This is a genomic window from Streptomyces sp. NPDC019443 (assembly GCF_044389785.1).
GTDB lineage: Bacteria > Actinomycetota > Actinomycetes > Streptomycetales > Streptomycetaceae > Streptomyces.
This window is the reverse complement of the sequence record NZ_JBIRYJ010000003.1, coordinates 735,139-838,498: the sequence shown is the minus strand read 5'-3', so window position 1 is coordinate 838,498 and position 103,360 is coordinate 735,139. Positions and strand designations below refer to the sequence as shown.

Sequence of the window (103,360 nt, the reverse complement as noted above, 5' to 3'; positions counted from 1 at the left end):
GACCCCAAGCCGTTCATCTGGACCAAGACGGCCGAGGAGATCCTCGACTCCCTCGCCCGTTTCTGCCGACGGATCTCCGGCGCAGGACACTAGTGCTGTGACCGTATAGGTTCGCCGTGTTGGGACAGGGGTCTCCCCTTCACTGCGCAGGCGAATGGTGCCCGGAGACGCTCGTGCAGAGGAACCGTGTGATGGCAACACGGAGGGGTCATTGAAGGGCGGGTGAGACCTGCCGTCGAGAGAGGGACAGCCTGCGTCGCTCTCGATCGATTTCGGTGACGACGACCGTGACCTCGTCGCCGACCTGGAAGATATCCTCCGGAGCTTCCACGGGCGGCCATGTGAGTTCTCGCAGGTGGACCAGTCCCTCGATGCCGTCGGCGACCTGAACGAAGACGCCGAATCGGAGCAGTTTGGTGACCTGCCCCTGCAGTTCCTGGCCCACCGCGGTGTGGTCGGCGAACGCCTGGAAGGGGTCGGGTTGCGTCGCTCGCATGGACAGCCTGGCCTCTGCGTTCCACGTGTCGAACTGGAGGAACTCGCATGAAACGCGCTGGCCAGCGTGAACGACGTCCGAGGCTGCTTCGAAGCGTCGCCAGGACAGTTCGGGGATCGTGATGAACCCGACGCCGGGGAAGACCGGGTGGTCGGGTCCGTCGTCCAACGCCACGAACACGCCGAACCGTTCGATCGCTGTGACTGTGCCGGAAAGGAGCTCGCCGCAGCGCAGTGATTCCAGGAACGCCCAGAGTTCTGGGTTCTCAGACGGTCCGACCATGCTGATCAGCCTTTCATGAGGGACTGTGAGTTGGACCAGGAGAGGCGGTCATGCAGCAACCTTGAGGGGGTGTCCGCCCCAGCGGATGCCCTTCTCGCAGCGGATTCGGGCCCGCTCACGTCGTTCGGCAGCCAGGACATCCCGGTGGCGGGCGTTGGCATTGCGCCAGCGCAGGTAGGAGTGCGGCCCGGGTCTGCACGGGGTGGTTGGAGTAGTTCGAGTTGGCGATGGTGAACTGCCGCAGTGGTCCGAAGTGAGCTTCGATCGGGTTCGCCCACGACGCGTAGGTCGGGGTGAAGCACAACTCGACCCGGTGTTTCCTGGCCCAGCGGCGGATGTGGGCGCCTTTGTGGGCGGACAGGTTGTCCAGGATCACGTAGATCGGGGCGCCGTCGGGCCGTGCGGCGCGGATCGACTTCAGCGCGGCCAGCGTGTTCGCGGCGCCCTTTTTGCGGCGGTTGACGTCCCACAGGGTGTCGTCGCCGACCGAGTAGCAGCCGTGGAAGTAGCGCACTCCGTGGGTGCGGTGGTAGGTGGCCGGCACACGGTCAGGGCGCCCCTGCTCGGCCCAGCCAGAGCCCGCGGTGGGCCTGATCCCGAGCGGGCCGAACTCGTCGAAGGCGAAGACCCTGTCCGCAAAGCGGTCCAGGACCCCTTCGATCCGGTCCAGCTTCGCCTCGCGCTGAGGGTCCGGAGACTCCTTCCATGTCTTGGTGCGCTGGAAGGTGACGCCGCGGCGGGCGAGTAGACCGCGTAACGCCTCGTGGCCGATTCGGATGACTCGGCCGTGGACCTTCCGTAGGTGGGCGACCAGCTTGCGCAGCGACCAGCGGGTGAAGGGCTGGCCGAGTTTGGCCGGTCGGGTGGTGGCCGTCGCGATGACGAAGTCCCCGTCGTCACCGCTCAGCAGGCGGGGACGGCCTCCCGCCCACTGAGGGTCCAGGCAGGCCAAGCCGATCTCGTTGAAGCGGTGGATTACATCCCGGACGGTGTCCTCGTCGGCCTGTACCAGCTGGGCGATCACCGGCACCCGGTTCCCGCCGACCGAGGCCAGCAGCATCATCGCGCGCCGGTAGCGCACCGAGTTAGTGCTGCCCCGGCGCACTACCTGCTGCAGCTTCTGCCCCTCCTGGTCGGTCAGTCTGCGCACACGGACAGGCTCAGCCACCGCACCTCCAGCAGTCGGATCGGCAATCACCCCACATCCAACCGCCACAACCACCAACCCGGCGAACCTATGCGGTCACAGCACTAGTTCAGAGAAGCCTGCATCCGCTGTCCGATGCTGCACATCAACCCGAAGATGCTGGACCGCCTCGAAGAACTAGAAGCCGACCTACATGCTCGCCTGCGGCGGGCTCAGGACGAGCGCTGGATCGGCGAGGTCGAACGCATCAACCTCACGCTGACCTTCCTGCGCGCCAAGCGCGAGGAGACCCGGCGACGAGCCCGGCGCGCGGCTGTCGACCTGGGCACCCCACAGCCCCGGCACCGCGCGACGAGGAGAAAGGAGTGATCACTACGACCTGTGGTCCGGCCCCGGACGCATCAGCAGCAGATCCTCGCCCCATGCATCGAGCGTGGGCCCATGGCCAGCCTTTCGTGCAACAGTCTCGACCCGGGCGAAGAGCCTCCGCTGGAGGTCCACGTCACCAGTCCCTGCGATCAGTCCGATCGTGTCCAGCAGCACGCCCGTTTCCCACCCCGGCAGGGGAAATCTCTGCAGCTCCCACTCCAGGTACTTGTTATAGGGACGCGGACGACGATCCAGGGTGAACAACAGCTCCAGCAGGAAGCCGATGCTGTCGGCCGCATCGAGACGGGCCGCCAGCAGGTGGCCATCCCGGGCGTTCTTGACCGATCGATACAGAGAGTTGGCATACGCATCCATCCAACCAGCCGCCGCCCGAAACGCCTCGTCGCTGTCAAGCCGCCCCTTGGCAGCGACGATGTCGGCGATCTCACCGTCGAGCCGGTCGATCACAATCCGGGCGCGAGCGAGGGCATAACGCTCATGGCCACCGAGCCGACGGAATGCGTCGACCGTGGTGACGAGGACATCGAGCTCAGCAGAACGGTGACCATTGAGATCCGAGAGGCCGGAATCCGCCTCCTCCGCGACGATGATGTATACATCGCGGTCGGAATGTTTGGTGGCCAGGCCGTCGTGAGCATGGGAGCCCTTGAGGACAAGCCCGAGGACGGCCGGGTCGCTGGCGACGCGGGCAAGCAACGCCTCATAAGTCAGCTTGGGAATCATGCCGTGATCTCCAGTGAGTTGGACGGACTGCACATGCCGACCATCCCTCGCCGCCATGCCGACGGGAGAGCGGTCACTCCGTCTGCGACGGCCGCAGTGCCGCCGCCCTGAAGATCAACGCACGGTCGGCACGTTACCGGCCCCGGTCTACCGCCGCAGCCCTTTTCTCCTCGGAGCATCTGCGCCGACGGCGCCAGGTTCGGCCCGAGGGCGAATACCGCCGGCCAGCGCACCACGACCCAAGACGTTTGAGCTCCCTGCCGTTCTGATGCCGCTGATCTCAGAACGCAGGGCGCCTCTGATCAGTCCCGGAATTCACACGCCCTCACACCAACTGCCCCCGCACCAAAGGAGATTCATTGACGAACTACCTGCGTGGCATAACACGAACGAGTGAAGTGCAGAGGAGCAGCACCGGCCAGAACCGGTTGCCGGGGCGGGCGAAGTGATGGCCGGTCGCCGCCGTCATCAGGCCGGGTTGATGCCGCAGAAGAGCACAGAAAGACCGCCCGCCACCACATCCGGAACGATGCGGTCGCGGGCGGCCTCGAGCTCGGCGGGGGTCAGAGGATCGACCCCGGGGTGTAGCCGGCGGCCTCCGGGTGCTGCTTGACGATCTCCTCGATCCGGGAGACCACCGCTGCCACCTGGTCGCTCGCCGCGCCCGTGAACGACAGCTTGTCGGCCATCAGCGCGTCCAGCTCCGCCCGGTCCAGCGGGATCCGCTCGTCCGCGGCGAGCTTGTCGAGCAGCTCATTGCGCTCTGCGCCCTGCTCACGCATCGCCAGCGCCGAAGCGACGGCGTTCTTCTTGATGGCCTCGTGCGCGAGTTCGCGGCCCACCCCGGCCCGAACAGCGGCCATCAGCACCTTGGTCGTGGCGAGGAAGGGGAGGTACCGGTCCAGCTCACGGGCGACGACCGCGGGGAACGCGCCGAACTCGTCGAGCACCGTCAGGAAGGTCTCCAGCAGGCCGTCGAAGGCGAAGAACGCGTCCGGCAGCGCCACCCGGCGCACCACGGAGCAGGACACATCGCCCTCGTTCCACTGGTCGCCCGCCAGCTCGCCGGTCATCGAGGCGTAGCCGCGCAGGATGACCATCAGGCCGTTGACGCGCTCGCAGGAGCGGGTGTTCATCTTGTGCGGCATCGCGGAGGAGCCGACCTGGCCGGGCTTGAAGCCCTCGGTGACCAGCTCGTGGCCGGCCATCAGCCGGATCGTCTTGGCGACGGAGGACGGCGCGGCGGCCAGCTGCACCAGCGCGGACACCACGTCGTAGTCGAGGGACCGGGGGTAGACCTGGCCGACCGAGGTGAAGGCGTGCGCGAAGCCGAGGTGCCCGGCGATGCGCTGCTCCAGCTCGGCGAGCTTCGCGGCGTCGCCGCCCAACAGGTCGAGCATGTCCTGCGCGGTGCCGACCGGGCCCTTGATGCCGCGCAGCGGATAGCGGCCCAGCAGGTCCTCGAGCCGTCCGTACGCCACAAGCAGCTCGTCGGCCGCGGTCGCGAACCGCTTGCCCAGCGTCGTGGCCTGCGCGGCGACATTGTGCGACCGTCCGGCCATCACCAGCTCGGCGTACTCACCGGAGAGCTTGCCCAGCCGGGCGAGCACGGCGACCGTGCGGTCGCGCATCAGCTCCAGCGAGAGCCGGATCTGCAGCTGCTCGACGTTCTCGGTCAGGTCGCGGGAGGTCATGCCCTTGTGGACCTGCTCATGGCCCGCGAGCGCGTTGAACTCCTCGATCCGCGCCTTCACGTCGTGGCGGGTGACCTTCTCGCGCTCGGCGATCGACGCCAGGTCGACCTGGTCGAGCACCCGCTCGTAATCGGCGATCGCGGCCTCGGGCACCTCGATGCCGAGGTCCTTCTGGGCGCGCAGCACCGCGAGCCAGAGCTGACGCTCCAGCTTCACCTTCTGCTCGGGGGACCACAGGACGGCCAGCTCCGCGGAGGCGTAGCGGCCGGCCAGGACATTGGGGATGCGAGGCTTCGCAGACACAGCAGTCACGTGTCCAGATTCTACTGGCGGTTTCTGCAGGCCAGCGACGCGGTCCCAGTTGTACCTTGCTACGAAAGGCTCCGAGGTCCTCCGAGGAAGTCCGAGGAACTCCGAAGGACTACGCGAGACGACGAGGAACTACGACGGGCTACGAGAGCGGCGGCTCGTACGGCAGGAGCTCTGGCCGCTTCGCCGGCCGGCCATCCCCGGATGAGCGCCCCGTCAGCCGCCGCGCGATCCACGGCCCCAGATGCTGCCGCGCGAACCGCAGATCGCCGGCCCGCCGCGCCGCCCAGCCGGCCCGTGCCGCCGACGGCAGCAGTGTCTGCCAGTCGTGCTCCGCGTCCAGTCCCAGCGTCTGCCAGACGGCCTCGGCGACCCGCCGGTGCCCCTCGGCCGTCAGATGCAGCCGGTCGACGTCCCACATGCGCTGGTCGCCGAGGACTTGGGACCCGTACAGATCCACCACCAGGGCACCGTGCCGGGCCGCCAGTTCGTCGATGTAACTGAACAGCTCCTCCATGCGTGGGCGGAAGCGCTCCATCACCGGACCGTTGCGGCCCGGGCTGCGCATCAGCACCAGTTGACCGCAGGACGGCGTCAGCTTCTCCACGGCCTCCTCCAGGAGCCCGCGCACCCGCCCCATGTCGCACTTGGGCCGCAGCGTGTCATTGAGCCCGCCCACCAGCGTGACCACATCCGCCTGCATGGCGGCCGCCACGTCCACCTGCTCGTCGACGATCTGCCCGATGAGCTTTCCGCGCACCGCGAGATTCGCGTACCGGAAGCCCGGCGTGCGAGCGGCCAGCCGGCCCGCGAGCAGATCCGCCCAGCCGCGGTACGAACCGTCGGGCAACAGGTCGGACATTCCTTCGGTAAAGGAATCGCCGACCGCGACAAAACTGGTGTAAGAGGCACTCATCTCCATGGCGAAGCGATCCTACCGCGCGGTAACGTCCGTCGGTTCCGTACCGGGAGGGAGCCCTGTGAGTGACGCGCTGGCCGAGGCGCTGGCCGATCCAGTGACCTCGATCGACACCTGTGACGACGACGTGCTCGACCCCGACACCGCGGTGAAATGGCTGGAGACGACCGGCTATCTGCTCGACCGGCTGTCGCCCGCCGACCGCCGGGCTCTGTCCCACCTGCTACGCCGGGCCGCCGGGCGCCAGCCCGACGGAGCCTGGCGGGACGATCTGCTCCGGATCTCCGAGGAGTTCGGCCTCGACGACGACCAGCACGAGCTGTACTGCGACGCCATCGAGCAGCTGGAGCGCCGGTTCGTCGAGACCGTACGGGACGTGGACCCCGCCACGCCTGTGCCGAGCTGCCCCGACTGGACCTTCGCCGACCTCGTCAAGCACCACGGCACGACGCATCGCTGGATGGAACATCTCGTACGGACCCGGGCCGCCGAGCGCGTCTGGTCGCGGGACGTCCCTCTCGACCTGCCCGAAGACCCGGCGGCTTATCCGCAGTGGCTGGCCGGCAGCGCCGAGGTCACGCTGCGCTGTAATCGGGCAGGCGGCCCGTCCGCGAGGGCTGTCGGCACGGCGCGTTCCGCAGTATGTCCAGAGCATGTTCACCACAGACTTCTGGAAAGCCACCGCGGAGCGCGCCGTGCGCACCTTCGCGCAGTCGCTCGTCGCCGTCCTGACGGCCGGTGCGACAAACCTCTTCGACGTCGACTGGCAGGCCGCACTCGCCACCGCCGGCCTGGCCACCCTCCTCGCCGTCCTCACCGCGATAGGCGCGGCCAAGGCCGGACGGCCAGGACCGGGTATCACCGAGACCACGGAACGGGCCGTCACCCGTGAGGTGAGTTAGCCGGGTCTGCCCACCAGCTCGCGCAGCACGTCCTCCATCGTCACGAGTCCCACCGGCGTGCCGTCCTCGTCCACCACCGCCGCCAGATGCGTACGGCTGCGCCGCATCGCGGTCAGCACATCGTCGAGCGGAGTGGTCGCCCGCACCCGGGCGATCGGGCGCATCGCCGAGACCGGGAACGGCACATCGCGCGGAGTCGCGTCCAGCGCGTCCTTCACATGGAGATAGCCGAGGATCCGGCGGCTCGCGTCGAGAACCGGGAAGCGGGAGAACCCTGACTCGGCCGCCAGCTGCTCCAGCTGCTCGGGCGTGGTCCCGGCCCGTGCGTACACCACCCGCTCGATCGGCATCACCACATCCCGCACCGGTCGGCGCCCCAGCTCCAGCGCGTCGCGCAACCGCTCGGCAGACCGGCCGTCGAGCAGCCCGGCGTCGCCCGCGTCCCGCACCAGCCGCGCCAGTTCGTCGTCCGAGAAGGTCGCCGACACCTCGTCCTTCGTCTCCACCCGCAGTAGCTTCAGCAGCCCGTTGGCGAAGGCGTTGACGGTGAAGATCACCGGGCGCAGCGCACGGGCCAGCGTGACCAGCGGCGGTCCGAGCAGCAGCGCGGTCCGCGTGGGCTCGGCCAGCGCGATGTTCTTCGGCACCATCTCGCCGAGCAGCATGTGCAGATATGTGGCCGCCGCCAGCGCGATCACGAAGGAGATCGGGTGCACCAGGCCGTGCGGCACGCCCACCGCGTCGAAGACGGGCTCCAGCAGATGCGCGATGGCCGGCTCGGCGACGATGCCGAGCACCAGGGTGCACAGCGTGATGCCGAGCTGGGCCGCGGCCAGCAGCGCCGAGACATGCTCAAGGCCCCACAGGACGCTGCGCGCCCGCCGGTTCCCAGCCTCCGCCTCAGGCTCGATCTGGCTGCGGCGTACGGAGATCAGGGCGAACTCCGCGCCGACGAAGAAGGCGTTGACCACCAGGGTCAGAAAACCGATGAGGAGCTGAATCACGACCATCGTCGGGCCTCCTCGGGGTCGCCGGCCGAGGGGATCGGCGCATGCATCAGCACCCGCGCCGCACGCCGTCCGGAGGCATCCACCACATCGAGCTGCCAGCCCTCCAGCTCGATCCGGTCGCCCTCTGCGGGGATGCGCCCCAGCTCGGTGGCGATAAGTCCGGCGAGTGTTTCGTACGGGCCTTCCGGCACCCGCAGCCCGACCCGCTCAAGTTGGTCGGTGCGGGCGGCGCCGTCCGCCGACCACAGGGTGCGTCCGTCCGCGTCCTCGCCGGCCGGCGCCAGGTCCGGCGTCTCGTGCGGATCGTGCTCGTCGCGCACCTCGCCGACCACTTCCTCCACGATGTCCTCCAGCGTGACCACGCCGGCCGTGCCGCCGTACTCGTCGATGACGACGGCCATCGTGTTCTTGCCGGACAGTCGGTCCAGGAGCCGGTCCACGGTCAGTGTCTCGGGCACGAGCAGCGGCTCGCGCAGCAGTTCGGAGACCGGGTGCCGGGGCCGTCGCCCGGCCGGGAGGGCCAGCACGTCCTTGATGTGCGCGATCCCGACGACGGTGTCGAGGCTGCCCCGGTAGACAGGGAAGCGGGACAGGCCGGTCGCGCGCGTGGCGTTGGCTACGTCCTCGGCGGTGGCCTGCACCTCCAGGGCGGTGACCTGGACCCTCGGGGTCATCACATTCTCCGCGGTCAGCTCGGCCAGATTGAGGGTGCGTACGAACAGCTCGGCGGTGTCCGCCTCCAACGCGCCCTCCTTCGCGGAGTGGCGGGCCAGCGCGACCAGTTCCTTCGGGCTGCGCGCGGAGGCCAGCTCCTCGGTCGGCTCCATTCCGATTCGGCGCAGGATGCGGTTGGCCGTGTTGTTGAGGTGGCTGATGAAGGGCTTGAAGGCGGCGGTGAAGATCCGCTGCGGTGGCGCCACGACCTTTGCCACGGCCAGCGGGGAGGAGATGGCCCAGTTCTTCGGGACCAGCTCGCCGACGACCATCAGCACGATGGTGGACAGCCCGGTGCCGATGACCAGGGCAGTGGATGAGGCCACCGAGGGGGAAACGCCGAGAGCCTCGAGCGGGCCGCGGATCAGCTTGGCGATGGACGGCTCGGCGAGCATGCCGACGATCAGGTTGGTGACGGTGATGCCGAGCTGGGCGCCGGAGAGCTGGAAGGTGAGGCTCCGGGCGGCCTTGAGGGCGCCGGCCGCACCGCGCTCGCCGCGCTCGGCGGCGCGCTCGAGGTCGCCGCGCTCGACCGTGGTGAGGGAGAACTCCGCCGCGACGAAGGCGCCGCAGGCGACCGAGAGCAGCACCGCCACGACAAGCAAGAGCACTTCGGTCATCGGTTCACCTCCGTCCCATGATCGGGCAGGGACTGGAGGAATGCTCTGTGTCGGCTACTGGGAGGCTCGCCCATGGGCGGACGCTCACACCTTTCGTACGGAGAGGATGGTCTGCCCATGGTAAAGGACCTGCAAAGTGTCCGATGCGACGGCGGCGCCTAGACGAAGGGCTTCACCCAGCGGCGCCAGTGGTCCTCGCGTTGGTACCCGGCGGCGGCCCACGCCCGCCGGGCCCGCTCATTGGCCTCCAGGACCATGGCGTCGCCGCGCCTGCCGCCCACAGCCAGGAAGCGACTTTCGGCCGCCTCCAGCAGCGCCGAAGCGACCCCCTGCCGACGGTGGGACGGCAGCACGGCAAGCCGGTACAGCGAGCAGCGCCACCCGTCGTACCCGGCGATCACCGAGCCCACCACCCTGCCCTCGGACTCGGCGAGGATCAACGCCTCGGGATCGCGCGCGACAAGACGGGTGACCCCGTCCACGTCGTCCGTGATGCTCGTGCCCTCCGCCGCTTCTTTCCAGAAGCTGAGGACGGTCTCGGCCTCGTCGGCCCTGGCGGCGCGTATCTGCAGGTCGATCACGGACGGGAGCCAAGCACGCGGGGGAACGGGCGCGCCACCGACTTTCAGGGTTCGAGACGGGCCGTGGGCGTGCGGCTTCCGGCCCAAGGCGCAGCTCCTGGATCATCGGGCCGACTCTCCCCGATCACCGGGCCGACTACTCGTGCGCGATGGCGGCCAGCACATTCATCCGCGAGGCTCGCAGCGCCGGAAGCACCGCCGCCGCGAGCCCCACGACCACCGAGCCCACCACGACCGCGACGACCATGCCCCACGGCACGGCGAACGCCGTCAGTCCCTCCAGCGCCAGCACCTGCTGCACCGCCACACCCCACACCATGCCCAACGCGAGCCCCAGCAGCGCCCCGAAGACCGCGATCACGACCGATTCCAGCCGGATCATGTGCCGCAGCTGGACGCGGGAGAGACCGATCGCGCGCAGCAGCCCGATCTCCCGGGTCCGCTCCACCACCGACAGCGCAAGGGTGTTGACCACACCCAGCACGGCGATGACGATCGCCAGCCCCAGCAGCGCGTACACCAGGTAGAGCATCACGGCGATCTGCTGGCGGACCAGCTCCTTGTAGTCGGCCTGATCCCTGACCTGCACCTGCGGATACGGATCGAGGGCCGTCTCCAGGCCCTTGCGCAGGTCCTGGGCGTCGCTGCCGCTCTTGGCGTTGACGTAGAGCGCGGCCTCCTGCCCGCCCGGCAGATACTTCTCGGCGGTGGCGAGCCCCATGAACAGGCCGCCCTCCATCCCGGGCCCGCCGCTCTGTTCCATGTCGGTGAGCGCCCCCACCGTCAGTCTCGCGCGCTGTCCGCCCGCGAACTCGGCCGGCAGGACCGACCCGATGCGCACCTTGTGTTCGGTGGCGTACTTACGGTCCATGGCGATGCTGTCCGGCGCGAGGGCGGCCGCGGTGTCGCCGCTCGCATAGGTGATGTGGGCGGCCTCGTCGAGCTGCGGGTCGTAGCCGGAAGCCGTCGACTCCACCCGCTTCCCGTCCGGCAGGCTCAGCGCGAGCGGCGCGAAGCGCTGCCGTACGACGGTGCCCGCGCTGTCGACCCCCTTCACCTTTTCGGTGATCTCTTGCGGGAACGGCATGAAGTTGCTGTTCTGTACGACGAAGTCCGCGCCCAGCGTCTTGTCGATCTGGTTGTCGAAGGACTTGGTCATCGAGGCGCTGGCGATCGAGAGCCCGCCCACCAGCGCCAGGCCCACCATCAGCGCGGCCGCGGTGGCGCCCGTGCGCCGCGGATTGCGCAGCGCGTTGCGCTGGCTCATCCGGCCGACCGAGCCGAACACCTTGGGGAACGCCCCGCCCAGCACCCGGATCACCGGCCGCACCAGTAGCGGCCCCGCCACCACAGTCGCGATCAGCGTCAGCACCACGCCAAGGCCGAGCAGGGAAGACGCGGTCGCGGTCTTCTCGCTCACCACGCAGCCGGCCAGCGCTGCCGCTCCCGCCGCGCCGACCACGGTTCCGGTGATCGCCCGGATCTTCAACGGCCGTCCCACACCCGCGACTTCGGCATCCGCCAGCGCGGCCATGGGGGAGACCCTGGCCGCCCGCCGGGCCGGCAGATAGGCGGCCACGAAGGTGACGCCGAGGCCGACCGCGTACGCCGACACCGGTGTCGCCACGCCCACCACCATCTCGGCGGCGCTCAGATTCATGCCGAGCAGACCCATCAGCTCGATCAGCCCGGCCGCGAGCCCGATCCCGGCGGCAAGACCGAGCGTCGAGCCGACAAGCCCCAGCAGCACCGCCTCGGTGAGCACGGAGCGGCGCACCTGGCGGCGGTCCGCGCCGAGCGCCCGCAGCAGCCCCAGCTCGCGGGTGCGCTGGGCGATCAGCATCGAGAAGGTGTTGACGATCAGGAAGATGCCGACCAGCACGGCGACACCCGCGAAGCCGAGCATCACCCACTTGATGACATCGAGGAAGCCGCCCAGCTGGGCGGCGGCCGACTCGGCCTGCTCGTCGGCGGTCCTGAGGTCGTACGCATCACCCAGTTCGGCCGCGATCCGCTGCTTGAGCGTCGCGTCGCTGACCGTGTCCGCGGCGTCCACCGAGATCGAGGTGGCCACCCCGGGCCTGCCAAGCAGCTTGGTCTGGGCCGTCGGGGTGTCCAGGAAGACCAGCGCGGCGCCCGGGTTGGTGGTGGTGAAGGTCGCGATACCGACGACCTCGACCCTGAACGAGCCGGGCTGCGCGAGGACGGTGAGCGTGTCCCCGATGTCCACCTTCTTCTTGTCGGCGGTGTCCTTGTCGAGCAGCGCCTCGCCCGGCCCGCTCGGCGCGCGCCCGCTGGTCAGCTTCACCGGACTGCGTTCGGTGACATTCCAGTTGGTGGCGATGGTGGGGGCGCCGGTCGTCGGTCCGACGGGGTCGTTCTTGTCGTCGACGACGGTGATGTTCTCCACCGCTGCGTCGATGTGTGTGGCTTTGACGCCGTCGACCGAGCCGATCCGGTCGGCGAGTTCGGTGGGCAGGGTGCGTACGACTCCGGTAGGCAGCCTCTCGTCGATGCCCTCCTTCGGCGCGACCGTCACATCCGCCGAGGTGGAGGCGAAGAGCCGGTCGAAGGTACGGGAGACGGTGTCCGAGAAGATCAGGCTGCCACTCACGAAGGCCACGGACAGCAGCACCGCCAGCGCCGAAAGCAGCAGTCGGCCCTTGTGTGCGAAGAAGCTCCGCAGCGTCGCTTTCAGCATCGTGGCCTCAGCTCTTGCGCAGGGCGTCGGAGCCGGGGGTCTGGGGCTGTGCCCCGGAGAAGAGCCGCATGCGTTCCAGTACCGCCTCCGCCGTCGGGTCCTGCATGACGTCGACGATCCGTCCGTCCGCCAGGAACAGCACCAGGTCGGAGTAGGCGGCCGCGCCCGGATCGTGCGTCACCATCACCACCGTCTGGTCCAGCCGGTCGACGGCTTCGCGCAGGAAGGTGAGCACCTCGGCACCCGCGCGCGAGTCGAGATTGCCGGTCGGCTCGTCCGCGAAGATCAGCTCGGGGCGGGAGGCCAGCGCCCGCGCGCAGGCCACCCGCTGCTGCTGCCCGCCGGAGAGCTGGGCGGGCCGGTGCCGCAGCCGGTCGCGCAGCCCGAGCGTGTCGATGACCTGCTCGACCCATTCGCTGTCGGGTTTGCGCCCGGCGATGTCCATGGGGAGCGTGATGTTCTCGGCGGCGCTCAGCGTGGGCAGCAGGTTGAACGCCTGGAACATAAAGCCGATCCGGTCCCGGCGCAGCCGGGTCAGCTCGCGGTCCTTCAGACCGGTGATCTTCGTGTCGCCCAGCCAGACCTGACCGGCGGAGACGGTGTCGAGTCCGGCGAGGCAGTGCATCAGCGTGGACTTCCCGGACCCGGAGGGACCCATGACCGCGGTGAACCGGCCGCGCGCGATGTCGACGTCGACGGCGTCCAGGGCGCGTACGGTCGTCTCCCCGCTGCCGTACGCCTTGGTCAGGGCCCGCGCCCGGGCGGCGAGCGGCACATCCGAGGCCTGGCCGTGGGCGGGTGCAGTGGCAGGTGTGAACAAGGCCGCCTCCCGGGTCGTGGCTGCTCCGACTCCCGTACAAGTGGCGAGAGTAGACGGGGCGTGCGTGCGTCGGTATCCCTCGTAGGTCCGGTCCTCCGGGCTCATGTAGGGGGCACCTGACGGACCTGTTGCTCATGCTAGCGTCTGTGCGCTAGCTTTACTCCGTGGCGAAGACTCAGCTGAACGTGAGAGTGGACGAGACCACCGCGGAGGCCGCGCGCCGGCGGGCGATGCAGCGCGGGATGAGCGTCAATCGCTACATCGAAGAGCTCGTCAAGCAGGACGCGGGCGAGGTGGGACGCACCTTCGTGGAGGCGGCGTCGGACTTCATGAAGCAGTACGAATCCGTGTTCGCGGAGGAGTTCGGCGAGTTCGGCACCGGCGCCGGTACGGGTACCAGCACCGGCACCGGCCGCGAAGGCAAGCGTTGACTCTTCAGATCGACCTCGCGTGGCTGCTCATGGTCGCCGAGCACAAGACCCCCGGCGATCCACAGGTCACCGACTGGGGCGCGCTCGTCGCCGCGGTCAGCCGTCATGACGCCGAGATATTCGGCATCCCCGTCTACAGCGACCCGCATGCCCGCGCCGCGTCCCTGCTTCAGCTGCTGCTCCATGTGCCCGCGCTCGAGCACTCCAACGCGATGTTCGCTTCCGCCGTCGCGTACGGCTATCTCGTGGCCAGCGGACTGAAGGTCGTCACCTCGCCCGTGCAGGTACGGGACCTGGCGCGGCTGGTCAAGGAGGGCAAGGCGGACGTCAGAACCATCGCCGACGAGCTGCGGCAGTGGAGCCAGTGATCACGCGCGGGCCAGTGATCACGCGCGGGCCGGTGATCACGCACCCGCGGTATCGCTGAAGGGTCGCCGCGCCACGCCCAGCACACAGGGGGACGAAGGCAACCGGATGCCCCTCTCGGGCACCTGCAGCCTGCGATACGTCCCGAGCTCGAAGCCCGCCGCCTCGATCGCGGCGATGGTGTCCCGCGCGGTGTGACACCCGCCGAACAGCAGCGGCCAGACCGTGCGGTCCAGGGCGCGCTGGGTCCGTGCCATGCCCTTGGTCTCGGCCAGACCGTGCTCGAAGAACCGCAGCTCACCCTCCGGCCGCAGGACCCGCCTGATCTCGGCGAGCGCCCGCGGCAGATCCCGTACGGAACACAGCACCAGTGACACCACGGCCGCGTCGAATGCCTCACTCTTGACCGGCAGCGCCTCGGCCGCCCCTGGCGCCACGTCCACCGGGACCTCGGTGCTCCGCGCGGCCTGCGCCGCCAAGTGCCGCAGGCTGCGCTCCGGTTCGAGCGCCACGACCTCGGAGACGGCCGGCGGGTAGTGCGCGAAGTTCAGACCGTTGCCCGCGCCGATCTCGATCACCCTGCCGGACAGCCCGGACAGCAGTTCCTTGCGGTAGGCGGCGATACCCGCGTTCGTCTCGGCCGCCACGCTGACCTTGGCGTAGACGCGGGCGAACACCGGGTGATGGACGGCGTCCCGGGGCACTTTGGTGCTGCGCAGGGGCATTGCGGGCCTCCTCGGAACGGCGGTGCGCTCACCGTCATTGTCCCCCTGCGGCGACAAAGCAGAACTCGTTCCCCTCGGGATCGGTCAGGACCTGGAACCTTCCGTGATCGTTGGTGACGACCGCGCCGAGCCGTGCGGCGCCGAGCCGCACGGCCTCGTCTGCCGCCTCCTCCACCTCGCCCCCGTCCAGATCGAGATGGAGCCGGTTCTTCGCCGCCTTGCCCTCCGGCACGCGCTGGAAGGCGACCCGTACGAAACCGGGCGGATCGATGTACGACCAGTCGTCGCTGCGGTCCACCGGGTCCCCGCCGAGCAGGGACGCCCAGAAGCGCACCAGGCGAGCGGGGTCGTGGCAGTCGAAGACGATCTCGTCGATTTGGGCTCGCATGAGGATCAGCGTACGGCGGCGGTGAACGCCTGGGCGTCCCACTCGCCGCCGAGCCTGCCCGCGAGCCAACTCCCGGCCCGCGCACGGAACTCGGCGGGCGCCAGCGCACCCGCCCCTTCCGGCACGGCCCCCAGCAGGGGCGCGCCCGCGGCCTCGGGCAGATCCGCGAGATTGCACTGCGCGGCCAGATCCGGTTCGCCGGGCCAGCTCCCGACCACCACGCCGAGCTGCTCCAACTCCCGTCCCCGCAGGGCCTCGGCGGTCAGTGCCACCGCATTGAGCGTGCCAAGACCGGCGGGTGCGACGACCAGCACGGGCGCGCCCAGCAGCCGGGCGACATCGGCGAGCGACCCCCCGTCCTCGTCGAACCGCACTAGCAGCCCCCCGGCCCCCTCGACCAGCACGAGGTCATGCTCCGCGGCCAGCTTCTCGACGGCCTCGACCACGTCACGCGTCCGTACCGTCGCCATCCCGGCCCGCCGCGCGGCGGTCGCAGGGGCCAACGGCTCGGGAAACCGCGCGAGTTCGACCCCGGTTACCGCCCCCGCCAGCCGAGCGACCTCGGCCACGTCCCCCGGCTCACCGGGTGCGACCCCGGTCTGCGCCGGTTTGACGACGGCGACGGACCGCCCCTGCGCCCGGAAGACCGAGGCGACGGCCGCGGTCACGACGGTCTTGCCGATCTCGGTCCCGGTCCCGCTGACGACGATGACGCTCATCCCGCTCCTTGCCCTGTCCCGCATCCGTACCCTTGCGTGGGGATCACCCCGACGCCGCCGACGCGCACACCGCCCGCACTATCCGGGCCACGTCCTCGTCAGCCGACACAAACGGCGGCATGGTGTAGATCAGGTCCCGGAAGGGCCGCAGCCACACCCCCTCGCGCACCGCCGCCTCCGTCGCCGCCGCCATGTCCACCTCGTGGTCCAGCTGTACGACGCCGATCGCCCCCAGCACCCGTACGTCCTTCACACCCGGCAGCCCGCGCGCCGGCGCCAGCCCCTCTGCCAGTGCGGCCTCGATCCGCTTGACCTCCTGCTGCCAGTCCTGGCCGAGCAGCAGATCGATCGATGCGCAGGCCACCGCCGAAGCCAGCGGGTTGCCCATGAACGTCGGGCCGTGCGCCAGTACCGGCACCTCGCCCTGGGAGATGCCGTCCGCCACACGCGAGGTGCACAGCGTCGCCGCCATGGTGAGATAGCCGCCGGTCAGCGCTTTGCCCAGGCACATCACATCCGGCGAGACCCCCGCGTGCTCAGCCGCGAACAGCGCGCCCGTACGGCCGAACCCCGTCGCGATCTCGTCGAAGATCAGCAGCACGCCGTGCTCGTCGCACGCCTCCCGCAGCACCCGCAGATACTCGGGGGAGTGGAACCGCATCCCGCCCGCCCCCTGCACCACGGGCTCCACGATCACCGCGGCCAGCTCGTCCGCGTGCTGCGCGACGGCGTCGCGCAGCTGCTGTGCGTACGACTCCTCGAAGGCGGCCGGAGGCGCATCCACGAAGATCTGGCGCGGCAGCACCCCCGACCACAGCTCGTGCATCCCGCCCTCGGGGTCGCACACCGACATCGGCTGCCAGGTGTCCCCGTGGTACCCGCCGCGCCACGTCAGCAGCCGCTGCTTGGCCGGCCGCCCCACCGAGCGCCAGTACTGCAGGCACATCTTCACCGCGACCTCGACCGAGACCGAGCCCGAGTCGCAGAGGAAGACATGGCGCAGCGGCTCGGGCGTGATCTCGACCAGCCGGGTCGCCAGCCGTACGGCGGGTTCGTGTGTGAGCCCGCCGAACATCACATGGCTCATCCGCTCCAGCTGGCTGTGCGCCGCCTCGTTGAGCACCGGGTGGTTGTAGCCGTGGATCGCCGACCACCAGGACGACATGCCGTCGATCAACTCGCGCTGCCCGTGGACCGGGTCGGCCAGCCGCAGCCGTACCCCGGACGCCGACTCGACGATCAGCGGATCACTGCGCCCGGGCATGGGGCCGTATGGATGCCAGACATGCGCCCGGTCCAGGGCCAGCAACTCGCCGGGGCCGAGACCCGACTCAGGCATTGGGCGCCAGATCGGTGCCGGCGCCACGGCGGCGTACCGCGACCAGATCCGTACGGGCGCCAGGCCCTTGTGCCGCCGGCACCTGAGCGGCGGGCTCGCTGTCACCGCATGGCGCGCACCCGCCGGAGTGCGAACCGCATCCGCCCCCGGCCGCGCTGTCCGTCCGGTGTTCCGGCAGCGTCGTCGTGCCCGCGCCCTCCACCTCGAACCCCGCGTCCGCGATCATGTCGAGGTCGGCCTGCCCGGCCTGCCCCTCGCTGGTGAGGTAGTCGCCGAGGAAGATCGAGTTGGCCAGGTGCAGCGCAAGCGGCTGCATCGAGCGCAGATGCACCTCGCGCCCGCCCGCGAGCCGTACCTCCACGTCCGGGCAGACGAACCGGACCATGGCCAGGATGCGCAGCGCGCGCTGCGGGGTGAGGTTCCACTCCTTGGCGAGCGGCGTGCCCTCGAACGGGATCAGGAAGTTCACCGGCACCGAGTCCGGGTCCAGCTCGCGCAGCGAGAAGACGACATCGACAAGGTCATCGTCGCTCTCGCCCATGCCCGCGATCAGCCCGGAGCAGGCGGAGAGACCCGCGGCCTGCGCCTGGTGCACCGTGTCCACCCGATCGGCGTACGTGTGGGTGGTGGTGATGTCCACGTATGTCCCCTCGGACGTGTTGAGGTTGTGGTTGTACGCGTCTGCGCCCGCGGCCCGCAGCCGCTCCGCCTGCCCACCTGAGAGCAGCCCGAGACAGGCGCAGACCTCGACGCCCTCGTTCTGCTCCTTGATCGCCTCGATCGTCTTGGAGACCCGGTCGACGTCGCGGTCCGTCGGGCCGCGGCCGCTGGCCACCAGGCAGACCCGCTTGGCGCCGCCCGCCACCCCCGCCGCGGCCGCCTGCGAGGCCTCGTCGGGCTTCAGCCAGGTGTACTTGAGGATCTCGGCCTTGGAGCCGAGCCGCTGAGAGCAGTACGAGCAGTCCTCGGGGCACAGCCCCGACTTCAGGTTGACGAGATAGTTCAGCTTCACCCGACGCCCGAACCACTGGCGGCGTACCTTGCCGGCCGCGGCCACCACTTCGAGCAGATCATCGTCGGAGGTCGCCAGCACGGCGAGCGCTTCTTCACGGGTCGGCAGCTCGCGCCGCAACCCCTTCTCCACCAGCGTGTTCAGCAGGTCCATGGCGCAGATCCTGACGTACGGCACACGTCCGGGCCAAGGAGGAACCCCACAACAGAGCATGTTTGAGGTGTGTGCATGGCCACATCCGCTCTGCGAGTGAGCCCGGTTAGGGTCTGTGCGCTGCCTACAAAAGGACCGGACCACCATGCCCCAGGATCCTTTCGACTGGATCGACGACGAGTCGCGCCGCCGTGAGCGTGCGGGTCTCGTGCGTACGCTCCGGCCGCGCACCGCCGACTCCGAGCTGCTGGATCTCGCCAGCAACGACTACCTGGGTCTCACCCGTCGTCCGGAGATCACCGGCGCCGCGGCTGAGGCGGCCCGCCGCTGGGGCGCGGGGGCCACCGGCTCCCGGCTGGTCACGGGCAGCACAGCGCTCCACGCCGAGCTGGAGCGGGAGCTTGCCGCCTTCTGCGGATTCGAGGCAGCTCTGGTGCTGTCCTCCGGCTATGCCGCGAACCTCGCCGCCGTGACCGCGCTGAGCGGCCGCGGCTCGCTGATCGTTTCCGACGCGGGCAACCACGCCTCGATCGTGGACGGCTGCCGGCTCTCGCGCGCGGAGACCGCGGTCGTCCCACACGCCGACGTCGATGCCGTACGCAAGACGCTCGACGCGGACCCCGGGCGGCGCGCCCTCGCGGTCACCGACTCGGTCTTCTCGGTGGACGGCGATGCCGCTCCGCTGACGGACCTCGCCAAGGCGTGCAGTGAGCACGGCGCCGCGCTGCTCGTCGACGACGCGCACGGTCTCGGCGTACTCGGCGACGGAGGGCGCGGAGCGCTGAACGCCGCGGGCATCGCGGGCGGCGCAGGCGTCGTCGCCACGCTCACCCTTTCCAAGTCCCTGGGCAGCCAGGGCGGAGCGGTCCTCGGCCCGGCCCGGGTGATCGACCACCTGGTCAACACCGCCCGTACGTTCATCTTCGACACGGGCCTGGCGCCCGCCGCCGCGGGAGCCGCGCTGGCGAGCCTACGGCTCCTCGGCCGTGAACCGGCGCTGGCCGAGCGGGCCCGCACGGTCGCCGCGACCCTGCACCGCCGGCTCACCGACGCGGGCCTGACCGCCGCACGACCGGACGCCGCCGTCGTCTCCGTACGGGCGCCGTCCCCGGAGTCCGCGCTGCGCTGGGCCGCCGACTGCCGCGCCGCCGGGCTCGTCGTGGGTTGTTTCCGCCCTCCGTCGGTGCCGGACGGCATCTCCCGGATCAGGCTCACGGCGAGGGCAGATCTGACGGCTCAGCAGATCGAGGCGGCGATCGCCACGATCATCGGGACCGCGCCCGTCAATTGACCGTCAGCCGACGTCAATTGACGGTCTCCTCGTCACCTGCGGTCAAAAAGCGGGACCAGGCCTGCTGGCGGACGTCTGCAACAGGCCCGGCACCACCGAGGTCTCCAGCGTGCGCGCCGCACATGCATTGGCCTCCAGACTGATGAAGTCCCGGTACTCGGGCGGGATCAGCCCGCGGAACGCATGCCACCAGCCGCTGCCCGCACCGCCCGCCGCGCCCGCCAAGGTCTCGAGCGGCGACCCCAGTTGAGGATCACCAACGCCGTACACTTCCAGCAGCAGGGTCACATCGGCCGCCTTGACCCCGCTGGCGCCGGTCTCGATCCGGCTCACTTTCGACTGGTGCCAGCCCGCCAGCCGCCCGGCCTCCCGGCTGGTGAGGCCCGCGTCCAGGCGCAGCCTCCGCAGCTCCTCGCTGAGTTTGCGACGGCACACCGCGGGGCCGTGCCGCATCTCCCGCTCCTTTCCGAACAGTGCCCAAATCGTGAGTGGGCCGCCCAAATACGGTCTCGCGTAGCAGAGTTCACCGCTTTGAGCGACAGATATATGCACATCTTGGTGGATCGCCGCCCCTGACGGCACGATAGGTGGCACTCTGGCGCGAAGCGCAATCCGTGGCCGTCCTCGCATTCATCCGCTACGAGTCGGAGCCCGGCCCCGGTGGGAAAGGGACAGCGTCGCCATGGCAGACCATCAGGAAGCCTCCGTCACTCTGCCGAGCGCCCCCGCCTCGGTCTCCGCCGCCCGGAGATATGCCACCGACGTCGTCTCCGAATGGGGCCTGCCGGTCGAGACCGAAGCCGTCGACACCGTCCGGCTGATCGTCTCCGAACTCGCCACCAACGCCGTTCAGCACACCTTCGGCCAGTCGCCCACCTTCACCGTGGACCTGCGCCTCGAGCGGGACGAGGAGCTGCGCATCGGTGTCACCGACAGTCACCCCCGCTGGCCGCAGCGGCTGCCCGCCGCCGTCCGCCAGGACAACGGCCGCGGCATGGTCATCATCCGCAGCCTCACCGCGGAGTGCGGCGGACAGCTCCTGGTCACCCCGACCCCGGAGGGCGGCAAGACCGTCTGGATCGTCCTGCCGTGGACCGTACCGGTGCGGACCTGATCACGGCCCGGCGGTCAGTTTCCCGCGCGACCGAACGCGCCGCGCAGCAGAGCCCGCAGTGACTCGGCAGCCGGCCCCGACTCCTCGCCGCGGTGTGCCACCGAGATCGTCCGCCGGAACGCCGCCGGTTCCAACTGCCGTACGCCGAGCGGTGTCGCGGCCATCGCGGCGACCATCTCCGGCACAACCGCCACCCCGAGCCCCGCGCTGACGAGCGCGCACACCAGCGCATAGCCCGGCGACTCGCAGACCACGGCGGGACTCGCCCCCGCCTGAGCCAAGGCACCCTCGACCCCCTTGCGCGACGGATGCGAAGGAGCGCTGCTGATAAGCGGCTGGCCCGCCAGCCCGGCCACCGGCAGTCGGCCCGAGCCGCCCGCGAGCGCATGGCCGGGCGCCGTGACCAGAACCAACTCCTCCACCAGCAGTGGATCCAGCACCACACCTGCGGGCAGCGGCGCCGATTCGCCCGGTTCGTACGCATGGGTCAACGCCAGATCCACATCGCCCGCCGCCACGGCCAGGACCCCGGCCGGTGGTTCGTACTCCGCGACGGTGAGCTCCACATCCGGATGCGCACGGCGAAACGCGCTCAGGACCGGCGGCAGCAGATGGATGCCGACCGTCGTGAAGGTGCCCACCCGCAGCCGCCCGCCGGACAGACCTGCCAGCCGCGCCAGCTCGTGCCGCGCCTGCTCCATCTCGTCCAGCACCCGGCGGGCCCGCGTCGCCAGCAGCTCGCCCGCGGCCGTCAGCCGCGCCCCGCGGTGGTGGCGCACCAGCAGCGCCGCCCCCGCCTCGCGCTCCAGCTTGGCAAGTTGCTGCGAGAGCGCGGGCGCGGTATAGCCCAGACGGGCTGCGGCCCGGGTGATCGAACCGGCCTCGGCGACCGCCACCAGCGCCGCCAGCCGTGTCGGGTCGTACATGGCACCCCTTAAGCATTGCTTTGGGCAGACCTAGAAGATTGCAAGTACACGCTAAGGCCCGCTCCGGTCCAGGATGGCTGCCATGGACGCACAACTCGTCGCCTTCACCGGGGTCGCCGCGGGCATGGTCGCCATGCCGGGCGCGGACTTCACCGTCGTCGTACGCAACGCCCTCGCCTCCCGGCGCGCGGGCGTGGCCTGTGCCGTCGGCGTCGCCGGGGGACTGCTCGTGCACACCGCGCTCGCGGTGGCGGGGCTCGCGGCGGTCCTGGTGGCGGTGCCGGTGCTGTTCCGCACGCTGCAGATCGTGGGCGGCGCCTATGTGCTCTACCTGGGGGTACGGGCGGTGCGCGGCGCGCTGCGTCCGGCGCTCGCCGGGCCGGACCTGGAGCGCGAGGCGGGCGACGGCGTCGGACGCAGTCTGCGGCAGGGCTTCCTCACCAACGTCCTCAATCCGAAGGCGCCGGTCCTCTTCCTCAGCCTGCTACCGCAGTTCGTGCCGGACGGTGCGCCGGTGCTGCCGCGCACCTTGCTGCTTGCCGCGATCGTCGTCGTCCTGGCGCTGTTCTGGTTCCCGGCGGTCGCGCTGCTGGTGGACCGGCTCGGGACGTGGCTGCGGCGGCCGCGCACCACCCGCGCCGTGGAAGGCGTCACCGGCGGGGCACTCACCGCGCTGGGCGTGACCCTGCTGGCCGAGCCGCTGGCGCACTGACGCGGTGTGGCGCACCGGGAGCGTGTCCGGTGCGCCACCGGGGCCGTCAGCGCACCCGGCCGTACCAGACGCGCTTGGTCCAGATCTTCTCGAGTTTCACCCAGGAGCCCGACTTGGGCGAGTGCCAGATCTTGCCGCTGCCGGCGTAGATCCCCACGTGGTAGACGCTGCTGCCGGAGTGGAAGAAGACCAGATCCCCTCGCTGGCGCGAGGACGCCGAGACATGGCGGGTCTTGTTGAACTGCTGCTGGGCGGTGCGTGGGAGCTTCTTGCCCGCCTTCTTGTACGAATAGAGCGTCAGCCCCGAGCAGTCGAACCGGGATGGACCCGACGCGCCGTACTTGTACGGCGCTCCCTTCTTCGAAGAGGCAACCTGAAGTGCCTTGTTGGCGTGGGCCGTAGCCGCGAGTGCCTCGGAAGCGGCGCCCGGCACCAGCACTGAGCCGCCGACGGCGGCGAGGGTCAGGGCCGATACGGCGCCTGCCCGGGTCAGCAGAAACGGGACGTGAATCTGCGCAGCCATGCGCAACCCTTCGTCAGCCGCCTGTGAAGGATGACCTGTCGGGTTCGGACGGACGAAGATGCCCGGCCGCGGAATGCGGCTTCACCCCGAGGGACGACCGGACTGTCCGGATGTCCCGTACTGCTTGGGTCCTCCACTCCTGCCGGTGCACTTCTGTCGACCAGACATCCGGAGCGGCGGCAGGACTCGGCGTCCGCCCGGACCGCCCCGCCAGGGATGGCGGGGGCTTGTCGTCCCAGGGATCTTGACCCACATCACGCCGGAATTCCGAGCCGAAACGGCGGTATGTGAGGTTCGACACCACTGACCTGTTCGGGTGGACAGAGTTGATTTGGGGCCCGGCTACGGACACCTGAGGACTCCCGCACCAGCAGCGGAACAGCCCATTCCGCCAGATCGGTAGTCGTGGTGCGCAACTTCTCCGTAGTAGTTCAGGAGACCGCAACTACACCGAATGGGGGACGACTGCAGGTACCCCAATGGCCGTTGACGGAAGCGGAGGATTCGTCAACTCATGGAGGCGGGCGGCATTGTCACCCGGCGCGCCCTGCGTTCGCCGTCGAGAACCCTGAGCGCCTCGGCGAGGGTCGACGCATGGACCTCGCTCTCGCCGCGCATATGCATCAGCGTCAGGGCGTCCTTGAGCGCGGTGGCCCGGCCGACCAATGCCTGTGCCGCACGCAGCGCTCCATAGGTGTGCGTTGAGCGGGCCGGATTGATCCGTCCCAGGAGATCGAGGACTTCGAGATAGCTGTCGATGAACTCGCACTCGGCGCGGGTCAGCGCCGGCAGCGGCGGCAGTTCGGGTAGCGGCATCGGGCGTTCACCTGGAACCGGGGGCGGAGAGTGACGTCTTGCGGTTCTTGATCACGTGGTCGACCAGTCCGTAGGCCTTGGCGTCCTGCGCCGCGAAGATCTTGTCGCGCTCCAGGTCGGCGGCGATCCGCTCCGGACTCTGGCCGGTGTGGCGTACGAGCATCCCGGCGAGTTGGGCGCGCAGCCGCAGCAACTCCTGTGCCTGGATCTCCAGATCGGACGGCTGGCCCTGCAACGGCTCCTCGAACGCGGGCTGCTGGACGACAATCCGGGCGCCGGGCAGCGCCATCCGCTTGCCGGGGGCGCCGGCGGCGAGCAGCAGGGCGGCGGTCGATGCTGCCTGCCCCAGACAGGTCGTCTCCACGTCGCAGGTGACCACCTGCATCGTGTCGTAGATGGCGGACATGGCGCTCAGCGAGCCGCCGGGGGAGTTGATGTAGAGGGAGATGTCCCGGTCCGGGGCGGCGTACTCGAGGTGCAGGAACTGCGCGATCACATCGTTGGCCGCGGTGTCGTCGACGACGGTGCCGAGGAAGATGATCCGCTCGTCGAGCAGCTTGGAGTACGGATCAAGGGTGCGGGATCCGCCGGTGGTGCGCTCGGTGAACTGGGGCAGGACGTAGCGGGCGGCAGGGCGGGCAGGGCGGTTCATGACGTACCTCTCCTCGCGCAGGTATAGCTGGGGCCTCTGTAAAAAATGTACAGGACGTACAGGCCGTTATGATGGGGAGCATGGCCTACGAGATTCCGGTGACGCAAGCCCGCGCAGAGCTCGCCGAACTGATCAACCGCGTTGTCTACGGCGGGGAGCGAGTCGTCGTGACCCGGCACGGGAAGCCGCTCGTGGCGCTTGTGTCGGCCGCTGACCTGGAACGACTTGAGAAGGAGCAGGAGGCTGCCGAGGAGCAGGTGATCAGCTCGGTGTCCTCGCTCGGCTCGGTCGCGTCCGCTTCCGGCGAACGGGGACGCTTCGGTCTGGCGGCCGAGCACCGCCGCCCCGACCGGCGCGACTGACCGAGCCCCACCGCGCCCCACCGCGCCCCACTGCGCAAGGGACACAGAAAGGGCCGCGCGCCCCCGTCCGCTACAGCGGGGACACGCGGCCGGTCGAAGGGATCAGCCGGCAGGTACGGGGGTGGCTTCCCGGCGTTCCGCGGCCACGACGGGCCGCCCGCCCCGACGCGCTCCCGCCAGCACCGCGGCCAGTCCGAGCGTGGCCCAGAGCGAGAGGGTGAGGACGGCCGCCCCCGCGGCGCTGCCGTCGAAGTACGCCACCGAGCGGAGCAGCGTGGCGCCCGCGCCCGGCGGCAGCATCTGGCCTAGCGTTCCGGCCGGTTCCGGCAGCAGTTCGGGCGCGCTCGCGGCTCCGGAGAACGGGTTGCCGATCAGCACCATCAGCAGGCCGCCGAGGGCGACTCCCGGTGCGCCGATCAGAGCGCCGAGCCCGGCCACCCCCGCACTCGTGGCGAGGACCGTCAGAGCGAGCACTCCCGCCTCGGCCCACCAGGAGCCGCTGAGCACGCCGAGCCAGCTGTCGGCCAGCAGGGCCGCGGTGATGCCGGCCAGGACCGCGGCGCCGATCAGCGCGGCCGCTGTGCGCGCCCCGCGCAGTCGCAGCAGGGTGACGGCCGCGCCGGCCGCGACGCCTGCCAGCGCCAGCGGAAGGATGCTCGCGCCGAGCGCGCTGCCGCGCGGGTCGCCGGCGGATGTCGGCACGACATCCGTCACCTGTACCGGGGCGCCGGCCGGAGCCTGCGAGGTGACGGCCTCCTTGAGGAGCTGAGCGACGACAGGGCTCGCCGCCGACGCGGTCAGCAGCTGCGGGCTCCGGTCGGTGACGACCACCGCTCCGTATACGACCCGATCCTCGATCGCGGTGCGGGCGGCGGCCTCGTCGTCGTAGCGGTGAACGTCGAAGGCTCCCTCCTGCTGCTCGAAGCGCTCCTCCAGCTGGGCGGTCGCGGCGGCAGGTCCTGCGATGCCGATGGGCAGGTCGCGGGGTGCGGTTCGGGCCGCCGGCCAGGCGAAGGCCCAGAGGGCGAGCGCCACCACGGCGGGGATCAGCACCATCACCGCGACCATGCGGCGGGTGGGCGTAGCGGACATGTTGACCCTCAATTCAAAGAGAAGGATCGTTCGTTTTTATGGTTGGCCTCACTGTCCCGCCGGGATCCGTCCTTGTCAAGAAGGAATGTTCGTTTTAGATTTGTCGCATGGCCCGCGTATCCCAGGAACACCTCGACGCCCGCCGCCGCCAGATCCTCGACGGCGCCGCCCGCTGCTTCGCCCGCAATGGCTTCCACGCCACATCGATGCAGGACATCCTGCGCGAGGCAGACCTGTCGGCAGGCGCCGTCTACCGCTACTTCCGCAGCAAGGAGGAGCTGATCGCGGCCATCGCCGACGAAGCCTTCGCGGCGATCCGCGGAGCCTTCGAAGAGGCCGCCCGGACCACCCCGCCGCCGACCCCCGTCGTACTGCTCGGCCGAGTGCTGCGCCGGATGACTGAGGAGCAGGTGCCCGGCGGGGACAAGCAGGCCTTCGCCCGGCTGGTCGTGCAGGTGTGGACCGAGACGCTGCGCAACGAACAGCTCGCCGCGACCCTCGAGGAGGGCTACGACGGAATGCGCCAGCTGTGGGCGAAGCTCGTCGACGCGTACCGCGACAACGGCCTGATGGGCGCCGACGTACCCGCCGACCATGTGGCCCGCACGCTCATCGCCACAGCCCAGGGCTTCATCGCCCAGCAGGCGCTCTTCGGCGATGTCCGGGTCGATGTGCTGGAGGACGGTCTGCGGGCGCTGATGTCGATGGGGGATACAAAGATCAGTTAACGCGACGGAAAAGATTCCGCCTTACCGTTCAACCCCTGCCCGCGAGGTGCTCGTCTACAGGTCGACGGAGCGTTGACGTGACCTGGAGCCCGCTGCGCCCAGGCGGGCCCGGGCCGGACGACTGTGAGGTGGACGCGTGCAACTCTCCCCGCACGAGCAGGAAAGACTGCTCATTCATGTGGCAGCCGACGTTGCGGAGAAGCGCCGTGCGCGAGGGGTGAAGCTGAACCACCCCGAGTCGGTCGCCCTCATCACCTCGCACCTCCTCGAAGGGGCCAGGGACGGACGCACCGTCGCCGAACTCATGGCGTCGGGCCGCAAGGTGCTCACCCGCGCGGACGTCATGGAAGGCGTCCCCGAAATGATCCACGACGTCCAGGTCGAGGCGACCTTCCCGGACGGCACCAAGCTCGTCACCGTCCACGACCCGATCGACTGAGGGGGAGGACCACCGATGATCCCCGGAGAGATCCTCTACGCCGAAGGGCGCGTTCCCCTCAACGAGGGCCGCGAGGTCACCCGCCTCAGCGTCGTCAACGCCGCCGACCGCCCCGTGCAGGTCGGCTCCCACTACCACTTCGCCGAGGCCAACCCCGGTCTGGACTTCGACCGCGCGGCCGCCCGCGGCCTGCGGCTGAACATCGCGGCGGGCACCGCCGTGCGCTTCGAGCCCGGTATCCCCGTCGACGTCGAACTCGTCCCCTTCACCGGACTGCGCGTCATCGCCGGACTTCGGGGAGAGACCGGAGGTGCGCTCGATGCCTGAACTCAACCGTGCCGTATACGCCGACCTCTTCGGCCCGACCACCGGCGACCGGATCCGCCTGGCCGACACCGGCCTCTTCGTCGAGATCGAGGAGGACCGCTCCGGCGGACCCGGACTCGCGGGCGACGAGGCTGTGTTCGGCGGCGGAAAGGTCATCCGCGAGTCCATGGGCCAGTCCCGTACGACGCGTGCTGAAGGCGCGCCCGACACGGTGGTCACCGGTGTCGTCATCATCGACCACTGGGGCATCGTCAAGGCCGACATCGGCATCCGCGACGGACGGATCGCGGGCATCGGCAAGGCCGGCAACCCCGACACGATGGACGGCGTTCACCCCGACCTGGTCATCGGCCCCGAGACCGAGATCATCGCCGGCAACGGGAGGTTCGTCACCGCGGGCGCGATCGACGCGCACGTCCACTTCATCTCGCCGACGATCATCGACCAGGCCCTCGCGACCGGCGTCACCACCCTCGTCGGCGGCGGCACCGGACCGGCCGAAGGTACCAAGGCCACCACCATCACGCCCGGGCCGTGGCACCTTGCCCGGATGTTCGAGGCGATGGACTCCCTGCCCGTCAACATCGGACTGCTCGGCAAGGGCAACACCATGTGCCGCGAGGCCATGCACTCCCAACTGCGCGGCGGGGCGCTCGGGTTCAAGATCCACGAGGACTGGGGCTCGACCCCCGCCGTCATCGACGCCTGCCTGAGCGTCTGCGAGGAGACCGGCGCGCAGCTCGCCATCCACACGGACACGCTGAACGAGGCGGGCTTCGTCGGCGACACCCTCGCCGCCATCGCGGGCCGCACGATCCACGCGTACCACACCGAGGGCGCGGGCGGCGGGCACGCACCGGACATCATCACCGTGGTCTCCGAGCCCTATGTCCTGCCCAGCTCCACCAACCCGACCCGGCCGCACACCGTCAACACCATCGAGGAACACCTCGACATGCTGATGGTCTGCCACCACCTCAACCCGTCCGTGCCCGAGGACCTCGCCTTCGCCGAGTCACGGATCCGGCCCTCCACCATCGCTGCCGAGGACATACTGCACGACCTGGGCGCCATCTCGATCATCTCCTCCGACTCCCAGGCCATGGGCCGCGTCGGCGAAGTGATCATGCGTACCTGGCAGACCGCGCATGTGATGAAGCAGCGCCGGGGCGCACTGCCCGGGGACGGCCGTGCCGACAACCACCGCGCACGTCGCTATGTCGCCAAATACACCATCAACCCCGCGGTCGCACAGGGCCTCGACCACGAGATCGGCTCGGTGGAGACCGGTAAGCTCGCCGACCTGGTGCTGTGGGACCCGGCGTTCTTCGGCGTCAAGCCGCTCCTCGTCATCAAGGGCGGGCAGATCGCGTACGCGCAGATGGGCGACGCCAACGCCTCCATCCCGACCCCGCAACCCGTCATGCCGAGGCCGATGTTCGGTGCGCTGGGGCGGGCAGCGTCGGTGAGCTCGGTCAACTTCGTCGCCGAGGCGGCGATCGAGGACGGACTGCCCGAACGCCTGGGCCTGGCCAAGAAGTTCACACCGATCACCAGCACCCGGCACGTCACCAAGTCCGATATGCGGGAGAACGACGCCCGGCCGCGAGTCGAGGTCGACGCCGACACATTCACGGTGAGAATCGACGGCGAGCCGGTCGAGCCGGCACCCGCCGCCGAACTCCCCATGGCTCAGCGCTACTTCCTCTTCTGATGAGCCGCGATGAGTAGAGCAGCCTTGCTGGTCCTCGCCGACGGCCGGTTTCCCGCCGGTGGGCACGCCCACTCCGGCGGAGTCGAACCGGCCGTCAAGGCGGGGCGGGTCCGCGATGCCCGGGACCTGGCGGAGTTCTGCCGGGGGCGGCTGCACACCACCGGCCTCACCTCGGCGGCGCTGGCCGCCGCGGCCGCCCTGGGCCTCGACCCGCTGGAGCTGGACGACGCGGCCGACGCCCGTACCCCCTCGCCCGCGTTGCGGGCCACCGCCCGCAAGCTCGGCCGGCAGATGATGCGCGCCGCCCGCTCCACCTGGCCCAGCACCGAACTCGACGCGCTGGCCGCCGCCCGCCCGCGCGGCGCCCACCAGCCGATCGTCCTCGGGCTCGCCGCCCGCTGTGCCGGGCTCGGCCCCGAGGACGCCGCGCACTGTGCGGCGTACGAGACGGTCAGTGGCCCGGCCACCGCTGCCGTACGCCTCCTCAGCCTGGACCCCTTCGAGGCCACCGCCGTCCTCGCCCGCCTCGCACCCGAACTCGACCAGGTCGCCGAACGGGCGGCACGGGCCGCGCACGACGGCATCGAAGCGCTGCCCGCCGCATCAGCGCCGCTGCTCGACATCACGGCTCAGGCCCATGCCGCCTGGCCCGTACGCCTCTTCGCCTCGTAGGACATCAAGGAGCCGCACCATGCACCTCGACCACTCCCACGACGGTCCTGCCGCCGTCAGCGCCGACGCCGTGCGCCCCGACGGCAACCGGCGCGCCCTGCGCATCGGCCTCGGCGGACCCGTCGGTTCCGGCAAGACCGCCACCGTCGCCGCGCTCTGCGCCGAACTGCGCGACCAGCTGTCCATCGCCGTCGTCACCAACGACATCTACACCCGCGAGGACGCCGAATTCCTGCTCCGTCACGCCGTACTGCCGCCCGAGCGGATCCAGGCCGTCGAGACCGGCGCCTGCCCGCACACCGCGATCCGCGACGACATCTCCGCCAACCTCGAAGCCGTCGAGGATCTGGAGGAGAGCGTCGGCCCGCTCGATCTGATCCTCGTCGAGTCCGGAGGCGACAATCTCACCGCGACGTTCTCCAAGGGCCTCGTCGACGCCCAGATCTTCGTCATCGACGTCGCGGGTGGCGACGACATCCCGCGCAAGGGCGGCCCCGGCGTCACCACCGCCGACCTCCTCGTCATCAACAAGACCGACCTCGCGCCCCACGTCGGCTCCGATCTGCAGCGCATGGCCCGCGACGCCAAGGAACAGCGCGGTGAACTCCCCGTCGCCTTCACCTCGTTGAAGGGCGAGGAGGGCGTCGGCCCGGTCGCGGACTGGGTGCGCGCACAGTTCGCCGCCTGGACCGCATGAGCATCCAGGCCACCGCCCGTATCGTCGCCACCCGCGACGGCCTGCCGGTGCTGGTGAGCGACGGGCCGCTCGCCGTGCGCCGCACCCGCGGCACGGGCCCGTACACCCGCGTCACCGTCGTCGGCGCGATGAGCGCGCCGCTCGGCGGCGACCGGCTCGCCATCGAGGCCGACGTGGAGGAGGGGGCGCGGCTCCTCGTCGACTCCGCCGCCGCGACCATCGCGCTGCCCGGGCGGACTCCCGAACAGGCCCACTACGACGTGCGACTGACGGTCGGTGAGGACGCCGAGCTGCGCTGGCTGCCGGAGCAGCTCATCTCCGCGTACGGCAGCGATCTGCGCATGCGTACGCGGGTCGAACTGGCCGCCACCGCACGGCTGGTGCTGCGCGAGGAGCAGATCCTGGGCCGGTACGGCGAACAGTCCGGCACCCTCGCCACCCGCCTCACCGTCCACCGCGCCGGACGCCCCCTGCTCGACCAGGAGCTCGGCTACGGCCCCGGCGCACCCGGCGGCTGGGACGGCGCCGCGGTCCTCGCCGGACACCGGGCGGTGGGCCAACTCCTCGTCGTGGACCCGGAGTTCGGGGACAAGCCCGCCGAACCGCAGCTGCTCGGCGAGACCGCGGCCCTCACGCCGCTCGCCGGTCCGGCCTTTCTGGTCACCGCCGTCGCACCGGACGCCCGCCAACTGCGGCGCGTACTGGATCAGGTGCTGCAGGCCCAACTGCCCGGCTGACAGCACCGCTCAGCGGGACACCTCACACCGGTTATTGGTTCGGTAAAGAACACCAGTACGGCCTGTTCCCGGAAGCCCCGAAGACGAAAGGATCCCCGGAGACTCGAAAACTGAAGGGGGATTTCTACGTGAGACGCACAGCAGTGCTCGGCTCGGCCGGCACTCTGGTCGCGGGCACCCTCATAGCGGGCGCGATCGCGGCTCCGGCGGCAAGTGCCGAAGGCAGCATCAGTGGCTGGTCCGAGGCACGCGGTGTTCAGGTCGCCGCCGAGCGGGCCGCCAAGAAGGGCATCGACTGGACGGACTGTCCGGCGGACTGGGGGATCGCCAAGCCCATCCAGTGCGGCTGGGTGAGCGTTCCGCTCGACTACGCGCGGCCGAACGGCAAGCAGATCAGGATTGCCGTCGACCGGATCGGCAACACCGGTTCCCAGGCCGATCGCCAAGGCGCCCTCATCTACAACCCGGGCGGCCCCGGCGGCTCGGGCATGCGCTTCCCGGCCCGGGTCACGAACAAGAACCCGCTCTGGGCGGGCACCGCCAAGGCGTACGACTTCGTGGGCTTCGACCCGCGGGGCGTCGGTCACTCGACGCCGATCTCCTGTGTCGACCCGCAGGAGTTCGTCAAGGCGCCGAAGGCCGACCCGGTGCCCGACAGCGAGGCCGACAAGCGCGCCCAGCGCAAGCTCGCCGCGGAGTACGCGGACGGGTGCGCCGAGCGCAGCGGCTGGATGCTGCCGCACATGACCACGCCGAACACCGCGCGCGACCTGGATGTCGTCCGGGCCGCCCTCGGTGAGAAGAAGCTCAACTTCCTGGGCGTCTCCTACGGCACGTACATCGGCGCGGTCTACGCGACGCTCTTCCCCGGCCATGTCCGCCGGATGATCGTCGACAGCGTCGTCAACCCGTCGCGGGAGAAGATCTGGTACGAGGCCAACCTCGACCAGGACGTCGCCTTCCAGATGCGCTGGGACGACTGGAAGGCCTGGGTCGCCAAGAACGACGCGGCCTTCCACATCGGGGACACCCCGGAGAAGGTCGAGCAGCAGTGGCTGAAGCTGCGGGCCACCGCCAAGAAGAGCCCGCTCGGCGGGGTCGTCGGACCGGCGGAGCTCATCGGCTTCTTCCAGAGCGCTCCGTACTACGACTCCTCCTGGGTGCCCGTCGCCCGGACCTGGAGCAAGTACCTCGCCGGTGACACCCAGGCACTGGTCGACGCCGCGGCACCCGACCTGTCCGACACCGCCGGCAACATCGCCTCGGAGAACGGCAACGCCGTCTACACGGCCGTCGAGTGCGCGGACGCCAAGTGGCCGACCAGCTGGCGGAAGTGGGACCGGGACAACACCCGGCTCCACCAGGACTATCCCTTCATGACGTGGGCCAACGCCTGGATGAACCTCCCGTGCGCCACCTGGTCGTCCAAGCAGCAGACCCCGCTGTACGTGAAGTCGGGCAAGGGCCTGCCGCAGGTGCTCATCGTGCAGTCGACCCGTGACGCCGCCACTCCCTTCGAGGGCGCCGTCGAGCTGCACAAGCGGCTCAAGGGTTCGCGGCTGATCATCGAGAAGGACGCGGGCTCGCACGGTGTGACCGGCCTGGTCAACCCGTGCATCAACCAGCGGGTGGACGCCTACCTGCTCAGCGGCAAGCTGGACAGCAGCGATGTGACGTGCGCTCCGCACGCCACGCCGAAGCCGTAAGGCACAGCGATACGGGGGGAGGGGCGGCCGGTCACGGCCGCACCTCCTTCGCGTCCGGACCGGCTCACCGCGTTGCCTTCAGCCAGGAGTCCTCCGCCCCGTAGTCGAACCAGTCGTCCTCGTACTTGACGAGGCCACTGAAGATCTCGCGCCAGTGCCGGCCGTCGAGCTGCCGGGCCAGCCACTCGACGGTCGCCGGCAGAGCTGCGGCATAGCTCGTGACGGCCCGGTAGCCCAACTCCCGCTCGGCCGCCGTCATGTCGTACACGATCGGACGGTCCAACCCCCACGGGGTGAGCCCCACCGTCCCCGCCGGCGCCGGTCCGTCGACGAGGACGGTCTCGCTCGTCACACTGAGCGCCGCATCCACTCCCGCGCTGATCTCCCGGACCGTCGGCACGTCCGGATCACCGGCGTTGAGCACCCGCGAGCCCGGCTTCGCAGCCGCCAGCCGGATCAACTCGGCGAGATTGCCGACATGGACGGGGTGGAAGCGCGACTGCCCGTTGTACGCGAGGATGCGTACCGGCCGCCGGTCCAGCGCCCGCTTCACGAAGTACAGTTCGCGCGGACCACGGCAGTACGGTCCGTGGATCGCGCCCGCGCGCAGCAGCGTCGTCGGCAGCTCGGCGCCCGCCGCCAGCAGATCCCGCTCCAGAGCCACCTTCCGGGTGCCGTAGCTCGCCTCTCCGGGCGCCACGGTGGGCTGCCTCTCCGGGATCGGCACCGGGTAGGCCGGAAAGCCGTCGGGTTCGTCCTGGGTGTCGAAGCTGCGGCCCTGGTCGTCCTCGTACACCGCGCCGCTGGAGATCACCACCGCCGAGCCGATCCGGTCCGCGAGGCTCTTCAACTGCCGTGCGTGGCCCGGTCCGTACGCGACCATGTCCACCAACACGTCACAGCCGTCGCCGAGCACGGCGGCCAGCGCCGCATCGTCCTCCCGGTCGGCCCGCACTGCCCGCACCTCGCCGGGCCAGTCCTCGTCGCCGCCGCCGCGCGACACCGCCCGCACCTCCCAGCCGTCCGCGGCGAGCGCGCGCACCGCGGCCCGCCCCACCTGTCCGGTCGCTCCCAGCACAACTGCGCTTCTCGTGGTCATGGGAGGCACGCTAGGCGGGCGCCGGACGCCGGGCCCAGAGAAGTTCGCCGAGCGCGGATCCGCCCTCAGCTTCTGCGCCGCGGGAACTTCTTCGGCTGCTCCAGCTCCGCCTTGACGTCGGCTGCGTAACGGTCCACGTACTCCTGGCCGGACAGGTCGAGAATCGCATACATGATCTCGTCGGTGACGGCACGGATCGCCGCCTTCTCGTTCTCCATTCCCGCATAACGCGAGAAGTCCAGCGGCTCCCCGAACCGCACGGTGACCCGCTTGATCTTCGGCAGGACCTGCCCCGGCGGCTGGATCTCGAACGTCCCGACCATCGCGCACGGCACCACCGGCACCTGCGCCCTGAGTGCCATCACGGCGACGCCGACCTTGCCCTTGTAGAGCCTGCCGTCGTGCGAGCGCGTGCCCTCGGGATAGATCCCCAGCAGCTCACCCTTGCTCAGCACGCCCAGCCCCTCGCGGATCGCCGCCTTCCCGGCCTCCTTGCCGGAGCGGTCCACCGGGATCTGCCCGGCGCTGTGGAAGAACGCCGCGGTCAGCCTGCCTTTCAGTCCCGGCCCGGTGAAGTACTCGGCCTTCGCGAGGAATGTGATGCGCCGTTTGATGATCGCCGGCATCAGGAAGTGGTCCGAGAACGACAGATGATTGCCCGCGACGATCGCAGCGCCCTCGGCCGGGATGTGCTCGAGTCCCTCGATCCTGGGCCGGAACAGCAACCGCAACAGCGGCCCCAGAATGACGTATTTGAGCACGTAGTAGAACACGGGGGCGCTCCTCACTCCGCGGGACCGGCTCCAGGGCCACGTTGTGCCAGGTCATCAGGCATGCCGGGAGGGATCAGTGTAAGTGCAGGATCGCCACGTGTAAGCGTCTGCGATCAGACACATCCTGACTCGATCCGGCCCTCCTGACGTCATGTCAGGCGTCCTGAGGGCATCCACGCGCCGAGCAATGCCGCCCCGACCGTCACCGGGCCCCCGCCGCCGTCCGTGAGCCGTGTGAAGGACCGCCGCCGGTGGCCAGGCGGGGCACCCGTGCTGCTGCCGTTTGCCGACGGCGGGCCTGGGCACTCGCCCGGCAGGAATGATCGGAAGAGTCCGATGCGACAGGCGCCCCCACCCGAGCCGGATGCCAGGGCCCGTCCCGGCACCTGAGCCCACCACCTGAATCCGGCCGGACGGCAGCTGCTCCCCTGGAGGAGGCCATGACCGCGACCGACGCACTCGCGCACTACCGCGGCAAACGCGACTTCTCGAAAAATTGCGGAGCGGAACTGGTCGCGCAGATCGGATTCACCGAGTGGACACGCACCGGCATGCTGCGCCACCCCCGATTCCTGGGACTGCGCGACGACAAACGCGCCGCTGACGTGGTCCGCGAGCAACCCGTGGGAGGACCCCGATGAGCCCCGCACTGGACGTACCCGCCGGGCGCCGCACCGTACGGATCAACCGGCCGGACAAGGTGCTGTTCCCCGGCGAGGGAATCACCAAGGCCGACCTCGCGGAGTACTACCGCACCGTCGCCCGGCGCATGCTGCCGCAGCTGCGCGGGCGGCCGCTGATGATGGAGCGCCACCCGGACGGAATCGACGGACAGTCGTTCATGCACAAGGACGTGCCCGGCCACTTCCCCGACTGGATCCACCGGGCCGAACTGCCCAAGGAGGACGGCACCGTCACGTACATGCTCTGTGACCACACGGCCACCCTGCTCTACCTCGCCGACCAGGCGTGCATCACACCGCACCGCTGGCTGTCCAGGGCCGACCGCCCGGACCACCCCGACCGGCTGGTGTTCGACCTCGACCCGCCCGGGGACGACTTCACTCCAGTACGCGAAGCCGCCGGGGCGCTGCACCAGCTGCTGGACGAACTGAAGCTGCCGTCGGCAGTGATGACCACCGGCTCCCGCGGACTGCACGTCGTGGTGCCCCTGGACCGCCGCGTCCCCTTCGACGACGTACGCGTCTTCGCCCGCGATGTGGCCGAACTGCTCGCCGCACGCCACCCCGACGCCCTCACCACCGCACCACGGAAGCAGGCCCGGCGTGGTCGCCTCTACCTCGACGTCCAGCGCAACGCCTACGGCCAGACGGCCGTCGCGCCCTACGCAGTACGGGCCCGCCCCGGCGCTCCGGTCGCCACACCGCTAGCCTGGCCGGAGGTCGACGATCCGGACCTCGACGCCGGCCGCTGGACGATGAAGACCGTCACGGACCGCCTGAACAGGGACCCCTGGCAGGACGCCCTGCGCCGCGGTCGCTCACTGGCCCCTGCCCGCCGCCGGCTGGCTGCCCTCGGGGACGGCGGCGGCTGAGGTCACTCGGCGATCTCGGTCCGTTCCCACCACTCGTAGACAGGCAGGCGTCCCTCCGGGCTGTCCTGATGCCGCGAAGTGATCTTGAAGTGCTCGTACCCGCCGCGGTGCGGAATCTTCAGCTCTTGTCCGGGAGGGGTGATCGGAACGATCCGCTCGCGCAGGTCGTCCGGGCCACCCTCAAGGACTGCCTTTGTAGCCATATCCCCAGTGTCCTACCAGCGGGACGACCCGCACATCGGAATACGCGGTCGATTCGGGCCGCCGGGCGCGCCGACTCGGCGGACGTGGCCGACGATGGAAGAAGTCGGGAGGCTCCCATGGAATACCCAGAAAGCTACGAGTTGATATTTCAGGCGCCCGCCGTGGAGGACGACGTCGTGATCGTCCGGCGCACCGACAAGGCGGGAGCGGGCGGGTATCCGATCTACGAGGACGAAACGGGGATCGTACGCGCGGAGATCAGCGACCGGGGGGAGGTACGGATGCTCGCCAGCGGCGGCCATCAGGTGCCCAGGATGCCGATGACGGCACGCTCACTCAGCTCCTGAATCCGGCCCATGCCGGGGCGGCCGGCTTGCTCCGGACGGGCGACGTGTTGCGGTCTTGGGCACCCCCGGTCACTCTGGTGTGTGACCCAGAAGCGACATGCGCTCACTCTTCGCACTCGGGGGTCCGCAGCCGAAGAGGTGACCAGGTCGCGGTGAGGAGCAACGGTCATGCACGTCACGACCGCCTGCCGCTACACCTTGGAAGTGCAGGCATCCACAGAGCGGATTCCCCAGATCCGGCGCATTCTGGCAGCGCACCTTCGGTATTGGAGCCTCGAGCACCACATCACACCGGTCTGCCGCGCTGTCGACGAACTCGTCGGCAACGTCGTCCAGCACGTCGAGGGCGACAAGACATGCGTGGTGGAGGTGCGCTGGACGGGAAGGCACCTGATCGCGTCCGTGGCGGACAAGGACCGCCGGATGCCGCGGGTGACCAGTTCCTGCCCGAACAGGGGCGGGCTCGCCACCGTCGCGTTCCTCAGTGACAGCTGGGGCACATGCGGCACCGCCACCGGCAAGGTGATCTGGTTCAGCAGGCGCGTCAAGGAGGTCCAGCACATCCTGCGGGCCGCGCCTGTCCCGATGCTGCCCACGCGTGAGTTCAAGCCGCTGCCGCCGAACGCCCCGCTGCGGCGGGAGCCGGGCCCGGCCGCGCCGGAGAACATCCGGGAGCGGGATCGCGTCCGCGTCGCGGCAGTCGGCTGACGCAGGGGCCGTACGGGCGAAACACCTCGCCCGTACGCGCTACCCGGCCGCGCGGCGCCTTGTTCGCGCCGGCATCGACAGGTGCCCTGGCCATCTCCCCGGCCCGACCTCTGCGTCGGGCCCTCGAGAGCCAGGAGCACCGGATGCACCGTAGCGCCACCTTCGCCGCAGCTGCCCTGTTCACCCTCGCCGCGGCCGTTCCCGCCCACGCGGTCGCCGACGGGCCCACCGCGCCGCGGGGCCTGTTCCTGACCGTGTCCGGCAGCCAGAACACCTGGATCCGCGGGGTGCTGCTGCACTGTTCGCCGGTGCCCGGCGGGGCGCACCCCAATCCCGTCGCCGCCTGCGAGGAGCTCGCCGCCGCGCGCGGGGATCTGGACCGGCTGCCCGGCAATCCGCATCCGTGCATCGACAAGTTCGACCCGGTCACGGTCGGGGCCACCGGCACCTGGCGAGGCAGACCCATCCAGTGGCACAAGACGTATGCCAACGCGTGCGAACTCGACGCGGCAACCGGAGAAGTCTTCGACTTCTGAATCCTCTGCTTCCGCTCGGAGCAGGTTGCCCGGCGCGCCGCCTCAGTTTCCGCGCGAAGTGATCACCCCGATCGTCACCAGGCCGAGAACCACCCAGCCGAACCAGAGCCAGCCATTGCTTCCGAGTGCCGCCGTATAGGCCGTCACGACCACCAGGGTCCCGACGGTGAGCACTCCCATCGCCTTCGTGGATCCGGACATGCGCGCCCTCCTCCGACGGCCGCGGCCGTCAGAGCTCATCGTCACCCGTGAGGAGGGCCTTGCGCTACTGCCCGGCTACTGTCCGCGCGCTTGGAGCGAGGCGAGGTACGCGTTGTACGCCGCGAGATCCTTGTCGCCGTCCCGGTCCGCGGCACGGTCCAGGCGCCTCGCCTCCCGCTGCTCGGAGCGGTACCACTGGAAGACCAGCGCGACCAGCACCAGCACGGAAGGGATCTCGCTGAACGCCCAGGCGATGCCGCCGGCCGCGTTCTGGTCGGCGAGCGCGTCGATGCCGAGCGAGGCCGGCGGATTCTCATACGCCTTGATCATCGGTTCGGTCGCCATCATCAGCGCGATGCCGAAGAAGGCGTGGAACGGCATGCCCGCGAAGAGCTCCAGCATCCGCATCACATAGCCGGGCCGGTGCGGCCCCGGGTCCACGCCCATGATCGGCCAGAAGAACACCAGGCCGACCGCCAGGAAGTGCACCATCATCGCCACATGCCCGGTCTTGGACCCCATCAGGAAGTCGAACAGGGGCGTGAAGTAGAGCGCGTACAGGCTCGCGATGAAGAGCGGGATCGTGAAGACGGGGTGCGTGACGATCCGCATGTAGCGGCTGTGCAGCAGGGCGAGCAGCAGCTCACGCGGCCCCTTGCTGCCGCGGCGCGAGGCGACCGGCAGCGCGCGCAGCGCCAGCGTCACCGGCGCCCCGAGCAGCAGCATGATGGGGGAGATCATGCTGATCACCATGTGCTGCACCATGTGCACGCTGAACATGACCATGCCGTAGTCATTGAGCTTGGTGCACATCACCAGCGCCACGCTCAGCACGCCGACGGTGAACAGGACGGTACGGCTGACCGGCCAGCTGTCGCCGCGCCTGCGCAGCCGCAGCACGCCCCAGCCGTACAGACCGAGCCCGAGCAGACAGCCGATGAGGAAGAAGGGGTCCGGTGAGAGTTCGAGCCCCCGCCCCAGCGTGAACGGCGGCAGATCCATCGTCATGCCGTGCCCGCTGTGATCCATCCGCCGGCTCCTGCTTCGTACTGGGTTGTCCGCTTGTCCGGACCAGAGTAGAACTGCCCCCGGCCGCGCCTGCGACCGGGGGCAGTTCGTTCAGATATGCGCGATTTCAGAGATGCGCGACTCGGTTATTCGCGACTCGGTTGTCCGCGGTGTCAGAGCACGCACTCGGCCTCGGCGTACCGCTCGGCCGGGACGGTCTTCAGCGTCTCCACGGCCTGGGCCAGCGGCACCATCGTGATGTCCGTGCCGCGCAGCGCCGTCATCATGCCGAACTCACCGCGGTGCGCGGCCTCCACGGCATGCCAGCCGAAGCGGGTGGCGAGGACACGGTCGTACGCGGTCGGGGTACCGCCGCGCTGGACGTGGCCGAGGATCACCGCACGGGCTTCCTTGCCGAGTCGCTGCTCCAGCTCGACAGAGAGCTGCTGGGCAACGCCCGCGAAGCGCTCGTGCCCGTAGATGTCCTTGCCGCCCTCGTTGAACTCCATCGAGCCCTCGCGCGGCTTGGCGCCCTCCGCGACCACGACGATCGCGAACTTCTTGCCCGCCGAGAAACGCTCACCGACCCGCTCGGTCAGCTCGGCGATGTCGAACGGCCGCTCCGGGACGACGATGGCGTGCGCGCCCGCCGCCATGCCGGAGTGCAGCGCGATCCAGCCGGTGTGCCGCCCCATGACCTCGACGATCAGCACACGCTGGTGCGATTCGGCCGTGGTCTTCAGCCGGTCGAGCGCCTCGGTGGCGACCCCGACGGCGGTGTCGAAACCGAAGGTGACGTCGGTCGACGCTATGTCGTTGTCGATGGTCTTCGGTACGCCGACGATCGGCAGCCCGTTCTCGGAGAGGAGGTTGGCGGCCTTGAGGGTGCCTTCGCCGCCGATCGGGATGATCGCGTCGAGCCCCAGCTCGGCGACATGTCCCTTGGCCCGCTCCACACCGTCGCGCAGATGAGCCGGCTGGACCCGGGAGGAGCCGAGAATCGTGCCGCCGCGGGCCAGGATGCCGCCCACCGCGTCAAGGTCGAGCTTGCGGTAGTCGCACTCCAGAAGGCCCTTCCAGCCGTCGTGGAAGCCGATGACCTCGTCGCCGTGGTCGACGACGGCGCGGTGCACGACGGAACGGATGACGGCGTTCAGACCGGGGCAGTCGCCGCCGGAGGTGAGCACACCAATGCGCATAGCCCGAAATACCTTTGCAACGTGGGCCGACTTCCGGACCACGTCGTCCGGTTCGATCCCCGCCACCCTACCGGCGCGGGGTGACGGAGCCGAACCGGGCGTCCGAGGGGTGGACGCGACCGACTGTCAGGCGGGCTGGGTCGCGGCTGCGATGCGCTCGGCCCGCAGCGACTCGTACCACCGGTCGTCCGTCGGCGGCAGCGCGTTCACATCGAGGGCCAGCTTCAGCAGCAGGTCCGCGACCTGCGGGTTGCGGGCCATCACGGGACCGTGCATGTAGGTGCCGAACACCGTCTCGTTGTACGCGCCTTCGGTTCCGTCGCCCGTGCCGTTGCCCCGGCCGAGGATCGTGCGCGCGAACGGGCGGGCCGTCGGGCCGAGATGCGTGATGCCCTGGTGGTTCTCGAAGCCGGTCAGCTGCGGCAGCCCCAAGCGCGGGTCGATGTCGGCCAGTACGTCGCCGACGCACCGCTCGCCCTCGCCGCGCGTGGAGACCACGTCGATCAGACCGAGACCCGGCTCACGCTCGCCCAGGTCGTTGATGAACTCGTGGCCGAGGATCTGGTACCCGGCGCAGACCGAGAAGATGATCGCGCCGTTGGACGCGGCTCGGCTGAGCCCGCCGTCGCGGCGCAGCCGCTCGGCCGCCAGCCGCTGCGGCCGGTCTTCGCCGCCGCCGATCAGATAGATGTCGCCGGAGGTGGGGACCGGCTGGTCGCTGCGTACGTCCATACGCATCACGTCCAGGCCGCGCTGCCGGGCCCGGCGCTCGACGACGAGGGCGTTGCCCTGGTCGCCGTAGGTGCTGAGCAGGTCCGGGTAGACCCAGACCAGACGCAGGCTGTTGTCGCTCATGCTCATGTCCTTTTCGGGGTCCGCGGTCAGTTGCCGACGCGGCGGCGCAGGTCCTGGAAAGCGGTGTAGTTGGCGATCGCCTCGATCCGCCCGGGCGGGGCCAGCTGCACCGCCTCGTCGACGGACTCACACACCCGGAAGTCCAGGCCCGCGACCTCGAGCCGGACCGCGAGGTCCAGTTTGCGGTCGCCGATGACAAGGATCGGGTGGCCGGCGAGCCGGGTGTAGTCGACGTCCCAGAGCCACGAGGTGTCCGTGCCGTCGGCGCCACGGGCGTTGACCGACAGGATGACCGGGGTCGGCGGCGGGTCGATCAGGGAGAACGTTTCGAGCCAGCCGGCCGGGTTCTTCGCCAGCAGCAGGCGCAGGTCGCGGTTCAGGAAGGAGACGACGTCATAGCGGCCGGCGACGGCCTGCACGGAGTACATGCGCTCCAGGGCGACCTGCGGCGGCACGCCGAAGCAGGCGGCGACCGCGGCGGAGGTGGCGGCGTTCGCCTTGTTGGCGCGGCCCGGCAGCTGGAGGTGGATCGGCCAGGCCGATCCGTGCGGGTCCAGGACGTGATCGCCGCTGAGCACCCAGCTCGGGGCGGGCCGGCGGAAGCCGCACTCGCCGCAGAACCAGTCGTCGCCGGGGCGCTGCATCACACCGCCGCAGGATGGGCAGGACCAGGCGTCGTCCTTCCACTCCTGGCCGGCGGCCACCCACACCACATTGGGCGACGAGGACGCGGCCCACACGATCAGCGGGTCGTCGGCGTTGGCGATGACCATGGCCTTCGTACCGGCAAGGCCCTCACGCCACTTCTCGGCGAGCATCCGGGTCTCGGCCGCGCGGTCCAGCTGGTCGCGCGAGAGGTTGAGCAGCGCAATCGCCTTCGGGGTCACGTCGCGGGCGACGCCGGCCAGGTATTTCTCGTCGACCTCGATCACACCGAACTTGGCGTCGGAGCCGCCGGCCAGTGCCGAAGTGATGCCGGCGGGCATATTGGCGCCGAGCGCGTTGGAGACGACAGGGCCGCTGGCCCGCAGAGCCTCGGCAATCAGCCGGGTCGTCGTGGTCTTGCCGTTGGTCGCCGACACGAGGACGACGTCCAGGTGCTGCGCCAGCCGCCCCAGCAGATCGGGGTCGAGCTTGAGCGCGACCCGGCCGCCGATCACTGATCCGCTGCCGCGTCCGGCGGCGCGCGACACCGCTGCCGCGGCCTTGCCTGCCGTCACGGCCAGCTTGGCGCGCGGCGTCAGGGGCTCCGAGTTGCCTGACATCGTCCTTGATCCTCCTTGCATCGGTCCGGCCCAGCCTATCGAGGTCCGGTCGGGCGCCCGTACGTCGGCACCGTCGGAAAACGTGGAGGTCACGCGGGACCGTACGCTTACGGCCATGCGAAACCGGCCGATCCCCGGCAGTTCCGGACTCGTGAGGGCCATGAGCCTGTTCGGAGATCCGGTGCTGCACGCCCCCTGCGAGACCGTCAGCGACTTCTCGGCAGGGCTGAGCAAGCTCATCGAGGACATGTTCGCGACGATGTACGCGGCCCAGGGGGTGGGCCTTGCGGCAAACCAGGTGGGGACGCCTCTGCGGGTGTTCGTCTACGACTGCCCGGACGACGAGGACGTCCGCCACCTCGGACACATCGTCAACCCCCGCCTGGTGGAGGCGGACGGGGTCACGGTGCGCGGCCCGGAGGGCTGCCTCTCGCTGCCGGGCCTGGAGGCCGGGACGGAGCGCTACGACCGCGCGGTGGTGGAGGGCGTGACGTCGGACGGGGCGCCGGTGCGGGTGGAGGGCACGGGCTTCTTCGCGCGGTGCCTTCAGCACGAGTGCGACCACTTGGACGGGCTGGTCTACCCCGACCGCCTCAGGGGCTGGCGCCGCACGAAGACACTGCGCGCGGCGCGCAGGGCAGCCTGGTAACCGGCGGACTCTTTCCCGAACTGGGGCTCCGTCCCGGGCCCCGCGTCTCAAACTCCGCCGGACTTCGTCCGGAGGGACCCCACGAGGCCTGAATTTCCGCCGGACGGGCGGAAATTCAGGCCCGTCCGGCGCTTGAGGGCAGCGACTGAGGGGGGTGCGGGGTCTGGGGCGGAGCCCCAGTTGACAAAGCCCCTAGAAGCCAGGGCCGCCCGCGCGGTCGCCCGCCGCCGCCAAGCGGCCCCAGAGCAGATCGGCCAGGCTCCGCACCAACTCCGCGCGGGAGCAAGGACGTTCGCCGAGCCACCAGTCGCCCGCCGCGTGCATCATGCCGACGATGCCGTGGCCCCACACCCGCGCCAGCTGCTCGCTGCCGGGGCCCAGGTCGACCCGGTCGTGGATCACCTTCGCCAGCTCCTCGCCGAGTCGGCGCAGCAGCGGCGCCGAGTGGCGGCCGACGTCGAAGCCCGCCTCCGACGGCTGGGCGTCCTCGGCCGGATGCATCAGGAAGCGATAGACCTGCGGGCGTGCTTCGATCGCCGCGAGATACGTGTCGAGCGTGGCCTCGACCCGCTCGCGGCGATCCGCGGGCGCGTCGACCGCCGCCCGCAACGCGTCCAGCAGCGCGTCCGTGTGGCGCTTGGCGAGCGCCCGGTACAGGCCGCCCTTGTCGCCGAAGTGCCGGTACAGGATGGGCTTGGTGATGCCCGCCTCCGCGGCGATGGCGTTCATGGAGGCCTGTGGCCCGTCCCGGAGCACCACCCGGTCCGCCGCTTCGAGCAGCTCCCGGCGCCGCTGGTCGGCCGGCCTCTGCTGGTCCGCCGCCTGCTGTGTGGTCTCCATAGTTCTATCTCCCCGCCCGAGCGATTGCGTGACGCCTGCGCAACGTAACACCCTGACCGCTGTTCCAGGTCAACCGGCCATGGCTGGTTGACACGCGCTACTTGCCGGTAACAGACTTCTGTTACCGCAAGTAACATGCAGGAAGTCACCGCAGTGCTGGAGGGAACATGGCCGAGTTCACGCTCGAACTCAACGACGACCAGAAGCAGGTCCGCGATTGGCTGAACGGCTTCGCCAAGGACGTGATCCGCCCGGCCGCCGCCGAGTGGGACGAGCGTGAGGAAACCCCCTGGCCGGTCATACAGGAAGCGGCCAAGGTGGGAATCTACTCCCTCGACTTCTACGCCCAGCAGTTCTTCGACCCGACCGGACTCGGCATCCCGATGGCGATGGAGGAGCTCTTCTGGGGTGACGCCGGGATCGCCCTCTCCATCGTCGGCACCGGGCTCGCGGCCGTCGGCGTCCTCGCGAACGGCACCGAGGAGCAGATCGGCACCTGGATCCCCCAGATGTACGGCGATGTGGACGACGTCAAGGTCGCGGCCTTCTGTTCCTCCGAGCCGGACGCGGGCTCCGACGTCGGGGCAATGCGCACCCGCGCGGTCTACGACGAGGCCAAGGATGAATGGGTGCTGAACGGCACCAAGACCTGGGCGACCAACGGCGGCATTGCGGGCGTCCATGTCGTGGTCGCCGTCGTCGACCCGGAGATCGGCTCCAAGGGCCACGCCTCCTTCATCGTCCCGCCGCAGACCCCCGGCCTCTCGCAGGGCCAGAAGTTCAAGAAGCACGGCATCCGCGCGTCCCACACCGCCGAGGTGGTCCTGGAGGATGTCCGTGTCCCCGGGCACTGCCTGCTCGGCGGCAAGGAGAAGCTCGACGAGCGTCTCGCCCGGGCGCGGGAGAGGGCCAAGGCGGGCGGCGAGCGACTGAAGAACGCGGCCATGGCCACCTTCGAGGCGTCCCGCCCGGCCGTCGGCGCGATGGCGGTGGGCACCGCCCGCGCCGCGTACGAAGTCGCCCTCGACTACGCCACGACCCGCAGCCAGTTCGGCCGCCCGATCATCGACAACCAGGGCATCGCCTTCCAGCTGGCCGATATGCGCACCCAGATCGACGCCGCTCGGCTGCTGGTGTGGCGCGCCTCCTGGATGGCGGCGACGGGCAAGCCCTTCACCTCCGCCGAGGGCTCCATGTCCAAGCTGTACGCGTCCGAGACCGCGAAGAAGGTGACGGCGCAGGCCATCCAGATCCTGGGCGGCAACGGCTTCACCCGCGAGTACCCCGTGGAGCGCATGCACCGTGACGCCGCGATCTACACGATCTTCGAGGGCACCAGCGAGATCCAGCGCCTGGTGATCGCCAGAACCCTTTCGGGGATGCCGATTCGTTAGTCTCTGTCGTTATTTGCCGGAATTGCCGGACGGGCTTGATATCAAGCCCGTCCGGCAATTGCGTGCGGCCCGGCAAGGGGACCCGCGGCGAGGTCAGGCGGCGAGCAGCGCCTCGATCGCGGCGACGACCTCCGCGGCCTCAGGCTCTGTGGTCGGCCGGATCCGGGCCACGACCTGGCCGTCCTTGCCGATGAGGAACTTCTCGAAGTTCCACTGGATGTCGCCCGCCTCACCGTCGGCGTCCGCGACCTTCGTCAGCTCCGTGTACAGCGGGTGCCGGTCGGCGCCGTTCACATCCGTCTTCTCCAGCATCGGGAAGGTCACGCCGTACGTCGCCGAGCAGAAGGACTGGATCTCCTCCGCGCTGCCCGGCTCCTGGCCCGCGAACTGGTTGCACGGCACGCCGAGGACGCTGAACCCCTGGTCGCCGTACTGCTTCTGCAGCCGCTCCAGACCGCCGTACTGCGGGGTCAGCCCGCACTTGGAGGCGACGTTCACCAGCAGGACGGCCTTGCCCTGGTAGTCGGCGAGCGAGGTGGGTTCACCGGCGAGCGTGCGCAGCGGGATGTCGTACAGGGTCATGGAATCTCCTCAGTGGCAGGCAATCGACGTTCATTGTGAACGCCAGGGACGGAAGAGACCTTCCTGCACGACCGATACGAGAAGATTGCCCTCACGGTCGTAGATACGGCCGCGCGCCAGTCCCCGGCCGCCCGTCGCGATCGGCGACTCCTGGTCGTACAGGAACCACTCGTCCGCACGGAAGGGCCGGTGGAACCACATCGCGTGGTCCAGCGAGGCCATGTCGAAGCCGCGTCTGCCCCACAGCGGCTCCACCGGGATGCGGACGGCGTCGAGGAGCGTCATGTCGCTCGCGTATGTCAGCGCGCAAGTGTGCACCAGCGGGTCGTCGCCCAGGGGCCCGACCGCGCGCATCCACACTGCGCTGCGCGGGTCCGCCTCCTTGATCTCCTCCGGGGTCCAGCGCAGCCGTTCGGCGTAGCGGATGTCGAAGGGCTGGCGGCGGGCCATCCGCTCCAGCGCCTCGGGCAGCGCGCCCAGATGCTCACGGATCTCCGCGGTGACCGTGGGGAGGGTCTCGGGGTCCGGGAAGTCGAGACGCGGCGGCAGCTGGTGCTCGATGCTGCCCTCCTCCGGCCGGTGGAAGGAGGCGGTCAGATTGAAGATGGTCTTTCCCTGCTGCACCGCCGTGACCCGGCGGGTGGTGAACGACCGGCCGTCCCGCACGCGCTCGACCTGGTAGACGATCGACACCCCGGGGATGCCCGGGCGCAGGAAGTACGCGTGCAGCGAGTGGACCGGGCGCTCACCGTCGGTGGTGCGGCCGGCCGCGACCAGCGCCTGGCCCGCCACCTGCCCGCCGAAGACCCGTTGCAGGGACTCCTCCGGGCTGCGCCCGCGGAAGATATTGACCTCGATCTGCTCCAGGTCGAGCAGATCGACCAGGCGCTCGGCCGGGTTCGTCATCGGGTGTTCTCCTGTGTTCCCAGTGTCAGAGCTGGCCGACGTCGGTGACGCGCACAACGGCACGGCCTTCCTCGTCGGAGGCCGCCAGATCGACCTCCGCGCCGATACCCCAGTCATGGTCGCCGTTCGGGTCGGCGAAGATCTGCCGGACGCGCCACAGCCCGTGCTGCGCGTCCTCCTCGATCAGCAGCAGCTTCGGGCCCCGCGCGTCCGGCCCGGTGCCCAGGTCCTCGTACTCGTCCCAGTACTTGTCCATCGCCTCGCCCCAGGCGTCCTCGTCCCAGCCGGACTCGGCGTCCAGCTCGCCGAGCTCGCGGACGTGGTCCAGCGCGGCCAGTTCGACCCGGCGGAACATGGCGTTGCGCACGAGCACCCGGAAGGCGCGGGCATTGGCCGTGACCGGCTTGACCTGGTCGGCCTTCTCCTGGGCCTGCTCGGCAGTCTCGATCTCCGGGTTGGCGAGCTGCTCCCACTCGTCCAGCAGGCTGGAGTCGACCTGCCGCACCATCTCACCGAGCCAGGCGATCAGGTCCTCGAGATCCTCGGACTTCAGATCGTCCGGGATGGTGTGCTCCAGCGCCTTGTACGCGCTCGCGAGATAGCGCAGCACGATGCCCTCGGTGCGGGCGAGTTCGTACCAGGAGGTGAACTCCGTGAAGGTGAGGGCCCGTTCGTACATGTCACGGATGACGGACTTCGGCGAGACCGGGTGGTCACCGACCCACGGGTGCGACTTCTTGTAGACGTTGTACGCGTGCCAGAGCAGCTCTTCCAGCGGCTTGGGGTACGAGATGTCCTGGAGCCGTTCCATGCGCTCCTCGTACTCGATGCCGTCCGCCTTCATCTGTCCGACCGCCTCACCGCGCGCCTTGTTCTGCATGGCGGCGAGGATCTGGCGGGGGTCGTCGAGCGTCGACTCGACGACGGAGACCATGTCCAGGGCGTAGGACGGGGACTCCGGGTCGAGCAGGTCGAAGGCGGCGAGCGCGAACGTCGACAGTGGCTGGTGCAGCGCGAAGTCCTGCTGGAGGTCGACGGTGAGCCGGATGGTGCGGCCCTCGGCGTCGGGCTTGTCCAGCTGCTCGACCACCCCGCCGTCGAGCAGCGAGCGGTAGATGGCGATGGCCCGGCGGATATGGCGCAGCTGCGCCTTGCGCGGCTCGTGGTTGTCCTCGAGGAGGCGGCGCATCGCCGCGAAGGCGTTCCCGGGCCGGGCGATCACCGAGAGCAGCATGATGTTGGTGACCCGGAAGCGCGAGGTCAGCGGCTCCGGCTCGGAGCCGATCAGCTTCTCGAACGTGGTGTCCGACCAGGCGACGAAGCCCTCGGGAGCCTTCTTCCTGACCACCTTGCGGCGCTTCTTCGGGTCGTCGCCGGCCTTCGCGAGCGCCTTCTCGTTCTCGATGACGTGCTCGGGGGCCTGGGCGACCACGAAACCGGCGGTGTCGAATCCGGCCCGCCCGGCGCGACCTGCGATCTGATGGAACTCGCGGGCGCGGAGAGTACGTACGCGATTGCCGTCGTACTTGGTGAGAGCGGTGAACAGCACCGTGCGGATGGGAACGTTGACGCCGACGCCGAGCGTGTCGGTACCGCAGATGACCTTCAACAGGCCTGCCTGCGCGAGCTTTTCGACCAGACGGCGGTACTTGGGCAGCATGCCGGCGTGGTGCACGCCGATGCCATGGCGTACGTAACGGGACAGGTTCTGCCCGAACTTGGTGGTGAAGCGGAAGTTGCCGATCAGTTCGGCGATCTTGTCCTTCTCCTCGCGCGTGCACATGTTGATGCTCATCAGCGACTGCGCGCGCTCGACCGCCTGGGCCTGTGTGAAGTGCACGATGTAGACCGGCGCCTGCCTGGTTTCGAGCAGCTCGGTCAGGGTCTCCGTGATGGGCGTCGTGACGTACTCGTACGAGAGCGGGACAGGCCGGGTCGCGGACCGCACGACCGAGGTCTCGCGGCCGGTGCGGCGGGTCAGGTCCTTCTCGAACATGGAGACGTCGCCGAGGGTCGCCGACATCAGGATGAACTGCGCCTGCGGCAGTTCGAGGAGCGGGATCTGCCAGGCCCAGCCGCGGTCCGGCTCGGCGTAGAAGTGGAACTCGTCCATCACGACCTGGCCGATGTCGGCGTCCTTGCCGTCGCGCAGGGCGATGGAGGCCAGCACCTCGGCGGTGCAGCAGATGACCGGGGCGTCGGCGTTGACGGAGGCGTCGCCCGTCAGCATGCCGACGTTCTCGGTGCCGAAGAGCTTGCAGAGGTCGAAGAACTTCTCGGAGACCAGCGCCTTGATCGGCGCGGTGTAGAAGGTGACCTTGTCCTGGGCCAGAGCCGTGAAGTGCGCGCCCGCGGCGACGAGGCTCTTACCTGAGCCGGTGGGGGTCGAAAGGATCACATTTGCCCCGGAAACCACCTCGATCAGCGCCTCCTCCTGAGCCGGGTAGAGCGTGATGCCCTGGCCTTCGGCCCATGACGAGAAGGCTTCGAAGAGGGCATCGGGGTCGGCATCCGGCGGCAGCTGATCGATAAGTGTCACGCCCCCCATCTTGCCTGCCTTCACCCCCGATCAGGGAACCGGACGGCGACGGCAAGATCACGGGGCGATACGCTGCCCTGTCAACTGGCTTCACCACAAGAGCAAATGGGGCGGGAACGCACATGATGGGACCGGCGCACTCTCTGTCCGGGGCGGCTGCCTGGCTGGGGGTGGGCGCGGCGACCGCTGCCGCCGGCCACTCGATGCCATGGCCGGTCCTCGTTGTCGGAGCGCTTATCTGCGCGGGCGCGGCGCTCGCGCCGGACCTCGACCACAAGGCGGCGACGATCTCGCGGGCCTTCGGGCCCATCTCGCGCGGACTGTGCGAGGTCGTCGACAAGCTGTCGTACGCGGTCTACAAAGCGACGAAGAAACAGGGCGACAAGCGCAGGACCGGCGGCCACCGCACGCTCACCCACACCTGGCTGTGGGCGGTCCTGATCGGCGCGGGCACCTCCGCGCTGGCGATCACGGGCGGCCGCTGGGCGGTCCTCGTGATCCTCTTCATCCACCTGGTGCTCGCGGTCGAGGGCCTGCTGTGGCGGGCGGCGCGGGTCTCCAGCGATGTACTGGTGTGGCTGCTCGGCGCGACGAGCGCGTGGATCCTGGCGGGCGTACTGGACAAGCCCGGCAACGGCGCGGACTGGCTGTTCACCGCCCCCGGCCAGGAGTATCTGTGGCTGGGCCTGCCGATCGTGCTGGGTGCGCTGGTGCACGACATCGGCGACGCGCTGACGGTCTCGGGCTGCCCGATACTGTGGCCGATTCCGTTGGGGCGCAAGCGCTGGTACCCGGTGGGGCCGCCCAAGGCGATGCGGTTCAGGGCGGGCAGCTGGGTGGAGCTGAAGGTGCTGATGCCGCTGTTCATGCTGCTCGGGGGAGTGGGCGGCGCGGCGGCCCTCGGATACCTCTGATCGGATACCTCTGAGGGGCGCCGCGCGCTTCACCCGGCGCCGGAACCGCCCCCGCCTCACCCGTGCCAGGACCGCCACAGCGCCGCGTACGCGCCGTCGGCGGCCACCAGTTCGTCGTGGCTGCCCAGTTCGCTGATCCGGCCCTCCTCCACCACCGCGATCACATCCGCGTCGTGCGCCGTGTGCAGCCGGTGGGCGATGGCCACCACCGTGCGGCCGTCCAGGACCCGGGAGAGCGAGCGCTCCAGATGGCGGGCCGCGCGCGGGTCCAGCAGCGAGGTCGCCTCGTCCAGGACCAGCGTGTGCGGGTCCGCCAGGACCAGCCGGGCCAGGGCGATCTGCTGGGCCTGGGCCGGGGTGAGGGCGAGACCGCCCGAGCCGACCTCGGTGTCCAGGCCGTCGTCCAGCGCCCGCGACCAACTGTCCGCGTCGACCGCTCCGAGCGCGGCCCACAACTCCGCGTCCGACGCGCTCGTGCGGGCCAGCAGCAGGTTGTCGCGCAGGGAGCCCACGAACACGTGGTGCTCCTGGTTGACCAGTGCCACATGCTCACGGACCCGCTCGGCGGGCATCTCGGCCAGTTCCGCGCCCCCGAGCGTGATCTGTCCCGCGCGCGGTGCGTAGATGCCCGCGAGCAGCCGCCCGAGCGTGGACTTGCCGGCGCCCGAAGGACCGACCAGAGCCAGCCGGGTGCCCGGTTCGACGTTCAGCGTCACCCGGTGCAGCACGTCGACGCCCTCGCGGTAGCCGAAGTGCACCGTGTCGGCGCGAACCCTGCGGCCGTCCGGCACCACGCCCGGGTCGCCGGCGTCCGGCTCGATGTCGCGTACGCCGACCAGCCGGGCGATCGACACCTGGGCGACCTGGAGCTCGTCGTACCAGCGCAGGATCAGGTTGACCGGGTCGACCAGCATCTGCGCGAGCAGGGCGCCCGTCGTCAGCTGCCCGACACTGATCCAGCCGTGCAGCACGAAGACGCCGCCGATCAGCAGCACCGAGCAGAGGATCGTCACATGCGTCACGTTGATGACGGGGAAGAGCACAGACCGCAGATAGAGCGTGTAACGCTCCCACGCGGTCCACTCCTTGATCCGCTGCTCGGACAGCGCCACCCGGCGACCGCCGAGGCGGTGCGCCTCCACGGTCCGCCCGGCGTCCACCGTCTCGGCCAGCATGGCGGCGACCGCCGCGTATCCGGCGGCCTCCGAGCGGTACGCGGAGGGCGCCCGCCTGAAGTACCAGCGGCAGCCGATCACCAGCACCGGGACGGCGACGAGCACCGCGAGCGCCAGCGGCGGCGCGGTCACCGTGAGCGCGCCGATGAGCAGGCCCGCCCAGACCACGCCGATCGCCAGCTGCGGCACGGCCTCGCGCATCGCGTTGGCCAGCCGGTCGATGTCGGTGGTGATACGGGAGAGCAGATCACCCGTACCGGCCCGCTCAAGCACACCGGGCGGCAGCCCGACCGACCGCACGAGGAAGTCCTCGCGCAGGTCGGCCAGCATCTCCTCTCCGAGCATCGCCCCGCGCAGCCGCATCAGCCGTACGAACACGGTCTGCACGACCAGCGCGAGCGCGAACAACGCGGCGGTGCGCTCCAGATGGAGCTCGCGCGCCCCGTCCGCCAGGTCCTCGACGAGTCCGCCGAGCAGATACGGGCCGACCATCGAGGCGATCACCGCGACGGCATTGACGGAGACGAGCAGCACGAAGGCCCTGCGGTGCCGCCGCAGCAGTTCGCTGACGTATGCCCGCACGGTCGCCGGGGTCCCGACGGGCAGGGTCGCCGCCGCCTCCGGGGCCGCCGGGTCGTACGCCGGTGGCGCCACGCCGATCATGCCGACTCCTCGATCTCTTCCAGTGCTTTCAGCGCGTCGATGGCATCGATGCCACCGAGCTGCTCTTCCTCGGTCTCGCGGGTGACGACCGCGCGGTATTCGGCGTTGCTGTACAGCAGTTCGCGGTGCACGCCGACCACCGACACCTCGGCGTCGTGCACGAACACCACCCGGTCCGCGCGGTCGAGCAGCAGCGGTGAGGAGGCGAACACGACCGTGGTGCGGCCGGCCCGCAGCTCCCTGACGCCCTGCGCGATCCGCGCCTCCGTGTGCGAGTCCACGGCCGACGTGGGCTCGTCCAGCACCAGCACCTCGGGGTCGGTCACCAACGAACGTGCCAGCGCGAGCCGTTGGCGCTGCCCGCCGGACAGCGAGCGGCCGCGCTCGGTGATCCGCGTCCGCATCGGGTCGCCCGAGTCCTCTTCCGACGCCTGCGCGAGCGCGTCCAGTACGTCACCGCACTGCGCTGCCCGCAGCGCCGCCTCGGCACTCACCTCGCCCGAGGCCGGCACGTCCAGCAGCTCCCACAGCGTCCCGGAGAGCAGCACCGGGTCCTTGTCCTGTACGAGGACGCAGGTCCGAGCTCCATCGAGCGGCAGGTCGTCCAGCGCCACCCCGCCCAGCAGGACGGAGGGGCTCTTCTCCTCCTCTGCGGCATGACCGCCCAGCCGCTCGGCGAGCAGCCCGGCCGCGTCCGGGTCGCCGCACACGACTGCGGTGAACCGGCCCGCCGGGGCGAGCAGACCGGTGGCGGGGTCATAGAGATCCCCGGCCGGAAGGGCGGCATCGTCGAGGCCGCCGCGCTCGCCCTCGTAGGAGGTCCGCTCCAGCGACAGCACCCGGACCGCCCGCTGCGCGGAGGGCCGCGAGAAGGAGTACGCCATGGCGATCTCCTCGAAGTGCCGCAGCGGGTACATCAGGAGCGTGACCGCGCTGAAGGCGGTGACCAACTCGCCGACCTCGACCCGGCCGTCGCGGGCGAGCCCCGCGCCGTACCAGACCACCGTGATCAGCAGCAGACCCGGCAGCAGCACCTGGATCGCCGAGATGAGCGACCACATGCGGGCGCTGCGGACGGCCGCCCTGCGCACCTCCTGGGAGGCCTGGCGGTAGCGGCCGAGGAACAGTTCCTCGCCGCCGATGCCGCGCAGGACCCGAAGGCCCGCGACGGTGTCCGAGGCCAGTTCGGTGGCCTTGCCGGCCTTTTCGCGCTGGATGTCGGCGCGCCGGGTGGCCCGCGGGAGCAGCGGCAGTACGGCCAGGGCCAGCACCGGTACGCCGACGGCGACCACGACGCCCAGTGCCGGTTCGTACAGGACCAGGCCGACGCAGATCAGAACCACCGTGATGGCTGCCGCGGCGAAGCGCGAGACCGCCTCCACGAACCACCCGATCTTCTCGACGTCGCCGGTGGAGACCGCGACCACCTCGCCGGCGGCGACCCGACGGGTCAGCGCCGAGCCCAGTTCCGCCGTCTTGCGTGCGAGGAGCTGCTGGACGCGTGCCGCGGCGGTGATCCAGTTGGTGACGGCGGTGCGGTGCAGCATCGTGTCGCCCAGGGTGATCGCCACGCCGCACAGCGCGATGAGCGCGCCTGCGAGCGCGAGGCGGCCGCCGGAGCGGTCCACGACCGCCTGCACGGCCTGGCCGACGCCCAGCGGCAGCCCGGCGACACCGCAGAAGTGCAGCAGTCCCCAGGCCAGCGACTTCAGTTGGCCGCCCAGCTGATTCCGCCCCAGCCACAACAGGAATCGCGGCCCTGACCTGGCATCGGCCACACCGGGGTCGGGATACGGAAGATCGCGAATCTGCATGACGTCCCAGGGCTCGAAGTGTGGCGGAAACCGTGCAAGGTTCGCCTTTTGCTGCCCCGTCCCGCAATCTGTTTTTGTGCGGCAGTGCACACAACACGCCAAGATCGAACAACTCGCCCTGGTGCTTGGGACCCGCCGCACGCTTCACTCCTGACGCATGAGACGACGACAGATCATGTCCATGCTCGCCGGGCTGGCGCTGGCGGCCGGGTCGCTGCTCGGCGCCGGGACCGCCGCCGCGGCCGACGATCCTCCGGCGGAGTTCGGCAGCGACTGGCACGACCCGGTCACCGCCGTACCGCCCGTCGGCCGGCCCGGTACGAAGTCCTGCCAAGTGACGCTCGCCGAGGCACAGTTCCGCGATTTCACGCCGTACAAGGGCAGTTACACGCCCCCGAAGGGGTGTGGCGACCGCTGGAGCAAGGTGGTGCTGCGGCTCGAAGGAAGCGTCAAGGGACGGCAGTACGACCGCCTCGGCTATCTCACCGTCGGAGGCGTGGAGATCCTGCGCACCTCCACCCCGCAGCCTTCGCCGGACGGCATCGCCTGGTCGGTGGAGAAGGACGTCACGCGCTACAGCGACACCCTGCGCGGCGCCCAGCCGGTCGAGATGCTCATCGGCAATGTCGTCAACGAGACGTACACCGGCATCTTCGATGTCACGGTCACGCTGACCTTCTACGCCGCCGGGCGCGCTGCGACGAGTGCGGCGATGCCCGACAAGGTGCTTGCGCTGGACGGCACTTCGCTCACCACACCGCGCAACTCCGAGCGGATCGTCGCCGAGGTGTACGCCACCGGATCGGGCGGCGGCTGCGAGGAGTACTGGTATCTGACTGTCCCGGACGCTGCGCCGTACTCCTGCAAGGCCGCCGACGGCCCCTACCGCGAGGTGCAGATCAAGGTCGACGGGCAGCTCGCAGGAATCGCCGCCCCCTTCCCCACGGTGTGGACCGGCGGCTGGTCCAACCCCTTCCTGTGGTACGTGATCCCGGGGCCGCGGGCCTTCGACATCAAGCCCGTCCAGTACGACCTCACGCCTTTCGCCGCCCGGCTCAACGACGGCAGGCCGCACCGCGTCGAGGTGTCCGTCGTCGGAGTCCCGGCCGGCCAGACCGGCTGGTCCACGCCCACCAATGTGCTGGTGTGGCAGGACGAGGGGAGGGAGGTCGTCACCGGCGCGCTGACCCGCCACGAGGAGAGCGCACCCGTCAACTCCACGACGTACACGCCGGGTTCGGAACACCGGCTCGACACCAGGGGCGGTCACCGGCTCACCGTCACCGGTCACCTCGACACCTCGCACGGAAGGGTCGCGACAACCGTGCACCGCGCGCTCGCGGGCGCCTCCGTCCACCGCTGGACCGAGGGCGAGAACCAGGATGCGCTCAAAGGGACCTGGAGGGACGACGAGACCGTGACAAGCGGGCGGCAGATCACGGCCACCCACCGGACGTACACGATGGACGGCGTCACCACGCTGGGCGCCGGGGACCGGCTGCGTACCGTCCTCACCCTGGGGGACGAGGCCGACACCGTCGTCACCCGGGGCGGGAAGAGACTGACTTGGTCGCGGCTGTTCGACGCGTACGCGGGTGACGCGACGTACACCGCCAATGTGCCGCGCGACCAGCGGCACGCGGTCGGCACGACGGCGGAGCGCTACCGGCTGTACGGCTCCGGGGGCTGCTACGACCGCGCTCTGCGGACGGTCCAGGGGGTGGTGACCGAGGACAGGCGGCGCTGCTGAGGACGTCGAGGCTCCTGTAGCAAGGGCGAATCGGCCCAAGCGAGTCGAGGTGGGCGGGGCCCGGTCTGTGCGAGCCGGGCCCCGCCTGCCCCATCAGGCTGTGGGCTTGACCGAGTCCACGCCGGGGCGGGACTTCTTCCACTCGCCCCGGGTGAAGTCCGGGATCGGCTGCGGTGCGCCCTTCGCCTTGATCGACGCATGGCTCAGCGGCACCGGAGCCGTCCAGGTCGCCGCGTCGTACACATCGAAGTCGGGCACGAGACCACGCTGCATGCACTGCATCAGCCGGAAGATCATGATGTAGTCCATGCCCCCATGACCGCCGGGCGGGTTGGAGTGCTCCTTCCACAGCCAGTGGTCCCAGTCGGCGTACTTCGCGAAATCGCCCCACTGGTCGTCGGTGTGGTCGGGCTCGATATAGATCCGCGACGGGTAGTCCTCGAAGACACCCTTCGTCCCGCCGAGGCTGTTGATCCGGCTGTAGGGATGTGGCGTCGACACATCGTGCTCCAGGCGGATGACCCGTCCCTTCGCCGTCTGGACCAGGCTGATCGTACGGTCGCTCTCGATGTACGTCTCCTTCCAGCTCGGGTCGCCCGGCGGCATGGTGGCCTTCCGGTACTCGGCAAGACCCAGCGCGGGCGTACCGAAACTGGATATGTGCGTCACACGGTCACCGCGGTTGATGTCCATGTAGTTGGAGACCGGGCCGAAGCCGTGGTTCGGGTAGAGGTCGCCACGCAGCCGGGTGTGCCACAGCCGCCGCCAGGGACCTTCGTAGTAGTCCGGGGCGAACATCAGGCCGCGCAGATCGTGGTTGTACGCGCCCGCGCCGTGCAGCAGGTCGCCGAACTTGCCGGCGTGCGCCATGCGCAGCACCCGCATCTCGTTCTTGCCGTAACAACAGTTCTCCAACTGCATGCAGTGCCGTCTGGTGCGCTCGGAGAGGTCTACCAGCTCCCACAGCTCGTCCAGGCGCATGGCGATCGGACACTCCACGCCGACGTGCTTGCCGTTCAGCATGGCGGTCTTGGCCATCTCGAAGTGGAAGTCCCAGGGCGTGGCCACATAGACGAAGTCGATGTCGCCGCGCTTGCACAGGTTCTCGTAGTCGTCCTCGCCGTTGGTGTAGACGGCCGGCGCGGGCTGGCCGGCCTTGACCACCTTGGCGGCTGCGCTCTCGGTCTTTGCCTTGACCGGGTCGCAGAGGCCGACGACCTGGACTCCGGGGAGGGCGAGAAAGAGGTCGATCATGCTGCCGCCGCGATTGCCGAGGCCGACGATCCCGACGCGCACGGTGCCGCGCCGCTCGAAGGGCACCCCGGCCATCGTGCCGCCCCTGCGGGCGGGCGCTTCGGCGGTCTCCGCTTCGGCCTGCGAGGCCGCCGTCTGCGCTGCCGCACCGGCCGTGCCGCTCTCCGCCGCCGCCGCGGGGCCGGTGCCGAGCGCGCCGAGGCCGAGCCCGGCGCCCGCCACACCGGCCGTGGTCCGCAGTACGGAGCGACGGCTCAGCGAGCCGTCGTCGCCCTCCGCCATACCGGGGTCCTGCTGTGCTGCGTCGTTCATCGAGCCTCCAGGAGACGTGTCGTTGAGCTGACGTTGCGCGGCGTGCTGCGGCCGGTTCAGTGAACCTCGGTAAGGACCTTGGTAGTTGGTGCTGCTGATGCGCAAGAGAACTTGTTTGGACTCTTGGTCCGAGCTCATGGACTCTTCTGCGCGAGTTCGCCGGGGACCTGGCCCGGCGCAAGCGGAATGCCTTCAGTACCGCCTCACGACGCGAATGCGCCGACTGGGGCGAGCTGAAGGTGAGTTGCGACGGCTCAGCAGCGCGGCGCGGGCCCGTCGACCAGGGTGGACAGCAGCCCGCCGAGCACCTCGCGCTGGTCGGCGGTCAGGGGAGCCAGGATGTCCTCGGCGGCCGCTCGTCGCGCCTCGCGCAGCGCCCTGAGCGTGGCACGGCCGGTGTCGGTGAGCTCGATCCGGATCACCCGGCGGTTGGTCGGGTCGGGGGCGCGGCGGACGCAGCCACTCGCTTCCAGACCGTCCACCAGGCTGGTCACGGCGCGGGGGACCACCTCGAGGCGGGCGGCGAGATCGGCCATGCGCGGCGGCTCGTCGTAATGCGCGAGGGTGCGCAGCAGCCGGGACTGGGCGGGGGTGATCGCGATGTCGGCCGCCTCCAGCTGCCGCTTCTGGCTGCGGTGGAGCCGCCGGGTCAGCCGCAGCAACTGCTCGGCCAACAGGCCGTCGGGATCGGGGAGCCCTGAAGATGAGGACAGCATGTGGGAACAATATCAGGACCAGACTCATTGTGAAGATAGGTAACAATGAGCTATGCTCCCAAGATCTTCACTGTTCCATCCCGTCGAACCCGTCGAGCCCTTGTCGAAGGAGCCCATGCGCATCCACGCCGAGTCCACCTGGACACCACCACCACGTGATCCGGAGCAGCCGCCCGCCCAGGTGCGACGGATCCTCCGGCTTTTCCGTCCCTACCGAGGCCGCCTCGCCGTCGTCGGCCTGCTCGTCGGCGCCGCGTCGCTCGTCTCGGTCGCTTCCCCCTTCATGCTGCGCGAGATCCTCGACACCGCGATCCCGCAGGGCCGCACCGGCCTGCTCAGCCTGCTCGCCCTCGGCATGATCCTGACCGCGGTGATGACCAGCGTCTTCGGCGTACTCCAGACGCTGATCTCCACCACCGTCGGCCAGCGCGTCATGCACGATCTGCGCACCGCCGTCTATGCCCAGCTGCAGCGGATGCCGCTCGCCTTCTTCACCAGGACCCGCACCGGAGAGGTCCAGTCGCGCATCGCCAATGACATCGGCGGGATGCAGGCGACCGTGACCTCCACCGCGACCTCCCTGGTCTCCAACCTCACGGCGGTGGTCGCCACCGTCGTCGCGATGCTGGCGCTGGACTGGCGGCTCACCGCCGTCTCGCTGCTCCTGCTGCCACTGTTCGTCTGGATCAGCCGCCGCGTCGGCCGCGAGCGCAAGAAGATCACCACGCAGCGCCAGAAGCAGATGGCCGCAATGGCTGCCACCGTCACCGAGTCGCTCTCCGTCAGCGGCATCCTGCTCGGCCGCACGATGGGCCGCGCCGACTCGCTGACCAAGGCCTTCGCCGAGGAGTCCGAGCGCCTCGTCGACCTCGAAGTGCGCTCCAGCATGGCCGGGCGGTGGCGGATGTCCACCATCGGCATCGTCATGGCCGCCATGCCCGCCCTGATCTACTGGGCCGCGGGCCTCGCGCTCCAGTCCGGCGGCCCCCAGATATCGATCGGCACGCTCGTCGCCTTCGTCTCGCTCCAGCAGGGCCTGTTCCGCCCGGCCGTGAGCCTGCTCTCCACCGGAGTGCAGATGCAGACCTCGCTCGCCCTCTTCCAGCGGATCTTCGAGTACCTCGACCTGCCCGTCGACATCACCGAGCCCGAAAAGCCGGTGCGGCTGGAGAACATCAGCGGCGAAGTGCGGTTCGAGGACGTCGACTTCGCATACGACAACAAGCAGACGCGGCCGACCCTCGACGGCATCGATGTGACCGTGCCCGCGGGCGGCAGCCTCGCAGTCGTCGGGCCCACCGGCTCCGGCAAGTCCACGCTCAGCTATCTGGTGCCCCGGCTGTACGACGTCACCGGGGGCAGAGTCACCATCGACGGAGTCGACGTACAGGACCTCGACTTCGACACCCTCGCCCGGGCCGTGGGAGTCGTCTCCCAGGAGACGTATCTCTTCCATGCCTCCGTCGCCGAGAATCTGCGCTTCGCCAAGCCGGACGCCACCGAGGCGGAGATAGAGGCGGCCGCGCGCGCCGCGCAGATCCACGACCACATCGCGTCGCTGCCCGACGGCTACGACACCCTGGTCGGCGAGCGCGGCTATCGCTTCTCCGGCGGCGAGAAGCAGCGCCTCGCCATTGCCAGGACGATTCTGCGCGACCCGCCCGTCCTCATTCTCGACGAAGCGACCAGCGCCCTCGACACCCGTACCGAGCACGCGGTGCAGCGGGCGATCGACGCGCTCTCCACGGGCCGGACCACCATCACCATCGCCCACCGGCTCTCCACCGTCAGGGACGCCGACCAGATCGTGGTCCTCGACGCGGGGCGAATAGCCGAGCGCGGCAGCCACGAGGAACTGCTCGACCGGGACGGCCGCTATGCCGCTCTGGTGCGCAGGGACGCGCAGTTGACCCCGGTCGCACCCTAACCGACCGCCATTCGTCGGGTACGGCATGATCACCGCCCATGAGAGCTCTTCTTGGGGTGGACCTGCCCGGATACCGGCCCGTCGACCATGACGTATGGACCAATGACGAAGGCGACGTGCTGTCGCTGCACTTCTTCGGGCTGCCGCCGGACCTGCCCGCGTCGCTCGATGACGGTCCCGCGCTGCGCGGCGCGCTCACCCGTCTGACCGCAGAGGCGGGCGGCGGCCTGATCGAGGCCTCGGTCAAGTCGCTGGGGCAGTTGCCCGCACAGCTGCCCGCGCTGAAGCAGATACTGAAACTGCCGCTGCCGGGACAGCCCAGCGGCCAGGCATTCATCGGCAGCTTCACCGTGCCGCGCGGCAACTGCAGCACCGTGGTGAAGATCCAGGCGCCCGAGCGCGGCATGACGGGGATGCGCGAGGCCATGGTGATGGCCCAGGTGGGCCACGACAACTACTTCCGGCCGCACCCGTATGCCCCCGAGGTGCAGGGCGGTCTCCCCTTCCACGCCGCCGACCACGCCCAATGGGACGCGCAGTTCCCCGATCACCCGCTGACCAGGGTGCGGCGCACCCTCGACGCGCTCACCGAAGCGGTCCGGGTGGTACCGGAATTCGCTGCCCTGCCGCCCTTCACGCCGTAGGGGCCGTGTCGCTGCGGGCCGGGTCCGGCGATCGGCGCAGCCGCCGGGTTAGCGTGCCCGCATGATGAACGAACCCCCGCCGGTCCGGCCCGGGCGCAGGTTCCGCCTGACCCGCCGTGGCCGGCTGGTCCTGATCGTGAGCGCGGTCGTCGTCATCGCGGCGGCCGCGGTGCTGGTGTCCCTGCTGCTGAAGCCGGCCAAGGAGAAGGAGAAGGCCTCGCTGCTGATCCCCGAGGGCTGGCGCGCCTCGCAGGTCTACGCCGCCGTCGACAAGGCCCTCGACAAGCGGCCCGGCACCACCCGGAAGGCCGTCGCTACGGCGACGCTGAAGCTGCCCGCCGATGCCAAGGGCAACCCCGAGGGCTACCTCTTCCCCGCCACGTATCCCATCGACGACAAGACCACGCCGGCGAGCCTGCTCAGCTACATGGTCAACACGGCCAATCAGCGGTTCGGGGCCGACCACATCAGCAGCGGCGCAAAGCGCAGCGGCGTGACGATCTATCAGACGGTGAACATCGCCAGCATCGTGCAGGCCGAGGCAGACACCCCCCAGGACATGGGAAAGGTCGCCCGGGTCATCTACAACCGGCTCGCCGAGGGGATGCCGCTCCAGATGGACTCGACCCTGAACTACGCGCTGAACCGCAGCACTTTGGACACCACGGCCGCAGACACGAAGATCGACAGCCCGTACAACAGCTATGAACGCACGGGCCTGCCGCCGACCCCCATCGACAACCCGGGGGAGCAGGCGATGCACGGGGCGATCAATCCGACGCCCGGGAACTGGCTCTACTTCGTCACCGTCGCGCCGGGGGACACCCGCTTCACCGCCAGTTATCGGGAGCACCTGCGCAACGTCGAGCAGTTCAACGCCAACCGCTCAAGCGCGAGCAGCGGCCGCTGACTGCCGTTACACCAGTGCCGCTTCGCCCTCCAGCAGCCGCATGATCTCTCGGACCGCGTCCCGCCCGGCGCGGTTGGCGCCGATCGTCGAGGCCGACGGCCCGTAGCCGACGAGATGGATGCGTGCGTCCCGTACGGCACGAGTGCCGTCGACTTGGATGCCGCCGCCCGGCTCGCGCAGCTTCAGTGGTGGGAGGTGGTCGATCGCCGCGCGGAAACCGGTCGCCCAGAGGATCACATCCGCCTCCACCGTCCGCCCGTCGTCCCAGGCCACTCCAGTCGGCGTGATTCGGTCGAACATCGGCTGCCGCTCCAGGACCCCCGACTCGCGGGCGCGCCGCACGGCGTCGTTGAGCGGCAGCCCGGTCACCGAGACCACGCTCTGCGGCGGCAGTCCGCGGCGTACGCGCTCCTCCACCATGGCCACGGCCGCCCGCCCGAAGTCCTCGTTGAACGGGCCCTCGCGGAAGACCGGCGGCCGCCGTGTCACCCAGGTGGTGTCCGCCGCCACCCCCGCGATCTCCATCAGATGCTGGGTCCCCGAGGACCCGCCGCCGACCACCACCACGCGCTGCCCGGCGAACTCCTCCGGCCCGGGGTAGTTCACTGTGTGCAACTGCCGTCCCCGGAACGTCTCCTGGCCGGGGTAGCGGGGCCAGAACGGGCGGTCCCAGGTGCCGGTCGCATTGATCAGCGCCCGCGTCGACCAGGTCCCCTCCGAGGTCTCCACGAGCAGGCGCCCGCCCTCGCCCTCGCGTACCGCGGTGACGTCGACGGGCCGGTGGACGCGCAGATCGAAGCGCTGCTCGTACGCCGAGAAGTAGGCACCGATCACCTCGGAGGAGGGCCGCGCGTCGTCCGCGCCGGTCAACTCCATGCCAGGCAGCGCGTGCATGCCGTGCACTTTGCCGTACGTCAGCGATGGCCAGCGGAACTGCCAGGCACCGCCCGCTCGCGGGGCGTGGTCGAGCACCACGAAGTCGCGGTCCGGAACCAGACCGGCGCGTCGCAGATGGTAGGCGCCGGACAGGCCTGCCTGTCCGGCGCCGATGACGACTACGTCCATGTCCCGCGCCCCGAAGTTGTTCACACTTCTACCAACCGCGCCGGGGCCGTGGATCTTCCCGCGCACTTACAGGAAGTTGACTCCCTGTGCCAGGGGAAGGCTGTCCGAGTAGTTCACCGTGTTCGTCGCCCGGCGCATGTACGCCCGCCAGGCGTCCGAGCCCGACTCGCGCCCGCCGCCGGTCTCCTTCTCGCCGCCGAACGCCCCGCCGATCTCTGCGCCCGAGGTGCCGATGTTCACATTGGCGATGCCACAGTCCGAGCCGTCGGAGGCCAGGAAGCGCTCCGCCTCCCGCTGGTCCTGCGTGAAGATGCTGGACGACAGGCCCTGTGGGACGCCGTTGTGAAGCGCGACCGCCTCCTCCAGGCTCCGGTAGGTGAGCACATAGAGGATCGGGGCGAAGGTCTCCCGGCGTACGACGGCCGTCTGCGCGGGCATCCGTACGACCGCGGGCCGCACATACGCCGCGTCGGGCGCCTGCTCCGCCAGCTGCCGGTCGCCGCCGGTGAGGATCTTCCCGCCGTCGGCCTCGGCCGCCGCCAGCGCCTCGGCCATCGCGTGGTGCGCCGTACCGGAGATCAGGGGGCCCACCAGGGTGCCTTCCTCGAACGGGTCGCCGACCGGCAGCTGCCCGTACGCGTGAACGATCTTTTCCAGCAGCTGCTCGGCGACGTCCTCGTGGACGATCAGCCGGCGCAGGGTGGTGCAGCGCTGGCCCGCGGTGCCCGCCGCGGAGAAGACGATCCCGCGCACCGCGAGGTCGAGGTCGGCGGACGAGGTGACGATCGCCGCGTTGTTGCCGCCCAGTTCGAGCAGACAGCGGCCGAAGCGGGCGGCCACCCGAGGCGCGACCTCGCGCCCCATCCGGACCGAGCCGGTCGCGCTCACCAGCGCGACGCGCGCGTCGTCGACCAGCCGCTCGCCCGTCTGACGGTCGCCCAGGAGGAGCCGGTGCACACCCTCGGGCGCACCGGTGTCGGCGGCGGCGCGGGCGAGCAGGGCGTCGCAGGCCAGAGCGGTCAGCGGAGTCAGCTCCGAGGGTTTCCAGACGACGGTGTCACCGCAGACCAGGGCGATCGCGGTGTTCCACGACCAGACGGCGACCGGGAAGTTGAAGGCCGAGATCACTCCTACCACGCCGAGAGGGTGCCAGCTCTCCGAGAGCCGGTGGCCCGGCCGCTCGGACGCCATGGTCCGCCCGTAGAGCTGCCGGGAGAGACCGACGGCGAAGTCACAGATGTCGATCATTTCCTGTACTTCGCCGAGCGCCTCGGAGCGGATCTTGCCGGCCTCGATGGTGACCAGATCGGCCAGGTGCTCCTTGTGCTCGGTCAGCAGCTCGCCCAGCCGCTTCACCAGCGCCCCGCGCTGCGGCGCGGGAATCGTGCGCCACTGCCGGAAAGCCTCATCAGCCTCGCCGATCGCCGCGTCGGCCTGCTCGGGCGTGGTGGCGGGCAGCGTGAACAAAGTGGCGCCGGTCAGCGGTGTACGGGCGATGACGTCGCCGCCGCCGCCCGCAGGCAGCCCGGCGCCGCAGCGCAGCAGGCTCTCCCGGGCCCGGGCGCGCAGCGAGTCGTTGTCGGGAAGCGTGGTGCTGTTGCTGGTCAAGGCGTGTCCTTGGGGAGTCCGAGGGCCTGGCGGGCCTGCCGAAGTGAACTGTCCTGCTGAGCGGCATAGAGGTCGAAGGGGTCGTGGACAGGGCGCTCCAGTACGCCGGAGAGCCACTGCTGGTCGTAGTGAGCGCCCAGGGCGGTGGCGTCCCTGGTGCCCTCTTCGCTGAGGTTCGACTGGAAGATCCCGGCGGCCGACCGGGGCAGGAAGTCCTCGTAGACGATGGGGCCGGCGCTCACCCAGTCGCCGTCGACGAGGCCCGCGAGATCCTGCGGCGGTGTGCGGCCGTCCCCGGGCCGGTCGTCTGTCGGCTCGTAGCGGAAGAACGCCTGTTCCTCGACGGCCAGTTGGCGTTCGGTGCGCGGGAAGCGGGCGGCCCAGACCTCAGCGGGCTCGCCGATCAGCTCGTCGTAGAGGGCTCGGCCCGCCCGGGTGAGTGCGATGCCGCGCGCCTCGACCTCACCGAAGCGCACCCGCAGGGAACCTTCGCCGACGCTGCCGTCCGGCTCGCGGAAGCGGCGCGGCTCGGCCAGAGCGCGGAACGACGTCTGGCGCAGCAGCACATCTGGACCGTCCCAGCGCGGCGGCCCCTGGATCCGGTCGATCATCGTGATGCCGCGCTCGCCCATGCGCCGGTAGAGCTCGTCGATGTCGAGCACCCGCGGTGTGAGGTGGTTGATATGGGTGCTGGCGACGCCCCCGATGTCGGCGGCGACGGCGGAGATCCGCTCCAGCTCGGCGTACCAGGGACGGTCCACCGGCTCCGGGGACAGTTCGAAAGCGGCCACCGCCAGGGTGAGGAAGCGCTCCGCCTGCGGCTCGTCGAGGCCCTGTTCCCGCTCGGCGCGCGCTGCCAGGTCGATGAGCTCGGTCGGGAAGAGTTCACGCCGGCCCAGGAACGACTCGAGGCGGGCCTCGAGCCCGGCGTCGAAGAACCGGCGGTCGGCGGTGGTGAGCATGGAGGTGAAGACTCGGAAGGGGTTGCGTTCCAGCTCCTCGGCGTCGATGGGCCGGAACGCGGTGGAGACGACCGGGACCGCGCTGGCCGCGGCCTCGCGTAGGTCGTAGAAGCCCACCGGCTCCATGCCCAGCGCGGCGAAGATCTGGGCGGCCTGGCGCATCTCGCGCGCGGTGCCGACGCGGATGGCGCCGTGCCGCTCCGCCGTGACGCGCTCGATGCCGCCGAGCCGTCCCGCGTCGCCGTTCTTGCCGATCACCTCGTCGTTGACCTGCGCCGACACCTCCAGAAGCGTGGTGTACGCGGGGACTTCCGCGCCGTACATGTCGGAGAGCCGACGGGCGAACTCGGCCCGCAGCCGCCAGGTGGGGATCACCGAGTCCTCCTTCCGGTCCGGTGGGGATGGGGGTCAGATGATGTGGGCCTCGGGGCGGACGGCCGCGGCATGCCCCTCGAAGCGGGCCGCGGAGAGCGGTCCGACATCGATGAACGGCGTCCTGTCCAGATAGAGGTCGCGGACGATCTCGCCGACCGCGGGCGCCTGTAGAAACCCGTGCCCGGAGAAGCCGGTGGCATACAGGAAGCCGCTCACTTCCCCCGCCCGGCCGATCAGCGCATTGCGGTCGGGCGTCATCTCGTACAGTCCCGCCCAGCCGCTCTTCGCCTCCAGATCCGCCAGCGCCGGTGCCCGCCGCAGCGCCGCGTCGCGGAACGGCTCCAGCCACTCCCGGCTGAACTCCCGCCCGAAGCCCGGCTCCTGGCGCGGATCGGACAGGCCGAGGACCAGGCCGCCCGCGCCGTCGTTGTGGAAGTAGAGCGTCGAGGCGAAGTCGAGGGTGAAGGGGATCCGCGGCGGGGCGGGGGTCAGCGGACCGGTCAGGGCGATCTGCCGGCGCAGCGGGGTGACGGGGAGGTCCACTCCCGCCATCGCGCCGACGGCCGCCGACCAGGGGCCCGCGGCGCAGACCACCGCCCGGGTGCGCACCGTCCCCGCCGTCGTCCGCACCGCACGCACATGTCCGCCGTCGACGTCGATTCCGGTGACGGTGGTGTGCGTACGGACCGTCGCGCCCAGCCGCTGGGCCGCGCACAGATAGCCGATCACCGCAGCCTTCGGCAGTGCGTAGCCGTCGGCGGGGGAGTACGCGGCCGCGACGATCGAGCGCGGATCGAGAAAAGGGCAGAGTTCGTGCGCCGCGCGGGGCGCGATGATCCTGCTGCGGACACCGAGCTCGTTCTGTACGCGTACAGCCTGCTGGAAGGTCGCAACCTCCGCCTCGCTGCCGAGGAGGAAGAGATAGCCGACGCTGTCGATCCCGATGTCGGCACCCGGGCGCGTGGTGAACGCGCGCCAGGCCTCCAGGCTGCGCTGCCCCAGCCGGATGTTGAGCGGATCCGAGAACTGCGCGCGAATCCCGCCGATCGGCTTGCCCGACGAGCCGGACGCCGGCTCGTCGCGCTCCACCACCAGGACATCCCTGACCCCGGCCTCGGCCAGGTGGAAGGCGACGCTCGCCCCGACGACGCCACCGCCGACGATGACGACGTCCGCGGCCGCGGGAAGGGGAGCCGAGGGAGCGGAATCCGAACGGAGAGCGCTGTGAACCATGAAAGAGCCGTCCCGTCTGCTCGACACATCCCGGTATACATCCCGGTATACATCTCGGTGTGAGCCGGTATGAGCCGGTATGAGGCGGAGTCCGTGCGGTGAGAGCCATGGTGGACGCCGCCGACTCTTCGCGTCCATTGACAGTTTCAGCAGTCGATCTTTTAGATCCTCTCTATGGAACTGGGCGGAGTACATCTGCGCGCGCTGGTCGAACTCGCCCGCTGCGGCACGATGACCGCTGCCGCGCGCGGCTACACCCCTGGCGCGATCTCCCAGCAGATCGCCCAGCTGGAGCGCACCGCGGGCGCGCAACTGATACGACGGGTCGGGCGCCGGGTCGAGCTCACGGACGCCGGGCACACCCTGGTCGTCCACGCCGGTCACATCCTGCGGGCCCAGGCCGAGGCGGCGGCCGCGATCGAGCGCACCCGCACGGAGATCGCGGCGCGGCTGCGGCTCGGGGTGTTCGGCACGGCGGCGGCCGCGTTCCTGCCGCCCGCCTTGCGCTGGCTCGGCGAGCACCACCCGGGCGTGCGGGTGGTCAGCCAGGAGGTGGACGTCGACCAGGCCCATGCGGAGGTCTCCGCCGGGCGGGTCGACCTGGCGCTCGGACTGGACTACCCAGACGCCCCGCTCGCCCGGGACGAGGCCTCTGAACTGGTACGGCTCCACTCCGAGCGGTTCTCCGTGGCTGTGCCGACGCCGGACGCGCCGTCGGCCGGGACGGCCTGGCGGCTGACCGAGCTGGCCGAGCGGGAGTGGATCCTGCCTGCCCCCGAGTCGTACTACGGACGTGCTGTGCGTACAGCCTGCCGCCGGGCCGGGTTCGAACCGCGCGTCGTCCACGAGGTCACCGACACCGCGACCTCACTGGCCATGGCCGGTGCGGGGCTCGGTCTGGCCCCGCTGACCGGGCTCATGCTGCGACTGCGCTCGGAGGGCATCGCCCCGGTGCCGCTCCACGACGTGGTCGAACGCCATGTGGTGGTAGCCGTACGGGCCGCATCCCGCGGGCGGCCGTCGGTGGAGGTCCTGATCGAGGCGCTGCGCCGCGCGGCGACGGGGCGTCCGACCGTCGTCGGCACACCGCCTTTCTGGTCACCGGCGTTGAGGGTGAACGACTGCCCGGCCTCGATGAATTGCTCGTCAACACCACGGATGCCCGCGTAGCGCGACGCCGACCACGCCCTCCAACAGCAGCCCGACCGCGACACGTTGGAGAGCAGCGGGCCAACGGTGCGCCGCGGCCGGCGCGGGTACGGAGCGACCACGGGATCCGGGGTCCGATGCGGGGCTCACCGGCTCCAGTTCCAGTTCGGGGGATGTCGGGTTCTGGGAAACGAGCGATATATCCGGCGGGCATGACCGATGGCCATGGAGGCTCCACAGGCAGGGGAGATGAGCCTCAGCGCCCGTACACGGCGCGACTACGCGGGCACGGGCTCAGTGAGGGGGGCAGCAGAAACGAAAGAGCGCGCGGGGAGGGCGCTGCAAACGGGGAGGAAGCTGAAAGGCGTCAGCCGCGACAACACGCGGCGGAAGCCACCCGCAGCAGGTCTACGTGACCGCGCGTGGTGACCAGAGCTGTACGCAACATGGCGCAGAACGCAGCGACCGGTGCCGGATCCGGTCACTGGCGTCTCGGTCCTCGGACGCGCGATCTTGCGGAACGAACGAGAAGATGGACCCATGCCCGGACCCTTCACCACCAGAATCCTGAACATCTCCACCGGCTCGGACGAGACGGTGACCGATCTGACCCGCGCCTGCGAGCAGTTTCTCCAGGAGACCGCGGGCGGCAGAGACGGCTTGCTCAATGTCTTCGTCCCGCATGCGACGGCCGGCATTGCCGTCATCGAGACCGGCGCGGGCAGCGACGACGATCTGCTCGCCACGCTGCTCACGCTGCTGCCCGCCGACGACCGCTGGCAGCACCGGCACGGCAGCCCCGGCCACGGCAGGGACCATGTCCTGCCGGCCCTCGTCCCGCCGCACGCCACTCTGCCGGTGATCGGCGGCCGGCTGGAACTCGGCACCTGGCAGTCCGTCTGCCTCGTCGACACGAACAAGGACAACCCGAACCGCCAGGTGCGGCTGAGTTTCCTAGGTTGATCAAGATTGTCCTGGGGGTGGCCGCCGATTCTCCCGGGTCAGTCAGGCGGTGGGACGAGATCACCGCGCAGCCGCCGAGCGCGAAGCACCAGCTCCAGTTCGAAGCGGCGGTCCGGGTCGTCCAGGTCCTCGCCCCACAACTCACGGAGCTGTCTCAGCCGGTAGCGCACGGTTTGCGGGTGGACTCCGAGCCGGGCGGCCACCTCCGGCGTGCCACCTCGCGTTTCCAGCCAGGCCAGCAGGGTCTCGGCGAGACGGTGGGCGTGCGCCGGGCCGCCACACTCGTCCAACTGGGCGAGCCGCCGCCGCGCCAGCTCGTCGATCAACTCCCCTGCAGGCAGCAGCACCAGGGCTTCGACGTGCTCGCCGCAGTGCAGGAGCCGCCCTTGCGGCAACAGGCCCTGCTCGATCATCCCGACGGCGGTCTCCGCCCAGCGCAGCGACGTGGCGGCCTCCGCCAGGGGAACCGACGGGCCGATCGCGCCGGACCAGTTGGCCATCGCCCGGTGCAGCAACTCCGCGCGCCCGGGGGCCTCCGGGTCCGGCACCACCATGCGCGGGTGCTCGCCCTCCATGTCGAGCAGCACCTCGACGCCCACGGCGGGGGCGACAGCCTCTTGGGCGGGGCGGAGCAGCACGGCCACCGCCACCTTTTCGGGCAGTTGCCAGCCGACGCCGGCCGCGCGGTCGGCGAGGAAGGCGGACGGATCCGTGCGGTGCTCGGCGAGCAGGAGCTCGACGAGTTGTCGTTGCAGGCGCAGCCGCTCCCCGGCCTGGCGGGCGACGGCCTCGGCGTAGCCGCGTACCGACTGGGCCACCATGACGTCGAGGTACTCGAACGCGGACTCGGCGAGTTCGTACATGGCTGCGGGCGGGATGTCGACCTGCTGGCCGATCTCCGCCATACGCCGCCAGGAAAGGCGTACGCCCAGCCGGTAGATACCCTGCAAGGAGTCCAGGCTGCGCCCCTGCGTGACTTCGCCGCGCCCGAAGTCCTGGAACATCTCGGGAAGGGCGCGCGGCCGGTCCGACCCCGTGGTCATCTGCTCCACGAAGAGCTCCAGCGCGTGCCGGATCGCCACCAGGGCCTTCGGCTCTCCGGACTCGTCGGCGATGAACGCCAGACCCGGATATTCCCGTCGGATCGCGGCGAGGATGTCCTGTGCAAGCTCGGGGACCTGCTCCAAGGCTCGGTCGGCGAACCGCTGAATCTGTTCTCGTGGCACGTCGTGCCACGCTGACGACGCTGCCACAGCACCTTCTCCCGGACGTCCGGTCCGCATGCCGCTCGATCAGCGGGCCGGGATCTTCACAACCTAGCCCGCGCTGGAGCTCGGTGTGCCGGACGTCCCGTTGGCGGGAGGGTCGGGGAACGTGACGAGCGGCACATTCTGCTGCTCGGGTGTGACATTGAGGGCGGCGACGATTCCGAAGGCGGCGACTGTGGCCAGGACGGCGGAGGCGACGCAGGTCAGGAAGGCGGCGAGCAGTCTGGGCATGAGGGTGATCGGCCTCTCTATCGATGAGGTTGTCACCCAGCGCGCCGGCCCGGTCCGGCGCGATCAGTATGCGAGTCGCATTGACAGGTGGTCAAGCTCCGCCTAATTTCGCCGGTCACAGCGCTGTTACTCCCGGGTACGCCACTCCTCGGCCCGGACAGGCTGAGATCCGTGCGTGTGACCCCTTCCCGCACTGTCCACGAACGCCCCGCATATCCCGCCCGCATTGGAGTACCCCGCATGCGCCGTTCAACGTCGCGTTTGTCCCTGATTTTGCTGGGTACTGGCGTTTTTCTGCTGGTACTCACTCAGCTGCTCGTCTGGTACGTGGAGCCGCGTGCCAAGCGCACGCCGACCGACGTGAACTCCACGACGGTCTTCAGTGGTGAGGGTAGTTATTTCGACACCGGATCCGTCTCCACGGTGGACGGCCAGACGATAACGATCACCCGCCGGGTGCTGGGCGACGTCGCCGGCAGCGAGCGCAGCGGAAACGCGATCTGGGACGTGTCGACACAGATCGACACCCCGAAGACGCTGCCGCTGGCCGACCCGCGGAAATCCCTGCAGTGGACCACGGAACGCTGGGTCACCGACCGCCGGACGAACCTGCCGGTGCGCTGCTGCGAGGAGAAGCCCAGGTTCGAGGGCGAGGCCTACCTGAAGTTCCCGTTCGACGTCGAGAAGCGCGTTTACACCTGGTGGGACAGCACCCTGGGTGCCACTGTGCCGCTGGAGTTCAAGGGCACCACCAAGATCCGCGGCCACCGGGGCTACCTCTTCGTCGGCACCGTCGCGGCCACCGCCACCGGCACCCGTCAAGTGCCCGGCGTGCTGGTGGGCCGCCCGCAGGGCCAGGTGCTCGCCGAGGAGTGGTACTCCAACGCGGGGATTGAGCTGACGGTGGACCAGCGCACGGGCCGGATCATGAACGCGGTGATCGCGCCGACGAAGACGCTGCGGGCCCCGGGTTCGAAGAAGGACGCGGTCACCCTGCTGTCCAGTAAGCGGCTGGAGTTCACCGAGGCGACCCGGCGCGAGCAGGTGACGCTGGCCTCGGACGACGGCAGTCGGCTGAAGCTGCTCGGCGAGACTGCGCCCGTTGTGGGCGGGATCGCGGGCGGTCTGCTCGCCGCCGCCGGCGCGCTGATGCTGATCCGTGGCCGCCGGCAGACGGAACACTCAGCCGAGTGATGAAAGTGGGCCGACGACCGGCCCAAACTTGTCACCCGCGTGAGTAGTGGAACGAATCACTCGAACGAACACTTGGGTTACCCCACAGTAGGAACCAGTGATTCCGGTTTGCGTCGGACTCCCACCCTCAGGAGTCCGCCGGCGTACCCCGCACACCGAGCCAGCCCAGCGCTTCACCCCCGGAAGCCCGGCAATCCCTCACCCGCCTGCCCCCGCAGCCGCCGAGTTGGAGCACCTCTATGCCCCAGCACGCGTCCGCTCTGGCCTCCGGCCAGGAGGACTCCGTCCCCGCTCAAGCCCGTACCGGCAGCGCAGTCACCAACTCGCTCGCCGATGACCCGCACATCGCACCCGTCGCGGAACCTCTGCCGCGCCGGATCACCTTCCTCGCCCGCCGTGACCTGGGCAACCAGGCCGCCGGCGGCTCGGAACTGCTCATCGACCGGATAGCCGGCGGTCTGACCGCCGGCGGCCACGAGGTCACGCTCGTGTGTGGCGGCCCGGCCGCAGAACGCGACTACCGGGTGGTCTCCGCGGGCGGTGACGCAGGACACTTCCTGCGCGCCAGGAAAACCTTCGCCCGCGAGGTCGGCGACTGCGACCTGCTGGTCGAGGTGTGCAACGGCATGCCGTACCTGGCGCCGCTGTGGCACCGCGGACCGACGTTGTGCCTGGTCAACCATGTGCACACCGATCTTTGGCAGATGCGTTACCCGGGCCCGGCGGCCCGGCTCGGCCGCAGGCTGGAGCACTGGGCGCTGGCAGGCACCCACCGCGCAAACCTGATGGTGGCCGTCTCCGAGTCGACCGCCTCCGAGCTTCGCGGCATCGGCGTGGCCGCGGACCGCATCCGGATCGTCAACAACGGCGTCGAAGACCCCGGCGCGCTGCTGCCCGAGGCGAAGGAACCGCTGTTCCTGGCCGTCGGCCGGCTGGTGGAGTACAAGCGCATCGATCTGCTCCTGCGGCTGTGGGAGCGGGTCCGTCCGGTCACCGGCGGTCGGCTCGTCATCGTCGGTGACGGCCCTGAACGGGAGCGGCTGGAAGCCATGGCCGGCCCCGGTGTGACGTTCGCCGGCCGGGTGTCGGAGGCCGAGAAGCACCGGCTGATGTGCGAGGCGTGGCTGCTGTTGCACCCCTCCCTCGTCGAGGGCTGGGGGCTGGTCGTCACCGAGGCCGCCGCCCGGGCCACTCCCGCAGTCGGTTTCGACATACCGGGCCTGTGCGACTCCATCGAGGACGGGGAGACCGGGGTGCTGGCCCGGGGCGAGAGTTCGTTCGCCGCCGCGTGGTGCACTCTGTCCCTCAGTGCCCACCGGCGCGCAGCCATGGGACGTGCCGCCGCGCGTCGCGCCGAGCGCTTCCGCTGGAGATCGACGGTCCGTCAGTTCCAGGCGGTCGCCGCCGAGGCCGCGGCGCTCGCCTCCGCCCCGGGACGCGGGAGGTGAGCAGCCATTTTTGATGTCACCGAACGCGCGTTCAAGGATCCGTCGCTGCGGCGATCGGCCACCCTCTTCCGGGCGTTCATGCGCGAACAGAGCGACCCCGAGCGGTGCTACACCCTGCTGGCCCGTGACTCGGTCGCACAAGTGGCACGTCATATCGACCTGCCCGGCAAGATCGTCGTCGACATCGGCGGCGGCAGTGGCCACTTCACCGAGGAGTTCCGCCGCCACGGCGCGCGGAGCTACCTCTTCGAACCCGACCTGCGGGAGCTGAGCGCCCGCGGCCCGGTGACCGAGGACGCGGTGCTCGCCGACGGCTATCTGCTGCCGCTCGCCGACGGCGCGGCGGACGTGTGCTTCTCGTCCAATGTGCTGGAGCACGTGTCGGACCCGCAGACGTTCATCAGCGAGATGGTGCGGGTCACCCGCCCCGGCGGACTGATCTACCTGTCGTTCACCAACTGGCTCTCCCCCTGGGGAGGTCACGAGACAGCGCCGTGGCACTACCTCGGGGCCGACCGGGCCCGCGAACGCTACGAACGGCGCACCGGCCACGAGGCCAAGCACACGGTCGGCGAAAACCTGTTCCCCGTACATATCGGTCCCACCCTGCGGCACGTCCGCGGCCGCGACGACGTGCAAATCGTCACGGCGCGGTCCCGTTACTGGCCATTCTTCGCGAGCACGATCACCCGGGTCCCGGGACTCCGCGAGATCGCCACCTGGAATCTGCTGCTGATTCTCAGGCGAAGCCCATGAGCAAGCGAAGCGAGGAACGGTCATGACCACTACGGTCCAGGCGCCCACCCGGGCGCCGCAGCCCGGCCCGACGCCGTCCGAGGCGTCCGGGGCGCCGCGCGGACGACGTCCGCTTTTCGGCTTCTGGGCCGTCGTGCTGGTGTCCTTCCTCGCGGTGTCACCGGGGAAGATGACGTTCGAGACCAAACTCGGCGTCGCCCTCGACCCCGGGCGCTTCCTCGGCGACCTCGGTTCGCTGTGGAACGGCAACGTGGGCCTCGGCGGCATAGCCAACCAGTACATCGGCTACGCCTTCCCGGCGCTCCCTTACTACGCGTTCATGGACCTGCTGCAGGTGCCGGTGTGGCTGGCCGAGCGGCTCTGGCTGTCGATCATCGTGACCGCCGCCTTCTGGGGTGCGCTCAGGCTCGCCGAACGGCTGCGTGTGGGCACGCCCGCGACACGGCTGCTCGGTGCGGTGGTATACGCGCTGTGGCCCACCTTCACGATCGTCATTGGCTCGACCTCCGCCGCCGCGCTGCCCGGTGCACTGCTGCCCTGGGTGCTGCTGCCGCTGACCTCCGCGGCGCTGAGCCCCCGTATGGCCGCCGCACGCTCGGCCATGCTGATCCCCGTTATGGGTGGCGTGAACGCCGCCTCGACGCTGGCCTCGCTGCTGCCCGTGGGTCTGTACCTGCTCAGCCGCCCGGCCGGCCGGCGTCGGCGCGCGCTGCTGGGCTGGTGGATACCGGGCGTCGTGCTGGCCACCGTGTGGTGGGTGGTGCCGCTGTTCCTGCTCGCCATCCACGGCGAGAACTTCATGCCGTACGTCGAGCAGGCCGAGACCACCACCGCCACCATGTCCGCGACCGAGCTGCTGCGCGGCGCCGGCAACTGGGTGGCGTATCTCAACTTCGGTGAGGCATGGCTGCCGGCGGGCTGGACCGTCGCGGCCTCCGTCGTCACCGTCCTGGGTTCGGCGTTCGCCGCGGCGATGGGGCTGGCGGGCCTGGCCCGCCGGGACCTGCCGGAGCGCCGCTGGCTGCTGCTGACCGTCCTGGCCGTCGTCCTGATCACGCTGGCCGGGTACGGCGGCGCCTTCGGCGGTCCGTTCCACGGTGTCGTGCAGGAGTGGTTGAACGGGTCGCTGAAGCCCTTCCGTAACATCTACAAGTTCCAGCCGGGACTGGCCCTCGCGCTCGCCCTCGGCCTGGCCCACCTGACAGCTGTGTTCTCCGCGAGCAGAAGTCCTCGCGCACTTCCCGGTCGCCGCTGGGCGCCCGCGGTGGTGGCGGTGCTGGTACTGCCTGGCCTGGCCCTGCCGTACCTCAATGGCTCGATCCTGCAGCCCGGCGCCTTCACCAAGCTGCCCACCCACTGGGAGAAGGCTGCCGACTGGCTCAAGGGCAACGCCCCGAACAGCCGGGCCATGGTCGTACCGGCGACGGCGCACGGCATCTACACCTGGGGTTCCCCCATCGACCAGCCGTTCGACGTGCTGGCCGAAACGCCCTGGGCACAGCGTGACTTCGTCCCCTTCGGTACACCCGGTTCACGCCGTGCGACGGACGCCGTCGAGCAGGCGCTGCTGTCCGGCACCGAGGTTCCGGGCCTTCAGGCGTACCTGGCACGGGCCGGCATGCACGAAGTGGTCGTGCGTAATGACCTCGACCCCGACCAGATCGGATATGTCCCGCCGCAGACGGTGAAACGGACCTTGGAATCGTCCGGCTACAGCAAGGTCGCAGGGTTCGGCCCGCTCGTGACCGGCGGGCGCATCGCCGCCGACACCCCGCTGCAGGTGCAGGGGCTGTATCCGCGGCTCCAGTCCGTGGAGATCTATCAGCCGCAGGATCGCGACGTGCGTCCCGAGAGGGTCGGTGTGTCGGCCGCGGCCGACACAGCCGTGGTCAGTGGCGGACCCGAGGCGTTGCTCCAGCTGTCGGCCGACCCCTCGATGGCCGGCCGGCCGGCCGTGCTGGCCGGGGACAGTCTTCCCAACGGCGTCACCGCACCGGTGAAGGCCGTCGCGGACGGGCTGCGCCGAGCCGACACCCGGTTCGGCCTGGTCAACAACAACACCTCGTACACGTACACCCAGGACGAGCGCAATCACTCCGGCAGCCTGCAGAACCCGGGCGAGAAGCCCAAGCAGATCCTGCCGTCGGAGGGCACCGATCACCAGACGACGGCCGACCTGCGCGGCGCGACGTCCGTGACGGCCTCCAGCAGCGGCAATTGGCTGTTCCACCTGCCGCAGTACGACCCGGTGAACGCCTTCGACGGCAACCCGGACACCGCCTGGGCCGAGGGCAGCCCGGGCAAGCCGGCCGGTCAGTGGCTCAAGGTGGACTTCTCCGGGCCGACCGACATCCCGGCCTCCATCCAGCTGACGCCCCTCCCGGGCGACAGCATGCGCGCTGCGCCCACGCGGGTGCGGATCGAGACCGACCGCGGTTCGGCCGAAAGCCCGCTGCAGACGAACGGCCAGCCGCAGACCGTCAAGGCGCCCGTCGGCGAGGCCTCCTGGATGAAGATCACCGTCCTTGCCGCGCAGCAGGCGCGGCCGGGCCTGTCAGGGGCCGGCTTCTCCGAGGTGTCGATCCCGGATGTGCAGGTTACGCGCATGCTGGCGCTGCCCGCCGACGCGAAGCGCACCGACGCGGCGGCGACCGTGTACTCCCTGCACCGCGGCACCGACGCGGGCGGCTTGTCGCCCGTATCGGCCGAGGTGGGACTGCACCGGCAGTTCAGCACCCAGGAACCGGGCGAGTACAAGGTGTCGGCGCGAGCCGTCGCCGTGCCCGGCGGCCCGTTGGACGAACTGCTGGACCTTTCGGCTCCGGGATCGAAGAACCGGGTGACGGCCTCCGCGGACTCCACCAGCCGCAACGGCATGTCACTCAGCGCCCGCAACCTGGTCGACGGTGATCTGACGACCGCCTGGATCGCGGGCGACCGGCCGGTCGTCCACCTGAGCTGGCCCAAGAAGGAGAAGGTTGACGAGATCATCCTGGCGTCGGCGGGCGGGGTGTCCACCCGGCCCGAGCAGGTGCTGATCAACTCGCCGCACGGCGCCGCGACGGCTGATGTGGACGAGAACGGGCGGGTGCGCTTCCCGGAGATCGAGACGAACCGGCTCGACATCACCGTCAGCAGGGTCGCCCCGCTCACCGTCCACAATCCGGTGGCGGACGCGCAGTTGCAGCTGCCGGTCGGGCTCAGTGAGGTCCACGTTCCCGCGCTGGCCGACCTGCGGGTGCCGCCTCCGAAGCCGTCCGCGCGCTTCTCGCTGCCGTGCGGTGAGGGCCCGGACCTTGCCGTCGGCGGCGTCCTGCACAAGACGAAGGCCTCCGGATCCGTCCGGGACCTCACCGAGCGGCGTCCCGTCACCGTCGCACTCTGCGCGGGAGAGGAAAAGGACGGCATTCTGGACCTTCCGGCGGGAAAGCACGAGGTGGAGGCGGGTGACGCGGGTCCGCTGGCGATCAGCGACGTCACGCTGACCCAGGGCACCCCGCAGGAGATCGCGGGAGCGGCGGGCCGCGAGGCCACCGTCACCAAGTGGACCGACGACAGCCGGACCGTGTCAGTGTCGGCCGGCTCCGGCGACGCCGCGTACCTGCAGACCTACGAGAACGCCAACGACGGCTGGAAGGCCACCCTGGACGGCACGGAGCTGGAGTCGGTGCGGCTCGACGGCTGGCAGCAGGCCTGGGTGGTCCCGGCCGGGGCGTCCGGCACGGTGAACCTGGAGTTCGAGCCGTCCAGGCCGTACCGGGCCGCCCTGATCGGCGGTGTGATCGCGCTCGCCGCGCTGGCCGCACTGGCCTTCGTGGGCCGCAGGCGCAACGCCGGCGGAACCGACGAGGAGCTGCCCGAACCGGCGGCCCCCGGGATGCTGCTCGGGACGCTGGCGCTGACCGCCGTCGTCGCGGTGGCGGCGGGTCCGCTGGCCCTGGTGGTGCCCGTACTCGCCGTGGCGGCCCGGTTCCGGCCGGCTGTCCTGGTGCCGACCGCCGCGGTGGCGATGGCCGGAGCGGGCATCGCCGCGGCCGTCGGAGCCGCGGAGCCGGCCGCCGCCGGACAAGGCGCGTTCAGCGCCTTCGCCCAGGTACTGGCACTCGTGGCCCTGTCCGCCGCCTTGGTGACGGCGGTAAGCCCGGCGTCCGCGGCCGCCGGTTGGAAAAGCGACGGCGGTGCCGACGCGCCGGAAAGCGACGGCGGTGCCGACGCGCCCGTAGCCGGACCGGTGGTCACGGCCCGGCAGAGAAGCACGGGCGCCGGGGACTGGCCCGAGCCGCCCCCTCGGCATCCGGGAGGCGGTGGCCCGTCATGACCTCGTCGCGGACCGCCGCCGGGTGGGGGACCGCAACCCCTCCCGGCGGGGTCCGGCTTCCCTTTCCGGTCATCGATGAGGTGTCGCGGCACTGCCTAAGTGACGACGAGCCGGAGACCGTACACATCGAGGTCCATCTGCCCGGACGGCTGGACCCGGCACGGTTGCGGACCGCCTTCCGACGGGCGCTGCTGACGCACCCCCGGGTGTTGATGCGGGAAGTGCCCGGCCGCCGGTACCGGCGGTCCTTCGCGTGGGAGCTGACCGGCGAACCGGACAGCGACCAGGTGAGCTTCGCGCAGCCGGGACCCGACGCGTTGGGCCGCGCCCGCGCGCGAGCCCTGACCCAATGCCCGTCACTGGCACTGTCGCCGCCGATGCGCCTGGAAGTCATCGAGGTGGACGGGGGAACGGCCGCCGGTGAGCCGCCGGAGGCGGGCGTGCCGGGGGCGACCCGGACCGTGCTGCTGCTGACGATGCATCACACGGCCCTCGACGCAGGGTCCGGGCTGCGGGTGCTCGCCACGACCGCGGAACGGTACGGCGGTTCGGCCGCTCTCCCCGTCCCCGGGCCGGTTCGGCTGGACCCCTCGGGGCCGGCCCCGGTCGCGACCGACGGCACGGGCCGCGCGGTGTGCGCGCGGCCCGTGCGAGTCGCGCCGGACTCCCGCCCCGAGCCGGTGCGCGCCCGCGCCGCGGGCAACGGCATGCTGCAGGCGGAACTGCCCGTTCCGCCGCGTGTGGGTCGGACCGGCGGGCTCGCGCCGTGGACCGTCAACGACCAACTTCTGGTCGCGGCGTCACTGATGGTGGGCCGCTGGAACGTCTCGCAGGGCAGGCAGGCCGGTCCGGTGCGGATCACCATGCCCGTCGACGACCGTCCGCGCGGCAGAGAGATGCCGATGGGGAACGGAACCCGGCTCGTCGAGGTGGCCATGACCTCCGAGGACCCGCGCGACACGGACCTGCTGCTCGGTGAGCGGCCGGACCTGGCGGCCGTGGCCCGGTTGCTGGGCACCACCGCTCGGCGCACCCGCGCGCTGAAGTCGGCCCAGGGTGCGCCGCTGGGTTCCGGGGCGAGCCTGTTGACCGCGCGGCTGCTGCCGGTCGGAATCCGGGGCGCGCTCACCCGTGGCGCGCGGCGGGCGGCGGCGCCCTGGACGTCGACGGCGCTGGTCACCAATATCGGACGCGTTCCGTACTCGCTGGACTTCGGTGATGCCGGCCGGGCGAAAGCCGTGTGGTTCTCCGCACCGGCGCGCATGCCGCGCGGGCTGAGCGTGGCGGCGGCTTCCACCGACGGGCGACTGCATGTGACGCTGCGCTGGTCGCGGGCGCTGCTCGGTGACGCGGCGGGCGCGCACCTGGCAGGCTTGTTCGAGCAGTCGCTTTCGACGACGTCACAGGTCACCCGGGCCGGGTCGAACGCTTGGGGTTTTGGGTCGGAAGCTGACATTCCGGAGGCGGACGCCACCGCTCCGGACCCCGAAGCGCCCGGAGCTCGGGACAAGGCATGCCGACCCGGCGGGCCGTACGACCGCGACGCATTGCGTCCGGACCCGACACCGGGTGGAGTCCGCTCCGCCCGGGAGAACCGTGGGAGGCCGTCATGACCCCCTCATCCAACGGCTCCGCCGCCGGGAAATCGCCCGAGGCACCGGTGCATTCGCCGACCCGGCCCGTCCCCGGGCTGCGGGATTTCTACGAGGACCCCACCGTCCCCGTCGCCTCCGGCGAGGCCCGTAGTCTGCGCCAGGCCCGGATGCTGGCCGATGCGCTCGGGCCCGCCGGGCCCGGCCGCCCGGCCGCGACCGTGCTCGACGTGGGCTGCGGTGACGGCTCGGCGGCCGCGACTGCCGCCCGCGTACTGAGGGGGCATCGCATCGTGGGAGTCGACTGGTCGCAGGACGCGCTGCGCCGGGCGGCGCCGCGTCTGAGCCAGGTCGTCCGCGGCGAGCTGACCGGCGGTGGGCTGCCGTTCGCCTCCGGCAGCGCCGATGCCGTGCTGTTCAGCGAGGTCGTCGAGCACCTCGTCGACCCCGACAGCGCCCTCGACGAACTGCACCGGGTGCTGCGACCCGGGGGGCATCTGATGCTCTCCACGCCGAACCTTGCCGCCTGGTACAACCGCGGGCTGCTGCTCGCCGGAGTCCAACCGGTGTTCTCCGAGGTGAGTCTGCGCCGCATCCACGGCAGGCCGGGCAGCCAGGTGGTGGGTCATCTGCGGCTGTACACGGCGCGCGCACTGCGCGAGTTCGTGGCGGCGTCCGGGTTCGAGGTGGTGACGGTCGCCGGTGCGCCGTTCCACGGAGTGCCGCGCCCGCTCCGCCCGCTGGACCGCTTGGCCTGCCGACTGCCGTCCCTCGCCTCCATCCTCCTGGTTCACGCGAGGAAGGTGTAGCCCGTGGTGTGGGGAGTGGCCGCCGCACTGGCGGCGAACGTCCTGTACAGCACCGGCTTCGTCCTGGAGAAGCGGGCTCTGGCCGGCATGCCGCCGCTGAGCGCCGCACAGCCGGGCCGGGCCCTGCTCCTGCTGGCCGGCAGGCCCTTGTGGATCTGCGGGGCCACGGTGCTCGCCCTGGGGTTCGCCGCCCAACTGGCCGTCTACCGCACACTGCCGATCGCCGCCGCCCAGGGTCTGTTCCTGTCAGGGCTGGTCCTCCTGCTGGTGCTCTCGTCGGTGGTGCTCGGTGAGCGCCCCTCCGGCCGTGAGCAGCGCGCGGTCGCCGTCATCGGGCTGGCGCTGGTCATGGTGGTGTCCTCGCTGTACGAGAGCAGCGAGGAGGTCAGCCGCAGCGCGCCCGCGGGTCTCCTGCTGGCGCTGTGCGTGCCGACACTCGCGGCCGGACTGCTGCTGTACGCGGCCGCGGAACGGCGAGCCCGCCGGCGTCACCGGCAGCCGACCACCGGAGTGGCCTACGCGGTGGCGGTCGGTCTGCTGTACGGGGTCAGCTCGCTCGCCATCAAGGGCATCTCCGGACACCTGGGCACCTCGGACCTCCAAGGCTCCGTGCCGGCCCTGCTCGCCTCCCCCTACCCGTACCTTCTGCTGTTCACCGGGATCAGCGGACTGGTGCTGTCCCAGACCGCCCTGCAGCGCTGCCGCGCGTCGCTGATCGTCCCGGTCTGCTCGACGGTGACCTGCGTGTTCACCATCGTCAGTGGCACGATCGCGTTCGACGAGCCACTGCCCGAGGACCCGCTGCGGCTGCTGCTGCGCCTCGGCGGCACCGCGTTGGCACTGACGGTCCTGCTCACCATGCCGCGACACGACGCGGACACCTCCACCTCCGAAGGAACCGGCCATGAAGCCTGACAACCCGCTGCTGAAGATCCTCGCCTGCCCGCTCGACAAGGGTCCGCTGATCCTCGACGAGATCAGGGGCGCTCTTTACAATCCGCGCCTGCGCCGCCGCTATCCGATCGTCGACGGCATCCCGCAACTGCTCCCCTCCTCCGGCGAGCCCGCCGTCGAGCAGGAACATGACGCACTGCCCGCCGAACTGCCCGACTCTGGCAGTTCGTGACCGCCACTGCGCCTTGACCTGTGTCTTTACGGGGATTCCGCCATCTCCATGCCTTCCCGACGACGAACCATGTGGAGTGCCCAGTTCGGGGTAGTAGGGCGTTGCCCTAACGGAGTTTGGCCGATACCAATAAAGAAAATGCCAACCGTCAAGTGCGGTTGACTTTCCTTTGGTAGCGGTCGCGAGCGCGACCGTACCCGGCATCCCCGGCCGCACCAAGTGGCGTTCTTGTCTGCCGTTTCAGCAGGTTCTTCGTCTGCTGGTGGTACAGCCGGCGCATTGGCACGTGCGCAAACGGAGGGAATCGCCGTGGCTGAGGCGTAACGGGTCCGTGGATGGTCCGGATCTTGGTCCGATAGGGCGCAGACGCGGTGGGCACGGCGGATGGGTGGGTTCTGCCTCTCCGCGCTCGGAGTGATGGGGCGGGAGCCCAGATCAGGCCTGCACCAGCAGGCGTGCAGCCGCCCACCGAGTTCAGAGCCCGGTGACTTTGGCGCTCGCCGACAGCTCGTAGACCAGGGTGACCGTGCGGCGGCTGCCGGGCGGGAGGGTGACGTCCCAGCGGGCGATGCCCTCGGCGTCGACCACGTCGGGCGCGGGGGAGCATGAATCCTTGTGCAGGCGTATCTCCACCGCCGAGACCTCGGAGACCGGGATCCGCTCCCGAAGGACGACCACCCGCTCGCCGTGCTCCCCGGGGGCGGAGAACCGGGACAGGTGCAGCCGGACCTTGCGGGTGACCACGGTCCGCTGGGTGATTCCGGCGGAGTCGCGGGACTCCTCGGCATGCCGGACCACCCTGTAGTCGTCGCAGCTGCCGAAGGCCAGCTCAACGGGGGCGCCGGGGGCAGTGAAGTCCAGCGTGCCGCGGCCGCTGAATCCGCTGCCGCGGACCAGGTCCACGGGCCCGGCGAGCAGCGCGTGGCCGGACAGGTTGTCGAACCGCACCACCTGGGTGACCAGGGAGGACAACTCCGGTGAACACGCGTACTCACTGGGCGCGGCCGTGGTGAATGCGGAGAGCAGCACTCGGTGGGCGCGGCCGTCACCGGGCACCGAGACCGGCGCGGGGGATCTCAACACCCGCGCCTCGCCGCCGTCGTCCACCCCCGGCAGGCCGAGCACCGGGGCCGGGCCGAGGGCCCCGATCTCCTCCTCGCGCAGCTCGACGTCGACCGTGCGGCGCTCCGCTGCGGAGCGGTCCTTGAGCGTCAGCCGGTCCTCGCCCAGCAGTGGCGGATCGGTGGCCAGCGCCGAGCGGGCCGTCGACAATGTCAGCCGTACGTCCGACCAGTCCTCACCGGTGCGCTGCCAGACCATCGCGTCGGTCTCCAGTGTGAGGGAGTCCCCGTCGAGCACGGCCCTGTAGGCGGGCCGCCACAGCGCACACGGGGTGAGGTGGCTCAGGCGCAGCCCGACCGGCCCGGCGACTGCGGCCTCCACGGTCAACTCGATATGGCCGACCAGCTCGGCGGGCTCCTCCTCGGAGAGGTGCATGGCCCGCTGGGCTTCACCGAGTTCGGCAGCGAGGTCGGCCAGCCGGGCCTCCACGGTGCGGAGTTGCTCGCCGTGCGCGTCGCGCTCGTCGTCCACCCGGTCCAGTTCGCGAGCCCAGCGGAGCCGTTCGGTCTCCCCGGAGCCGGCGCCTTCGCCGATCTCCCGCAGCAGATCGGCGGCGAGGCGGCCGAGCAGGTCAAGGCGGGCATGCAGCCGGTCGCGTCGCTGCCCCAGGGCCAGCCGCTCCTCTTCGAGGGTGTGTACGCGGTGGCGCAGGGCGGAGTCGTCGTCGGTGGACGGCAGCGGCCCGCGCGGCGTCCAGCTGCGGACGATCCGAACGTCGAGCACGGTCGCGGGGTGATCGGCGGTCAGCTCGGCATGGAGGGTCCGGTCGACGGCCAGTGCACTGACCGGCCCGAGACGCAGCCGCTGGACCCCGGCCTCCAGGTCGAGCACGACGGCGCGCTCGATGTGGGCGCGATCCTCAAGGCACGTGACGGCGGTGACGGGGAGGACGATCGGCTTTGGGGCCGTGGACATGGCGTGTGTCAGCTCCTGCGGTTGCCGCCGACCAGGGCCTTGCCGGTCGGGATGCGGATCTCGTAGCCGCCGTCGAAGGCGGCAGTGGCGCCTGCGGGCAGGTCCAGTCGCCAGACGCGGGTGCCCGGCGCATGTCGATCGGGCCCCGTGCCGTCGTCGGGTGCCGTCCAGTCGGCCCGTTCCTCGATCCGGACGTCCGGTTCGGAGGTGACCGGCACCCGCTCGCGGACTTCCACGGTGACGGGCCTCGCGAGCTGGTTGGCCAGCTCCACGTGGACGCGGTGGTCGAGCACGGTGGTGTTGTTGCGCAGGCCCGAGGTCGACTCGTGCAGGTTCGTACGGCGGGTGACCCGGATGCCCTCGGCCGGCCCGAGCCCCACCCGGCGGACACCGCCGGGGGCAAGCGTGGGCAGTGCGGCAGTCAGCAGGAAGTCGTCGTCGACGGTGACCTCCACCGGGCCGGCCAGCAGTGCCTGGTCGGTGGCGTTGGAGAGCACCAACGTCGCGTACACGGTCTGCTCCACGGACGGCACGCAGAGGTACTCGGTACGCAGGCCGACCGGGATCTCGCCGACGGTGACGGTGTGCCAGGTGCCGTCCGACGGAATGTCGGCGCGGGCGGTGGCATCGAAGCGGTGGTCGAAGGAACCCGCCGACTCGCGGGGCCGCACGGCCTGTCCGGGCAACGGCAGCGCGGCCACCGCTTCGGCGCGGCGGCGGTACTCGGCCGCCACCGGGTCGAAGGGAGAGTCGGGAAACAGCCGGCCTCTGCGACCGCCCTGCTCGTCGGGGCCGCACAGGACAAGGGCGGCATAGTCGAGCTCGGCGCCGCTCGGCTGCGGCGGACCGGCTACCGGTGCCGGAGGGGGTGGCGGCGCAGCCCGGCCAGGAGCCGCGGGCGCCATGGCGGCGGGGGCACCCGCGAAGGACCTGCCGCCGGAGCGCGGCCGGTCGCCCGGTCGCGACCCGGCTGGCTGCGCGAGGGCGGGCATCTGGCCGCCGAAGACTGGCCAGGGCCTGCCGCGTCGTACCCGGAGAACAGGTCGACGAGCCCGGCCGGGGGCTCGCGCCAGCCAGAAGGCGCGGGGGCGGGCTGACTGCGTCCGATCCGGATCGAGCGGAGCCTCGGCAGGTCGGTGCGGCGCCGAAGATCGGCGGTGGCCAGGGCGATGCGCACGCCGGTCCAGTCCTCGCCGGTCCGCTGGGCGACCGAGGCGCGCAGCACCAGACGGCCGCTGCCGTCGCCCTGACGGTGAGTGAGACGGTAGGCTGGCACCCAGACGGCGCCCGGCACCCCGTATTCCAGCTCCAGCTCCACCTCCTCCGCATCACCGGTGCCGTCGAGGGTCAGGACCGCGCAGACCGTGGTCTCCACGTGCGCTGACGGCGCATCGGTGGAGGCGCGGGCGAGCCTGTCGGCAGCGACGGTGAGCTCGTGCTCGACGTTGCGCAGTGCCTCCTCCAGCTCGACGAGGCGGTTGTGCAGCCCCGTCAGCCGCTCGTCGACGAAGTCGGCGAGCTCCAGCAACGCGTCGACCGGGGTGCGGCGGTGCGGCTCCTCGCGTCTGCGGGCAGGTGGGACCGGGTGGAGAGCCCTGACCTCCTCGATCAGGCTCAGCTGTCGGTCCCGGCGTCCCTGCGCCGCCGCGTACTCGTCGCTCAGCCGCTCGACCTCGCGCCGCAACTCGTCGGGCGTGCCCGTGCCGAGCGGCTCGGCCTCGACTTCCACCCGGGCCTCGGTGACGCGCACCCCGGGGGCGCCCAGGACACGGGCCCGCAGCGAGCCCGGGTCCAGCGAGCGGGGCAGTCCCGTCACCCGCACCCGGCCGTCGGGCGACACGCTGCCCCGGGCCAGGCGGTGGCAGACCGCGCCCTGCGCGTACACCACGACCGAATCGAGGGTCGACCCCAACCTCTTTGTTGACTCAGCCGTCATGTGCTCCGCCCCCCGCCGCGTCCATGCTGAGCGAAGCCTACGCCCGGGCGGTCTGCGCGTCCGCGTCGAATCAGGAGGATGGTGTCCAGGACCACACGCCCTGTTGGCTGAGCAGCCGTTTCACGGCCTCCTACAGGGGGCGGGTGGCATGCACTGCCGTGCTGCGGACGGCTTCGGTTGCCCGCACGCAAGCGGGCAGCTCGCTGCGAATGCCCAACGCTCCTTCTGAGGCAGCCCTCTTACTCGGTCGGCCGGACTTTGCCTTGGGGCCTGCCCGGACGGATGAGCCAAGGTGCCTTGCCTCCTCTCGGGCCCGCGGTCACAGCTGTTCGGTATGCCCGTGCCAGGGAGTGGGGTCGGGGTTGTCTTGGCGGAGGTTGGTGGACACCAACCACGACAACCCCGACCGTCAGGTGCGGTTCAGCTGCTTCGGGTAGCGCGTGAGCTGGGCATGGAGCGCCCTCTCCGAGGCCATGGCCGCCCAGTTCGAGCAGATCAAGCGCGAGGCGGAGGGGGCGTGAAGCGCGCGCTCAGCCGAGCTTGAGGAGCCCGGCTTCGATGACGGTGCGGCCGAAGGGGCTCGCCAGTTCGGCGAGACGTTCGCAGTCGGCGTCACCCAGGGCGGCGTAGGCGGGCAGGGCCAGGCGGTCGGTGCGGTCCTCGATGTGCCGGCGCAGGCGTACGCCTTCCGGGCTGAGGGAGTCGCCGTCGAGGAGACCTCGTGTGCGCAGGCGCTCCTCGGTGTCGGCCCACTCCTCCTCGGGCCATGCGCGGCTTGCCTTGAGGAAGTCGACGGGAACCTCACCGGTGGCAGCGTGCAGAACCAGGGCCTCCAAGCCCCCCACACCCTCGCTCAGCAAGCACGCTACATGGCCGTCTCCACGGAACTCCCGGAGCAGCGTCTGGGCGTGCCACAGCTGCAGTACCGGCTCCTCCGGCCAGGGCAGGGCGGCGTGCGCGGCGAACAGCGGTCGGCCCTGCGCGTGTTCGCAGGCCGCCTCGGCGGCCGTGCGGGTCAGCGCCAGGACCTCGTCCAAAGCGGGGAGTTGGTGGATCCCGGCCCGTCTCAGGGCCTCGCTCGCGGCGGCGTGCCGCGCGTCCAGCACCTGCTGCGGCGTCGCCGCCTCCCAGACCCCGTCGATCGCCTTCCGTACGAGACCGGGATTGAAGTTGTAGAAGGTCGAGATGACCAGCTCGGCGGAGGCTCGGCCGAAGGCGGCGCTCCGGGAGGCGAAGTACCCGGCGCGACCGCTCAGTCCGAGGTCCGCGTACCGTCGCCTTCCCTCCGGGGCGAAGTAGATCATGCCGTGTACGGGCTCGAGCCGGCGCCAGGCTGCTCGCGCTGTCTTCATGGGGTCACCTCTTCTGAGAGTCGGGCGACGGGGTGTTCGCCGTGGTTCTGTGCTCGCCGTGCGCTCGCAGATGTTCGAGCAGCAGGCGGCTCAGCGTCTCGGGTGCCTCCTCGGGGACCCAGTGGCTGACGCCCTGGAGGGTCTCGAACCGGTACGGCCCGTTGACCCACTGCTCGGTCTCCCGCGCGGCCGCCGGGCCGAACGCGCTGTCCTGTGTGCTCCAGACGTACAGCGTGGGCACGTCGATGACGCCGATCGCGCCGTCGGGGCGGCCGGCCCGGTACCAGTTCAGCGCTGCGGTGAGAGCACCCGGCTGGGACAGGTGCCGCACATAGGCCTCGGCGCTGGCCTGCGGGACCTTTCCGGCGTATGTGGCGCGAAGTGCCTCGGCATCGCCTGCGAGCATGCGCTCTTCGGTCGCGGGCGTTTCACGCCAGGCCGTCATGTACTGCGATCGTTCGCGCTGGTCCTGGTCGGTGCGCAATGTGGTGGCCAGAGCGCCGGGGTGCGGGGTCGAGACCACCGTCAGGGTACGTACGCGGCCGGGGTGGGCATCGGCGGTCCACCACGCCACCGCGCCTCCCCAGTCATGGCCGACCAGGTCGAACGACGCCCAGCCCAGTTCCTCCGTGATCGCGACCACATCGTCGACCAGGACGCTGATGCGGTAGTCCTCGGGCCGTTCGGGGCGGGCCCCGGGGGAGTACCCACGCTGGTCGGGTGCCACCACCCGGTAGCCGTGCCCGGCCAGTTCCGCGATCTGCCGGTGCCACACCAGCCGCGTCTGCGGGAAGCCGTGGAGCAGCAGCACCGGGCGGCCTTCGGGCGGACCCGCCACGGTCGCGTCGAACACGCCCGCAGCGGTGGAGATGCTCAGCTCGGTCACGATCCGCCCCTTCATACCGACTGGTCGGTCAGCCTTAATCTGTGGAAGGGGATTGTCAAGGTCGAGAACACGCGCAGTTCCCGCAACGGCAGCCGCGTGCCGCCCTCCCCGGAGATCTATTGAACTTGACGTCGAATTCAACTATAAACATCGCGAGGCCGGCTCCCGTCACCCTGCGGCCGTGGCGCACGTCATCGGTAACGGAGGGGACGGTAACCAACTGCCACAGCGCTCCGGTTGGCGTGCGGCACCGCCTACCGGCATCGAGCCCGGCCAGCCGGCATCGGGCCCCAACCGGTATCGGCTCCGGCTCACGGAGCTCGGGATTCCAGCCCTGAAGTGCCCAGACGAACCGGACTGACAGGAAGCAGTGAGGTGACATGAGGGAAGCAGTCATCGTTTCGACGGCACGGACGCCGATCGGGAAGGCGTACCGCGGCGCGTTCAATGACACCCCGGCGCAGGAACTTGCCGCCCATGCCCTCTCGCACGCGGTGCAGCGCGCCGGGCTCGAGGGAGGCGAGGTCGAAGATGTGATCTTCGGCTGCGCCATGCAGCAGGGGTCATCCGGTGGCAACGTCGCCCGCCAGGCCGCTCTCCGTGCCGGACTTCCGGACTCCGTGTCCGGGATGACGATCGACCGGCAGTGCTCGTCGGGCCTCATGGCGATTGCGACGGCCGCCAAGCAGATCGTCGGCGACGGCATGCAGGTCGCTGTCGGCGGCGGTGTCGAGTCGATCTCCCTGGTGCAGAACGAGCACATGAACACCCACCGCATGACGGATCCCTGGCTGGTCGAGCACAAGCCGAGTATCTACATGCCGATGTTGCAGACGGCGGAGATCGTCGCCGAACGCTACGCCGTGAGCCGGGAACGACAGGACGAGTTCGCGCTGGTGTCACAGCAGCGCACTGCGGCGGCGCAAGCGGCCGGGCGGTTCGACCAGGAGATCGTCGCGCTCGACAGCGTCAAGAAGGTCATGGACAAGCAGTCCGGGGAGGTGCGGGACGAGGCCGTGACCCTGACCCGGGACGAGGGCAACCGCGCGTCGACCACACTCGAGGGCCTGGCCGGGTTGGCGCCAGTGCTGCCGGACGGCCAGGTGACCGCGCATTCCAGCGTGACGGCGGGCAACTCCTCGCAATTGTCGGACGGGGCTTCGGCGTCGGTGTTGATGGAGTCGAAGGAAGCCGAGCGCCGCGGACTGGAGCCGCTGGGCCTATACCGGGGTATGGCCGTTGCCGGTTGCGGGCCGGACGAGATGGGGATCGGTCCGGTGTTCGCCATTCCGAAACTGCTGAAGCAGCATGACCTCACCATCGACGACATCGGTCTGTGGGAAGTCAACGAGGCGTTCGCTTCCCAGGTGCTGTACTGCCGTGACGAACTGAACATCGACCCGAAGCGGTTCAACGTCAATGGCGGCGGAGTCTCGGTCGGCCATCCGTACGGAATGACCGGTGCCCGCCTGGTGGGGCACGCCCTGATCGAGGGCAAGCGCCGTGGCGTCCGATATGTAGTGATCTCGATGTGTGTCGGCGGCGGAATGGGTGCAGCCGGGCTGTTCGAGGTCGCTTAGTCCTCATGAGAATCGGCCGACCATGACTGCCGTCGCCACGGCCGGTGCGAAGCCGGCCGTGGCCGCATCGGCCGGTGGGTAGCCGGCCGCGAGAGAGGGTGTGGATGCTGTGTCGAGCGTGGTGGAAAAGGCCCGAACCGCGGTCCTCGTGGACTTCGGTGGGGTCATCACCTCCAGTGTGTTGCGAGCTTTCACCGACTTCGGCGCCTCACTCGGCGGCGACCCGCGCCTGCCGCTGGACCTCCTCAGCCGGGACCAGCCCTCACGCGGCCTCCTGGCCGACCACGAGTGCGGCCGTATCGACGCGGAAGCCTTTGAGCGAGGATTCGCCGAACGTCTCCGTGCCCACGGCGCCGACGTATCCGCCGAGGGCCTCACGGCCCGGATGCAAGCGGGAATGTCGATCGACCAGGACATGCTCGCCCTGCTCGGTGATCTTCGCGCCGCCGGCTACCCCGTGGCGCTGGTATCCAATTCGTTCGGGAACGGAACCTACGATGGCGTCGACCTCGCCGCTGTGGCCGACGCGGTCGTCATCTCCGCCGAGGTCGGGATCCGCAAGCCTTCCCGTCGGATTTACGCGATCGCATGTGAACGACTCGGCGTCACGCCCGAGGAGGCAGTCATGATCGACGATCTGCGGCAGAACCTCGACGGAGCGGCGCGAATCGGAATCGGGGGTGTGCTGCACACCGGTGCCACCGACACCCGCCGCCAACTCGCCGAACGCTTCAGGATCACAGCCTGACCGATCGACCGACCTGACCGATCGACCGACCGGCCGATCGATGGGAGGCCGGGCGCGGGAGAACGGTCATGCCCGGGACCGATGCCGCCCGCGGGCGGAGCGAGAGTGCTCGCGCCCGCCCAGTGCGGACTCATGCACTTCGGTACCACCTCTGCCTGCCCAGGCGGCCAGGACGCCTGCGCCCTCCTTCAAGTCCCGCCGTCGGCCGAGTCCTCTCCGGATGAACTTCCGTACGCGGTTCGTGGACGGCCTCGCCGGCGACCACGGCCCGACGCCTGGGCGATGCAACCCCCCGCCATTCCCGCCGTCGCATGACTTGAAGTTGAGGTCGGATTCAATTCTACTGGTGGGCGAGGGGGACCCCCACCGCATCAGCTGCTCACATCCCCGGAAGGCACCGCCCATGGCCAGTGTTTTCGACCCGGTCTGCCGCCACGCGGCTGCAACTCCCGACAACATCGCGCTGCGCGCCGGCGCGGATCAGTGGACCTACCGGCAACTGCGCGACGCGAGCGTTCGGTACGCGGGCGCCCTGGCCACCGCCGGCCTGTCCCCGGGGGACCGGGTGCTGCTGGCGGCGCCGTCGGTGCCCGAGTTCGTGGTGGCCTACCTCGGGATCCAGGCCGCGGGCTGCGTTGTGGTGCCGGTCAACACGATGTCCACCCGGGCCGAGGCCGAGTACGTCCTCGGCGATGCCGGGTGCTCGTTGGCGATCGCATGGCACGCCCTCGGCCCCGCCGTCGCCGAGGCGGCCGCGACGCTCAAGGTGCCCTCCTGGACGCTGTCCCCGGGCGCGATGGTCACCGATGCCGACCCCGTCTCCGTGGTCGACCGGGACGGCGACGAGACCGCGGCCATCCTGTACACCTCGGGTACGACAGGGCGGCCGAAGGGCGCCCAGCTCACGGTCGGAAACCTGTTGTCCGCCGGGGAGATCGGCGCCGAGTGCAGCCGCGGATCGAGCGCCGACCGTACCGGCACCGGACTCCCGCTGTTCCATGTGTTCGGCCAGGCGTCGGTCATGATGGCGACCTTGACCGCGGGTGGTTCGATGTCGTTGCTGGCCCGATTCGACCCGGCGTCGATGCTGGAGATGCTGCGCCGCGACCGGCTCACCATCATGGCCGGCGTACCGACCATGTGGAACGCGCTGCTGCACGCGGCGGGCGATGCGAACCCGGCGGACTTCGCCCAGCTCCGTGTCGCCGTCTCCGGCGGCGCCTCGCTGCCCGGGGAGATCGCCCGGGCGTTCGAGGCCCGATTCGGCTGCACCATCCTCGAAGGCTATGGGCTCACCGAGACCACCGCGTTCGGCACCTTCAACGACATCGACCGCGGCGGCAAGACCGGGTACACCGGACGGGCGGTCCCGCGGCTGCAGATCCAGGTGCGTGACTTCGAAGGCAACGAGTGTCCACCGGGTACCGTCGGCGAGGTCCACATCAAGGGACCCACGGTGATGCGCGGCTACTTCAACCGCCCCGCGGACACCGCCGCGGCGATCTCGCCCGACGGCTGGTTCCGGACCGGCGACCTGGGCGAAACGGACACGGACGGCGACCTGCGCATCGTCGACCGGATCAAGGACCTGATCATCCGCGGTGGCTACAACGTCTACCCCGGTGAGGTCGAGGAAGTTCTCTACGAGCACCCGGACATCATCGAGGCAGCCGTGATCGGCGTTCCCGACGACCACTACGGCGAGGAGGTGGCCGCGCTCATCACTGCCCGGCCGGGTTCGGAGCTCGGTGCCTCCGAGGTGTCGAGCTGGACACGGGAGCGACTGTCCGCCTACAAGATCCCGCGCATCATCCGGTTCGTCGACGAACTGCCCAAGGGCCCCAGCGGGAAGATCCTCAAGCGTTCCATCGACCGTACGGAACTGACCCGCGCCCCCGCGCTCGGCGACGCACCCGCCCGCCGGTAACTGAACATCCGCCGGCGGACGAGATGTGTCCGGACACGTGGGCGAGGTCGGCGCCAGCGGCCTGCGCCGCGAGGATCGAGCGGCCGTGGGTTCGGCGTTCATCGCCACCGACGAGGCGAACGCGGAGGACCCGTACAAGCACTGCCCGGACCCGGTCCGTCCGCCATGGACTTCGGAAACCAGGGCATCGAGCAGGCGAAGGCGCGGCGGGACATCTGGGGCGCCGGTCAGGGCGTCGGGAACCCCGCGCGCACTTGGCGGATTTGTGACTCCGGTGTCGGATTCAAGTACCCTTCCGGCGATGGATACCACCGCGCCCGAGGAGAATTACAGCGAGAAGGCACCGCCGATGGCGCCCCTCTCGTCACTTCGCGAGCCGCCGACGACGAAGCGCGGAGCTCGGACACGGGCCGCCTTGGTGAAGGCCGCGCGGAAGGTGTTCGAGAGGGACGGCTACCTCGACACCCGCCTGATCGACATCGCCAAAGAGGCCCAATGCGCGGCGGGATCCTTCTACACCTACTTCGCGAACAAAGAAGAGGTGCTTGCCGCCGTCCTGCTGGAGGCGCAGGAGGACATGATGCACCCCGGCATGGGCCGGGTGCAGGGTACCGACGATCCATACGCGGTACTCGAGGCGAGCAATCGCGCGTATCTCGAGGCGTATAAGCGGAACGCGAAGCTGATGGCACTGCTTGAGCAGGTCGCACAAGTGGAGCCGGAGCTCCGTGAGTTCCGGACCCGGCGCACGGATGCGTTCATCAGCCGCAACGCCCGCGGCATCGCCGACCTGCAGGCGCGGGGTGTCGCAGACCGTGAGGTCGATCCGATGTTGGCCTCCCGTGCGCTGTCGGGCATGGTCAGCGTCATGGCCTACAACGCCTTCGCGCTCGGCGAAGGGCAAGAAGAAGGTACGCCGGTGGACTTCGAGGAACTCGTCTCCACGGTCACCCGGCTCTGGGCGAACGCCCTGCGGTTCCCCGGCCACCGCTGATCCTGATCCGGCAGTAGCGCGCGGTCGGGGCGGAGACCGCCGCCGCGGGTCTTCTCCTCTCCTCCACGGGTGTGACGTCGCGCGCAGGCGAATGGGTGAGCCGACCGGTCAGGGGCCGGGGGAGGGTACCTGGCCGTAGCCGTCGTCGATGGCTCAGGGCGCAGCCGTCGGACGTCAGCAGTTGAGACGACGCGGCGCCGGGCCGTGCCTTGTTCGGTGGGCCGCTCCTGCCCCCGGGGGCGGACGAAAGTGCGGCGACGTCCACCGTGAATTCTCTGTCCGCAATCCAGTGGGGCGAGGCGAGCTGCTCCGCGTGGTGATGCGGTCAGATAGTTGAACTTGACGTCGGATTCAATTATACAGGTGGGCGGAGGCCACGGTCGCACCATCTCGGGGACTGTGCCCGGCACCGCACGCCCCGCCATGGAGAGGGTTCGCTGTGAACGTTGCACAAAGAGTCGCCATCGTCACCGGTGGCGGAGGCGGCATCGGCGGCGCGCTGGTCGCACGGCTCGCTCGCGAAGGTGCCCGGATCGTCGTCGCGGACCTTGATGCGGACACCGCGCGGGCGGTATCGGAGTCAGTCAACGCCGACCATCCGGGAAGCACCGTGAGCGCCGGTGCGGACGCGTCGGACACCGCGCAGATCCAGCAGTTGATCGACCTGGCGGAGAGCGCGTTCGGTCCGGTCGACCTCTACTTCGCGAACGCGGGTATCGCCGGCGCACCCGGCCTCGACGCGAGCGAGCAGGACTGGGACCTCTCGATCGACGTGAACCTGCGAGCCCACATCCGAGCGGCAACGCTGCTGGTGCCGCGGTGGCTCGAGCGCGGCGAGGGCTACTTCGTCAGCACCGCCTCGGCGGCCGGGCTGCTCACCCAGATCGGCTCCGCCACGTACGCCGTCACCAAGCACGCGGCCGTCGGCTTCGCCGAATGGCTGAGCGTCACCTATGGCGATCGCGGAGTCCATGTGAGCTGTCTGTGTCCGATGGGGGTGAACACCAGGATGCTGTCCTTGGGGAAGGACTCCGGGGACGCCCTGGGGCAAGCGGCCACGAGGGCCGTCACGTCCGCGGGTGACGTCCTCGAGCCGGCCGAGGTCGCCGACGCCGTCCTCGCCGCGATCGAGGACGAGCGCTTCCTGATTCTGCCGCAGGAAGAGGTTCTGGACATGTACCGGCACAAGAGCTCGGACTACGACCGGTGGCTGCGCGGGATGCGCCGTTACCAGAGCTCCCTGCTGGCGCAGGCATGACCGGCGCGCCGGGTGAGCTCGTCCTCGCCGAACATCGCGGGCCCGTACTGGTGCTCACGTTCAACCGGCCCGCCAAGCTGAACGCCTGGACCGACGAACTCGAAAACCGCTACTTCACGCTGCTCGACGCCGCCGAGGACGACCCGGACGTACGCGCCGTCGTGGTCACCGGCGCCGGACGCGGATTCTGCGCAGGCGCCGACCTCCAGAGGCTGCAAGCGGTCGGCGAGGTCTCCGAGGCGGACAGGGCGCGGCGCCGGCCGCGCGACGTGCCGCTGACCCTGCGCAAACCGCTGATCGGCGCGGTCAACGGGGTTGCCGCGGGTCTGGGCATGGTGGAAGCGCTCTACTGCGACATTCGCTTCGGCTCGCCCTCGGCCCGGTTCACCACGGCATTCGCGCAGCGCGGGCTGATCGCCGAGTACGGGATCTCCTGGCTGTTGCCCCGGCTGGTGGGCCACGGCCGGGGAACTGACCTGCTGCTGTCGAGTCGCATGGTGGACGCCGATGAGGCACTCCGTATCGGACTCCTCGACCACCTGGTCCACACCGGCAGTGTCGTCGATGCCGCTGTCGCGTACGCCGCCGATCTGGCGACACGCTGCTCCCCGGCGTCCATGGCCACCATCAAGAACCAACTGCGCGACGACGCGGACGGAACCTACGGCGATTCCGTGACCCGGGCGGAAGGCGTCATGCTCCAGGCCTTCCGCGGGGCCGATTTCGTCGAAGGCGTGGCCAGTCACCTCGACAAGCGCCCACCGAATTTTCCCTCCCTACCCATCAGGAGTTCAGATGTCGCTGTTTGAGACCTCGGACCGAGCCAAGAAGTACCAGGCGGATCTGCTCGAGTTCATGGATTCGCACATCTACCCCGCTGAGGCGGTGTACGACGACCAGATGCGCGCGTCGGGTGACCCGCACTTCCAGCCCCCCATCATCGAGGAGCTCAAGGTCGAGGCCCGTCGGCGGGGACTGTGGAACCTCTTCCACCCGCATCCCGACTGGGGGCCCGGACTCACCAACCTCGAGTACGCGCCACTGGCGGAGATCATGGGGCGCAGCCACATCGCTTCGGAAGCGTGCAACTGCAATGCCCCGGACACCGGGAACATGGAGGTGCTCACCCTCTTCGGCACCGACGAGCACAAGGAGAAGTACCTGGGGCCGCTGCTCGAGGGCACCATGGCCTCAGCCTTTGCGATGACCGAGCCGGCAGTGGCCAGTTCCGACGCCACCAACATCGAGCTGCGCATGGAGCGCGACGGCGACGAGTACATCCTCAACGGCCGAAAGTGGTTCGCCTCGAACGCGATGCACAAGAACTGCAAGGTGCTCATCGTGATGGGCAAGACCGACCTCACGGCGGCCCCACATCGCCAGCAGTCGATGATGGTCGTCGCCATCGACGCCCCCGGGGTCACCGTGATCCGGAACCTCCCGGTCTTCGGGTACGCCGATCGCGAGGGCCACGCGGAGATCACCTTCGAGAATGTGCGCGTGCCGGCCAAGGACATCCTCAAAGGTGAGGGCGAGGGCTTCGCGATCAGCCAGGCCCGCCTCGGGCCCGGTCGTATCCACCACTGCATGCGGGCGATCGGCGCGGCCGAGCGGGCGCTGGAGCTGATGTGCCGGCGCGCGCAGTCACGGGTGACATTCGGTCGTCCGGTTGCCGAACGGTCCAATGTCCAGGACTGGATCGCGGAAGCGCGTATCGACATCGAGATGATCCGCCTGCTCACGCTCAAGGCCGCGCATCTGATGGACACGGTCGGGAACAAGGAAGCGCGCACCGAGATCGCGGCCATCAAGGTGGCCGCCCCGAACATCGCGTTGAAGATCATCGACCGCGCGATCCAGGTGCACGGGGGAGCCGGAGTGACCGACGACTTCCCGTTGGCCATGATGTACGCGCATCTGCGGACGTTGCGGCTGGCGGACGGTCCCGACGAGGTCCACAAGAGGGCCATCGCCAAACAGGAACTGCGGCAGTACCGCGACACGGCCACGGCAGCGGTGAACTGACATGGCAGGACTCGATCTCACCGGTCGCACCGCGGTCGTCACCGGCGCCTCACGCGGTATCGGGCTGGCGATCGCCCGGGCCATCGCCGCGGCCGGCGCAAACGTCGTCCTCACCTCCCGGTCCCAGGAGGCGGCAGACGCCGCCGCGGCCCAGGTCAAGGGAACGGCGGTCGGCGTCGGTGCGCATGCGGTCGACGAAGAGGCGGCCCGGCGCTGTGTGGATCTGACGCTCGAGCGCTTCGGAAGCCTGGACATCCTCGTCAACAACGCGGGGACCAACCCGGCCTTCGGGCCGGTCATCGACCAGGACCACGGCCGGTTCGCCAAGACCTTCGACGTGAATCTGTGGGCTCCCGTCCTGTGGACAGGGCTGGCCACGCGGGCCTGGATGGGCGAGCACGGCGGGGCGGTCGTCAACACCGCGTCGGTCGGCGGCATGGCGTTCGAGGCGAACATCGGGCTGTACAACGCCTCGAAGGCCGCACTGATCCATCTCACGAAGCAACTGGCCCTGGAACTCTCGCCGAAGGTTCGCGTCAACGCGGTGGCACCGGGTGTGGTGCGTACGAAGCTGGCCGAGGCTCTGTGGAAGGAGCACGAGCAGGCCCTGTCCGCCTCGACGGCACTTGGGCGTATAGGGGAGCCTGCCGACATCGCCGCGGCGGTCGCCTTTCTCGTCTCGGACGCCGCGAGTTGGATCACCGGTGAGACCCTGGTGATCGACGGCGGGCAGCTGCTCGGCGACGTGCTCCCGTTCAGGCAAGGGGCCGGCATCGGTGTCTAGCGCGGACCTCGTCGGAATCGACGCCGAGGCGGTGAACCGCTGGTTCGAGACCCTCGGCGTCGACTTCGCCCGGCCGCTGACCTTCGCCCGGATCGGGCTCGGCCAGTCGAATCTGACCTACCTGGTACGGGACCAGGACGGCCGCAGGTGGGTGCTGCGGCGCCCACCGCTGGGTCACCTGTTGGCGTCGGCGCACGACGTGGCCCGCGAGGCGCGGATTCTGACCGCGCTGGAGGGCACCGCCGTCCCGACCCCACGGGTGCTCGGGCTGACCGGTGATCCTGCCGTGACCGATGTCCCGCTGCTTCTCATGGAGTTCGTGGACGGCCAGGTCGTCGACAGGATGTCGATCGCGCAGTCGTTGACGCCCGAGCGCCGCCGGGCGATCGGGATGTCGTTGCCGCGGACGCTGGCGAAGATCCACGCGGTCGATCTCGAGGCGACCGGGCTGACCGGTCTGGCCGGCCACAAGCCGTATGCGCAGCGTCAGCTGAAGCGGTGGTCGGGCCAGTGGGAGAAGTCCAGGACCCGCGAGCTGCCCGCCCTCGAGGACCTCACCCGGCGCCTTGTCGCGGCCGTCCCGGAGCAGCGCGAACTGACGCTCGTACACGGCGACTTCCATCTGCGCAACGTCATCACCTCCTATGACAGCGGGGAGGTGACCGCGGCGCTCGACTGGGAGCTGTCGACGCTGGGGGATCCGTTGGCGGACATGGGCAGCCTGCTGGCGTACTGGCCGGAACCGGGAGAGGAGGAGACCGGGGGCGATTTCGCCGCCTCCGTCCTCGAAGGCTTCCCGGGCCGTGCCGAGCTCGCTCAGACGTATCTGACCGAAACAGGCCGGGACCCGGCGGCACTGAAATTCTGGCACGTGCTGGGCCTGTGGAAGGTGGCTGTGATTGCCGAGGGCGTGATGAGGCGAGCCATCGATGAACCGAGAAACAAGAGCGCGACAGGCACGCCCACCGTGGAACGCATCGATGCGCTCGTGGACAAGGCATGCCGAATCGCTGACGAAGCCGGGATCTGAGAAGGCGTAGTGATGTCCGCCCAGGGCTCGGCGGTGCTGTTCGAGCGCCGCGAACACATCGGCATCGTGACGTTGAACCGGCCCGAGGCGATGAATGCGGTGAACGCCGCGGTCGCCACCGCGCTCGGGAGCCTGCTCGATGAGTGCAGTGCCGCTCCCGAGATCTGGGCGGTGGTGATCACCGGTGCCGAGGCTTCTGCGCGGGCGCCGATCTCTATCGGCGCGAGCTCGGCCGGTGCAAGGAAAGGGCGCTCGGTGCCCGCACCGCGGTCGGGCCCCGGTTCCCGGAGCTTGTCCTGCCGGTCTGGCATTGCACGTAGCGCCCGGGTGCGGTGGTCTGCCGGCCTGCTGCGGGAGGATCGCGGCATGAGGCAACGACAGTCGGTCACGGTCGGGGTCGACCTTGCTGCGAGCGCACGGCGTACGGCTGTGTGCCGGGTGCTCTGGGGTGGCGGAGACGGCTTGGCGGTGGAGTTCGTCGTGCCCGAGGGGGATGAGGGTCTGCTGGCGGTTGTCCGGGCTGCCGACAAGACAGGCCTCGACTGCCCTCTTGGCTGGCCGTCGCGCTTTGTGGCAACGGTCCTGGCCCACCACCGGGGCGAGCGGCTGCCGCCTGCCGTCAGGTTCGAGGAGCGTGCGGACGGGAGGCCCGGTCTGGATGCGCTGCGATTCAGGGTCACCGACGACCTCACATGGAAGGCGACCTCGATGCGGCCTCCGCTGTCGGTGTCCACCGATCTTCTGGGCGTCGTGGCGCTGCGGGCGGCTTATCTGCTGGATGGACTCGCGGCGACCGGTGTCCCCGTGCCCCGGGACGGGTCGGGACCGGTTGCCGAGGTCTACCCCGCTGCCGCACTGCGGCGGTGGGGGATCCACCTTCCTGGTAGCTACAAGAGCGCCACACCCGGAGCGCGTGCCGTCCGGGAGCACATCGTCCGCTCGGTCGAGGCGGGCTTGGGGGTGGCGCTCCCCGAGCCGGTGCGCGGGCAGTGTTCCGACAGCCACGACCATCTGGACGCGTTGGTCTGCGCCCTGGTCGCTCGCGCCGTCCTGATCGGGGACACTCTGTGGCCGCGTTCTCCGGACGAGCGCGCGGCCGCCCGGCAGGAGGGCTGGATCCACCTGCCCGGTACGGATTTGGCGGCCCTCCGCCGCTGACGGCTGACTGAGGATCGCCCTGACGGAGTTTGGCGGACACCAACCACGACAACCCCGACCGTCAGGTGCGGCTGAGCTTCCTCGGCTGACGTGTGACCATACGGGTCGGCAATCAGCGCAGGGGCAGCACCAGTTCGGACGGGTCGTCCTCCGGCGAGCCGAACGACACCTTGCTGCCCAGCGGTGTGCGACCGCCGTCCAGCGGGTCCTTGGTATCCAGGACCAGGAGCCAGCCGATGTCCTGCCGGACCAGCTCTGCGGGGCGTTGGAGATCTAGGGCGTGTTTTAGAAGTAGCGCCGTCCGCCCGCAGGGCGGGCCCTGCGGCGTCTGGTGCGTGCAATCGCAAGGCGGAGGGTCGCCCTCGTACTGGGCGTACTTGGGCGACTCCGACAACATCGCGAGTGTGCGTGCCAGGCGTCGCGGGGCAGGCGGGACTTCTAAAACACGCCTTAGCCGCGTGCGGCGAGCTTCCTGCCCTGGGGGACGTACTCGAGGTCGTTCTGCCCCCAGCTGGCCGGCTGCACGATCACCGGGTAGCGGCCGTGCGCGTCAGCGCCGGGTGCGCCGGGGGCGGGGGTGAACACGTTCGCCTTGAGGACTACACCGTCCTTCATCGGGATGTCGGCGAGGCGGAAGAAGGGGCCTGCTGTGGCATGCGCTGCCGTGTGCTCCTGCCCCGGGGGCGCTGACCTGAGTGCCGCGGGTGCTGCGGTGACCGTTCCAACGAGGGCGAGCACCGCGGCGATGGCGGCACTGGTTGTCCGGACCCTCGCGCGGTGTCCGCCGTGGCGTTGCGTTCGTCTCACTGGGGCTCCATGTGGCTCGGACCGTCGTGCCACCGAGGCACCGCCCACCGGCGCGGTGAATCGGAGCGTAGAGGTGCAGAACCAGCCGCGGTGAGATGATGATCAGCCAAATGACCCGCGGGTAGGGGGGATCCGACGCCTGCACGCATCCACGTCGCCGATCGCGCGAGCCCATGCCTCGGACGCCCTTGGGCAGCGAATATGCTGCTGCGGGTTCAGAATTTGCCCGCCGTGCTACTCTTGATCCAAGTTGCAGTTGTGGTTCCCATAGACTTCAAGTGCCTTTGACGGCTATATGCCGTCGGGCACTTTTGTATTTCCGGTGCTGTTTTCCGGACGGGGCAATCATTGCGGCGACGCGGAGCTCGCACAGTGCGGGCACCGGGCACTGCCCCTAAGGAGATTTGATATGGCTACTGGCACCGTGAAGTGGTTCAACGCGGAAAAGGGTTTCGGCTTCATCGAGCAGGACGGCGGCGGCCCCGACGTCTTCGCCCACTACTCGAACATCGCCACCTCGGGCTTCCGTGAGCTCCAGGAGGGCCAGAAGGTTTCCTTCGACGTCACGCAGGGCCAGAAGGGCCCGCAGGCCGAGAACATCGTTCCCGCCTGACGCTGACGCGTACGACGCAGCTGGGGCCCGCACCGTGGGTGCGGGCCCCAGCTCGTTGCTGTGTGCAGGGTCCGCCCGCACCCCCGACTCCGGCCCCAGCCGCCCATTCCGGTGGATTCCTGGAATTCTGATGCCAGGCGCCGCTGTTTTCTGCGCCGGTGCGGCCGGCTTCGTCCCAGTCTTTTATTCGGCTCGTTCTTGCAATTCATTCGGCCATTCCGCCGAGAATTCCTCGATACGTGCCATATCGAGGAAGGTTCTGCATGAACCGCTCAGTTCGCACGAACGACCGCTACTCCAACCCCCGCAAGGGCGGCTCCGCCGGTTCCGACCGCGGCGCCCGGTTCCGCCCGCAGGGGCAGGGCCAGGGCCGTCCCGGCAACCGCTCCGGCGGATACGGGCGCCGTCCCTCCGCGCCGCAGGGCGAGTTCGCCCTGCCCGTCACCATCACACCGGCCCTCCCCGCCGCTGCGACCTTCGGCGAACTGGACATGCCGGCCGAACTGCTGAAGACGCTCACCGGCCTCGGCATGAACGAGCCGTTTCCGATCCAGGCGGCGACGCTGCCGAACTCGTTGGCGGGCCGGGACGTTCTGGGCCGTGGCCGCACCGGCTCGGGCAAGACGCTTGCCTTCGGTCTGGCCCTGCTGGTGCGCACCGCGGGCCGGCGTGCGGAGCCGCGCCAGCCGCTGGCTCTGGTGCTTGTCCCGACCCGGGAGCTGGCGCAGCAGGTGACCGACGCGCTGACCCCGTATGCCCGGTCGTTGAAGCTGCGGCTGGCGACGGTGGTCGGTGGGATGTCGATCGGCCGGCAGGCCGGTGCGCTGCGCTCCGGGGCCGAGGTCGTCGTTGCGACTCCGGGCCGGCTGAAGGACCTCATCGAGCGCAAGGACTGCCGTCTGGACCGGGTGGACATCACCGTGTTGGACGAGGCGGACCAGATGGCGGACATGGGCTTCATGCCTCAGGTCACCGAGCTGCTGGACCAGGTCCGTCCCGGCGGCCAGCGGATGCTGTTCTCGGCCACATTGGACCGCAACGTCGACCTACTGGTCCGCCGGTACCTGCACGATCCGGTGGTCCACTCCGTGGACCCCGCCGCGGGCGCGGTCACCACGATGGAGCACCACGTACTGCACGTCCAGGGTGCCGACAAGTACGCCACCACCACCGAGATCGCCGCCCGCGACGGCCGGGTGATCATGTTCCTGGACACCAAGCACGCGGTCGACGGGCTGACCAAGCATCTGCTGAACAGCGGCGTACGGGCGGCGGCGCTGCACGGCGGCAAGTCCCAGCCCCAACGCACCCGCACGCTGGCCCAGTTCAAGACCGGTCATGTCACGGTGCTGGTAGCCACCAACGTCGCGGCCCGCGGCATCCATGTCGACAACCTCGACCTCGTGGTCAACGTCGACCCGCCCAGCGACCACAAGGACTACCTGCACCGAGGCGGGCGCACCGCCCGCGCCGGCGAGTCCGGCAGCGTCGTCACCCTGGTCCTGCCCAACCAGCGCCGCGACATGGCGCGCCTGATGGCCGCCGCCGGCATCACCCCGCAGATCGCCCAGGTGCGCTCCGGCGAGGCCGAACTGAGCCGCATCACCGGCGCCCAGGCCCCCTCCGGCGTCCCAATCAGCGTCAGCGCGCCGGTCACGGAGCGCCCCAAGCGCGGTGGCGCCCCGTTCCGCGGCCGGGGCACCCGCCCGGGTCAGCCCGGCCGCTCTGGTGGTGAGTCCCGTCGGTCCGCCGAGGCCCGGCAGACCGCCGAGGCCCGCAGGGCCGCCCGGGTCCGTCGGTCCGCATAGTCCGCGCGACTTCACTTCCAGCGAGCCGAGAGTGAGGCGCCGTCAGCGGATGAGCGTGGCTGCGACGGATGAAACCTCTACTCGGCGTGGCGTGCCGTCCAACGGGTGACTATTGGCTGGTTGTCACACGAAGGGCCCCATGGTGTAGCTCGAATGCGGAGCTCTCCGGTGGTGCGGAGGCGAAATCCGGCTAACGGTGAATCACGTCGCCCCTGCGATTCCATGAGCCGATGAAGTGTCGGCCGTCGCAGTCGCGGCGAAAGGAATGTGCCTCATGCGCTCTGCCCGCACCCTGTTCGCGTCGGCGGCCGTCTCCGCGGTCCTGGCGATCACCTCTCCCGCCGCATATGCGCTGGCCCTGGGCGAGGACCACGACAGTGGCTCCTCCTCCAGCGAGTACGGCCAAGAGTCCGAGAAGGGCGACAAGTCCGAGAAGGACGAGAAGTCCGAGAAGGATGAGAAGTCCGAGAAGGGCGACTACGACAAGTCCGAGAAGGGCGACAAGTCCGAGAAGGACGAGAAGTCTGACAAGGAAGAGAAGTCCGACAAGGGCGACTACGACAAGTCTGACAAGGGCGACTACGACAAGTCCGAGAAGGGCGACCACGACAAGGGCGACTACGACAAGGGCG

98 protein-coding genes, 6 pseudogenes and 1 riboswitch are annotated in these 103,360 nt (G+C 70.0%); of the genes and pseudogenes, 52 read left to right on the top strand and 52 right to left on the bottom strand.

The genetic code is table 11. The annotated features are described in order from the left end of the window. Positions 1-208: 208 nt before the first annotated feature. Positions 209-778 (bottom strand): S1 RNA-binding domain-containing protein, encoded by a 570-nt coding sequence (locus tag ACH492_RS14240; protein ID WP_398986169.1) that lies wholly within the window; start codon positions 776-778, stop codon positions 209-211. A 48-nt stretch (positions 779-826) separates the two neighbouring features. After that, a pseudogene (locus ACH492_RS14235) lies at positions 827-1,946 on the bottom strand (IS630 family transposase). 114 nt (positions 1,947-2,060) lie between these two features. Between ACH492_RS14235 and ACH492_RS14230 the strand changes: the two are divergent. Continuing rightward, entirely contained in the window at positions 2,061-2,294 is a 234-nt protein-coding gene (locus ACH492_RS14230; RefSeq protein ID WP_398986167.1) for a recombinase, read from the top strand. A 3-nt stretch (positions 2,295-2,297) separates the two neighbouring features. On the opposite strand, the gene ACH492_RS14225 is transcribed toward ACH492_RS14230, so the two are convergent. From ACH492_RS14225 to ACH492_RS14205, 5 genes and pseudogenes are all read right to left on the bottom strand, one after another. Then, positions 2,298-3,038, bottom strand: a complete 741-nt coding sequence (locus ACH492_RS14225; RefSeq protein ID WP_398986165.1) for a hypothetical protein — start codon at positions 3,036-3,038, stop codon at positions 2,298-2,300. A 409-nt stretch (positions 3,039-3,447) separates the two neighbouring features. Then, positions 3,448-3,605, bottom strand: a pseudogene (locus tag ACH492_RS14220) (uracil-DNA glycosylase family protein); the annotation flags it as partial. Next, positions 3,602-5,044: an adenylosuccinate lyase gene (gene purB, locus ACH492_RS14215; RefSeq protein ID WP_398986164.1), complete on the bottom strand. Its 1,443-nt coding sequence runs from the start codon at positions 5,042-5,044 to the stop codon at positions 3,602-3,604. The gene purB and the pseudogene ACH492_RS14220, both read right to left, overlap by 4 nt. 139 nt (positions 5,045-5,183) lie before the next feature. Next, positions 5,184-5,963: an SGNH/GDSL hydrolase family protein gene (locus ACH492_RS14210; RefSeq protein WP_398986162.1), complete on the bottom strand. Its 780-nt coding sequence runs from the start codon at positions 5,961-5,963 to the stop codon at positions 5,184-5,186. 220 nt (positions 5,964-6,183) lie between these two features. After that, entirely contained in the window at positions 6,184-6,414 is a 231-nt protein-coding gene (locus ACH492_RS14205) for a hypothetical protein (protein ID WP_398986160.1), read from the bottom strand. On the opposite strand from ACH492_RS14205, the pseudogene ACH492_RS14200 reads away from it, so the two are divergent. Continuing rightward, positions 6,337-6,528 (top strand): annotated as a pseudogene (locus tag ACH492_RS14200) (maleylpyruvate isomerase N-terminal domain-containing protein); the annotation flags it as partial. The gene ACH492_RS14205 and the pseudogene ACH492_RS14200 overlap by 78 nt on opposite strands. Positions 6,529-6,613: 85 nt before the next feature. Next, positions 6,614-6,862 (top strand): holin, encoded by a 249-nt coding sequence (locus tag ACH492_RS14195; RefSeq protein WP_398986157.1) that lies wholly within the window; start codon positions 6,614-6,616, stop codon positions 6,860-6,862. Here ACH492_RS14195 and ACH492_RS14190 read toward each other — a convergent pair. The 5 genes from ACH492_RS14190 to ACH492_RS14170 all read right to left on the bottom strand — a co-directional run bounded on the left by ACH492_RS14190 (position 6,859) and on the right by ACH492_RS14170 (position 13,308). Then, positions 6,859-7,872 (bottom strand): hemolysin family protein, encoded by a 1,014-nt coding sequence (locus ACH492_RS14190; protein WP_398986155.1) that lies wholly within the window; start codon positions 7,870-7,872, stop codon positions 6,859-6,861. The two genes, ACH492_RS14195 and ACH492_RS14190, sit on opposite strands and share 4 nt — an antisense overlap. Then, positions 7,863-9,206 carry a hemolysin family protein gene (locus ACH492_RS14185; protein ID WP_398986154.1) on the bottom strand — a complete coding sequence of 448 codons (1,344 nt, stop codon included), beginning with the start codon at positions 9,204-9,206 and terminating at the stop codon, positions 7,863-7,865. The genes ACH492_RS14190 and ACH492_RS14185 overlap by 10 nt, the downstream gene beginning before the upstream one ends. A gap of 158 nt (positions 9,207-9,364) precedes the next feature. After that, entirely contained in the window at positions 9,365-9,787 is a 423-nt protein-coding gene (locus tag ACH492_RS14180) for a GNAT family N-acetyltransferase (RefSeq protein WP_398986152.1), read from the bottom strand. Positions 9,788-9,923: 136 nt separating this feature from the next. Next, on the bottom strand, positions 9,924-12,488 hold the full coding sequence (locus ACH492_RS14175) for an FtsX-like permease family protein (RefSeq protein ID WP_398986150.1): 2,565 nt from the start codon (positions 12,486-12,488) through the stop codon (positions 9,924-9,926). A 7-nt stretch (positions 12,489-12,495) separates the two neighbouring features. Further along, entirely contained in the window at positions 12,496-13,308 is an 813-nt protein-coding gene (locus ACH492_RS14170) for an ABC transporter ATP-binding protein (protein WP_398986148.1), read from the bottom strand. Between the two features lie 164 nt (positions 13,309-13,472). Between ACH492_RS14170 and ACH492_RS14165 the strand changes: the two genes are divergently transcribed. Beyond that, entirely contained in the window at positions 13,473-13,739 is a 267-nt protein-coding gene (locus tag ACH492_RS14165; RefSeq protein ID WP_398986145.1) for an antitoxin, read from the top strand. Continuing rightward, positions 13,736-14,107 carry a fic family toxin-antitoxin system, toxin component gene (locus ACH492_RS14160; protein WP_307664830.1) on the top strand — a complete coding sequence of 124 codons (372 nt, stop codon included), beginning with the start codon at positions 13,736-13,738 and terminating at the stop codon, positions 14,105-14,107. Before ACH492_RS14165 ends, ACH492_RS14160 begins: the two co-directional genes overlap by 4 nt. Before the next feature lie 36 nt (positions 14,108-14,143). On the opposite strand, the gene ACH492_RS14155 is transcribed toward ACH492_RS14160, so the two are convergent. From ACH492_RS14155 to bioB, 5 genes are read right to left on the bottom strand one after another with little or no spacing between them, the layout of a single operon-like run. After that, complete coding sequence (locus ACH492_RS14155) at positions 14,144-14,830, bottom strand: class I SAM-dependent methyltransferase (RefSeq protein ID WP_398986143.1); 687 nt, start codon at positions 14,828-14,830, stop codon at positions 14,144-14,146. Positions 14,831-14,864: 34 nt separating this feature from the next. Further along, positions 14,865-15,218 carry a VOC family protein gene (locus ACH492_RS14150; protein WP_398986141.1) on the bottom strand — a complete coding sequence of 118 codons (354 nt, stop codon included), beginning with the start codon at positions 15,216-15,218 and terminating at the stop codon, positions 14,865-14,867. A gap of 5 nt (positions 15,219-15,223) precedes the next feature. Further along, a complete protein-coding gene (gene bioD / locus ACH492_RS14145) occupies positions 15,224-15,937 on the bottom strand; it encodes a dethiobiotin synthase (RefSeq protein WP_398986139.1) in 714 nt (237 codons plus the stop codon). A gap of 43 nt (positions 15,938-15,980) precedes the next feature. Next, positions 15,981-17,276 (bottom strand): adenosylmethionine--8-amino-7-oxononanoate transaminase, encoded by a 1,296-nt coding sequence (locus ACH492_RS14140; protein ID WP_398986137.1) that lies wholly within the window; start codon positions 17,274-17,276, stop codon positions 15,981-15,983. Continuing rightward, positions 17,269-18,441, bottom strand: a complete 1,173-nt coding sequence (gene bioB, locus ACH492_RS14135; protein ID WP_398986135.1) for a biotin synthase BioB — start codon at positions 18,439-18,441, stop codon at positions 17,269-17,271. Before bioB ends, ACH492_RS14140 begins: the two co-directional genes overlap by 8 nt. A gap of 145 nt (positions 18,442-18,586) precedes the next feature. Here bioB and ACH492_RS14130 point away from each other — a divergent pair, with 145 nt between their 5' ends. Beyond that, positions 18,587-19,732: an 8-amino-7-oxononanoate synthase gene (locus ACH492_RS14130; protein WP_398986133.1), complete on the top strand. Its 1,146-nt coding sequence runs from the start codon at positions 18,587-18,589 to the stop codon at positions 19,730-19,732. Positions 19,733-19,801: 69 nt separating this feature from the next. Here the strand turns inward: ACH492_RS14130 and ACH492_RS14125 are convergent. After that, positions 19,802-20,185, bottom strand: a pseudogene (locus ACH492_RS14125) (helix-turn-helix domain-containing protein); the annotation flags it as partial. Positions 20,186-20,414: 229 nt separating this feature from the next. Here ACH492_RS14125 and ACH492_RS14120 point away from each other — a divergent pair. Continuing rightward, the gene (locus ACH492_RS14120; RefSeq protein WP_398986131.1) at positions 20,415-20,846 is read left to right on the top strand and encodes an ATP-binding protein; all 432 of its coding nucleotides are present in this window, start codon (positions 20,415-20,417) and stop codon (positions 20,844-20,846) included. A 14-nt stretch (positions 20,847-20,860) separates the two neighbouring features. On the opposite strand, the gene ACH492_RS14115 is transcribed toward ACH492_RS14120, so the two are convergent. Further along, entirely contained in the window at positions 20,861-21,772 is a 912-nt protein-coding gene (locus ACH492_RS14115) for a LysR family transcriptional regulator (protein ID WP_398986129.1), read from the bottom strand. Positions 21,773-21,854: 82 nt separating this feature from the next. On the opposite strand from ACH492_RS14115, the gene ACH492_RS14110 reads away from it, so the two are divergent. After that, positions 21,855-22,484, top strand: coding sequence for a LysE family translocator (locus tag ACH492_RS14110; protein ID WP_398986127.1), 630 nt, complete (start codon positions 21,855-21,857; stop codon positions 22,482-22,484). 46 nt (positions 22,485-22,530) lie between these two features. Here ACH492_RS14110 and ACH492_RS14105 read toward each other — a convergent pair whose 3' ends face one another. The 3 genes from ACH492_RS14105 to ACH492_RS14095 all read right to left on the bottom strand — a co-directional run bounded on the left by ACH492_RS14105 (position 22,531) and on the right by ACH492_RS14095 (position 24,475). After that, positions 22,531-23,007, bottom strand: coding sequence for a C40 family peptidase (locus ACH492_RS14105; RefSeq protein WP_398986125.1), 477 nt, complete (start codon positions 23,005-23,007; stop codon positions 22,531-22,533). 2 nt (positions 23,008-23,009) lie between these two features. Then, positions 23,010-23,196, bottom strand: a riboswitch (cyclic di-AMP (ydaO/yuaA leader). A gap of 318 nt (positions 23,197-23,514) precedes the next feature. Continuing rightward, positions 23,515-23,823: a hypothetical protein gene (locus ACH492_RS14100; protein ID WP_398986123.1), complete on the bottom strand. Its 309-nt coding sequence runs from the start codon at positions 23,821-23,823 to the stop codon at positions 23,515-23,517. A 7-nt stretch (positions 23,824-23,830) separates the two neighbouring features. Further along, the gene (locus ACH492_RS14095) at positions 23,831-24,475 is read right to left on the bottom strand and encodes an ATP-dependent Clp protease proteolytic subunit (protein ID WP_398986121.1); all 645 of its coding nucleotides are present in this window, start codon (positions 24,473-24,475) and stop codon (positions 23,831-23,833) included. Positions 24,476-24,555: 80 nt separating this feature from the next. Here ACH492_RS14095 and ACH492_RS14090 point away from each other — a divergent pair, with 80 nt between their 5' ends. Next, a complete protein-coding gene (locus ACH492_RS14090; RefSeq protein ID WP_398986119.1) occupies positions 24,556-24,837 on the top strand; it encodes a type II toxin-antitoxin system Phd/YefM family antitoxin in 282 nt (93 codons plus the stop codon). Positions 24,838-24,939: 102 nt separating this feature from the next. On the opposite strand, the gene ACH492_RS14085 is transcribed toward ACH492_RS14090, so the two are convergent. Beyond that, positions 24,940-25,929, bottom strand: coding sequence for an ABC transporter permease (locus tag ACH492_RS14085; protein WP_398986117.1), 990 nt, complete (start codon positions 25,927-25,929; stop codon positions 24,940-24,942). Positions 25,930-26,036: 107 nt separating this feature from the next. Between ACH492_RS14085 and ACH492_RS14080 the strand changes: the two genes are divergently transcribed. From ACH492_RS14080 to ACH492_RS14045, 8 genes are all read left to right on the top strand, one after another. Beyond that, entirely contained in the window at positions 26,037-26,657 is a 621-nt protein-coding gene (locus ACH492_RS14080; protein WP_398986115.1) for a TetR/AcrR family transcriptional regulator, read from the top strand. Between the two features lie 136 nt (positions 26,658-26,793). Beyond that, positions 26,794-27,096, top strand: a complete 303-nt coding sequence (locus tag ACH492_RS14075; protein WP_398986113.1) for an urease subunit gamma — start codon at positions 26,794-26,796, stop codon at positions 27,094-27,096. A 15-nt stretch (positions 27,097-27,111) separates the two neighbouring features. Next, positions 27,112-27,423 carry an urease subunit beta gene (locus ACH492_RS14070; RefSeq protein WP_398986111.1) on the top strand — a complete coding sequence of 104 codons (312 nt, stop codon included), beginning with the start codon at positions 27,112-27,114 and terminating at the stop codon, positions 27,421-27,423. Next, positions 27,416-29,137 (top strand): urease subunit alpha, encoded by a 1,722-nt coding sequence (locus ACH492_RS14065; RefSeq protein ID WP_398986109.1) that lies wholly within the window; start codon positions 27,416-27,418, stop codon positions 29,135-29,137. The genes ACH492_RS14070 and ACH492_RS14065 overlap by 8 nt, the downstream gene beginning before the upstream one ends. Before the next feature lie 9 nt (positions 29,138-29,146). Further along, the gene (locus ACH492_RS14060) at positions 29,147-29,809 is read left to right on the top strand and encodes an urease accessory protein UreF (protein WP_398986108.1); all 663 of its coding nucleotides are present in this window, start codon (positions 29,147-29,149) and stop codon (positions 29,807-29,809) included. A gap of 19 nt (positions 29,810-29,828) precedes the next feature. Further along, positions 29,829-30,506 carry an urease accessory protein UreG gene (gene ureG / locus ACH492_RS14055; protein ID WP_398986106.1) on the top strand — a complete coding sequence of 226 codons (678 nt, stop codon included), beginning with the start codon at positions 29,829-29,831 and terminating at the stop codon, positions 30,504-30,506. Beyond that, a complete protein-coding gene (locus tag ACH492_RS14050) occupies positions 30,503-31,243 on the top strand; it encodes an urease accessory protein UreD (protein ID WP_398986104.1) in 741 nt (246 codons plus the stop codon). The genes ureG and ACH492_RS14050 overlap by 4 nt, the downstream gene beginning before the upstream one ends. A 128-nt stretch (positions 31,244-31,371) precedes the next feature. Continuing rightward, a complete protein-coding gene (locus ACH492_RS14045; protein ID WP_398986102.1) occupies positions 31,372-32,949 on the top strand; it encodes an alpha/beta hydrolase in 1,578 nt (525 codons plus the stop codon). Positions 32,950-33,013: 64 nt separating this feature from the next. Here the strand turns inward: ACH492_RS14045 and ACH492_RS14040 are convergent, their stop codons facing one another. After that, positions 33,014-34,048, bottom strand: a complete 1,035-nt coding sequence (locus ACH492_RS14040; protein ID WP_398986100.1) for an NAD-dependent epimerase/dehydratase family protein — start codon at positions 34,046-34,048, stop codon at positions 33,014-33,016. A 65-nt stretch (positions 34,049-34,113) separates the two neighbouring features. Then, positions 34,114-34,821, bottom strand: a complete 708-nt coding sequence (locus ACH492_RS14035) for a lysophospholipid acyltransferase family protein (protein WP_398986097.1) — start codon at positions 34,819-34,821, stop codon at positions 34,114-34,116. A gap of 506 nt (positions 34,822-35,327) precedes the next feature. On the opposite strand from ACH492_RS14035, the pseudogene ACH492_RS14030 reads away from it, so the two are divergent. Together ACH492_RS14030 and ligD are read left to right on the top strand one after the other, a co-directional pair. Beyond that, positions 35,328-35,462 (top strand): annotated as a pseudogene (locus tag ACH492_RS14030) (ATP-dependent DNA ligase); the annotation flags it as partial. Then, positions 35,459-36,376: a non-homologous end-joining DNA ligase gene (ligD, locus tag ACH492_RS14025; protein WP_398986095.1), complete on the top strand. Its 918-nt coding sequence runs from the start codon at positions 35,459-35,461 to the stop codon at positions 36,374-36,376. The pseudogene ACH492_RS14030 and the gene ligD, both read left to right, overlap by 4 nt. A 2-nt stretch (positions 36,377-36,378) precedes the next feature. Here the strand turns inward: ligD and ACH492_RS14020 are convergent, their stop codons facing one another. Further along, complete coding sequence (locus ACH492_RS14020; protein WP_398986093.1) at positions 36,379-36,579, bottom strand: DUF5988 family protein; 201 nt, start codon at positions 36,577-36,579, stop codon at positions 36,379-36,381. A gap of 117 nt (positions 36,580-36,696) precedes the next feature. Between ACH492_RS14020 and ACH492_RS14015 the strand changes: the two genes are divergently transcribed. The 3 genes from ACH492_RS14015 (at position 36,697) to ACH492_RS14005 (ending at position 38,171) form a co-directional block, all read left to right on the top strand. Next, positions 36,697-36,927, top strand: coding sequence for a DUF6296 family protein (locus tag ACH492_RS14015; protein ID WP_307664860.1), 231 nt, complete (start codon positions 36,697-36,699; stop codon positions 36,925-36,927). Positions 36,928-37,095: 168 nt separating this feature from the next. After that, the gene (locus ACH492_RS14010; RefSeq protein WP_398986091.1) at positions 37,096-37,635 is read left to right on the top strand and encodes an ATP-binding protein; all 540 of its coding nucleotides are present in this window, start codon (positions 37,096-37,098) and stop codon (positions 37,633-37,635) included. A gap of 143 nt (positions 37,636-37,778) precedes the next feature. Then, positions 37,779-38,171 carry an SSI family serine proteinase inhibitor gene (locus ACH492_RS14005; protein WP_398986089.1) on the top strand — a complete coding sequence of 131 codons (393 nt, stop codon included), beginning with the start codon at positions 37,779-37,781 and terminating at the stop codon, positions 38,169-38,171. Between the two features lie 42 nt (positions 38,172-38,213). Here ACH492_RS14005 and ACH492_RS14000 read toward each other — a convergent pair whose 3' ends face one another. From ACH492_RS14000 to ACH492_RS13980, 5 genes are all read right to left on the bottom strand, one after another. Next, positions 38,214-38,372, bottom strand: coding sequence for a hypothetical protein (locus tag ACH492_RS14000; RefSeq protein WP_307664863.1), 159 nt, complete (start codon positions 38,370-38,372; stop codon positions 38,214-38,216). A 75-nt stretch (positions 38,373-38,447) separates the two neighbouring features. Then, the gene (locus tag ACH492_RS13995; protein WP_398986086.1) at positions 38,448-39,401 is read right to left on the bottom strand and encodes a cytochrome c oxidase assembly protein; all 954 of its coding nucleotides are present in this window, start codon (positions 39,399-39,401) and stop codon (positions 38,448-38,450) included. A 152-nt stretch (positions 39,402-39,553) separates the two neighbouring features. Next, entirely contained in the window at positions 39,554-40,579 is a 1,026-nt protein-coding gene (locus ACH492_RS13990) for a 6-phosphofructokinase (RefSeq protein WP_398986084.1), read from the bottom strand. Positions 40,580-40,705: 126 nt separating this feature from the next. Beyond that, positions 40,706-41,434 carry a type 1 glutamine amidotransferase gene (locus ACH492_RS13985; protein WP_398986082.1) on the bottom strand — a complete coding sequence of 243 codons (729 nt, stop codon included), beginning with the start codon at positions 41,432-41,434 and terminating at the stop codon, positions 40,706-40,708. Positions 41,435-41,460: 26 nt separating this feature from the next. Beyond that, positions 41,461-42,699, bottom strand: coding sequence for a MurT ligase domain-containing protein (locus ACH492_RS13980; protein ID WP_389182669.1), 1,239 nt, complete (start codon positions 42,697-42,699; stop codon positions 41,461-41,463). A 115-nt stretch (positions 42,700-42,814) separates the two neighbouring features. Here ACH492_RS13980 and def point away from each other — a divergent pair, with 115 nt between their 5' ends. Then, entirely contained in the window at positions 42,815-43,348 is a 534-nt protein-coding gene (gene def / locus ACH492_RS13975; RefSeq protein ID WP_398986080.1) for a peptide deformylase, read from the top strand. Between the two features lie 192 nt (positions 43,349-43,540). Here def and ACH492_RS13970 read toward each other — a convergent pair whose 3' ends face one another. Then, positions 43,541-44,188 (bottom strand): TetR family transcriptional regulator, encoded by a 648-nt coding sequence (locus ACH492_RS13970; protein WP_398986078.1) that lies wholly within the window; start codon positions 44,186-44,188, stop codon positions 43,541-43,543. Positions 44,189-44,355: 167 nt separating this feature from the next. On the opposite strand from ACH492_RS13970, the gene ACH492_RS13965 reads away from it, so the two are divergent. Beyond that, positions 44,356-45,582, top strand: coding sequence for an acyl-CoA dehydrogenase family protein (locus ACH492_RS13965; protein ID WP_307664870.1), 1,227 nt, complete (start codon positions 44,356-44,358; stop codon positions 45,580-45,582). A 93-nt stretch (positions 45,583-45,675) separates the two neighbouring features. Here ACH492_RS13965 and ACH492_RS13960 read toward each other — a convergent pair whose 3' ends face one another. Genes ACH492_RS13960 through ACH492_RS13950 form a run of 3 tightly spaced genes read right to left on the bottom strand, consistent with a single transcriptional unit; the run spans position 45,676 to position 49,618 of the window. Then, entirely contained in the window at positions 45,676-46,164 is a 489-nt protein-coding gene (locus ACH492_RS13960; protein WP_398986076.1) for a glutathione peroxidase, read from the bottom strand. Positions 46,165-46,194: 30 nt separating this feature from the next. Next, positions 46,195-47,070: an acyl-CoA thioesterase gene (locus tag ACH492_RS13955; RefSeq protein WP_398986074.1), complete on the bottom strand. Its 876-nt coding sequence runs from the start codon at positions 47,068-47,070 to the stop codon at positions 46,195-46,197. A 25-nt stretch (positions 47,071-47,095) separates the two neighbouring features. Further along, positions 47,096-49,618, bottom strand: coding sequence for a DEAD/DEAH box helicase (locus ACH492_RS13950; RefSeq protein ID WP_398986072.1), 2,523 nt, complete (start codon positions 49,616-49,618; stop codon positions 47,096-47,098). A 113-nt stretch (positions 49,619-49,731) separates the two neighbouring features. Here ACH492_RS13950 and ACH492_RS13945 point away from each other — a divergent pair, with 113 nt between their 5' ends. Beyond that, entirely contained in the window at positions 49,732-50,523 is a 792-nt protein-coding gene (locus ACH492_RS13945; RefSeq protein ID WP_398986070.1) for a metal-dependent hydrolase, read from the top strand. A gap of 56 nt (positions 50,524-50,579) precedes the next feature. Here ACH492_RS13945 and ACH492_RS13940 read toward each other — a convergent pair whose 3' ends face one another. Next, positions 50,580-52,361 (bottom strand): ABC transporter ATP-binding protein, encoded by a 1,782-nt coding sequence (locus ACH492_RS13940; protein ID WP_398986068.1) that lies wholly within the window; start codon positions 52,359-52,361, stop codon positions 50,580-50,582. Then, positions 52,358-54,175 (bottom strand): ABC transporter transmembrane domain-containing protein, encoded by a 1,818-nt coding sequence (locus ACH492_RS13935; protein ID WP_398986066.1) that lies wholly within the window; start codon positions 54,173-54,175, stop codon positions 52,358-52,360. The genes ACH492_RS13940 and ACH492_RS13935 overlap by 4 nt, the downstream gene beginning before the upstream one ends. A gap of 157 nt (positions 54,176-54,332) precedes the next feature. On the opposite strand from ACH492_RS13935, the gene ACH492_RS13930 reads away from it, so the two are divergent. Next, positions 54,333-55,925 carry a peptide-N4-asparagine amidase gene (locus tag ACH492_RS13930; RefSeq protein ID WP_398986064.1) on the top strand — a complete coding sequence of 531 codons (1,593 nt, stop codon included), beginning with the start codon at positions 54,333-54,335 and terminating at the stop codon, positions 55,923-55,925. 93 nt (positions 55,926-56,018) lie between these two features. Here the strand turns inward: ACH492_RS13930 and ACH492_RS13925 are convergent, their stop codons facing one another. Beyond that, entirely contained in the window at positions 56,019-57,491 is a 1,473-nt protein-coding gene (locus ACH492_RS13925) for a Gfo/Idh/MocA family protein (protein WP_398986062.1), read from the bottom strand. 254 nt (positions 57,492-57,745) lie between these two features. Continuing rightward, positions 57,746-58,207: a MarR family winged helix-turn-helix transcriptional regulator gene (locus tag ACH492_RS13920; protein ID WP_398986060.1), complete on the bottom strand. Its 462-nt coding sequence runs from the start codon at positions 58,205-58,207 to the stop codon at positions 57,746-57,748. A gap of 115 nt (positions 58,208-58,322) precedes the next feature. Here ACH492_RS13920 and ACH492_RS13915 point away from each other — a divergent pair, with 115 nt between their 5' ends. The 3 genes from ACH492_RS13915 (at position 58,323) to mltG (ending at position 61,688) form a co-directional block, all read left to right on the top strand. Beyond that, a complete protein-coding gene (locus ACH492_RS13915; protein ID WP_398986058.1) occupies positions 58,323-60,134 on the top strand; it encodes an ABC transporter ATP-binding protein in 1,812 nt (603 codons plus the stop codon). A 38-nt stretch (positions 60,135-60,172) separates the two neighbouring features. Then, positions 60,173-60,778: a hypothetical protein gene (locus ACH492_RS13910; RefSeq protein ID WP_398986055.1), complete on the top strand. Its 606-nt coding sequence runs from the start codon at positions 60,173-60,175 to the stop codon at positions 60,776-60,778. Positions 60,779-60,839: 61 nt separating this feature from the next. Next, positions 60,840-61,688, top strand: coding sequence for an endolytic transglycosylase MltG (gene mltG, locus ACH492_RS13905; RefSeq protein WP_398986053.1), 849 nt, complete (start codon positions 60,840-60,842; stop codon positions 61,686-61,688). 6 nt (positions 61,689-61,694) lie between these two features. Here the strand turns inward: mltG and ACH492_RS13900 are convergent, their stop codons facing one another. The 4 genes from ACH492_RS13900 to ACH492_RS13885 all read right to left on the bottom strand — a co-directional run bounded on the left by ACH492_RS13900 (position 61,695) and on the right by ACH492_RS13885 (position 66,931). Continuing rightward, a complete protein-coding gene (locus tag ACH492_RS13900) occupies positions 61,695-62,753 on the bottom strand; it encodes an NAD(P)-binding domain-containing protein (protein ID WP_398986229.1) in 1,059 nt (352 codons plus the stop codon). 66 nt (positions 62,754-62,819) lie between these two features. After that, positions 62,820-64,361, bottom strand: a complete 1,542-nt coding sequence (locus tag ACH492_RS13895; RefSeq protein WP_398986051.1) for an aldehyde dehydrogenase family protein — start codon at positions 64,359-64,361, stop codon at positions 62,820-62,822. Continuing rightward, positions 64,358-65,698 (bottom strand): 2-oxoadipate dioxygenase/decarboxylase family protein, encoded by a 1,341-nt coding sequence (locus ACH492_RS13890; RefSeq protein ID WP_398986049.1) that lies wholly within the window; start codon positions 65,696-65,698, stop codon positions 64,358-64,360. Before ACH492_RS13890 ends, ACH492_RS13895 begins: the two co-directional genes overlap by 4 nt. A gap of 33 nt (positions 65,699-65,731) precedes the next feature. Further along, positions 65,732-66,931: an NAD(P)/FAD-dependent oxidoreductase gene (locus ACH492_RS13885; RefSeq protein WP_398986047.1), complete on the bottom strand. Its 1,200-nt coding sequence runs from the start codon at positions 66,929-66,931 to the stop codon at positions 65,732-65,734. Positions 66,932-67,105: 174 nt separating this feature from the next. On the opposite strand from ACH492_RS13885, the gene ACH492_RS13880 reads away from it, so the two are divergent. Both ACH492_RS13880 and ACH492_RS13875 read left to right on the top strand, forming a co-directional pair. Continuing rightward, positions 67,106-68,101 carry a LysR family transcriptional regulator gene (locus tag ACH492_RS13880; RefSeq protein ID WP_398986045.1) on the top strand — a complete coding sequence of 332 codons (996 nt, stop codon included), beginning with the start codon at positions 67,106-67,108 and terminating at the stop codon, positions 68,099-68,101. A 519-nt stretch (positions 68,102-68,620) separates the two neighbouring features. Next, positions 68,621-69,043: a secondary thiamine-phosphate synthase enzyme YjbQ gene (locus ACH492_RS13875; protein WP_398986043.1), complete on the top strand. Its 423-nt coding sequence runs from the start codon at positions 68,621-68,623 to the stop codon at positions 69,041-69,043. 38 nt (positions 69,044-69,081) lie between these two features. Here the strand turns inward: ACH492_RS13875 and ACH492_RS13870 are convergent, their stop codons facing one another. Together ACH492_RS13870 and ACH492_RS13865 are read right to left on the bottom strand one after the other, a co-directional pair. Next, entirely contained in the window at positions 69,082-70,326 is a 1,245-nt protein-coding gene (locus tag ACH492_RS13870) for a PucR family transcriptional regulator (protein WP_398986040.1), read from the bottom strand. A gap of 33 nt (positions 70,327-70,359) precedes the next feature. Beyond that, positions 70,360-70,542: a hypothetical protein gene (locus ACH492_RS13865; RefSeq protein WP_398986038.1), complete on the bottom strand. Its 183-nt coding sequence runs from the start codon at positions 70,540-70,542 to the stop codon at positions 70,360-70,362. A gap of 240 nt (positions 70,543-70,782) precedes the next feature. Here ACH492_RS13865 and ACH492_RS13860 point away from each other — a divergent pair, with 240 nt between their 5' ends. The 8 genes from ACH492_RS13860 to ACH492_RS13825 all read left to right on the top strand — a co-directional run bounded on the left by ACH492_RS13860 (position 70,783) and on the right by ACH492_RS13825 (position 81,785). After that, on the top strand, positions 70,783-71,736 hold the full coding sequence (locus ACH492_RS13860) for a DUF3068 domain-containing protein (protein ID WP_398986036.1): 954 nt from the start codon (positions 70,783-70,785) through the stop codon (positions 71,734-71,736). Positions 71,737-71,975: 239 nt separating this feature from the next. Further along, a complete protein-coding gene (locus tag ACH492_RS13855; protein ID WP_398986034.1) occupies positions 71,976-73,184 on the top strand; it encodes a glycosyltransferase family 4 protein in 1,209 nt (402 codons plus the stop codon). A 78-nt stretch (positions 73,185-73,262) separates the two neighbouring features. Then, positions 73,263-73,940, top strand: coding sequence for a class I SAM-dependent methyltransferase (locus tag ACH492_RS13850; protein WP_398986032.1), 678 nt, complete (start codon positions 73,263-73,265; stop codon positions 73,938-73,940). A 22-nt stretch (positions 73,941-73,962) separates the two neighbouring features. Next, on the top strand, positions 73,963-78,258 hold the full coding sequence (locus ACH492_RS13845; RefSeq protein WP_398986030.1) for an alpha-(1->3)-arabinofuranosyltransferase family protein: 4,296 nt from the start codon (positions 73,963-73,965) through the stop codon (positions 78,256-78,258). Then, entirely contained in the window at positions 78,255-79,871 is a 1,617-nt protein-coding gene (locus tag ACH492_RS13840) for a condensation protein (RefSeq protein ID WP_398986028.1), read from the top strand. Before ACH492_RS13845 ends, ACH492_RS13840 begins: the two co-directional genes overlap by 4 nt. After that, on the top strand, positions 79,868-80,659 hold the full coding sequence (locus ACH492_RS13835; protein WP_398986026.1) for a class I SAM-dependent methyltransferase: 792 nt from the start codon (positions 79,868-79,870) through the stop codon (positions 80,657-80,659). Before ACH492_RS13840 ends, ACH492_RS13835 begins: the two co-directional genes overlap by 4 nt. Positions 80,660-80,662: 3 nt before the next feature. Next, positions 80,663-81,574 carry a DMT family transporter gene (locus ACH492_RS13830; RefSeq protein ID WP_398986024.1) on the top strand — a complete coding sequence of 304 codons (912 nt, stop codon included), beginning with the start codon at positions 80,663-80,665 and terminating at the stop codon, positions 81,572-81,574. Further along, positions 81,564-81,785 carry a Trm112 family protein gene (locus ACH492_RS13825; protein WP_108147387.1) on the top strand — a complete coding sequence of 74 codons (222 nt, stop codon included), beginning with the start codon at positions 81,564-81,566 and terminating at the stop codon, positions 81,783-81,785. Before ACH492_RS13830 ends, ACH492_RS13825 begins: the two co-directional genes overlap by 11 nt. Positions 81,786-82,259: 474 nt before the next feature. Here ACH492_RS13825 and ACH492_RS13820 read toward each other — a convergent pair whose 3' ends face one another. The 5 genes from ACH492_RS13820 to ACH492_RS13800 all read right to left on the bottom strand — a co-directional run bounded on the left by ACH492_RS13820 (position 82,260) and on the right by ACH492_RS13800 (position 87,996). After that, a complete protein-coding gene (locus ACH492_RS13820; protein WP_398986021.1) occupies positions 82,260-83,822 on the bottom strand; it encodes a DUF4139 domain-containing protein in 1,563 nt (520 codons plus the stop codon). Positions 83,823-83,830: 8 nt separating this feature from the next. Further along, positions 83,831-84,727, bottom strand: a complete 897-nt coding sequence (locus tag ACH492_RS13815; RefSeq protein WP_398986019.1) for a DUF4139 domain-containing protein — start codon at positions 84,725-84,727, stop codon at positions 83,831-83,833. Then, positions 84,673-85,758: a DUF4139 domain-containing protein gene (locus ACH492_RS13810; RefSeq protein ID WP_398986017.1), complete on the bottom strand. Its 1,086-nt coding sequence runs from the start codon at positions 85,756-85,758 to the stop codon at positions 84,673-84,675. Before ACH492_RS13810 ends, ACH492_RS13815 begins: the two co-directional genes overlap by 55 nt. Positions 85,759-86,288: 530 nt before the next feature. Beyond that, entirely contained in the window at positions 86,289-87,110 is an 822-nt protein-coding gene (locus ACH492_RS13805; protein ID WP_398986015.1) for a hypothetical protein, read from the bottom strand. 4 nt (positions 87,111-87,114) lie between these two features. After that, positions 87,115-87,996 (bottom strand): alpha/beta fold hydrolase, encoded by an 882-nt coding sequence (locus tag ACH492_RS13800; protein WP_398986013.1) that lies wholly within the window; start codon positions 87,994-87,996, stop codon positions 87,115-87,117. Between the two features lie 380 nt (positions 87,997-88,376). Between ACH492_RS13800 and ACH492_RS13795 the strand changes: the two genes are divergently transcribed. The 10 genes from ACH492_RS13795 to ACH492_RS13750 all read left to right on the top strand — a co-directional run bounded on the left by ACH492_RS13795 (position 88,377) and on the right by ACH492_RS13750 (position 99,500). Then, the gene (locus ACH492_RS13795) at positions 88,377-89,576 is read left to right on the top strand and encodes an acetyl-CoA C-acyltransferase (protein WP_398986011.1); all 1,200 of its coding nucleotides are present in this window, start codon (positions 88,377-88,379) and stop codon (positions 89,574-89,576) included. 109 nt (positions 89,577-89,685) lie between these two features. Beyond that, a complete protein-coding gene (locus tag ACH492_RS13790; protein WP_398986009.1) occupies positions 89,686-90,324 on the top strand; it encodes an HAD family hydrolase in 639 nt (212 codons plus the stop codon). Positions 90,325-90,727: 403 nt separating this feature from the next. Beyond that, on the top strand, positions 90,728-92,251 hold the full coding sequence (locus tag ACH492_RS13785) for a class I adenylate-forming enzyme family protein (RefSeq protein ID WP_398986007.1): 1,524 nt from the start codon (positions 90,728-90,730) through the stop codon (positions 92,249-92,251). Positions 92,252-92,552: 301 nt separating this feature from the next. Further along, the gene (locus tag ACH492_RS13780) at positions 92,553-93,245 is read left to right on the top strand and encodes a TetR/AcrR family transcriptional regulator (protein WP_398986005.1); all 693 of its coding nucleotides are present in this window, start codon (positions 92,553-92,555) and stop codon (positions 93,243-93,245) included. 439 nt (positions 93,246-93,684) lie between these two features. Beyond that, positions 93,685-94,503: an SDR family oxidoreductase gene (locus tag ACH492_RS13775; protein ID WP_398986003.1), complete on the top strand. Its 819-nt coding sequence runs from the start codon at positions 93,685-93,687 to the stop codon at positions 94,501-94,503. Continuing rightward, positions 94,500-95,312 (top strand): enoyl-CoA hydratase-related protein, encoded by an 813-nt coding sequence (locus ACH492_RS13770; protein ID WP_398986001.1) that lies wholly within the window; start codon positions 94,500-94,502, stop codon positions 95,310-95,312. Before ACH492_RS13775 ends, ACH492_RS13770 begins: the two co-directional genes overlap by 4 nt. Then, positions 95,299-96,528, top strand: a complete 1,230-nt coding sequence (locus tag ACH492_RS13765; RefSeq protein ID WP_398985999.1) for an acyl-CoA dehydrogenase family protein — start codon at positions 95,299-95,301, stop codon at positions 96,526-96,528. The genes ACH492_RS13770 and ACH492_RS13765 overlap by 14 nt, the downstream gene beginning before the upstream one ends. 1 nt (position 96,529) lies before the next feature. After that, a complete protein-coding gene (locus ACH492_RS13760) occupies positions 96,530-97,312 on the top strand; it encodes an SDR family oxidoreductase (protein WP_398985997.1) in 783 nt (260 codons plus the stop codon). Next, positions 97,305-98,342 carry a phosphotransferase family protein gene (locus tag ACH492_RS13755; RefSeq protein ID WP_398985995.1) on the top strand — a complete coding sequence of 346 codons (1,038 nt, stop codon included), beginning with the start codon at positions 97,305-97,307 and terminating at the stop codon, positions 98,340-98,342. Before ACH492_RS13760 ends, ACH492_RS13755 begins: the two co-directional genes overlap by 8 nt. A 366-nt stretch (positions 98,343-98,708) precedes the next feature. Next, positions 98,709-99,500: a DUF429 domain-containing protein gene (locus ACH492_RS13750; RefSeq protein WP_398985993.1), complete on the top strand. Its 792-nt coding sequence runs from the start codon at positions 98,709-98,711 to the stop codon at positions 99,498-99,500. Positions 99,501-99,612: 112 nt separating this feature from the next. Here the strand turns inward: ACH492_RS13750 and ACH492_RS13745 are convergent, their stop codons facing one another. Beyond that, complete coding sequence (locus ACH492_RS13745) at positions 99,613-99,894, bottom strand: hypothetical protein (RefSeq protein WP_398985991.1); 282 nt, start codon at positions 99,892-99,894, stop codon at positions 99,613-99,615. Positions 99,895-99,950: 56 nt separating this feature from the next. Next, positions 99,951-100,307 carry a hypothetical protein gene (locus ACH492_RS13740; protein ID WP_398985989.1) on the bottom strand — a complete coding sequence of 119 codons (357 nt, stop codon included), beginning with the start codon at positions 100,305-100,307 and terminating at the stop codon, positions 99,951-99,953. A gap of 409 nt (positions 100,308-100,716) precedes the next feature. Between ACH492_RS13740 and ACH492_RS13735 the strand changes: the two genes are divergently transcribed. The 3 genes and pseudogenes from ACH492_RS13735 to ACH492_RS13725 all read left to right on the top strand — a co-directional run. Further along, positions 100,717-100,920 (top strand): cold-shock protein, encoded by a 204-nt coding sequence (locus tag ACH492_RS13735; RefSeq protein WP_307664902.1) that lies wholly within the window; start codon positions 100,717-100,719, stop codon positions 100,918-100,920. Between the two features lie 263 nt (positions 100,921-101,183). Further along, the gene (locus tag ACH492_RS13730; RefSeq protein ID WP_398985987.1) at positions 101,184-102,728 is read left to right on the top strand and encodes a DEAD/DEAH box helicase; all 1,545 of its coding nucleotides are present in this window, start codon (positions 101,184-101,186) and stop codon (positions 102,726-102,728) included. A 274-nt stretch (positions 102,729-103,002) separates the two neighbouring features. Beyond that, positions 103,003-103,360 (top strand): annotated as a pseudogene (locus ACH492_RS13725) (hypothetical protein); the annotation flags it as partial.

Coding starts and splice junctions, on each gene's coding strand:
- ACH492_RS14240 (WP_398986169.1), bottom strand. CDS start 778: ATGGTCGGACCGTCTGAGAACCCAGAACTCTGGGCGTTCCTGGAATCA.
- ACH492_RS14230 (WP_398986167.1), top strand. CDS start 2,061: ATGCTGCACATCAACCCGAAGATGCTGGACCGCCTCGAAGAACTAGAA.
- ACH492_RS14225 (WP_398986165.1), bottom strand. CDS start 3,038: ATGATTCCCAAGCTGACTTATGAGGCGTTGCTTGCCCGCGTCGCCAGC.
- ACH492_RS14210 (WP_398986162.1), bottom strand. CDS start 5,963: ATGGAGATGAGTGCCTCTTACACCAGTTTTGTCGCGGTCGGCGATTCC.
- ACH492_RS14205 (WP_398986160.1), bottom strand. CDS start 6,414: ATGCGTCGTGCCGTGGTGCTTGACGAGGTCGGCGAAGGTCCAGTCGGG.
- ACH492_RS14195 (WP_398986157.1), top strand. CDS start 6,614: ATGTTCACCACAGACTTCTGGAAAGCCACCGCGGAGCGCGCCGTGCGC.
- ACH492_RS14190 (WP_398986155.1), bottom strand. CDS start 7,872: ATGGTCGTGATTCAGCTCCTCATCGGTTTTCTGACCCTGGTGGTCAAC.
- ACH492_RS14185 (WP_398986154.1), bottom strand. CDS start 9,206: ATGACCGAAGTGCTCTTGCTTGTCGTGGCGGTGCTGCTCTCGGTCGCC.
- ACH492_RS14175 (WP_398986150.1), bottom strand. CDS start 12,488: ATGCTGAAAGCGACGCTGCGGAGCTTCTTCGCACACAAGGGCCGACTG.
- ACH492_RS14155 (WP_398986143.1), bottom strand. CDS start 14,830: ATGCCCCTGCGCAGCACCAAAGTGCCCCGGGACGCCGTCCATCACCCG.
- ACH492_RS14150 (WP_398986141.1), bottom strand. CDS start 15,218: ATGCGAGCCCAAATCGACGAGATCGTCTTCGACTGCCACGACCCCGCT.
- bioD (WP_398986139.1), bottom strand. CDS start 15,937: ATGAGCGTCATCGTCGTCAGCGGGACCGGGACCGAGATCGGCAAGACC.
- ACH492_RS14140 (WP_398986137.1), bottom strand. CDS start 17,276: ATGCCTGAGTCGGGTCTCGGCCCCGGCGAGTTGCTGGCCCTGGACCGG.
- bioB (WP_398986135.1), bottom strand. CDS start 18,441: ATGGACCTGCTGAACACGCTGGTGGAGAAGGGGTTGCGGCGCGAGCTG.
- ACH492_RS14130 (WP_398986133.1), top strand. CDS start 18,587: ATGCCCCAGGATCCTTTCGACTGGATCGACGACGAGTCGCGCCGCCGT.
- ACH492_RS14120 (WP_398986131.1), top strand. CDS start 20,415: ATGGCAGACCATCAGGAAGCCTCCGTCACTCTGCCGAGCGCCCCCGCC.
- ACH492_RS14115 (WP_398986129.1), bottom strand. CDS start 21,772: ATGTACGACCCGACACGGCTGGCGGCGCTGGTGGCGGTCGCCGAGGCC.
- ACH492_RS14110 (WP_398986127.1), top strand. CDS start 21,855: ATGGACGCACAACTCGTCGCCTTCACCGGGGTCGCCGCGGGCATGGTC.
- ACH492_RS14105 (WP_398986125.1), bottom strand. CDS start 23,007: ATGGCTGCGCAGATTCACGTCCCGTTTCTGCTGACCCGGGCAGGCGCC.
- ACH492_RS14100 (WP_398986123.1), bottom strand. CDS start 23,823: ATGCCGCTACCCGAACTGCCGCCGCTGCCGGCGCTGACCCGCGCCGAG.
- ACH492_RS14095 (WP_398986121.1), bottom strand. CDS start 24,475: ATGAACCGCCCTGCCCGCCCTGCCGCCCGCTACGTCCTGCCCCAGTTC.
- ACH492_RS14090 (WP_398986119.1), top strand. CDS start 24,556: ATGGCCTACGAGATTCCGGTGACGCAAGCCCGCGCAGAGCTCGCCGAA.
- ACH492_RS14085 (WP_398986117.1), bottom strand. CDS start 25,929: ATGTCCGCTACGCCCACCCGCCGCATGGTCGCGGTGATGGTGCTGATC.
- ACH492_RS14080 (WP_398986115.1), top strand. CDS start 26,037: ATGGCCCGCGTATCCCAGGAACACCTCGACGCCCGCCGCCGCCAGATC.
- ACH492_RS14070 (WP_398986111.1), top strand. CDS start 27,112: ATGATCCCCGGAGAGATCCTCTACGCCGAAGGGCGCGTTCCCCTCAAC.
- ACH492_RS14065 (WP_398986109.1), top strand. CDS start 27,416: ATGCCTGAACTCAACCGTGCCGTATACGCCGACCTCTTCGGCCCGACC.
- ACH492_RS14060 (WP_398986108.1), top strand. CDS start 29,147: ATGAGTAGAGCAGCCTTGCTGGTCCTCGCCGACGGCCGGTTTCCCGCC.
- ureG (WP_398986106.1), top strand. CDS start 29,829: ATGCACCTCGACCACTCCCACGACGGTCCTGCCGCCGTCAGCGCCGAC.
- ACH492_RS14050 (WP_398986104.1), top strand. CDS start 30,503: ATGAGCATCCAGGCCACCGCCCGTATCGTCGCCACCCGCGACGGCCTG.
- ACH492_RS14040 (WP_398986100.1), bottom strand. CDS start 34,048: ATGACCACGAGAAGCGCAGTTGTGCTGGGAGCGACCGGACAGGTGGGG.
- ligD (WP_398986095.1), top strand. CDS start 35,459: ATGAGCCCCGCACTGGACGTACCCGCCGGGCGCCGCACCGTACGGATC.
- ACH492_RS14020 (WP_398986093.1), bottom strand. CDS start 36,579: ATGGCTACAAAGGCAGTCCTTGAGGGTGGCCCGGACGACCTGCGCGAG.
- ACH492_RS14015 (WP_307664860.1), top strand. CDS start 36,697: ATGGAATACCCAGAAAGCTACGAGTTGATATTTCAGGCGCCCGCCGTG.
- ACH492_RS14010 (WP_398986091.1), top strand. CDS start 37,096: ATGCACGTCACGACCGCCTGCCGCTACACCTTGGAAGTGCAGGCATCC.
- ACH492_RS14005 (WP_398986089.1), top strand. CDS start 37,779: ATGCACCGTAGCGCCACCTTCGCCGCAGCTGCCCTGTTCACCCTCGCC.
- ACH492_RS14000 (WP_307664863.1), bottom strand. CDS start 38,372: ATGTCCGGATCCACGAAGGCGATGGGAGTGCTCACCGTCGGGACCCTG.
- ACH492_RS13995 (WP_398986086.1), bottom strand. CDS start 39,401: ATGGATCACAGCGGGCACGGCATGACGATGGATCTGCCGCCGTTCACG.
- ACH492_RS13990 (WP_398986084.1), bottom strand. CDS start 40,579: ATGCGCATTGGTGTGCTCACCTCCGGCGGCGACTGCCCCGGTCTGAAC.
- ACH492_RS13985 (WP_398986082.1), bottom strand. CDS start 41,434: ATGAGCGACAACAGCCTGCGTCTGGTCTGGGTCTACCCGGACCTGCTC.
- ACH492_RS13980 (WP_389182669.1), bottom strand. CDS start 42,699: ATGTCAGGCAACTCGGAGCCCCTGACGCCGCGCGCCAAGCTGGCCGTG.
- def (WP_398986080.1), top strand. CDS start 42,815: ATGCGAAACCGGCCGATCCCCGGCAGTTCCGGACTCGTGAGGGCCATG.
- ACH492_RS13970 (WP_398986078.1), bottom strand. CDS start 44,188: ATGGAGACCACACAGCAGGCGGCGGACCAGCAGAGGCCGGCCGACCAG.
- ACH492_RS13965 (WP_307664870.1), top strand. CDS start 44,356: ATGGCCGAGTTCACGCTCGAACTCAACGACGACCAGAAGCAGGTCCGC.
- ACH492_RS13960 (WP_398986076.1), bottom strand. CDS start 46,164: ATGACCCTGTACGACATCCCGCTGCGCACGCTCGCCGGTGAACCCACC.
- ACH492_RS13955 (WP_398986074.1), bottom strand. CDS start 47,070: ATGACGAACCCGGCCGAGCGCCTGGTCGATCTGCTCGACCTGGAGCAG.
- ACH492_RS13950 (WP_398986072.1), bottom strand. CDS start 49,618: ATGGGGGGCGTGACACTTATCGATCAGCTGCCGCCGGATGCCGACCCC.
- ACH492_RS13945 (WP_398986070.1), top strand. CDS start 49,732: ATGATGGGACCGGCGCACTCTCTGTCCGGGGCGGCTGCCTGGCTGGGG.
- ACH492_RS13940 (WP_398986068.1), bottom strand. CDS start 52,361: ATGATCGGCGTGGCGCCACCGGCGTACGACCCGGCGGCCCCGGAGGCG.
- ACH492_RS13935 (WP_398986066.1), bottom strand. CDS start 54,175: ATGCAGATTCGCGATCTTCCGTATCCCGACCCCGGTGTGGCCGATGCC.
- ACH492_RS13930 (WP_398986064.1), top strand. CDS start 54,333: ATGAGACGACGACAGATCATGTCCATGCTCGCCGGGCTGGCGCTGGCG.
- ACH492_RS13925 (WP_398986062.1), bottom strand. CDS start 57,491: ATGAACGACGCAGCACAGCAGGACCCCGGTATGGCGGAGGGCGACGAC.
- ACH492_RS13920 (WP_398986060.1), bottom strand. CDS start 58,207: ATGCTGTCCTCATCTTCAGGGCTCCCCGATCCCGACGGCCTGTTGGCC.
- ACH492_RS13915 (WP_398986058.1), top strand. CDS start 58,323: ATGCGCATCCACGCCGAGTCCACCTGGACACCACCACCACGTGATCCG.
- ACH492_RS13910 (WP_398986055.1), top strand. CDS start 60,173: ATGAGAGCTCTTCTTGGGGTGGACCTGCCCGGATACCGGCCCGTCGAC.
- mltG (WP_398986053.1), top strand. CDS start 60,840: ATGATGAACGAACCCCCGCCGGTCCGGCCCGGGCGCAGGTTCCGCCTG.
- ACH492_RS13900 (WP_398986229.1), bottom strand. CDS start 62,753: ATGGACGTAGTCGTCATCGGCGCCGGACAGGCAGGCCTGTCCGGCGCC.
- ACH492_RS13885 (WP_398986047.1), bottom strand. CDS start 66,931: ATGGTTCACAGCGCTCTCCGTTCGGATTCCGCTCCCTCGGCTCCCCTT.
- ACH492_RS13880 (WP_398986045.1), top strand. CDS start 67,106: ATGGAACTGGGCGGAGTACATCTGCGCGCGCTGGTCGAACTCGCCCGC.
- ACH492_RS13875 (WP_398986043.1), top strand. CDS start 68,621: ATGCCCGGACCCTTCACCACCAGAATCCTGAACATCTCCACCGGCTCG.
- ACH492_RS13870 (WP_398986040.1), bottom strand. CDS start 70,326: ATGCGGACCGGACGTCCGGGAGAAGGTGCTGTGGCAGCGTCGTCAGCG.
- ACH492_RS13865 (WP_398986038.1), bottom strand. CDS start 70,542: ATGCCCAGACTGCTCGCCGCCTTCCTGACCTGCGTCGCCTCCGCCGTC.
- ACH492_RS13860 (WP_398986036.1), top strand. CDS start 70,783: ATGCGCCGTTCAACGTCGCGTTTGTCCCTGATTTTGCTGGGTACTGGC.
- ACH492_RS13855 (WP_398986034.1), top strand. CDS start 71,976: ATGCCCCAGCACGCGTCCGCTCTGGCCTCCGGCCAGGAGGACTCCGTC.
- ACH492_RS13850 (WP_398986032.1), top strand. CDS start 73,263: ATGCGCGAACAGAGCGACCCCGAGCGGTGCTACACCCTGCTGGCCCGT.
- ACH492_RS13845 (WP_398986030.1), top strand. CDS start 73,963: ATGACCACTACGGTCCAGGCGCCCACCCGGGCGCCGCAGCCCGGCCCG.
- ACH492_RS13840 (WP_398986028.1), top strand. CDS start 78,255: ATGACCTCGTCGCGGACCGCCGCCGGGTGGGGGACCGCAACCCCTCCC.
- ACH492_RS13835 (WP_398986026.1), top strand. CDS start 79,868: ATGACCCCCTCATCCAACGGCTCCGCCGCCGGGAAATCGCCCGAGGCA.
- ACH492_RS13825 (WP_108147387.1), top strand. CDS start 81,564: ATGAAGCCTGACAACCCGCTGCTGAAGATCCTCGCCTGCCCGCTCGAC.
- ACH492_RS13820 (WP_398986021.1), bottom strand. CDS start 83,822: ATGTCCACGGCCCCAAAGCCGATCGTCCTCCCCGTCACCGCCGTCACG.
- ACH492_RS13815 (WP_398986019.1), bottom strand. CDS start 84,727: ATGGCGCCCGCGGCTCCTGGCCGGGCTGCGCCGCCACCCCCTCCGGCA.
- ACH492_RS13810 (WP_398986017.1), bottom strand. CDS start 85,758: ATGACGGCTGAGTCAACAAAGAGGTTGGGGTCGACCCTCGATTCGGTC.
- ACH492_RS13805 (WP_398986015.1), bottom strand. CDS start 87,110: ATGAAGACAGCGCGAGCAGCCTGGCGCCGGCTCGAGCCCGTACACGGC.
- ACH492_RS13795 (WP_398986011.1), top strand. CDS start 88,377: ATGAGGGAAGCAGTCATCGTTTCGACGGCACGGACGCCGATCGGGAAG.
- ACH492_RS13785 (WP_398986007.1), top strand. CDS start 90,728: ATGGCCAGTGTTTTCGACCCGGTCTGCCGCCACGCGGCTGCAACTCCC.
- ACH492_RS13780 (WP_398986005.1), top strand. CDS start 92,553: ATGGATACCACCGCGCCCGAGGAGAATTACAGCGAGAAGGCACCGCCG.
- ACH492_RS13770 (WP_398986001.1), top strand. CDS start 94,500: ATGACCGGCGCGCCGGGTGAGCTCGTCCTCGCCGAACATCGCGGGCCC.
- ACH492_RS13765 (WP_398985999.1), top strand. CDS start 95,299: ATGTCGCTGTTTGAGACCTCGGACCGAGCCAAGAAGTACCAGGCGGAT.
- ACH492_RS13760 (WP_398985997.1), top strand. CDS start 96,530: ATGGCAGGACTCGATCTCACCGGTCGCACCGCGGTCGTCACCGGCGCC.
- ACH492_RS13750 (WP_398985993.1), top strand. CDS start 98,709: ATGAGGCAACGACAGTCGGTCACGGTCGGGGTCGACCTTGCTGCGAGC.
- ACH492_RS13735 (WP_307664902.1), top strand. CDS start 100,717: ATGGCTACTGGCACCGTGAAGTGGTTCAACGCGGAAAAGGGTTTCGGC.
- ACH492_RS13730 (WP_398985987.1), top strand. CDS start 101,184: ATGAACCGCTCAGTTCGCACGAACGACCGCTACTCCAACCCCCGCAAG.